At 69.3% G+C, this 115343-nt stretch carries 104 protein-coding genes and 1 pseudogene (1 of these 105 running past the window's edge); 38 read left to right on the forward strand and 67 right to left on the reverse strand.

Features of this window, described 5'->3' with window-relative positions; genetic code table 11:
• Positions 1-542: 542 nt before the first annotated feature.
• The 3 genes from ACWIGI_RS04085 to ACWIGI_RS04095 all read right to left on the reverse strand — a co-directional run bounded on the left by ACWIGI_RS04085 (position 543) and on the right by ACWIGI_RS04095 (position 2504).
• The gene (locus ACWIGI_RS04085; protein ID WP_454200861.1) at positions 543-902 is read right to left on the reverse strand and encodes a hypothetical protein; all 360 of its coding nucleotides are present in this window, start codon (positions 900-902) and stop codon (positions 543-545) included.
• Between the two features lie 115 nt (positions 903-1017).
• Complete coding sequence (locus ACWIGI_RS04090; protein WP_454200862.1) at positions 1018-1227, reverse strand: hypothetical protein; 210 nt, start codon at positions 1225-1227, stop codon at positions 1018-1020.
• A 227-nt stretch (positions 1228-1454) separates the two neighbouring features.
• The gene (locus tag ACWIGI_RS04095) at positions 1455-2504 is read right to left on the reverse strand and encodes a zinc-binding dehydrogenase (RefSeq protein WP_454200863.1); all 1050 of its coding nucleotides are present in this window, start codon (positions 2502-2504) and stop codon (positions 1455-1457) included.
• 91 nt (positions 2505-2595) lie between these two features.
• Between ACWIGI_RS04095 and ACWIGI_RS04100 the strand changes: the two genes are divergently transcribed.
• Positions 2596-3303 (forward strand): sporulation protein, encoded by a 708-nt coding sequence (locus ACWIGI_RS04100; RefSeq protein ID WP_454200864.1) that lies wholly within the window; start codon positions 2596-2598, stop codon positions 3301-3303.
• Between the two features lie 80 nt (positions 3304-3383).
• Here the strand turns inward: ACWIGI_RS04100 and ACWIGI_RS04105 are convergent, their stop codons facing one another.
• From ACWIGI_RS04105 to ACWIGI_RS04115, 3 genes are all read right to left on the reverse strand, one after another.
• Positions 3384-4241 (reverse strand): alpha/beta fold hydrolase, encoded by an 858-nt coding sequence (locus tag ACWIGI_RS04105; protein WP_454200865.1) that lies wholly within the window; start codon positions 4239-4241, stop codon positions 3384-3386.
• 111 nt (positions 4242-4352) lie between these two features.
• Positions 4353-4937, reverse strand: coding sequence for a TetR/AcrR family transcriptional regulator (locus ACWIGI_RS04110; RefSeq protein WP_454200866.1), 585 nt, complete (start codon positions 4935-4937; stop codon positions 4353-4355).
• Positions 4937-5782, reverse strand: coding sequence for an alpha/beta fold hydrolase (locus ACWIGI_RS04115; RefSeq protein WP_454200867.1), 846 nt, complete (start codon positions 5780-5782; stop codon positions 4937-4939). The genes ACWIGI_RS04110 and ACWIGI_RS04115 overlap by 1 nt, the downstream gene beginning before the upstream one ends.
• Positions 5783-6005: 223 nt before the next feature.
• Here ACWIGI_RS04115 and ACWIGI_RS04120 point away from each other — a divergent pair, with 223 nt between their 5' ends.
• The 6 genes from ACWIGI_RS04120 (at position 6006) to ACWIGI_RS04145 (ending at position 11002) form a co-directional block, all read left to right on the forward strand.
• Positions 6006-6362 carry a VOC family protein gene (locus tag ACWIGI_RS04120; RefSeq protein ID WP_454200868.1) on the forward strand — a complete coding sequence of 119 codons (357 nt, stop codon included), beginning with the start codon at positions 6006-6008 and terminating at the stop codon, positions 6360-6362.
• 87 nt (positions 6363-6449) lie between these two features.
• Positions 6450-6896 carry an iron chaperone gene (locus ACWIGI_RS04125; protein WP_454200869.1) on the forward strand — a complete coding sequence of 149 codons (447 nt, stop codon included), beginning with the start codon at positions 6450-6452 and terminating at the stop codon, positions 6894-6896.
• A 171-nt stretch (positions 6897-7067) separates the two neighbouring features.
• Positions 7068-9530, forward strand: a complete 2463-nt coding sequence (gene lon, locus ACWIGI_RS04130; protein WP_454200870.1) for an endopeptidase La — start codon at positions 7068-7070, stop codon at positions 9528-9530.
• Between the two features lie 107 nt (positions 9531-9637).
• Complete coding sequence (locus ACWIGI_RS04135; RefSeq protein WP_454200871.1) at positions 9638-9961, forward strand: type II toxin-antitoxin system Phd/YefM family antitoxin; 324 nt, start codon at positions 9638-9640, stop codon at positions 9959-9961.
• A complete protein-coding gene (locus ACWIGI_RS04140; RefSeq protein WP_454200872.1) occupies positions 9958-10215 on the forward strand; it encodes a Txe/YoeB family addiction module toxin in 258 nt (85 codons plus the stop codon). The genes ACWIGI_RS04135 and ACWIGI_RS04140 overlap by 4 nt, the downstream gene beginning before the upstream one ends.
• Positions 10216-10303: 88 nt before the next feature.
• The gene (locus ACWIGI_RS04145) at positions 10304-11002 is read left to right on the forward strand and encodes an endonuclease/exonuclease/phosphatase family protein (protein ID WP_454200873.1); all 699 of its coding nucleotides are present in this window, start codon (positions 10304-10306) and stop codon (positions 11000-11002) included.
• A 5-nt stretch (positions 11003-11007) separates the two neighbouring features.
• Here ACWIGI_RS04145 and ACWIGI_RS04150 read toward each other — a convergent pair whose 3' ends face one another.
• Complete coding sequence (locus ACWIGI_RS04150) at positions 11008-12000, reverse strand: acrylyl-CoA reductase family protein (protein ID WP_454200874.1); 993 nt, start codon at positions 11998-12000, stop codon at positions 11008-11010.
• Positions 12001-12140: 140 nt separating this feature from the next.
• Between ACWIGI_RS04150 and ACWIGI_RS04155 the strand changes: the two genes are divergently transcribed.
• Positions 12141-12959 (forward strand): alpha/beta fold hydrolase, encoded by an 819-nt coding sequence (locus ACWIGI_RS04155; protein ID WP_454200875.1) that lies wholly within the window; start codon positions 12141-12143, stop codon positions 12957-12959.
• A gap of 49 nt (positions 12960-13008) precedes the next feature.
• Here the strand turns inward: ACWIGI_RS04155 and ACWIGI_RS04160 are convergent, their stop codons facing one another.
• Complete coding sequence (locus tag ACWIGI_RS04160; protein ID WP_454200876.1) at positions 13009-13791, reverse strand: enoyl-CoA hydratase/isomerase family protein; 783 nt, start codon at positions 13789-13791, stop codon at positions 13009-13011.
• 54 nt (positions 13792-13845) lie between these two features.
• Positions 13846-14919, reverse strand: coding sequence for a DNA polymerase IV (locus ACWIGI_RS04165; RefSeq protein WP_454201025.1), 1074 nt, complete (start codon positions 14917-14919; stop codon positions 13846-13848).
• Positions 14920-15000: 81 nt separating this feature from the next.
• Here ACWIGI_RS04165 and ACWIGI_RS04170 point away from each other — a divergent pair, with 81 nt between their 5' ends.
• Together ACWIGI_RS04170 and ACWIGI_RS04175 are read left to right on the forward strand one after the other, a co-directional pair.
• Positions 15001-15579 (forward strand): TetR/AcrR family transcriptional regulator, encoded by a 579-nt coding sequence (locus ACWIGI_RS04170; protein WP_454200877.1) that lies wholly within the window; start codon positions 15001-15003, stop codon positions 15577-15579.
• Positions 15576-16052: a PaaI family thioesterase gene (locus ACWIGI_RS04175; RefSeq protein WP_454200878.1), complete on the forward strand. Its 477-nt coding sequence runs from the start codon at positions 15576-15578 to the stop codon at positions 16050-16052. Before ACWIGI_RS04170 ends, ACWIGI_RS04175 begins: the two co-directional genes overlap by 4 nt.
• Here ACWIGI_RS04175 and ACWIGI_RS04180 read toward each other — a convergent pair.
• From ACWIGI_RS04180 to ACWIGI_RS04190, 3 genes are all read right to left on the reverse strand, one after another.
• Complete coding sequence (locus tag ACWIGI_RS04180) at positions 15997-16473, reverse strand: hypothetical protein (protein WP_454200879.1); 477 nt, start codon at positions 16471-16473, stop codon at positions 15997-15999. The genes ACWIGI_RS04175 and ACWIGI_RS04180 overlap by 56 nt on opposite strands.
• Positions 16474-16715: 242 nt before the next feature.
• Positions 16716-17678: a class I SAM-dependent methyltransferase gene (locus ACWIGI_RS04185; protein ID WP_454200880.1), complete on the reverse strand. Its 963-nt coding sequence runs from the start codon at positions 17676-17678 to the stop codon at positions 16716-16718.
• A 144-nt stretch (positions 17679-17822) separates the two neighbouring features.
• Positions 17823-19703: an ABC transporter ATP-binding protein gene (locus ACWIGI_RS04190; protein ID WP_454200881.1), complete on the reverse strand. Its 1881-nt coding sequence runs from the start codon at positions 19701-19703 to the stop codon at positions 17823-17825.
• 263 nt (positions 19704-19966) lie between these two features.
• On the opposite strand from ACWIGI_RS04190, the gene ACWIGI_RS04195 reads away from it, so the two are divergent.
• From ACWIGI_RS04195 to ACWIGI_RS04205, 3 genes are all read left to right on the forward strand, one after another.
• On the forward strand, positions 19967-20404 hold the full coding sequence (locus tag ACWIGI_RS04195; protein WP_454200882.1) for a DoxX family protein: 438 nt from the start codon (positions 19967-19969) through the stop codon (positions 20402-20404).
• Positions 20405-20680: 276 nt separating this feature from the next.
• Positions 20681-23680, forward strand: a complete 3000-nt coding sequence (locus ACWIGI_RS04200; RefSeq protein ID WP_454200883.1) for an FAD-binding and (Fe-S)-binding domain-containing protein — start codon at positions 20681-20683, stop codon at positions 23678-23680.
• A gap of 27 nt (positions 23681-23707) precedes the next feature.
• Positions 23708-24640 carry a DNA-3-methyladenine glycosylase family protein gene (locus tag ACWIGI_RS04205; RefSeq protein WP_454200884.1) on the forward strand — a complete coding sequence of 311 codons (933 nt, stop codon included), beginning with the start codon at positions 23708-23710 and terminating at the stop codon, positions 24638-24640.
• 235 nt (positions 24641-24875) lie between these two features.
• Here the strand turns inward: ACWIGI_RS04205 and ACWIGI_RS04210 are convergent, their stop codons facing one another.
• Entirely contained in the window at positions 24876-25187 is a 312-nt protein-coding gene (locus ACWIGI_RS04210; protein WP_454200885.1) for a hypothetical protein, read from the reverse strand.
• A 586-nt stretch (positions 25188-25773) separates the two neighbouring features.
• On the opposite strand from ACWIGI_RS04210, the gene ACWIGI_RS04215 reads away from it, so the two are divergent.
• On the forward strand, positions 25774-26556 hold the full coding sequence (locus ACWIGI_RS04215; protein ID WP_454200886.1) for a hypothetical protein: 783 nt from the start codon (positions 25774-25776) through the stop codon (positions 26554-26556).
• Here the strand turns inward: ACWIGI_RS04215 and ACWIGI_RS04220 are convergent.
• Complete coding sequence (locus ACWIGI_RS04220) at positions 26516-28231, reverse strand: hypothetical protein (protein ID WP_454200887.1); 1716 nt, start codon at positions 28229-28231, stop codon at positions 26516-26518. The two genes, ACWIGI_RS04215 and ACWIGI_RS04220, sit on opposite strands and share 41 nt — an antisense overlap.
• Positions 28232-28487: 256 nt before the next feature.
• Here ACWIGI_RS04220 and ACWIGI_RS04225 point away from each other — a divergent pair, with 256 nt between their 5' ends.
• Complete coding sequence (locus ACWIGI_RS04225) at positions 28488-28982, forward strand: hypothetical protein (protein ID WP_454200888.1); 495 nt, start codon at positions 28488-28490, stop codon at positions 28980-28982.
• Positions 28983-28999: 17 nt separating this feature from the next.
• Positions 29000-30451: an ROK family protein gene (locus tag ACWIGI_RS04230; protein ID WP_454200889.1), complete on the forward strand. Its 1452-nt coding sequence runs from the start codon at positions 29000-29002 to the stop codon at positions 30449-30451.
• Positions 30452-30458: 7 nt separating this feature from the next.
• Here ACWIGI_RS04230 and ACWIGI_RS04235 read toward each other — a convergent pair whose 3' ends face one another.
• A complete protein-coding gene (locus tag ACWIGI_RS04235; protein ID WP_454200890.1) occupies positions 30459-30749 on the reverse strand; it encodes a hypothetical protein in 291 nt (96 codons plus the stop codon).
• 418 nt (positions 30750-31167) lie between these two features.
• Here ACWIGI_RS04235 and ACWIGI_RS04240 point away from each other — a divergent pair, with 418 nt between their 5' ends.
• Positions 31168-31749, forward strand: a complete 582-nt coding sequence (locus ACWIGI_RS04240; RefSeq protein ID WP_454200891.1) for a hypothetical protein — start codon at positions 31168-31170, stop codon at positions 31747-31749.
• A gap of 129 nt (positions 31750-31878) precedes the next feature.
• On the opposite strand, the gene ACWIGI_RS04245 is transcribed toward ACWIGI_RS04240, so the two are convergent.
• The 4 genes from ACWIGI_RS04245 to ACWIGI_RS04260 form a co-directional block, all read right to left on the reverse strand.
• Positions 31879-32388 (reverse strand): carbohydrate ABC transporter permease, encoded by a 510-nt coding sequence (locus ACWIGI_RS04245; RefSeq protein WP_454200892.1) that lies wholly within the window; start codon positions 32386-32388, stop codon positions 31879-31881.
• The gene (locus ACWIGI_RS04250; RefSeq protein ID WP_454200893.1) at positions 32378-33244 is read right to left on the reverse strand and encodes a carbohydrate ABC transporter permease; all 867 of its coding nucleotides are present in this window, start codon (positions 33242-33244) and stop codon (positions 32378-32380) included. The genes ACWIGI_RS04245 and ACWIGI_RS04250 overlap by 11 nt, the downstream gene beginning before the upstream one ends.
• A gap of 114 nt (positions 33245-33358) precedes the next feature.
• Positions 33359-33517 (reverse strand): hypothetical protein, encoded by a 159-nt coding sequence (locus ACWIGI_RS04255; RefSeq protein WP_454200894.1) that lies wholly within the window; start codon positions 33515-33517, stop codon positions 33359-33361.
• The gene (locus tag ACWIGI_RS04260; protein WP_454200895.1) at positions 33514-33651 is read right to left on the reverse strand and encodes a hypothetical protein; all 138 of its coding nucleotides are present in this window, start codon (positions 33649-33651) and stop codon (positions 33514-33516) included. The genes ACWIGI_RS04255 and ACWIGI_RS04260 overlap by 4 nt, the downstream gene beginning before the upstream one ends.
• A gap of 490 nt (positions 33652-34141) precedes the next feature.
• Here ACWIGI_RS04260 and ACWIGI_RS04265 point away from each other — a divergent pair, with 490 nt between their 5' ends.
• From ACWIGI_RS04265 to ACWIGI_RS04275, 3 genes are all read left to right on the forward strand, one after another.
• Positions 34142-35026, forward strand: coding sequence for a helix-turn-helix domain-containing protein (locus ACWIGI_RS04265; protein ID WP_454200896.1), 885 nt, complete (start codon positions 34142-34144; stop codon positions 35024-35026).
• A gap of 28 nt (positions 35027-35054) precedes the next feature.
• Complete coding sequence (locus tag ACWIGI_RS04270) at positions 35055-35258, forward strand: DUF397 domain-containing protein (RefSeq protein ID WP_454200897.1); 204 nt, start codon at positions 35055-35057, stop codon at positions 35256-35258.
• Positions 35259-35431: 173 nt separating this feature from the next.
• Positions 35432-35587 carry a hypothetical protein gene (locus tag ACWIGI_RS04275; RefSeq protein ID WP_454200898.1) on the forward strand — a complete coding sequence of 52 codons (156 nt, stop codon included), beginning with the start codon at positions 35432-35434 and terminating at the stop codon, positions 35585-35587.
• A 135-nt stretch (positions 35588-35722) separates the two neighbouring features.
• On the opposite strand, the gene ACWIGI_RS04280 is transcribed toward ACWIGI_RS04275, so the two are convergent.
• From ACWIGI_RS04280 to ACWIGI_RS04290, 3 genes are read right to left on the reverse strand one after another with little or no spacing between them, the layout of a single operon-like run.
• Positions 35723-36469, reverse strand: coding sequence for a succinate dehydrogenase/fumarate reductase iron-sulfur subunit (locus ACWIGI_RS04280; protein ID WP_454200899.1), 747 nt, complete (start codon positions 36467-36469; stop codon positions 35723-35725).
• 2 nt (positions 36470-36471) lie between these two features.
• Positions 36472-38400, reverse strand: coding sequence for a fumarate reductase/succinate dehydrogenase flavoprotein subunit (locus tag ACWIGI_RS04285; RefSeq protein ID WP_454200900.1), 1929 nt, complete (start codon positions 38398-38400; stop codon positions 36472-36474).
• Positions 38401-38437: 37 nt separating this feature from the next.
• Positions 38438-39271, reverse strand: coding sequence for a hypothetical protein (locus ACWIGI_RS04290; RefSeq protein ID WP_454200901.1), 834 nt, complete (start codon positions 39269-39271; stop codon positions 38438-38440).
• A gap of 400 nt (positions 39272-39671) precedes the next feature.
• Between ACWIGI_RS04290 and ACWIGI_RS04295 the strand changes: the two genes are divergently transcribed.
• A complete protein-coding gene (locus ACWIGI_RS04295) occupies positions 39672-41105 on the forward strand; it encodes a thiolase family protein (protein ID WP_454201026.1) in 1434 nt (477 codons plus the stop codon).
• A 92-nt stretch (positions 41106-41197) separates the two neighbouring features.
• Here the strand turns inward: ACWIGI_RS04295 and ACWIGI_RS04300 are convergent, their stop codons facing one another.
• The 4 genes from ACWIGI_RS04300 to ACWIGI_RS04315 form a co-directional block, all read right to left on the reverse strand.
• Positions 41198-41485, reverse strand: a complete 288-nt coding sequence (locus ACWIGI_RS04300) for a hypothetical protein (protein ID WP_454200902.1) — start codon at positions 41483-41485, stop codon at positions 41198-41200.
• Positions 41486-41691: 206 nt separating this feature from the next.
• Complete coding sequence (locus tag ACWIGI_RS04305; RefSeq protein ID WP_454200903.1) at positions 41692-42657, reverse strand: alpha/beta fold hydrolase; 966 nt, start codon at positions 42655-42657, stop codon at positions 41692-41694.
• A gap of 330 nt (positions 42658-42987) precedes the next feature.
• Complete coding sequence (locus ACWIGI_RS04310; RefSeq protein WP_454200904.1) at positions 42988-44943, reverse strand: acyl-CoA dehydrogenase family protein; 1956 nt, start codon at positions 44941-44943, stop codon at positions 42988-42990.
• Positions 44944-45127: 184 nt separating this feature from the next.
• Positions 45128-46312 (reverse strand): AAA family ATPase, encoded by a 1185-nt coding sequence (locus ACWIGI_RS04315; RefSeq protein WP_454200905.1) that lies wholly within the window; start codon positions 46310-46312, stop codon positions 45128-45130.
• 223 nt (positions 46313-46535) lie between these two features.
• Here ACWIGI_RS04315 and ACWIGI_RS04320 point away from each other — a divergent pair, with 223 nt between their 5' ends.
• The 3 genes from ACWIGI_RS04320 (at position 46536) to ACWIGI_RS04330 (ending at position 48096) form a co-directional block, all read left to right on the forward strand.
• Positions 46536-46781: a hypothetical protein gene (locus tag ACWIGI_RS04320; protein ID WP_454200906.1), complete on the forward strand. Its 246-nt coding sequence runs from the start codon at positions 46536-46538 to the stop codon at positions 46779-46781.
• A 310-nt stretch (positions 46782-47091) separates the two neighbouring features.
• Positions 47092-47685 carry a C40 family peptidase gene (locus tag ACWIGI_RS04325; protein WP_454201027.1) on the forward strand — a complete coding sequence of 198 codons (594 nt, stop codon included), beginning with the start codon at positions 47092-47094 and terminating at the stop codon, positions 47683-47685.
• A gap of 18 nt (positions 47686-47703) precedes the next feature.
• The gene (locus ACWIGI_RS04330; RefSeq protein WP_454200907.1) at positions 47704-48096 is read left to right on the forward strand and encodes an RNA-binding S4 domain-containing protein; all 393 of its coding nucleotides are present in this window, start codon (positions 47704-47706) and stop codon (positions 48094-48096) included.
• A gap of 24 nt (positions 48097-48120) precedes the next feature.
• Here ACWIGI_RS04330 and ACWIGI_RS04335 read toward each other — a convergent pair whose 3' ends face one another.
• The 5 genes from ACWIGI_RS04335 to ACWIGI_RS04355 form a co-directional block, all read right to left on the reverse strand.
• Positions 48121-49296 (reverse strand): cation:proton antiporter, encoded by a 1176-nt coding sequence (locus ACWIGI_RS04335; protein WP_454200908.1) that lies wholly within the window; start codon positions 49294-49296, stop codon positions 48121-48123.
• The gene (locus ACWIGI_RS04340) at positions 49293-49682 is read right to left on the reverse strand and encodes a hypothetical protein (protein ID WP_454200909.1); all 390 of its coding nucleotides are present in this window, start codon (positions 49680-49682) and stop codon (positions 49293-49295) included. Before ACWIGI_RS04340 ends, ACWIGI_RS04335 begins: the two co-directional genes overlap by 4 nt.
• Before the next feature lie 31 nt (positions 49683-49713).
• Positions 49714-52332, reverse strand: a complete 2619-nt coding sequence (locus tag ACWIGI_RS04345) for an acyltransferase domain-containing protein (protein WP_454200910.1) — start codon at positions 52330-52332, stop codon at positions 49714-49716.
• Between the two features lie 341 nt (positions 52333-52673).
• Positions 52674-52841: a type II toxin-antitoxin system VapB family antitoxin gene (locus ACWIGI_RS04350; RefSeq protein WP_354984963.1), complete on the reverse strand. Its 168-nt coding sequence runs from the start codon at positions 52839-52841 to the stop codon at positions 52674-52676.
• Between the two features lie 203 nt (positions 52842-53044).
• The gene (locus ACWIGI_RS04355) at positions 53045-54016 is read right to left on the reverse strand and encodes an NAD(P)H-dependent flavin oxidoreductase (RefSeq protein ID WP_454200911.1); all 972 of its coding nucleotides are present in this window, start codon (positions 54014-54016) and stop codon (positions 53045-53047) included.
• Between the two features lie 324 nt (positions 54017-54340).
• On the opposite strand from ACWIGI_RS04355, the gene fadD5 reads away from it, so the two are divergent.
• A complete protein-coding gene (fadD5, locus tag ACWIGI_RS04360; protein ID WP_454200912.1) occupies positions 54341-55897 on the forward strand; it encodes a fatty-acid--CoA ligase FadD5 in 1557 nt (518 codons plus the stop codon).
• Between the two features lie 118 nt (positions 55898-56015).
• Here fadD5 and ACWIGI_RS04365 read toward each other — a convergent pair whose 3' ends face one another.
• The 3 genes from ACWIGI_RS04365 to ACWIGI_RS04375 form a co-directional block, all read right to left on the reverse strand.
• Positions 56016-57626 (reverse strand): hypothetical protein, encoded by a 1611-nt coding sequence (locus tag ACWIGI_RS04365; protein WP_454200913.1) that lies wholly within the window; start codon positions 57624-57626, stop codon positions 56016-56018.
• Positions 57627-57754: 128 nt separating this feature from the next.
• The gene (locus ACWIGI_RS04370; protein WP_454200914.1) at positions 57755-60127 is read right to left on the reverse strand and encodes a lysylphosphatidylglycerol synthase transmembrane domain-containing protein; all 2373 of its coding nucleotides are present in this window, start codon (positions 60125-60127) and stop codon (positions 57755-57757) included.
• Positions 60128-60342: 215 nt separating this feature from the next.
• Positions 60343-61836, reverse strand: a complete 1494-nt coding sequence (locus ACWIGI_RS04375) for a threonine/serine ThrE exporter family protein (RefSeq protein WP_454200915.1) — start codon at positions 61834-61836, stop codon at positions 60343-60345.
• 253 nt (positions 61837-62089) lie between these two features.
• Between ACWIGI_RS04375 and ACWIGI_RS04380 the strand changes: the two genes are divergently transcribed.
• Positions 62090-63010, forward strand: coding sequence for a LysR family transcriptional regulator (locus ACWIGI_RS04380; RefSeq protein WP_454200916.1), 921 nt, complete (start codon positions 62090-62092; stop codon positions 63008-63010).
• Here the strand turns inward: ACWIGI_RS04380 and ACWIGI_RS04385 are convergent.
• From ACWIGI_RS04385 to ACWIGI_RS04400, 4 genes are all read right to left on the reverse strand, one after another.
• On the reverse strand, positions 63007-64599 hold the full coding sequence (locus tag ACWIGI_RS04385) for a phytoene desaturase family protein (RefSeq protein ID WP_454200917.1): 1593 nt from the start codon (positions 64597-64599) through the stop codon (positions 63007-63009). The genes ACWIGI_RS04380 and ACWIGI_RS04385 overlap by 4 nt on opposite strands.
• 43 nt (positions 64600-64642) lie before the next feature.
• Complete coding sequence (locus ACWIGI_RS04390; RefSeq protein WP_454200918.1) at positions 64643-66178, reverse strand: FAD-binding protein; 1536 nt, start codon at positions 66176-66178, stop codon at positions 64643-64645.
• Between the two features lie 92 nt (positions 66179-66270).
• A complete protein-coding gene (locus ACWIGI_RS04395) occupies positions 66271-66933 on the reverse strand; it encodes a class I SAM-dependent methyltransferase (RefSeq protein ID WP_454200919.1) in 663 nt (220 codons plus the stop codon).
• A 21-nt stretch (positions 66934-66954) separates the two neighbouring features.
• Entirely contained in the window at positions 66955-68850 is a 1896-nt protein-coding gene (locus tag ACWIGI_RS04400) for a DUF6301 family protein (protein ID WP_454200920.1), read from the reverse strand.
• Positions 68851-68998: 148 nt separating this feature from the next.
• Here ACWIGI_RS04400 and ACWIGI_RS04405 point away from each other — a divergent pair.
• Positions 68999-70761 (forward strand): annotated as a pseudogene (locus tag ACWIGI_RS04405) (penicillin-binding transpeptidase domain-containing protein).
• 12 nt (positions 70762-70773) lie between these two features.
• Here the strand turns inward: ACWIGI_RS04405 and ACWIGI_RS04410 are convergent.
• From ACWIGI_RS04410 to rpsF, 8 genes are all read right to left on the reverse strand, one after another.
• Positions 70774-71883: a serine hydrolase domain-containing protein gene (locus ACWIGI_RS04410; protein ID WP_454200921.1), complete on the reverse strand. Its 1110-nt coding sequence runs from the start codon at positions 71881-71883 to the stop codon at positions 70774-70776.
• A gap of 94 nt (positions 71884-71977) precedes the next feature.
• Positions 71978-73450, reverse strand: a complete 1473-nt coding sequence (locus ACWIGI_RS04415) for an MFS transporter (RefSeq protein WP_454200922.1) — start codon at positions 73448-73450, stop codon at positions 71978-71980.
• Positions 73451-73589: 139 nt separating this feature from the next.
• On the reverse strand, positions 73590-74981 hold the full coding sequence (locus ACWIGI_RS04420; RefSeq protein WP_454200923.1) for an LAGLIDADG family homing endonuclease: 1392 nt from the start codon (positions 74979-74981) through the stop codon (positions 73590-73592).
• 24 nt (positions 74982-75005) lie between these two features.
• Positions 75006-76400 (reverse strand): replicative DNA helicase, encoded by a 1395-nt coding sequence (gene dnaB, locus ACWIGI_RS04425; RefSeq protein WP_354984950.1) that lies wholly within the window; start codon positions 76398-76400, stop codon positions 75006-75008.
• A gap of 463 nt (positions 76401-76863) precedes the next feature.
• The gene (gene rplI / locus ACWIGI_RS04430; protein ID WP_454200924.1) at positions 76864-77319 is read right to left on the reverse strand and encodes a 50S ribosomal protein L9; all 456 of its coding nucleotides are present in this window, start codon (positions 77317-77319) and stop codon (positions 76864-76866) included.
• 16 nt (positions 77320-77335) lie between these two features.
• Positions 77336-77587 carry a 30S ribosomal protein S18 gene (gene rpsR / locus ACWIGI_RS04435; protein WP_454200925.1) on the reverse strand — a complete coding sequence of 84 codons (252 nt, stop codon included), beginning with the start codon at positions 77585-77587 and terminating at the stop codon, positions 77336-77338.
• A gap of 61 nt (positions 77588-77648) precedes the next feature.
• Positions 77649-78215, reverse strand: coding sequence for a single-stranded DNA-binding protein (locus tag ACWIGI_RS04440; RefSeq protein ID WP_454200926.1), 567 nt, complete (start codon positions 78213-78215; stop codon positions 77649-77651).
• Positions 78216-78319: 104 nt separating this feature from the next.
• Entirely contained in the window at positions 78320-78610 is a 291-nt protein-coding gene (rpsF, locus tag ACWIGI_RS04445) for a 30S ribosomal protein S6 (protein ID WP_454200927.1), read from the reverse strand.
• Positions 78611-78781: 171 nt separating this feature from the next.
• On the opposite strand from rpsF, the gene ACWIGI_RS04450 reads away from it, so the two are divergent.
• Complete coding sequence (locus ACWIGI_RS04450; RefSeq protein ID WP_454200928.1) at positions 78782-80185, forward strand: hypothetical protein; 1404 nt, start codon at positions 78782-78784, stop codon at positions 80183-80185.
• Between the two features lie 84 nt (positions 80186-80269).
• Positions 80270-81232 carry a DUF389 domain-containing protein gene (locus tag ACWIGI_RS04455; RefSeq protein ID WP_454200929.1) on the forward strand — a complete coding sequence of 321 codons (963 nt, stop codon included), beginning with the start codon at positions 80270-80272 and terminating at the stop codon, positions 81230-81232.
• An 80-nt stretch (positions 81233-81312) separates the two neighbouring features.
• Here the strand turns inward: ACWIGI_RS04455 and ACWIGI_RS04460 are convergent, their stop codons facing one another.
• Complete coding sequence (locus ACWIGI_RS04460) at positions 81313-82422, reverse strand: DUF475 domain-containing protein (protein WP_454200930.1); 1110 nt, start codon at positions 82420-82422, stop codon at positions 81313-81315.
• Positions 82423-82560: 138 nt separating this feature from the next.
• On the reverse strand, positions 82561-83136 hold the full coding sequence (locus tag ACWIGI_RS04465; protein ID WP_354984943.1) for a TerD family protein: 576 nt from the start codon (positions 83134-83136) through the stop codon (positions 82561-82563).
• A 271-nt stretch (positions 83137-83407) separates the two neighbouring features.
• On the opposite strand from ACWIGI_RS04465, the gene ACWIGI_RS04470 reads away from it, so the two are divergent.
• The 5 genes from ACWIGI_RS04470 (at position 83408) to ACWIGI_RS04490 (ending at position 89257) form a co-directional block, all read left to right on the forward strand.
• Positions 83408-84556, forward strand: coding sequence for a hypothetical protein (locus tag ACWIGI_RS04470; RefSeq protein WP_454200931.1), 1149 nt, complete (start codon positions 83408-83410; stop codon positions 84554-84556).
• A 94-nt stretch (positions 84557-84650) separates the two neighbouring features.
• Positions 84651-85808, forward strand: coding sequence for an HpcH/HpaI aldolase/citrate lyase family protein (locus tag ACWIGI_RS04475; RefSeq protein ID WP_454201028.1), 1158 nt, complete (start codon positions 84651-84653; stop codon positions 85806-85808).
• Positions 85805-87235, forward strand: coding sequence for a phosphoribosyltransferase family protein (locus ACWIGI_RS04480; RefSeq protein ID WP_454200932.1), 1431 nt, complete (start codon positions 85805-85807; stop codon positions 87233-87235). The genes ACWIGI_RS04475 and ACWIGI_RS04480 overlap by 4 nt, the downstream gene beginning before the upstream one ends.
• A gap of 55 nt (positions 87236-87290) precedes the next feature.
• The gene (locus ACWIGI_RS04485; RefSeq protein ID WP_454201029.1) at positions 87291-88406 is read left to right on the forward strand and encodes a cysteine protease StiP family protein; all 1116 of its coding nucleotides are present in this window, start codon (positions 87291-87293) and stop codon (positions 88404-88406) included.
• A gap of 2 nt (positions 88407-88408) precedes the next feature.
• Positions 88409-89257 carry an HAD family hydrolase gene (locus tag ACWIGI_RS04490; RefSeq protein ID WP_454200933.1) on the forward strand — a complete coding sequence of 283 codons (849 nt, stop codon included), beginning with the start codon at positions 88409-88411 and terminating at the stop codon, positions 89255-89257.
• Between the two features lie 310 nt (positions 89258-89567).
• Here ACWIGI_RS04490 and ACWIGI_RS04495 read toward each other — a convergent pair whose 3' ends face one another.
• From ACWIGI_RS04495 to ACWIGI_RS04540, 10 genes are all read right to left on the reverse strand, one after another.
• A complete protein-coding gene (locus tag ACWIGI_RS04495) occupies positions 89568-90755 on the reverse strand; it encodes an NAD(P)/FAD-dependent oxidoreductase (RefSeq protein ID WP_454200934.1) in 1188 nt (395 codons plus the stop codon).
• Between the two features lie 80 nt (positions 90756-90835).
• Complete coding sequence (sigJ, locus tag ACWIGI_RS04500; protein WP_454200935.1) at positions 90836-91780, reverse strand: RNA polymerase sigma factor SigJ; 945 nt, start codon at positions 91778-91780, stop codon at positions 90836-90838.
• A gap of 170 nt (positions 91781-91950) precedes the next feature.
• On the reverse strand, positions 91951-92703 hold the full coding sequence (locus ACWIGI_RS04505) for an isocitrate lyase/PEP mutase family protein (protein ID WP_454200936.1): 753 nt from the start codon (positions 92701-92703) through the stop codon (positions 91951-91953).
• A 767-nt stretch (positions 92704-93470) separates the two neighbouring features.
• Positions 93471-94214 (reverse strand): dihydroxyacetone kinase phosphoryl donor subunit DhaM, encoded by a 744-nt coding sequence (gene dhaM / locus ACWIGI_RS04510; RefSeq protein WP_454200937.1) that lies wholly within the window; start codon positions 94212-94214, stop codon positions 93471-93473.
• Positions 94211-94921 carry a DAK2 domain-containing protein gene (locus tag ACWIGI_RS04515; protein WP_454200938.1) on the reverse strand — a complete coding sequence of 237 codons (711 nt, stop codon included), beginning with the start codon at positions 94919-94921 and terminating at the stop codon, positions 94211-94213. The genes dhaM and ACWIGI_RS04515 overlap by 4 nt, the downstream gene beginning before the upstream one ends.
• On the reverse strand, positions 94921-95922 hold the full coding sequence (dhaK, locus tag ACWIGI_RS04520; protein ID WP_454200939.1) for a dihydroxyacetone kinase subunit DhaK: 1002 nt from the start codon (positions 95920-95922) through the stop codon (positions 94921-94923). The genes ACWIGI_RS04515 and dhaK overlap by 1 nt, the downstream gene beginning before the upstream one ends.
• Positions 95923-96048: 126 nt before the next feature.
• A complete protein-coding gene (locus tag ACWIGI_RS04525) occupies positions 96049-96795 on the reverse strand; it encodes a hypothetical protein (RefSeq protein WP_454200940.1) in 747 nt (248 codons plus the stop codon).
• An 80-nt stretch (positions 96796-96875) separates the two neighbouring features.
• Positions 96876-97637, reverse strand: coding sequence for an AIM24 family protein (locus ACWIGI_RS04530; RefSeq protein WP_454200941.1), 762 nt, complete (start codon positions 97635-97637; stop codon positions 96876-96878).
• A 13-nt stretch (positions 97638-97650) separates the two neighbouring features.
• Positions 97651-98361, reverse strand: a complete 711-nt coding sequence (locus ACWIGI_RS04535) for an AIM24 family protein (RefSeq protein ID WP_454200942.1) — start codon at positions 98359-98361, stop codon at positions 97651-97653.
• Positions 98362-98371: 10 nt separating this feature from the next.
• A complete protein-coding gene (locus ACWIGI_RS04540; protein WP_354984930.1) occupies positions 98372-98995 on the reverse strand; it encodes an AIM24 family protein in 624 nt (207 codons plus the stop codon).
• A 111-nt stretch (positions 98996-99106) separates the two neighbouring features.
• Here ACWIGI_RS04540 and ACWIGI_RS04545 point away from each other — a divergent pair, with 111 nt between their 5' ends.
• A complete protein-coding gene (locus tag ACWIGI_RS04545; protein ID WP_454200943.1) occupies positions 99107-100438 on the forward strand; it encodes a TerD family protein in 1332 nt (443 codons plus the stop codon).
• Between the two features lie 171 nt (positions 100439-100609).
• Here ACWIGI_RS04545 and ACWIGI_RS04550 read toward each other — a convergent pair whose 3' ends face one another.
• The 3 genes from ACWIGI_RS04550 to ACWIGI_RS04560 form a co-directional block, all read right to left on the reverse strand.
• Complete coding sequence (locus ACWIGI_RS04550) at positions 100610-102190, reverse strand: glycosyltransferase family 87 protein (RefSeq protein WP_454201030.1); 1581 nt, start codon at positions 102188-102190, stop codon at positions 100610-100612.
• Positions 102191-102394: 204 nt separating this feature from the next.
• Complete coding sequence (locus ACWIGI_RS04555) at positions 102395-104578, reverse strand: transglycosylase domain-containing protein (protein ID WP_454201031.1); 2184 nt, start codon at positions 104576-104578, stop codon at positions 102395-102397.
• A 786-nt stretch (positions 104579-105364) separates the two neighbouring features.
• The gene (locus tag ACWIGI_RS04560; RefSeq protein ID WP_454200944.1) at positions 105365-105772 is read right to left on the reverse strand and encodes a DUF5318 domain-containing protein; all 408 of its coding nucleotides are present in this window, start codon (positions 105770-105772) and stop codon (positions 105365-105367) included.
• A gap of 217 nt (positions 105773-105989) precedes the next feature.
• On the opposite strand from ACWIGI_RS04560, the gene ACWIGI_RS04565 reads away from it, so the two are divergent.
• Positions 105990-106547, forward strand: coding sequence for a PadR family transcriptional regulator (locus ACWIGI_RS04565; RefSeq protein ID WP_454200945.1), 558 nt, complete (start codon positions 105990-105992; stop codon positions 106545-106547).
• The gene (locus ACWIGI_RS04570) at positions 106540-107637 is read left to right on the forward strand and encodes an inositol-3-phosphate synthase (protein WP_454200946.1); all 1098 of its coding nucleotides are present in this window, start codon (positions 106540-106542) and stop codon (positions 107635-107637) included. The genes ACWIGI_RS04565 and ACWIGI_RS04570 overlap by 8 nt, the downstream gene beginning before the upstream one ends.
• Before the next feature lie 189 nt (positions 107638-107826).
• On the opposite strand, the gene ACWIGI_RS04575 is transcribed toward ACWIGI_RS04570, so the two are convergent.
• The 6 genes from ACWIGI_RS04575 to ACWIGI_RS04600 form a co-directional block, all read right to left on the reverse strand.
• Positions 107827-108252, reverse strand: coding sequence for a GyrI-like domain-containing protein (locus ACWIGI_RS04575; protein ID WP_454200947.1), 426 nt, complete (start codon positions 108250-108252; stop codon positions 107827-107829).
• Between the two features lie 5 nt (positions 108253-108257).
• Positions 108258-108713: a GyrI-like domain-containing protein gene (locus tag ACWIGI_RS04580; RefSeq protein ID WP_454201032.1), complete on the reverse strand. Its 456-nt coding sequence runs from the start codon at positions 108711-108713 to the stop codon at positions 108258-108260.
• A 183-nt stretch (positions 108714-108896) separates the two neighbouring features.
• Positions 108897-111050 carry a transglycosylase domain-containing protein gene (locus ACWIGI_RS04585; protein ID WP_454200948.1) on the reverse strand — a complete coding sequence of 718 codons (2154 nt, stop codon included), beginning with the start codon at positions 111048-111050 and terminating at the stop codon, positions 108897-108899.
• A 265-nt stretch (positions 111051-111315) separates the two neighbouring features.
• Positions 111316-112224 (reverse strand): carbohydrate ABC transporter permease, encoded by a 909-nt coding sequence (locus tag ACWIGI_RS04590; RefSeq protein WP_454200949.1) that lies wholly within the window; start codon positions 112222-112224, stop codon positions 111316-111318.
• A gap of 11 nt (positions 112225-112235) precedes the next feature.
• Positions 112236-113210 (reverse strand): carbohydrate ABC transporter permease, encoded by a 975-nt coding sequence (locus ACWIGI_RS04595; protein ID WP_454201033.1) that lies wholly within the window; start codon positions 113208-113210, stop codon positions 112236-112238.
• A 108-nt stretch (positions 113211-113318) separates the two neighbouring features.
• The gene (locus ACWIGI_RS04600) at positions 113319-114620 is read right to left on the reverse strand and encodes an ABC transporter substrate-binding protein (RefSeq protein WP_454200950.1); all 1302 of its coding nucleotides are present in this window, start codon (positions 114618-114620) and stop codon (positions 113319-113321) included.
• Positions 114621-114767: 147 nt separating this feature from the next.
• On the opposite strand from ACWIGI_RS04600, the gene ACWIGI_RS04605 reads away from it, so the two are divergent.
• Positions 114768-115343, forward strand: partial view of a DUF2786 domain-containing protein gene (locus ACWIGI_RS04605; protein WP_454200951.1) — the 5' portion only. Its footprint extends 279 nt past the window's final position; the window shows 576 of its 855 coding nt (coding positions 1-576); it begins with the start codon at positions 114768-114770; the stop codon falls past the right edge of the window.

Raw genomic sequence — 115343 nt, forward strand, 5'->3', positions numbered from 1 at the left:
TTCCCTCTTGGTGGGTCGGGTCAGCCGGTGCTGTCGATGCGCGGCGCGGCAGGCGCCGCGGCCCTGCGGATCGGCGGGCCAGGATCGCGGTGAACGCTTCGAATACACGGGGCACGTCCTCAGGATGCGCACGTCTAATGGCCGTTATCCCTAGAACGATGACAGCTATCGCAAGCACGAGTACAGGCAACTGAACCCAGAACACCGTCCACGCTCCGGCGGCCGAGACGACAGCGTCCATCGATACCTCCTCAAACGACGAAAGGCCCCCGGCATACGCCGGAGGCCTCGGTGGGTAAACGAAAAATGCCCCATACCAAGTGGTTTGGGGCAGGTTGGACATAGCTGTGGCCAACTGGCGTGAACGCTACTGCGAGCTTGCCTGCCAGTCAAACCTGATGGTCAGAGGGGGTGCCGACCTGCGGATCGCTTTCGCCCTTCCAGGTCAATTTCGTCACGCGCGGTCCCCACAGTGGTCGCCTGTGTCCTCTGGCCCGCTCATTCGAGCGCTGCGCCACAATTGGCCGCGCCGAGGGAGTCCGCTAGGACCAGTCCATCGCTTCCAGGTGCGCGAACTGGCCGACCCACTCGGCCGTGGCCTCGATATCGTCCATCAGGCGTACCGCCAACGTCTGGTTGCGTGGTGCGGTGAGCTCGGCGGCGACGGTGATGCCGAGGTCCCTGGTGCTCTCGCCCGCGCGGAACCAGGTGTGGTCGATCTCGGTGACCACGACGCTGAGCTCGTCGCCGAACTTGCCGTTGAAGTTCAGGCGCTCCCCGACCCGGGGCAGGGCCGGGCCGTAGGCGTTGAACGTGATCGCCCCCTCCCCGTCCGGGCCTTCGACCAGAATCCATACCCGATAGCGCAACAGAGCGCCGGTGTCGTATGCGTTGTCGGACAACACTTCCCCCTCGTGTCGGATTGCTGTTTGTCACCCGGCGCGCAGGTGGTCGGCCTTCGTCCGCTGGTGATCTCGACCGGTCCGGTGATGCGCCTTCGGGAGTGGATCGCTCAGTTCACAGGTCGACGCCGTAGATGGTGCGGTTCGCCTCATCGTGCTCATGGTGGGTGAGAAGTTGCCAGAACCCGGGCGAGTAGATCCGTGTGCCGTAGGTCTTGCTCTCCACCTTCAGGACCCCGGAGCCGTAGATGGTGTATCTGTCGCCGTCGCCGAATTCGATTCCGGCCGGTGATGCGTCGTCGGAAGTGTGCACGGTGAACGCCATGTTCCCGATTATCAAGTCAGACACGGATATTCGTGTCGCATTGCGAGATGATCGAAGTTCCCTACCTCCGAAGAGATCTCTGAAGGCCTCGAAGAACCTAGGTCTGAGCTTGCTTCTGTCCCCTGAACGAGGCCGCCGCACTCCCGGATCCGGCCGCGTCCCTGTCCGTCGAACTGTCCGACGCGGGCACATCCGGGAAAACAGCGACCAAGCGCCCCGCTCTCGAATCAGGGCTTCAGCACGATCCGAATCGGGTTGCCCTCCTTGGCTTCCAGCGCGTGGACCGCCTTGGCGGCGTCCGCCAAAGGCACCACCGCGCTCACCGACCGCGAGAAGTCGACCCGCTGCAACCCCTGCAACTTCACCAGCTGAGTCACATGCTCGGGCCCCGACCCGTAATGCCCGCGCAGTTGCTGCTGGAAGAAGCTGAAGGCGGTCCCGCCGGACACCGTGATCGGCTTGTCGGTCAGGCCGACCAGGACCAGGCGGCCCTGGGGGCCCAGGCACACCACGGCCTGTTCGCGGACAGCCGCGACGCCGGCGAAGTCGAAGGCCGCGGCCAGGCCGGTGCCGGTCGCGGCGAAGATCTTGGCGCGCAGCTCCGGGTCGGCGGGGTCGAAGGCCAGATCGGCGCCGAACTCCAGGGCGCGGTCGCGGGCTGCGGGCAGCGGGTCCACCGCGATGATCGGCGCGGCGCCGACCAGGCGCAGGAGCTGCACGCCGTGTGCGCCGAGGCCGCCGACGCCCCAGACGCCCACCGGCTCACCGGCTTTGATCTCGGCGGTCGCGGTGATGGCCGCCCAGGGGGTGGAGACCGCGTCGGGGATGAAGCACGCCTGCTCGAAGGGCAGCTCGTCGGGAATCGGCACCAGCGTGTCGACCCGGGCCAGGGTGTATTCGGCCCAGCCGCCGTCGTAGTCGACGCCGCGGGTGAAGGTGGCCTGGCCGCGCATCTCCCCGGCCTGCAACAGGACTCGGTCGCCGATCTCGGGTCCGGTGACGCCCGGTCCCAGGGCGTGCACGGTGCCCGCGACCTCGTGCCCGAGGGTGACGACGTCGCCCTTCAGGAACAGCGGGGTCAGGGTGCCGTCGATGAGGTGCACGTCCGACAGGCACACCCCTGCCGCCTCCACCTTGATCAGCACGTGATCGGGGCCCGGTTCGGGGATCGGCACCTCGTCGAGTTCCAACCGGCGGTTCGGTCCCAGGTGTAGACGCGCGGCGAGCATGGTCATCGACTCCTCGTGGCAGATCGGTTCGGGCACTCCGACCGCCATGCTAGGCCGATCGCGTGCCGGGTTCGGGTGATCGCCCGGGCTGTGGTTCGGTGGTGGGGTCCCGGCGGGGACCGGACGGGAGGTCGGTGCGATGGTCGACGGCGGCGTGGAATTCACGGTGGATGCCCTGCGGGTGCAACCCGGGCGGCGACTCGGCGGCCAGGTGCGTCTGACCGGTGGCTCGGACCCGATGACGGTGTCGCGCACCCGGATCCAGGTGAACTGCCGGAACCCCACCGACTGGGACGACGACCTCGGCTCCGCCCGGCACCGGATCTACCTCGACGAGACGGTGGCGACCGACACCCGGGTCCGGGACTCGGGCTCGGTCCTGATCCCCTTCCGCATCCGGATCCCGTGGGACACGGCCCTGACCGAATCGCGCGGCAAACCGATCCATCCCCTGTCGATGGACATCCGCGTGATCGCCGAGCGCGCGGGTGCGCTCGCGCTCGGACACACCCGCCCCCTGCGCGTGGTGCCGCTCCCCGCCCAGCTCGCCGTCCTGAACGCCGCCGTTGCCCTCGGCGCGGAGCCGAAGACGAGCCGGCTGTTCGACGGCGGCCAGGTTTTCGAGCTGTCCGGTCTACCTGGCCGACCCGCCCCGGGCCCCCGCCTGGCGCTCGCCACCACCGAAAACACGCTGGCGGTGAGCTGGTACGAACTCGGCGGCCCCACCGCGGACTCCATCGAGCTCACCCACGAACAGGCGGCGGCCGAGCCCTGGACCGACCGCCTGGGGGAGTGGTTCACCCGCCGCCCGTCCCCGCATCTGCCCCCGCCCCCACCGTCACTCTGACCCATCGCCAAATCCGCCGACGGTCGATGGGTACGGCGGTCCTTCACGCGCCCGGCCGGCCCGTATCCGGCTGAACGCGTTCAGCTTTCGGCCGCCACCGGCGCCGGAACCACGGGAGACAGGTGCTCGGCGAAGAACTCGCCGACGATCGCCGTAACCTCCGGCGCCCGTTCCAGCATCGCGACATGCCCGCAGCCGTCCAGCCATTCGGCGCGTTCGGGGCGCAGGGCTGCGTTCACGGTCCGGCCGGCGGCGGCGGACAGGATCCGGTTCTCGGTGCCCCAGATCGTGCAGACCGGGGGCAGCGCGTCGCGATCGGGCCAGTCGTCCAGGGTGGCGAAGGAACCCAGGTCGCGGACCAGGCCCACCAGGGCGCGGGCGGGGAACCCGGCGGCCAGCGGGGTGACGTACGGGCACTCGCGGTAGGCGCGGCCGCTGCTGAACCAGGTGCGAATCGTGGTGCGCGCGAACCATTCCGGGGTGTGCCAGCCGCCGAGCACCCGGGCGCCGAACCCGGGCAGGCCGCGGGTGACGCGCGCCGCGAGGCCGAGATCGCCGTGCATGGCGGTGTTCTCGGTGAGCGGGTTGATCGCCACCACCGCGCGCACGAGCCCGGGTTCGCGGCGGGCCAGGGTGAGGCTGATGGCCGCGCCGAGACAGTTGCCGACCAGGCCGATGCCGGTGAGCTCGTGCCGAATCACGAACTCCCGCACCAGTTCGGTGTAGCGCTCGAGGGTGTAGCCGGCCGCGGGCCGGTCCGAGGATCCGTAGCCGGGCAGGTCCAGCGCGTACACCCGATGGTTCCGGGCCAGCGCGGTGAGCTGCGGCATCCAGATCAGGTGTGAGGAACCGGCGTTGTGCAGCATGAGCACCGGCGGGCCGTCGTCCCCCTGCCGGAGATACGCGATACGGGTGCCGTCGAATTCGAACTCGTTCATGACGCTCCAGGGCTTCGTTGCCGATGGTCTCGCACCCATCGTGCGCCGCGCGGTGCGCGCCGCCGGGCATTTCCCGGGTTTCGGTGCCGGATCGCGTTGTGCGGCGGCCTGTCAGGCCCCGGTGGAAGTCTCGCCCAGCCGCAACAGGCCCCGGTCGAGGAACCGAACCATCCAGGCGAAGCTGGCGTCCGGTTCCCCGTCCCACTGGAATCCGCCCCCGGACTGCAGGGTGGCGAACCCGTGAAAGGTGCTGCGCAGGGTCCGCATCGCGTGGATCGTGTCGGCCTCGGGGATGGAATAGCCGCGCAGCACCGCCGCCATGGATTCCAACAGCCGTGAACTCGGCTGTCCCAGTGGATCGTCCGCCCCCGCCGGCTCGACGCCGACGGTGGCCGCGTACCGGCCCGGGTGCTCGACGATGTAGCCCCGGAACCCGTCGGCGAAGGCGGCGAGCGCGGCGCTGCCCGAATGTCCGTGCATGGCATCGCGAATACGCGCGTCGAGTTCGGTCAGCGCGAGCACCGCGATGCCGTGCTGCAGGTCGGCCAGGCTCTCGACGTGCTTGTAGAGCGAGGGCGTCCGCACGCCGAGCCGCTGCGCCAGCGGGCTCAGCGCCAGGTTCGCGAAGCCCACCTCGTCGGCCAGCGCCGCACCGGCGGCGATGACCTCGGCTCTGTTCAGTCCGGCCCGCGGCATCAGGCGTGCGCCTGCAGGAACGGCAGGATCAGTTCGGCGGTGCGCTCGGGCATTTCGGCGTGCGGGTAGTGGCCCGCGCCCTCGACCAGTCCGAGGCTGCCCAGTCCGGCGGGCATGGCGGCGATGACGGCGCGGCCCTCGGCCTCGGGGTTCGGGAAGTCCGGGTCGGCGGTGCCCATGACGACGAGCGCGGGCCGGGTGACGTTGCCGAGCTGGGCCTGCGCGTCGGCGGGGGTGGATTTGCCGGTCTTCATGAATTCCGCCATCCGGCCCGGTTCGCGCAGCGTGGCGAACAGGGCCGCGAGCTCGGCGTCGTGGTCGGCGGGCTTGGTCGGGTACGACACGTCCAGGTACTTCGCCCACTGCCCCAGGCTCTTGAAGACGAGCGTCGACATGAGCGGCACCATGCCGCGGCGGTACCGCGGGGTCTTGACGAGCGCGCCGAGGTCGAACTTCTGCACCAGGGTGAACGGGTTGATCTCCACGATCGCCCGCACCAGTTCCGGCCCTTCGGCGGCGGCGATGGTCGCCGCGCCGCCGGAGAGCGAATGCCCGACGATGACGGCCGGTCCGCCCAGTTTCGCGATGAGGGCCAGCAGGTCCCGCGCCACGTCGGTGCGGCTGATGGCGTCCTTCCCGGTCTCGGACGGCCAGTTCAGGCTGGATTCGCCGTGGCCGCGCATGTCGGCGCTGACCACCCGGTAGCCCGCCGCCGCGATCAGGGGTGCGAGGTGCCGGTAAGCCTGGCGCCGATCGCCGATGCCGTGCGAGAGCACCACCAGCGGGCCGTCACCGATCACGTCGTACGCGATCCGGCCGCCGTCGATGTCCAGGTACTCGGTCATGGTGTCCCTCTCCTCGAAGAAGTGAAGCTAAGTTCGATAGCCATAAAGCTAATAGCTTTAGCCAATCTCGTCAACCCCGCGCGCCGCGCCGCTTTTCGGGCCTCCGTACGGCCGAGCCCGTGGACTTTCCGTGGTGCCTTCCGTGGTCAGCACGGATGTCGCGCCGACCGCCCGGAAATACCGTTATAGCCATACCAACCAGCACGAACAGGAGCCGGAGACTATGACCGCCACCCCAGCCAAGGGCATCAAGACGGTGCTGTACCCCGTCTCCGATCTCACCGCGGCCAAGGCGCTGTACACCGCCCTGCTCGGGGTGGAACCGGAGATCGAGGGCACCTACTACGTCGGCTTCACCGTCGACGGCCACCACATCGGCCTGGTGCCGGACGGCGGCCCGCAGGGCAACACCGTCCCGGTCATCTACTGGGAGGTGCCCGACATCGAGGCCAAACTCGCCGAACTGGGCCCGGCCGGCGCGACCGCGCGGCAGTCCCTGCGCGACACCGGCAACGGTCGCCGCGTCGCCGAGGTGCGCGACGCCGACGGCAACATCCTGGGCCTGCTCCAGGATCGCTGAACCGCCGCGGTTCTTCGAATCTCGCTGTCCCCGAATCATTCCCGCCGACCACGGCACCCGAACACCGCACATCCGGAGGAACCCGAAATGACCACCGCCACCAAGACCACCGTCGGCTTCTCCGCCGCCGAGCGCGCCGCCATGAAAGCCCATGCCGCCGAACTCAAGACCGAGGCCCGCCGCGGCGGCAAGTCCTCCAAGGCCGACGGCACCGCCGACGTGCTCGCCAAGATCGCCGAGATGAACGACTCCGATCGCGCCCTGGCCGAACGCGTGCACGCCATCGTCACCGCGAACGCCCCGCACCTGATGCCCAAGCTCTGGTACGGCATGCCCTCCTACGCCAAGGACGGCAAGGTGCTCTGCTTCTTCAAGAGCGCCGAGAAGTTCAAGTCCCGCTACGCCACCTTCGGCTTCGAGGACAAGGCGAACCTGGACGAGGCCTCGATGTGGGCGACCTCCTTCGCCCTCACCGATCTGACCCCGGCCGACGAGGCGTTCCTCGGCGCGCTCGTCGCCCGCGCGGCCCAGTAGTCCGCGAAATACCTCCCGGCCTGCTGTTTCGCCCGGATCACCACCCGGTGGTCCGGGCGTTCGCCGGGGGCGAACAAGGTCGCGGAATTACCGGGCGGGGGTCGAGGTTGACTGGGTAACGCTCAACCTGAGTTGAGTAGGAGACGCTCAATCTTGGAAGAGGTAGCAGTCGTGACCAACACCCAGAACCTCCCGGTCCTGTTCCTGACCGATCCGATCGTGCTGCCCGGCATGATCGTCCCGATCGAGCTCGACGAGTCCGCGCAGGCCGCCATCGACGCCGCCCAGGCCGGCAAGGTCAACCAGGTGTTGGTCGCGCCGCGACTGGATCAGGGCTACGCCGGATACGGCGTGGTCGCCACCATCGAGCAGGTCGGCCGCATGCGCGGGGGCGCGCCCGCCGCGGTCCTCAAGGCCGAGGGCCGGGTGAAGATCGGCCACGGCGTGACCGGACCCGGCGCGGCCCTGTGGGTCGAGGCCGAGCTGGTCGAGACCCCGCCCGCCGACGGCCGCACCCGAGATCTGGCCGCCGAGTACAAGAAGCTGGTCGTCGCGGTGCTCCAGCGCCGTGAGGCCTGGCAGGTCATCGACGCGGTCAATCAGCTCTCCGATCCGTCGGCCATCGCCGACGCGGCGGGCTGGGCGTCGTACCTGAGCCACGACCAGAAGCGCGAGCTGCTCGAAACCCTCGATGTGGCAACCCGTTTGACCAAGCTGACCGAGTGGACCAAGCAGCACATCGCCGAGACCGAGGTCAACGAGAAGATCAGTGAGGAAGTGCGCGACGGGGTCGAGAAGTCCCAGCGCGAGTTCCTGCTGCGCCAGCAGCTCAACGCGATTCGCAAGGAGCTCGGTGAGGACGAACCGGACGGCGCGGAGGATTACCGCACCCGGATCGAGAACGCCGATCTGCCCGAGGACATTCGCGAGGCCGCGCTGCGCGAGGTCGGGCGGCTGGAGCGGGCGAGCGATCAGAGCCCGGAGTCGGGCTGGATCCGCACCTGGCTGGACACCGTCCTGAAGCTGCCGTTCGGCGTGAAAACCGAGGACAGCACCGATGTCTCGGCCGCGCGCGCGGTGCTGGACGCCGATCACCACGGCCTGGACGAGGTCAAGGACCGCATGGTCGAGTACCTGGCGGTGCGCGCTCGTCGCGCCGCCCGCGGCCTGGAGGTCGTCGGCGGTCGCGGTTCCGGCGCGGTGCTGGTGCTGGTCGGCCCGCCCGGCGTGGGCAAGACCTCGCTGGGTGAGTCCGTGGCACGGTCGCTGGGGCGCAAGTTCGTTCGCGTCGCCCTGGGCGGCGTGCGCGACGAGGCCGAGATCCGCGGCCACCGGCGCACCTACGTCGGCGCGCTGCCCGGTCGCATCGTGCGGGCGATGAAGGAGGCAGGTTCGATGAATCCCGTCGTCCTGCTGGACGAGATCGACAAGGTCGGCTCCGATTTCCGCGGTGATCCGGCGGCGGCGCTGCTCGAGGTCCTGGACCCCGCGCAGAACCACACCTTCCGCGATCACTACCTGGATCTGGATCTGGACCTGTCCGACGTGCTGTTCATCGCGACCGCGAATGTCATGGACACCATCCCCGGCCCGCTGCTGGACCGCATGGAGCTCATCACCGTCGACGGTTACACCGAGGACGACAAGGTCGCCATCGCCCGTGACTTCCTGATCCCGCGGCAGCTCGAGCGCAACGCGCTCACCACCGACGAGGTCGAGTTCACCGACGAGGCGCTGCGCGAGGTGGCGGCGAACTACACCCGCGAAGCCGGTGTGCGGCAGCTGGAAAGGCTGATCGCCAAGGCCCTGCGCAAGGCGGTGACCAGGCTGTCGGAGTCGGCGGACCCCGCCGCGGGCAGCATCGTCTCCGCCGGCGAGTTCGTGCCGGACACCGGAAGCGATTCCGCCGCACTGGGTTACGACGCGGAGCTGGGCTACGACGCCGGGGTTCCGGTGTCGGCCGCGGATCGCCTGGTGATCGGCGTCGGCGACCTGAAGGACTACCTGGGCCGTCCGCGCTTCACCCCCGACGGGGTGGAACGCACCGCGGTGCCCGGTGTCGCGACGGGTCTGGCGGTGACCGGCGCCGGCGGCGACGTCCTCTACATCGAGGCCAACGCCGCCGAGGGCGAGCGCTCGCTGACCCTGACCGGCCAGTTGGGTGACGTGATGAAGGAGTCCGCGCAGATCGCGCTGACCTACGTCCGCTCGCACCTGGAGGAGATCGGGATCGAGCCGAAGGTCCTGGATCGCAACATCCACATCCACTTCCCCGCGGGCGCCGTTCCCAAGGACGGTCCCTCGGCCGGCGTCACCATGGTCACCGCCCTGGTCTCGCTCGCCCTGGGCCGTCAGGTCCGCGCGGATGTGGGCATGACCGGCGAGGTCACCCTGAACGGGCGCGTCCTGCCGATCGGCGGCGTGAAGCAGAAACTCCTCGCCGCCCAGCGCGCGGGCCTGAAGACCGTCTTCATCCCCGCCCGCAACGAGCCCGATCTCGACGAGGTCCCCGCCGAGGTCCTGGCCGCCCTGGATGTGCGCCCCGTCGCAGACGTGGCCGACATCCTGGCCTACGCCATCGAACCGGTCGTGGAGCCGGCCCTCGACGGCATCCCGCTGAGCGCCACCGCCTGATAGCGCACGCCCAGGTAGCCACGCCGATGAGAAATCCTCTTCGGCGTGGCTACCGGCGTATGAGGGATTGTCACGGTGACCTATGGAATTCTCGCACTGTCGTGTACGTGATCACGTACGCTGAATTCATGTCAGTTGAACATGTGAGGGAGATGGCCATGCGACCGATGTCCGCCAGCGAATTCCGGACCAACCTAGCCAGCGCCCTCGACATGGTCACCGACGATTTGGAAGAGGTGGTGATCACCCGGGCCGGTCGTGAGCCCGCCGTGGTCATCTCGCTTCGCGAGTATGAATCGCTGAAGGAGACCGCATACCTTCTCGGCACCGAGGCGAATGCCCGGCATCTGCGCGAATCCCTCGCGCACTGGCGTCGCGGCGAGGTCGAAGAGCACGATCTGATACCGGTCGATGACGAGGTGGAGGAATGAAGATCACCTTCACTCCACCGGCATGGAAGGACTACCTGTGGTGGCAGGAGAACGATCGAGCAGCGCTACGGCGAACCAACAGGCTGATAGATGACATCACTCGTAATGGCCACGAAGGCATTGGCAAGCCCGAGCCGCTGCGTGGAGACCTACAGGGCCTGTGGTCTCGTCGAATAACCAGTGAGCACCGACTCATCTACGTGATCGAAGAAGACTCGGTAACCATATTCGCCTGCCGCTTCCACTATCAGTAGCCGCACAGCTACCGCTGCGGCCCGTGTATGTTTCACATGAAACGAAACCTGCACGGGCCGTTCATTTCTCGTACGGTGATTGGTTGTGATGACTGTTGCCACCTGGAACGTTCTGCACCGTGTACACGCTGACAACTGGGACAGCGAGATTGCCGAGAAGTGGCCGGACGAGCGTGAGCGCATCTCCGCTGTCGCGGGACTGTTGGCCGACCGATCGGAAAAGGTGATCGCGCTCCAGGAGGTCAGTGGCGACCAGTTGGCGGAACTGCGAAGGGTTATGCCGGGCAGGAGTTTTCACGTGCTGCGGTATCCGCGGATTCCCAGGCCCAAGCGGGTTGCCTCGCAGTTGGCCGACGGCACCGAAGCGCTGGTGCTCATGGTGGACGGGCCGAGCCGGGAGGTGTCCGCCGAGCCGTTCGTCAACGATCCCGGTAACGGCGCGCTCGCCGTGGAGGTCGGGGGCGTGCTCGTGATCGCGACTCATGTCACCGGAGACGGTCGCCGAGACGTCCAATTCGCCCGGCTCGCCGAGTTGGCCGGGCGCGAGCCAGCGGTCCTGCTCGGCGATTTCAACGCCGACAGCATCACCGTGGCTACCGCGCTGGGGCCCGAATTCGCCTTCGCGAGTTTCGCGCCCGGCTCCGCCGCGACCCGGCCGCGCACCGCGAGCTCGAAATCCCAGTTCATCGATCACGTCATCGCGCGCGGCCGCGCCGTGCGCGCGGCCGCCGTGGTCGATGTGGCGGGGGTGTCGGACCACAACCTGGTCCACGCCACCATCGACTGACGGGCTCAGAACTCCCCGGCCACGCCCAGTACGGTGCGGCCGGAGTGGGTGCCCTCGAGGACGGCGTGCAGCACGGCGCCGGCCTCGGTGACCGGCGCGTAGTTCTCCAGCAGCGAAAGGCTCTGCGGATTCAGCTCTTTCGCGAGCCGGGCCCAGAGTTCACGGCGCGCGGCGATGGGATGGTGCACCGAGTCGATGCCGAGCAGGGACACCCCGCGCAGGATGAAGGGCATGACCGTGGTGGGCAGGTCGGTGCCGCCGGTGAGCCCGCTGACCGCCACCGCCCCACCGTATTTCGTGGTCGAGAGGATGTGCGCGAGCGAGGTGCCGCCGACGCTGTCGACCGCGCCCGCCCACAGCGATTTGCCCAGCGGCCGGACCTTCTCGCCCTCGGCGGGGAGCCGCCCGATCACCTCGGACGCGCCGAGCGTGGTGAGCAGTTCGGTGGTGCCGAGCTTGCCGGTGGAGGCGATGACCTCGAACCCCAGCGTGGACAGGATGTCCACCGCGATGCTGCCGACGCCGCCGGTCGCGCCGGTGACCAGGATCGGACCCGAGGCGGGGGTGAGTCCGTGGTCGAGCAGGGACTGCACGCTCAGCGCCGCGGTGTACCCGGCGGTGCCGATGGCGGCGGCCTCGCGCGGGGTGAGCCCGTCGAGCTTGACCACCCACTCGGCCGGCACCCGGGCGTATTCGGCGAAGCCGCCGTGCTCGGTGACGCCGATGCCGTACCCGTGCGCCACGACCGGATCGCCGACGGCGAAGTCGGGGCTGTCCGAGCGGAACACCTCACCGGTGATGTCGATGCCCGGCACGATCGGGTAGTCGCGCACCACGCCGCCGCCGGGGGTGATGGCCAGGGCGTCCTTGTAGTTGGCGCTCGAGAAATGCACCTTGATCGTCACGTCGCCCGCGGGCAGGAAATCCTCGGTGACCACCTCGCGATCGAGCGTGATCCCGCTGTCCGATTCGTGTGCCACCATCGCCTGGAATTCCATGCTCCGAGCATAGGACCCGGCTCCCGCCCACAACAGGGTCCGGCGTCGGCGAGGCGGCATTACCCCGCGGGTAATCGCTTTCGCTCACCCGCTGCGGGACCGTTGTCCCAGCCCGCGAAAAGCAAAGGAGCGCAGCCGATATGCCGACCTACCAGAGCACCGACGGCACCACCCTCGCCTACGAGGACTACGGCACCGGGGAGCCGATCCTCTTCGTGGCGGGCTGGTCCCTGAACTCGGAGATGTGGGAGTACCAGCTGCACTTCTTCCTGGACCGGGGCTACCGCTGCATCCTGCCGGACCGGCGCGGTCACGGCCGCTCCGAACGCCCGAGCACCGGCTACGACGTGGACACCCGCGCCGACGATCTGGCCTGCCTCGTCGAGCACCTGGACCTGCGCGACTTCACGCTGGTCGCGCATTCGGCGGGCGGCGCGGAGGCGGTGCGCTATCTGGCCCGGCACGGGCAGGACCGTGCGGTCCGCCTGGCCTTGCTGGCGCCCGCGATTCCCTACCTGTGCCAGACCCCGGACAACCCGGTGGGCGCGCCGCGTGAACTTCTCGAAGCCTCCCTGCACCAGCTGCGCACCGACCGCCCGCAGTGGTTCGCCGATCGCGCGCAGGGCTATTTCGCCACCCACCTGCGGCCCGGCACGAGTCAGGCGGTGATGGATCTGGAGATGAGCCGCTGCCTCTCGGCGTCCCCGTACGCCTCGGTCGAGGTGCAGCGTCAGCTGTTCACCTCCGATCACCGCCCCGACGTCGAGGCGCTGACCCTGCCGGTCCTGCTGCTGCACGGCTGGGCCGATCAGTCGATCCCGATCGAGATCAGCAGCAGACAGGCGGTGCTGCTCGCCCCGCACGCGGTGCTGAAGGAGTACCCCGACGCCGGTCACGGCCTGTACATCACGCACGCCGCCGAGGTGAACGCGGAGATCCTGGCCTTCATGAAGGGGTGAGCGGCGGGGCGCGCCGGACAGTCGCCGCGCCCCGCATCCCGGCTCCGGCTCAGGCGAACTTCGGTGCCCGCTTGCCGACGAACGCGGCGATGCCCTCCGCACCGTCGGCCGATTCGGCGGAATTCGTGATGAACGCGGCCTCGGTGGCCAGCTGCTCTTCGAGCGTGTGCTGCCCCGACACCAGCAGCAGCTTCTTGACGTGCGCGTTGGAGCCCTTGGGCCCGGCGGCGAACTGCTCGGCGAGCTCGTCGACGGTCGCGGCGAGCTCGGCGTCCGCCACCACCCGGTGCAGCAGTCCCCACTCGAGCGCCTCGGCGGCGGTGAGCACGCGGTTGGTGAGCATGAGGTCCTGGGTGCGGCGCAGGCCGATCAGGCGCGGCAGGTAGTAGGACGCGCCGCCGTCCGGGCTCAGCCCGACCTTGGTGTACGCCATGGTGAATTTGGCGGATTCGCCCGCGACGACGAGGTCGCCGGCGACGGCGAGACTGAACCCGGCCCCGGCCGCGGTGCCGTTCACCGCGACGATGAGCAGCGCGTCCATCCGGGCCAGCGCGGACACCGCCTCGTGCAGGGTGCCCGCCAGCTTCTCGATGAACTGCCCGGTGTCGGCGCTGTTCGCCATGGCCTGCAGATCGCCGCCCGCGGAGAAGAACTTGCCCGCCCCGGTGAGCACGACGACCTTGACGGCCGGATCCTCGGAGCAGTAGGTGGCGGCGCGGACCAGCTCGTCGGCCAGGGCCTGGTCGATGCCGTTCGCGGCGGTGGGCCGGTTCAGCGTGATGCGGGCGATCGGGCCGGCGGGCTCGAAGCTGATGTTCTCGTATGTGGTCATCGGATGCGTGCCTTCCGTCTGTATTCCTGGACCCAGCATGTCAAACGCGGCCGCTCACCCCGGTTCGGGACCGAATTCGACGCGGACGCCGAGCAATCGGATGGGGCGGTCCAGTTCGAAGGAGTGCAGGACCAGCAGTGCGGTCCGCACGACTTCGTCCGGGTCGGTGGTGGGCGCGCGCAGTTTCTTCTGTTTGGTGCGGGTGAAGAAGGTGCTGGTGCGCACGGTGACGCCCACCCGCCGCACGGTGCGCCCCTCCGCGAAGGTCTCCTCGGCCACCACGGTGGCGAGCCGGGTGATCGCGGCGTCGAACTCGGCGCGTTCGGTGAGATCGGCGGCGAAGGTCTCGGAGTGGCTGCGCCCGACGGGTTCTCGTGGTTCGGCGACGTCGGTGTCACCGGCACCGTGCCCGAGTACCCACAGATAGGGTCCGGTATTCGGGCCGAATTCGGCGGCCAGCGCCGCGCGGTCGGCGGCGGCGAGTTCACCGATGGTGTGAATGCCCAGGGCCGCCATGCGTTTCGCGATGCGACCGCCGACGCCCCACAGCGCGGTGGTCGGCCGGTGCGCCATGAGCGCGGTCCAGTTCTCCGCGGTGAGCCGGAAGACGCCGGTGCCCGCGCCGGGAATCGGTTCCTCGGTGGCGCCGGACTTGCCCACCGCCTTCGCGAATCCGGTGGCGAGTTTGGCGCGAGTCTTGTTGTCCCCGATGCCGACCGCGCTGGTCAGCCCCAATCCTTCGATGGCGGAACGGATGTCGCGCGCCAGCTGTTCGGGGTCGTCGGTGTCGGCGGCCAGGAAGGCCTCGTCGAAGCCGAGGACCTCGACCCGCCCGGGAAAGGTGCGCAGCAGCTCCATGATCTCCTCGGAGGCCACCGCGTAGGCGGGCAGATCCTGGGCCAGGAACAACCCGTCGGGGCAGTGCCGCAGCGCGGTGCGCAGCGGCATCCCCGCGTGCACCCCGCACGCGCGGGCCGGGTACGAGGCGCACGAGACGACCTTGCGCGGCTCGTTCGGATCCCCGTTGCCGCCCACGATGACCGGGAGTCCGCGCAGCTCGGGACGGCGGCGGAATTCGACCGCGGCCTGGAATTGGTCGAGGTCGACGTGCAACAGCCAGCGCGCCACCCCTCCGTCATACCGCATGGTCTGTGGAAATGCCGGGATTCGGGGTTGCGGGATCGAGTAAAACAGAACTAAATTCTGGACATGAAGATTCGAGATCGGTTGCTGCTCGCGGCCGAGCGGCAGTTCGCCGAGCACGGCGCTCTCGACGCCACCCTCACGCAGATCCGGGACGCGGCCGGCGCCAGCGTCGGCGCGCTCTACCACCACTTTCCCGACAAGGCCGAGCTGTACCGGCAGGTCTGGGCGCACGCGCTGGCCGACTACCAGCGGTGTTTCTGGGCGGCGGTGGGCGAGAGCGCGGACGCCGAGTCCGGGGTGCGCGCGGCGGTGACCGAACATCTGCGCTGGGTGACCGAGAACCAGTACCGCGCACAGGTTCTCACCTCCGCGCGACCGCCGGGGGTGCGCGAGAGCGAGAGCAACCGCGAGTTCATGCGCTCGGTGCTGCGCTGGTGGCGCACGCACGCGAGCTACGGCGCGGTGCGCGAACTGGATTTCGACCTGCTGTACGCGCTGTGGCTGGGGCCCGCGCAGGTGTACGCGCGGCAGTGGCTCGGCGGCGAGATCGTCACCGCGCCGATCGAGGTGGCCCCGCAGCTGGCCGACGCCGCCTGGCAGGTGCTGCGCGCCGATCGAACCGAGGTGAAGGAAGAACGATGACCACCACCGAATTGAATCTCGAACTGGGACAGCGGATTCTCGAGGCGCAGGGCTTCAGCCGGCTCGTCGGCGCGGAGCTGACCGCCTTCGGCGACGGCCGTGCGACCCTGGAGATTCCGGTCCGCCCCGAACTCGGCCAGCAGTTCGGCTACGTGCACGGCGGTGTCCTGGCCTACGCCGCGGACAACGCGCTCACCTATGCCGCGGCCACGGTGCTCGGTGCGAACGTGCTGACCGGCGGCTTCACCATCACCTATCTGCGGCCCGCGGCGGGGGAGCGGTTGCGCGCGGAGGCGAGCGTCATCGACGCCACGCGCCGCCAAGCCGTCTGCCGCTGTGAGGTTTTCGCCGACGGCCCGGACGGCTCGGTGCTGTGCGCGGTCGCGCAGGGCACGACGCGCGGCGTCGAACGGCCGCTCAGCGGGAACGGCGCAGCCACTCCATCGGAGAGCGATACGCGTAGCGCGCCTTGACGACCCCGGTCTCGATCTGACCCACGACCCGGATCAGCGGAGCGCCCGGAAAACGCGGCAGGTTCACCCGATCGGCGACGGTCGCGTCCGCGCCGCGGCGCAGGCCGTCGAGGTCGACCCGCCAGCCGCGCGGCACCACGATCACGATGGAGCCGGACCCGGCGTGCAGCTCGAGATCGATTTCCCGGCGGGTGCAGTGCGCCCGGGTGAAGTCGATGACGACCCGGCCCGAAGTGCAGTGGGCGACAAGCTGTTTCGGTACCGTCCACTGCTCCGGGGTGCGCTGGAAGCCGGAGGTCACCCGCAGTTCCAGCGGGTGCTCGGCCAGCGGCGACCGCTGCGGGGCGGTGCGGCCCGCGGGGTGCGGCGCCTCGGGGAAACGGTAGGCGGAAACCCGCTGCTGCTCCGTCGTACGACTCACTGATACTCCTCCCCCGGCCTGTGAAACAAGCATCCGATCGGCTGTGCCAGGGAAGTCGAATTATGCCGTACACCAGGGTGTTTCGGACCGGCCGGACCTTAACGGTCCGGTTACGGGCCGGTCTCGCTCCGGTACCCTTCGCCAGATCATGTTCAACCCGGAATCGCTGCGGCACTGGTCCCGGCCCGATCCCGGTGATCCGGGGTCCGCGCGCACCGGCGTGGCGCCGCGCGCGACCCGGTTCAGCGCTGCCCGAGATAGATGGTCGACGCGCCGAGCATGAAGATGTCCTCGCGCGCGGCGACATGGGTGGGCGCGGTGGAATCCAGCAGGGCGTCGATGGTTTCGCGATCCGCGGCCGCGATGTCGTCGCCGATATGGGTGCGCAGCGCCGCGAGCCAGGCGACCACGCTCTCGCGGACCTGCGTGCTCGGCGGCGCGGGATGTTCGGTGAGCACGCTGAACGAGGTGACGGTGTGCAGGCCCGCGCGTTCGAGCGCGCTGCCCCAGCCGTACGGCATGCGCACGGCCGCCGGGATTTCCGCGCGCATGCGAGCGAATCCCGCGTCGCGCGCGGCGAGCAGCCGGTCCTGCAGGCCGGGTTCCCCGATGCCGAGATCCCAAGGCAGGCAACGGGTCGTGAGCCCGCCCTCGGACAGCGCCAGCCAGCCCTCCGGGTGCAGCAGCCGGGCCAGTCGATCGGTGCCCGCCTGCTGATCGGGCAGGTGATGCACCATGCGCGAGGCCCACACCACGTCCGCGGCCGGGACGAGATCGAGCAGCGCGTCGTCCGCGGCGTCGGCGTGCACGGTGTCCACGCGAACCCGGTCGTCCCCGGCGAGCGCGTTGTCGACGGTCTCGCGCGCGGCCTCGATGAGTTCGGGCACCGCGTCGACGATCACCAGCCGCCCGCCGCCGCGCCCGGCCAGCTCCCGCGCCAGCGCCGCGCTCTGCCCGCCGGCCCCGGCGCCGATGTCGACGATGGTCGGCAGATCGGTGGTCACCAGGCCGATGAGCCTGCGCGCGATCAGCGCGCTGCTCTCCTGGCCCATCGCGTCGTCCCGCCGCAGGTTGGCCAGCTGCTCGGTCCAGTCGATGCCGTCATGGGTGTGCCCATGAGCGTGGCTGTGGTGCCGGCCGTGTGAGTGCCCGTGCCCGAGCCCGTGTGAGTGCCCGTGCCCATGACTGTGCGTGTGTGCTCCCATGGGTTCGACGCTACTGCGCACCCCGGGCGGCGAGCACGAATGTCCCGGATCGGCCGGTGGGCCCGGGCGTCTGCCGCGCACGGCGGAGGCCGGACGCGTGCTCGGCGTCCGGCCTCCGGTCGGTGCGGTGCTCCCGGGCCCGCGTCAGGCGGCCGCCGAGTCGGCGTCGTCGGCGAACTGGGTGCGGTACAGCTCGGCGTAGCGTCCGCCCGCGGCCAGCAGCCGGGTGTGCGTTCCGCGTTCGACGACCCGGCCGTGTTCGAGCACCACGATCTGATCGGCGTTGCGGATGGTGGACAGCCGGTGCGCGATGACCAGCGCGGTCCGGCCGGTCAGCGCCTCGGCCAGGGCTTCCTGGACGGCGGCCTCGGAGGTGGAGTCCAGCGAGGCGGTGGCCTCGTCCAGGATCACCACGCGGGGCTGCTTGAGCAGCAGCCGGGCGATGGTCAGGCGCTGGCGTTCACCGCCGGAGAGCCGGTAGCCGCGCTCGCCGACCACGGTGTCCAGGCCGTCGGGCAGTGAGGCGATCAGCTCGCGCAGGCGCGCCCGCTCGAGGGCGTCCCACAGTTCCGCCTCGGTGGCGCCGGGGCGGGCCAGGGTCAGGTTGGCGCGGATCGAGTCGTGGAACAGGTGGCCGTCCTGGGTAACCAGGCCGACGGTGTCCTGGATGGAACGGCTCGTCAGCTCGCGCACGTCCTGCCCGCCGAGCCGCACGGCGCCCGAATCCACATCGTAGAGTCGCGAAACCAGTTGGGCGATGGTGGATTTGCCCGCGCCGGAGGAACCTACGAGGGCGACCATCTGCCCGGGTTCGGCGCGCAGTGACACCTCGTGCAGCACCTGTTCGCCGCCGCGGGCGTCGAGCGTGGCCACATCCTCGAGCGAGGCCAGCGACACCTTGTCCGCGGCCGGGTAGCCGAAGTTCACCCGGTCCAGCTCCACGGCGATGGGCCCGTCCGGCGCGGGGGTGGCGTCCGGCGCGTCCTGGATGAGCGGCTCGAGATCCAGGATCTCGAAGACCCGCTCGAAACTCACCATGGCGGACATGATGTCCACGCGGGCGCTGGCCAGTGCGGTGAGCGGGGAGTACAGGCGGGTGAGCAGCAGCGAGAGCGCCACCACCGAACCGGCTTCCAGCTGTCCGCGCAGCGCGAACCAGCCGCCGAGTCCGTACACCAGCGCCAGCGCGAGCGCCGAGACCAGGGTCAGCGCGGTGATGAACACCGTCTGCAGCATGGCCGTGCGCACGCCGATGTCGCGCACCCGCCCGGCCCGCGCGGCGAATTCGCCGGATTCGCGGCTCGGCTGTCCGAAGAGCTTGACCAGGGTCGCGCCGGGTGCGGAGAACCGCTCGGTCATCTGGGTGCTCATCCGGGCGTCGAGTCCGGCGGCCTCGCGCTGGATCCCGGCCAGCTTCTCGCCCATGCGCCGCGCGGGGATCACGAAGACCGGCAGTAGCACCAGCGCCAGCAGGGTGATCTGCCAGGACAGGCGCAGCATCACCACGAGGGTGAGGACCAGCATCACCACGTTGGTGACCACGCCCGAGAGGGTGGAGCTGAACGCGCGCTGCGCTCCGATCACGTCGTTGTTCAACCGGCTGACCAGCGCGCCGGTCCGGGTCCGGGTGAAGAACGCGACCGGCATGCGCTGCACGTGATCGAACACCGCGGTCCGCAGATCGAAGATCAGCCCCTCCCCGATGCGCGCCGAGAGCAACCGGATAACCAGTCCCAGACCGGCATCCAGCACCGCGACCAGCGCGATGATCACCGCCAGCGTCACCACCGTCGAGGGCGCGGAGCCGCTGACGATGTGGTCGACCACGCGTCCGGCCAGAACCGGTGTGGCAACGGCCAATACCGCGGCCACCACGCTGAACAGCAGGAAGGCCAGCAGTCGCCGATGGTGGCCGCGGGCGAAGTCGAAGATCCGCCTGGCCGTCACCATCCGCAACGGTCGTTCATCCGTGTTGGCGTGCATCTGCCGGTACAGCTGATCCCACGCCACCGATTCCATACTCATCGCCGAACTCCTCACCACGTCCGAGCTCATCGAACCCCGGACCACCGACACTAGAACCTCAACAAAGGTTCAGAGCAAGCGATGCCGGCGGTTGCTTCGCCGAGAGCGAACGGCGCTCCGGCGCCGGGGTATACGTCCGGGCGCGACGCTCGTCTCGGCGCTCGGAAAAAAATTCGCCGCGACCGATGAGTTCCGAATCGGCCCTTCGTCCTAGCTGTTGAACGCGCTACCAACCCGGCGCGACGGACCAGAAGGACAAGACGATGACCACCGCGAACCCCACCGCCGCTTTCACCGCCGACCGCACCGACCGTCCCGGCAAGACCCGCAACCGGGTGCTGTGGACCCTGCAGATCGTGCTCGGCCTCTTCTTCATCATCGCCTCGGGCGGCCCGAAGCTCGTCATCCCGAACACCCTGATGGAGAACCCGCCGGAGAACCTGACGATCCCGATGGGCCTGCTCATCTTCATCGGCCTCGCCGAGGTGGCGGGCGGCATCGGCCTCATGGTCCCGAAGCTGACCGCCCTGGCGGCCGCGGGCCTGACGGTCCTGACGATCCTGGCCGCCGGCGCCCAGGGCATCATCGCCGGCAAGCCCGAGCTCGCGATCTTCCCCCTGGTCCTGGCCGCGATCTTCGCCTGGATCGCCTACGAGCGCCGCGCCTCCCTGACCGACCTGCGAAACACCTTCTCCCGGTGACGGTTTCCCCGCCCCCAAGTTCATAGCCCGACCCGGCGACCGGTGGCCCCCACCGGTCGCCGAGCTGCGGCTATCGACGTCGATCGCTCGTCGGGTTGGCAGCGATCGATCCCGCGGCCACCCGGTCGCGCCGCCCACCGGCGGCGCACCGGGTGGCCGTTTCCGTGTCGCGCGACTGCCGCGAGGACCACGAAAGCCGTGGGTCGCGGGTCAAAGTGTCGGTCGAGCAAGGCGTGCATGACGGGGGCGTGGGACCGCTGGTTCTAGGCTGGCCGGGTGAGTGAAACGTTGCTGCGTGAGCTGCGGGGGCGGCTCCGTGGCGAGGTCGACCGGTCGGAGCGGCGGCGGGTGGAGTACTCGTCGGACGCTTCGAACTATCGGGTGTTGCCGGTCGGGGTGGTGTTTCCGCGCACGGACGACGACGTCGCGGCGACGCTCGAACTCGCGCGGGGGGAGGGGATCGGGGTCACGGCGCGGGGAGCGGGGACATCGGTGGCGGGCAACGCCATCGGGGCCGGGCTGGTGGTGGACTTCAGCAGGCATATGAACTCGGTGCTCGAGGTCGACGCCGAGCGGCGGGTGGCGCGGGTGCAGCCGGGGACCGTGCTGCGTGAGCTGCAGGGGCGGGCCGCGCCACTGGGGTTGCGGTTCGGGCCGGACCCGTCGACGCAGAACCGGTGCACGCTCGGCGGGATGATCGGCAACAACGCCTGCGGGCCGCGCGCGGTGGCGTGGGGGCGGACCTCGGACACCGTGCGGGAGCTGCGCGTGCTCGACGGTCGCGGGCAGGCGCGGCGACTGGCGAACGACCCGGCCGCGGTGCCGGGACTGGCGGAGTTCACCCGGGCCAACCTCGCCGTCATCCGCACCGAACTCGGCCGGCTCGAGCGGCAGGCCTCCGGCTACTCACTCGAACACCTGCTGCCCGAACGGGATTCGGCCGTCGCCAAGGCGTTCGTCGGCACCGAGGGCACCTGCGGACTGCTGCTGGAAGCGACCGTCGCGCTGGTGCCGGTGCCCCGGGCCACGGTGCTGGTGGTGCTGGGCTATCCGGACATGCCCGCGGCGGCGGACGACATCGCCGCGGTCATGGTCGCCGCGCCCATCGCGGTCGAGGGCATGGACGCGCGGCTGGTGAACGTGGTTCGCGCCCATCGCGGCCGGGTACCGGACCTGCCGCGCGGTGCGGGCTGGCTGCTGGTGGAACTGGCCGCGGACACCCCCGAACTGGCCCGCGCGGCGGCCGAACTGCTCGCGGGCGCCACGAACGCCGTCGACGCGCGCGTGGTACTCGACCCGCGAGAAGCCAAGGCGCTGTGGGCGATCCGCGCGGACGGCGCCGGTCTGGCCGGCCGCACCCCCGACGGGGCGCCGGCCTGGCCCGGCTGGGAGGACGCGGCCGTGCCGCCGGAACGGCTCGGCGACTACCTGCGCGAATTCGCCGAGCTCACCCGCGAGCACGGCGTGGACGGCCTGGTCTACGGTCATTTCGGCGACGGCTGCATCCACGTGCGCCTGGATCTGCCGATAGCCGATGCGCCGCAACGCTTCCGCGCCTTCCTCGAGGACGCCGCCCGGCAGGTGGTGCGCTTCGGCGGCTCCCTGTCCGGCGAGCACGGCGACGGCCGCGCCCGGTCGGAACTGTTGCGCCACATGTACTCCGACACCGCCCTGGCCGCCTTCGCCGGTTTCAAGGCCCTGTTCGATCCCGACGACGTCCTCAACCCGGGCGTCCTGGTCCGCCCCCGTCCCGTGGACGCCGACCTGCGCGTCGCCGGTCTGCGCCCCCTGGCCGCCGGCGGCGGCTTCGCCTTCCCCCTCGACGGTGATCTCGCCACCGCCGTGCACCGCTGCGTCGGGCTCGGCGCCTGCCGCGCCGACAGCTCCGCCACCGGCGGTTTCATGTGCCCGTCGTACCTGGCCACGGCCGACGAGAAGGACACCACCCGCGCCCGAGCCCGCGTGCTGCAGGAGGTGGTGCGCGGCGACCTCGACTGGCGCTCTGACGCCGTGGCCGAGTCCCTGGACCTGTGCCTGTCCTGCAAGGCCTGCCGCTCCGACTGCCCCGCGGGCATCGACATGGCCACCTACAAGTCCGAGACCCTCCACCGCCGCTACCGGCACCGCCTCCGCCCGCGCGACCACTATTCTCTCGGCCGCCTCCCCCAATGGCTCACCGCCGCAACCCGTTTGCCCCGACTGGTCAACCGACTCACCGCTTCCCCGGCCCTGCGCCGCCTGGCCGCCCGCGCCGCCGGCCTCGACCCTCGCCGCCCGTTCCCGGCCCTCGCCCCCGAGTCGTTCCGCCGCGCGTACCGATCGACCCCCCTCGGCCCGGGGCACACGCCTCCCACCGGGGGCCGGCTCGGTCTTCACGACCGGCGCGCCGAGGATTCGGCAGGCACCGACCTCCTCGGTACAGGAGACGAATCACCCACCACCCGCCCTCGGGAACATGCCGTCGAGCCCGCGCGGTCTCCATGGCTTCCCGCCGATGGCTCACCGATCGACGCCCCCGACCCCATTGGCCAACGCGGTGCGAGCGTCCCGGCGCAGCCGGTGATGCTGTGGGTGGACACGTTCAGCGACGCCTTCGACCCGGAAATCCTGCGGGCAGCAACGGAATTGATCGAATCGCTGGGATACGAGGTGAGAATTCCGGACCGCCGCGTGTGCTGCGGCCTCACCTGGATCAGCACCGGCCAGTTGGACGGCGCGCGCAAGCGGCTGCGGGCCACGGTGGACGCGCTGGCCGAGCATGCCCGTGCCGGGGGAGTGGTGGTCGGTTTGGAACCCTCGTGCACCGCCACCCTGCGCGAGGACCTGCCGCACCTGCTGCCGGAGGACGAGCGCGCGGTCGCGGTGGCGGGCGCGGTCCGCACCCTCGCGGAGTTCCTGGAGGCCCAGCCGCACTGGCGGCCGCCCGATCGGAACGACCGCACCGTGGTGGTGCAGCCGCACTGCCACGAGCACGCGGCGTCCGGGTTCGCGGCCGACCGCCGCGTCCTGGAACGCACCGGCGCGACCGTGCGCGAGATCGCCGGCTGCTGCGGGCTGGCGGGGAACTTCGGCATGCAGCGCGGCCACCACGAGGTCTCGGTCGCGGTCGCCGAGAACGGCCTGCTCCCGGCCCTGCGCGCGGCCCCCGGCGCCACGCTCCTCGCCGACGGGTTCAGCTGCCGCACCCAGGCCGACCACCTGGCCGGGCGGAAGGCCCAGCATCTAGCCCAGTTCCTGACCGAGCGCGCGGACCCCGGGGATACCTCTCGACCATGACCGCCGTCACTGGCGCAGAATGTTCCGGTGACCTCCGCCCCGCCCATCACCGCCGCCGTGCGCACGGTGCGGTCCGAGCGGCCTGTCGACCTGGCGGCCACCGTCACACCCCTGCGCCGCGGTTTCGGTGATCCCACCCATCGCGAGACCCCGGACGGCGCGCACTGGCACGCCTCGCGCATGCCGAGCGGCCCGGTCACCTTCCGGCTGCGCCAGGCCGACCGGTGCGCGGTCGAGGCCCGGGCCTGGGGCCCCGGCGCGCAGGAGTTCCTGGACGGGCTGCCCGCCATGCTGTGCCTCGACGAGGACGTCACCGACTTCACCCCGGACCACCCCAAGATCGCCGAGGCGCACCGCCGCAACCCCGGGCTCCGGATGCTGCGCACCGGCCTGGTCTTCGAAGCGCTGGTCCCCGCGGTGCTGGAACAGAAGGTGCACACCAGGACCGCGCACGAGTCGTGGCGGAAACTGGTGTGGCGCTTCGGCACCGAGGCGCCGGGCCCCGCGCCGCGCGGACTGCGCCTCATGCCCGACGCGGAGACCTGGCGGCACATCCCGTCCTGGGAGTACCACCGCGCGAACGTGGGCCCGCAACGCTCGAAAACCATTGTGCTGGCGGCCCGTATAGCCGCGAAGCTGGAGGAGGCCGCGACCCTCGGCCACGCCGACGCGGCCGCCCGCCTGCGCACCGTTCCCGGCATCGGGGTCTGGACCGCCGCCGAGATCGCCCAGCGCGCCTTCGGTGATCCGGACGCCCTGTCGGTCGGCGATTTCCACCTCGCCGCCACCGTCGGCTGGACGCTGCTCGGCAAGCCGATCGACGACGACGCCATGATCGAGTACCTGGAACCGCTACGCCCACACCGCTATCGGGCGGTCCGCCTCCTCGGCCTCGCGGGCTTCGCCCACAAACCCAAGTTCGGCCCCCGCACCCCTTACACCGACCACAGCCGCATCTGACCTACCCCGCACGGCCGAGCCCGCGGCAGCGCATTGTTCCCGGCCGAGCCGGGCTCCCGCTCACCCCGGGAGGGATATTCTTCCCGCCCACAGCGAGTCTGACCGGATCCGACACGTTCCCCAACGCCGGGCGCGGCGCGTCGGCGCTCGTCGGAGGGAAGCATCGATCCTGGCCCGCGCACCCGACGCCCGCGCACCCGACGCCCGCGCACCCGGCGCGCCCGGCCGAGAACCCTCAGCCCCGTACCGCGTCGGTGGCGGCGGCCTGCGCGCGATCCAGCGCGAGCGGCACCGGCACCCGCCCGAGGAACATCTCCGCCAGTATCGGATCCATCGCCGCGAGCGCGGCCGGAAAGCCCGGTCCGCCGCCGGCGCCGGTCTGCCCGTCCCGCAGGACGTCGAAGAACGGGGAGACATCCACCCCGCGCCCGGTCCAATACTCCCGGTACACGCGCTGTTCGGACACCACCGCCGGGATGGTGTTCCCGTCCAGCCCGAGGTACCGGTTGCCCGCCGCGCTCCCCAGCCAGGCCAGGACCCGGCGCACCTGGTCCGGATGGCGTGTCGCGGCGTTGCCCGCCCCTGCCCCGTTCTGCCCACCTGAGCGGTCCGCTCCGAAATCACCATCGATCGTTGCTGCGGTCGGTGGGAGCCTACGTGCATCGCGCCGACCGGCTCTACCTCGGGATGATGCGTACAGCCTGCGGGGCGCCGAGTGCAAGCGAAGCGCACACAACACCGCAATCACCGCAGGCGAGCAGCAAGGTGAGCTCCGTTAATGCGTCGATTGGCGAAAGGGCGCGCAAGATCGCAGATGCTGCCGTGCCAGCCCACCGATTACGCGTCCTCGGTATCGGCGGGCGCCACCGCGCTTGAAATCGTCAGGTCGGAGGGACGCGGGGTGTAGGCGCTGGGCGGACTTACTGTCGGTTATTGCCACTATGCTGACCCGCTTACATGACTTCTCCCGCGGAAACCGCACCAGCCCTTCGGGATACGGGCCAGACTGAGACGAGAGGTCTCAAAGTGTATGAGGAGCGATGACGGGCACAACAGCGGGGGAAGATGAAGCTGGCACAGGCACAAATTCGGCGCGCAGAGCGCGGAAGCGGCTTGAGGATCACCGAAAATGCATGATCACCACCACCATGGAGGTCATGGAGCAGCGGGGGTTGCCACTGGATCCGAAGTACATGAATGTACCGGAGCTGATGAAAGTGGCCGGCGTGCCCAAGTCTACGTTCTACCGCGCCTTCGGTTCGATCGAGAAGTTCTACATCGAGCTGGTCGAGGCGATGGTGGAACCCACTCGCGCCGAGCACATCCTGCTGCATGAGGGCACCATCGCCGCGGCTGAGGAAGTGATCGCCAAGAACAAGCATCTGCTGCGCGACGAGCAGCGGAGGCTGGTGCCCGATGTCGAGGGCCGACGCGGCGTGCTGCACGAGGTGATCCGCAAGGCGGTGCAGTTCAATTTCGAGAACACATACCGTATGCGCGCCGCGCACACCTATGCCGCCCTGGCCGCCGCCCTACCCTCGTTACGCGATGACGACCTCTACCAGCGCGCACGGGATCTGCTGGCTGCGGCGGATTCTCGCGATATCCAGCGTATGGCCGACTTCTACGCTGGCATGCTGGCCGAGTTGGGCTGGAGGTTCAAAGACAACTTCCAGCCCACCACCTTCGCCGCGGCCGCCGCGGCGATCGTCAACGGGCTCGCGGTGCGGGCGACGATGAATCCCTCGGCCACCGATTCGATCTGGCTCGAGCACGAGCAGGGCAACCCGACCGAATGGCATCCGGCCGCGGTCGGGTTCCTGGCCGTCCTGGACGGGATGAGCGAACCGATCGAATCGAGGACCGAGCGAGGGATCAGCGTTGGCCGCGGCCGAGATAGCGACCTACCGGGTTGATCTGATCCTGTAGGGCCTCTACCTGGGTGCCGCTGAGGCGGGTGCGCCAGGTGAAGCCCTTTAGGACCAGATCGTTGATCGCCTGCTGGTACTGCTTGAACTCCTCGTCCGGGATGGGCTCGGGTCGCATGTAGGTGTCCTCGCGCGCTTCGGGGTGCGCGAGGGCAAGATGCTGGCGTTCGAGCATGGCGAGGTTGCGCAGCGTGCCGCCGGCGCCGCGGCGGCGGGTCACCGCCTGGGCGTAGTCGTAGAAGTAGATCGCGGCCTCGAGCAGTTCGATGCTTGAGGCGTCGATAATCGAGCCGTCGTCGGGGTCACCGGCCTCGTCGGGTTTGTGACCGATCTTCATCCGGGCCTTCGCGGCCAGGTATCGGGCGACCAACAGGTGGCGGATGATGCCGAAGCGTGCGCTGCGCAGCAGATCCAGGGGCGCGTCCTCGTACTCCTGGATGACCTCGCGCAGATCGGTTCCGGCGGATTCGGCTTCTTCAAGCGCGATGCCGAGCTTCTGCAGTCGGATCAGGCCGATGATGTCGCGTTGCTGCTGCCAGATGTCGTCGCCGGTGGCGGTGGAATAGCACGCGAGCAGCGCTTCCTTCACCTCATCGGCGCCGTGAGGGAAGGCCCTGCGGTAGATCGCGGCGTAGTTGTCCGCTCGGCTATAGGCCATCTCGATGGCGCACAACCGGGAGATGACTCCGGACAGTTCGTCGGCGGGTAGGGTGTCCATCGGCGGACGGCCTTGTGCGGCAGTGTGTTCGCACATCCGAAGCAGCGTGGCGGTGATCTCGCGAATGGAGACGATTTCGGGGCCGACGCGGTCGTCGCACAGCGCAGCGGATCGGTCGCGATGGAATCGGGCCAGTTCGGCCTTGAGTTGCCATCCCAGCCGGCGGGCGAAGACGATCTCGAGGTCCTTGAGAGAGCGGATCCGGCTCAACCCGGTGGTCTCGTACTCCAGCTGTTTGGTGGAGACGAGCAGCTCGGCGCGGGCCGCGGTCTGAGTGAGCCGGAATCCGAGCATGCAGTGGTCGTCGTTGTCGACATCGACGAATCCCAGACCGTGCTCGGCGTAGTCGAGGGCTTGGTGGGCGAGGCCGAGTACGACACCGCGCGCGCGGTCGTCGAGCGGCTTGCTGGACAGGCGCAGATTCTCCCGCTGGCAGTTGGCGAAGCAGGCCTCGGTGAGTTCGGTGCACCAGTAGATGATCTCGGTGGGATCGTCGGTGGCATCCATCCGCGTGAGCGCGGCTGTGTAGCCCGCTTGCAGTTCCTCGATGGTCGGATGCTTGCTTGAGATGCGGGCGAGTAGGCGGTTCTGTTCGGGATGGGCTTGGTATTTCCAGGACACGTCACGGGCGTGGCGTTCGGCAAGGTCGGCCAGTTGTGCCGGGACCGCCCGGCCCTCGGCCCGCATGCGCTCAGCCACCGCCGCGCCGACCTCTTCCACGGTTTTGAACCGGCGCAGCATGGTCGTGCGGACGATGCCAGCCTCCTTGCACAACTCCGACATTCTCAACTGCGACAACGGCTTTGATGGTTGGGTCGCCAAGCGGGTCAGTAAGGCGAGCTCGGTGGCGTCCAGTATCGTCTTGGTGCCTTGCCGGGCCCGGGTTTCTGCAGCTCGCTGCCGCCAATCGCGGTCGAGATCAACGGCAGGCGAATCCGTGGACATGCCGTGCTCCTCGTCATCTCAGGTTGATCCGAATCTTCAAGCTGTACAACGTGTAGCGTGCCACCGCGATCTGAGAGGTACAACCTGTATCGTGTTAAGACTCCCAGCCGCAACGGAAGTTTCGGCTGGGATTACAGCGCGGTACTATCTCCGGTAACGCTCGGCACGAATCTCGTCGGGGATATGGCCCCACCACGAGCCGGAAAAGTTAGTAAGACCAACAGGTATGACATCTCCACAGTCCGGGGAGGGCACCATGAGCGACAGCGATCCGCTGGCCGTGCCCGACCTGATTCTCGACACCGAATCCGACTCGTTAGCTGGTGATGACTGGCTGGCGGGCGATGGCGGCCTGGAAGGCGAGGGCGATGCCGCAGACAGGCTGCTCAACGGCATCTACGAGCTGATTTGTAGTGGCGCTGAGGCGTATCCGGCGCTGGCCGCCGATCTCGCGAACGCCGACCGGCACCGTCTGCGCACGGATCTGTTCCAGCCGATCTGGGAGGAATTGCAGCGCCGGACCGAGGGACCGCTGCCGCACTGCACCACTGCCTCCTTGCTGTACTTCCTCGTCCTGTCGCTGCTGGGACTCAAGCACCCGCACTGGGACCAGGACACCAATTTCGCGGTCGCCTACGTGGTGTTCCGCGGCCAGGCCCGGCTCGCAGGCTACGATCGCGACTTCCAGTTCAGTGACCTTGAGCGCGAGGTCGAGTGTGAGCAGGCCGCGTTCGTCGTCCGTGTTCGCTAAGACGAACAGGAGACCAGGTGTCCAACGGTGAGTTCCGTAATCCACTGTGCACCATCGCTTTTGCCAAAATTCCCAAGACCCAGACCGGCGTCGTCAGCCTGGAACTGCTTGGGACCGTGCTGGCGCGAATGGTGCGCCTGACACCGGAATCGGTGACCCGCGCCGAACTCGCGGCCGGCTTGCCGCAGGCACCCCGGCTGATTGACCGCCGCACACTGGCGCAGGCCACGCTGAGCAAGGCCGCCAAACGTCTGACCTGGTTCGGGCTCCTCGATGAGGATGTTCGGCGTCGGCAGGGCAAGCGCCACTACGTCCAACGGCTGCGCATCGGGAAGGGATACGTCACCGCCGCCGTGCACGTCGTGCTCGACAAGGACGTGCCCGCCGCGGTCACCACCACGCTGTGCGACATTGCCGGATCGACCGTCCTGGCCGAGGAATCCGACGAACTCACCGGCGCCGACTACGCACGCTGGGCCGAACTTGCCGTGCTCGTACACCACCAGGTCGAGTCGCTGCTCGATCAGGTGACCCAGGACCGCGGCGGTAACCTGCCCGCGCTGTTCGGGCTCGGCGTCGAACTCGGCGCCCCCGTGCTCAACGGCACTGTCACCCCGATCGTCGACATGACCAAGCTCGAACCGTTCCCCGTGAACCTGGAAGCCGAACTCCGCCAGGTCTTCACCGAAACCTTCGGCGAGATCCCCATCGTTATCGAGAACGACGCCGCCGCCCTGGCGGCCTTGGCTATCCGCGACCTCAGATACGCCCACGCCGATCTGGCGGTCGTGGCAGTTTTCCAAGGAGGCGTCGGTGGCGGCCTAGTGATGGACGGTCGGGTCCGACGGGGACAGGCCGGGCGCGCTATGGAAGTCGGCCACCTCGTCGTCGACTGTCCTCCCGGATGGCCGACCAGCTCCGAGACCGCGGCCGAACCCCGTTGGACCAGCGCGCTACAGCCAGCCAAATGCCCGTGCGGACGCCGCGGGCATGTTGACGGCATCTCCACGCCGGACAGCATCGGCGCGGAACTGGCAAAACCCGGCGCCGACCCGTACGAGGTCTACGCCCATGCCGGCGCGGCACTGGGGCGCGCGCTGTCTAACGTGTGCAACGTCGTCGCCCCCAGCCTGCTCATCGTCCACGTCCCCGCGGCGTTCAAGAACGCCGCGGAGGGCACGGCAGAGGCCGAGTACGTCAAAGCCGCTGAGCTCGAGGTCATGAGAACCTTCGCCCTCGACGTGCCGGACGCGACGACCGGCGTCGAATTCAAGGCACTACCGGATCACCCACACGAACTTGCCCTGCTGGGAGCGCGGGCGGCCGCCGTCAGCGTCTTGGACGTAGTCATCGAACGGGCACTAGCCGACGAAACCCCCGCAGCGCTCACGCAGAGCGACGGCCCGTTCGCCGATGACCAAACAGTGGAGCCGACCGAAACGGAGAACCTGGCAGTCCACGCCGAGTGAGCTCCGGTTACGAGCGGGAAGCCTCGAACTTGGTCAGCGCTTCGAGCATCGCCTTCTTCTCTGCCGCCAAGTCCTGCTCTTCGTCGGCGAACTGCTGTCGGATGGTCTCGGCGTCCTTGGCGAGATCCTCGGCGATGAGGCGGGCAAGATAGACATTGAGGGTCAACCCGCGCTGCTTGGCCAGGCGCTTTGCGCCGACGGCGAGAACCCAATCGATCTTGGCATTGATCTGCACCGGCGCCTTGTCGGCCCCCAGCTTGGCGCTTCCGGTCTGCATTTCGTCTTCACTTTTCGTCATAATCCACAACTGCCTTCGCGAGTTGGCGCCCGGTCACCGCGCCGATCGAGTAGCGAACCACCTTGATCCACCGCCCGACCAATGAAAGTGACCACTATCACCTGCGGCCAAGTTCGGCGTCGAGCCCCAGCACCCTTGCTCCTTGAGACCGATGGTCTCAACACTTCATTTGTACTCTACCTGCCGATTCTTGTCGCCATCCAGCGATGGGAAGCCCCCGGACTTTATCAAATCGCAACTTTGTCCTTGGTCAGTTTCGGCGATTCCGTTGACCAAGGATGAAGGAGCAAGGTATCCCGTGGAATGAATCCGGATGGTCGGTGGCTCAAGTCTGCAAGGCACATGTAGGGTGGCCCCAGGGTAACCATCAACAGTGGCCAATAGGCCGCAAGGGGGACCGCAGTAAGGAGCAGGCACAGTGACCAAGCTGTCCGACAAAAGCACCAACAGCGAGCAGAGCGAGAAGAGCGAGAAGCCTGGCGTCGGCCGCAAGCTCTTGAACCTCGCGACCAGCGCCCGGTTCTGGACGGTCACAAGCGGCATCGCCACGGTCGTGACGTTGGTGATCACGGTCGTGGTGCTGCTGGTGCAGGACGCGCCGGCCGAAACCCGCACCATCCCAGCGCCGGTGTCCGATCCCGCGATGAAATACTGGGGTTCGGCGATCGCGGCCGGTACCGACTGGTGGGGCATGAAGTTCACCGACTGGACCGAGGCGAGCCAGGACCGCGCTGACCTCGCTCTGCATATGCAGTTCGGCGTCTCGGCTCTGCACGGGGTCGTTCTGGCCCGGGTCGCCGATCCGAACTTTGCGAACTGCTGGAACGCCACCTACGGCACCACCCGGCTGACGCTCGACGAGATCCCCTCCGGCAGCACCGTGTGCGTGAAGACCCAGGCGCAGCGGATCGGCATCGTCCGCTTCACATGGATGAAGGAACCCACCGGCTACCCGCGCAGCATCGAGGTCAGCGGCATCATCTGGGAACCGCACAAGTAGTCCACCATGGACATGACGAAGGGCTCCACCGAAGTGGAGCCCTTCGTCAGGTCCACGCCTTCATGCTGTTTGGAGATATTCCGGCGAGATGGACGAGGTGGTCGCGTTCGGCGCGCAATTCGACGTCCGTCACGTGGCCCGGGGCCACGCGTCCATCGCGAACCTTGGCCCACTGCTGCTCATCTCGCCCCGAGTCGGCCAGCTGACTGCCGGTCGGCCGGGCGTCGCGGGGGACAGCCGCGCGAACATCAGATACAGCGGTATCAGGGTCACCGCCGCGGGCACCATCATGGTCCCCAGATACACCCCGAACAGCACGTCCCGCCCGGGAAAGCTCAGGCGCGCGAACGCGTAGGCCGCCATGATCGAGCAGATCAGCTGGCCGAAGGTGATGAACGCCGTCATGAGCGCGGTCACCAGCACCGCCCGGCCGAGCCCCTGGTCCAGCACGGTGGCGAAGTTCTCCGCGGTCGCCGGATCCGGTGGGGCGAGCGCGGATTCGCGCGCGAACCCCTCGGGGGTCTTGGCCGCGGTCATGGCGCTGAGGACCAGCGGCGCGACCGTGAGCAGCGCGCCCGCCAGCAGGATCGCGTACGCGGCGATGCCCCGCGCGGCCCGGGTCCGGGACTCAGTACTCATAGACGGTCCGATCCCGGAAGTACCGCTGCTGCGCGAGGGTGACGATCAGGACCACCGCGAACACCACCGCCGCCATGACCGCCGCCCGCCCCGGCCGCGCCGCGTCGAACGCCTCCGAATACATCCGCATGGCAACGACATCCGTGCGGTGGTCGGGCCCGCCCCGGGTGAGCGCGTACACCACGTCGAAGGTCTGGAAGGTGCTCAGCACGCCGGTCGCCAGGACGAAGAACATGGTCGGGCGCAGCAGCGGCAGCAGCAGCCAGCGGGTGCGACGCCAGCCCGTCGCCCCGTCCAGGGTTCCGGCGTCGAGGATCTCGCCGGGTATGGCGCGCAGGCCCGCGAAGAAGAACAGGGCGACGTAGCCCAGATTCATCCACACGATGACGGCGGCCACCGCGGGCAGTGCCAGCGCCGGTTCGCTGAGCCATTCGACGCGCCGGCCCAGCAGCGCGTTCAGCGCGCCGTCGGTGGGCGCGAACATCCACTGCCACAGCACGCCGACCGCGACCGGCGCGCACATCCAGGGCAGGGCGTAGACCACCCGCAGCGCGGTGCCGCCGCGGCTACGGCGGGCGAGCAGCGCCGCGACGGTGAAACCCAGCGCGGTCTGCGCGGGGACCACCAGGGCGGTGAGGGCGAGCGTCACCAGCAGCGAACGCCCGAACTCACGGTCGGTGAGTACCGAACGCCAGTTGTCGGCGCCACTGAACTCGATGGGCCCCAGGAGATTCCAGCTGTGCAGGCTCAGCCACAGCACGACGGCGATCGGCAGCACCAGAAAGCAGCCGATACCGAGCAGGCTGGGCAGCAGCAGGGCATAACCGGTGGCGATACGCCGATACGACCGGCTCATGGGGGTGGACGCTACCGTGCGGGGGTACGGTCCGGTTCATCCGCCGTCTGTGGAGCGGATGAACCGGACCGCGGTGCTGCCGGCGGGACTGCCAGCACCGTCGCGCGCGGAGGTCTAGGCGCGGCGGCGATCGAAAGGCGTTGCGGCAGCGGTCTGTGCGGCCAGGGGCCTTCCCCGGACGACCCTGGTCGCGGCGGCGCCGGTGCGACGATCGAGCAGCCACCACAGCAGGCGGTGCACGATGCGCTCGTACCGGTCGGGACCGCCCGTCACGGCAGTGCGCGCTCGTCGAGCACGCATCGTCCCTCCTCCACCAGCGTCGCCCGGGCTCGCCGGCGTACCTGGCAGGTCTCGACGGTGCAATCCAGATGGAGTTGCATCGCCGAATGGGCTTCGTCGACGCTCATGAGACCCGGATCCCTGCGACACCGCAGCAACCCGGCGACATGCATGTTGAGGGCGGTCAGTTGCATGTTCCGACCTCCGCCTCGAAAGGGTGAGAAGGGGTGACGACTTCGGCCATGACTCCTCGTTCCAGCAAGGGATTCCTGAAGTGCCCGGAGGACTCAGGAAAGGAAAGGGGCCTAGCAACACCTCTCCGGGCACATATCCAGCACACCACGAGCAGACGTCCGGCGGAGGAGTTTCGAAAAGGAGAACGCAAAATTGCGCGAATTCCCAGCAGCGAATCCGTTTGGGGGAGGAGGATTCCCCATAGTGGACGAAGCTCCCACGCGCTGCCGTGAAGCGGCCCGGGTCAGAGCCGTGTGGCCGGCCGGGTGACAGCCGCGAAGCGAGCTCCGGGCGGGAGCCGGTGTACCGCAACACTATCCCCGAGGGAAAGCGGGCGCTCACTCGCGCCGGCCCTTCCCGCTCGCGATCGAGACGGAGCTCGCCGTGTCAGATAGTCCTGCGTCATCCACCCTGCCTCGTCGTCAGCTGGGGCGCTATCTACGGGATTGGCGCAGTCAGGCCGGCCTGACCATCGCCGACGCCGCCAGGCTCATGGAGTGGGGCGCGAGCACGCTGCAGCGGCTGGAGAAGGGTAACGCCGATCGCATCCGCACCATCGACATCCACGAGCTGTGCCGCATCTACGGCATCCCGGCCGAGATCGCCGAGGGGCTCAAGGGTTTGGCGCAGCAGGCCGCGGTCAAGAGCTGGTGGCACTCCTACGGCGATCTGATTCCGGAGAACTTCGACGTCTACGTCGGACTCGAGGCATCCGCCCAGCAGTTGTCCTGCTACCAATCGGAATTGGTGCCGGGGCTGCTGCAGACGGCCGAATACGCAAGGGCCCTGAACGGCCTCGGCTACCCGGATGACACCGCCGCGGAGGTGGATCGGCGCGTTCAGCTGCGCATGCAGCGGCAGGCGATGATCACCCGGCGCATGCATCCGGCGACGGTCGCCATGGTGTTGCACGAATCGGTCTTGCGCCGCACAGTGGGAGGTGCAAAAGTGATGGCGACACAGGTGCGGCACTTGGCGGAACTGAGTACCCGGCCCAATGTCGATTTACGCATCCTGCCCTTCACAGCCGGTGTCCCCCTGGGACTTTCGACCGGTCCGTTCGTGATCCTGGAGTTCGGATCCGACACCAAGGGGCAGCCGGTGGAACCGCCCGTGGTCTATGTCGAAGGCTTCACGGGCGATCTCTATCTCGAAAGACAGGGCGACGTACAGCGTTATCGCCGGGCGCGCGATCACCTCGCGGACTGCGCCCTGGACGCACAGGACAGCAGGAACCTGCTGCGGCAGGTCGGCAAGGACTACTCATGAAGGACCGAGCGTGGGAAGAGGATGCACGATGAGCATGGAGCTGGCCGAGGCTCGCTGGTTCAAGAGCAGCCGCAGCGGCGCGGGCAAGGAATGCGTGGAGGTGGCGTTCCTGGCGGCCGCACGGGTCGGCGTGCGCGACAGCAAGAATCCGGACGGGCCGGCGCTGGTATTCGCCGCGGGGGAATGGGCGGCGTTCACCGCGGCCGTCGAAAGCGGTGCGTTCGAGGCCTGAATCCCAGCTCATGAGGCTGCCGGGCGGTGAACCCGCTGTTCGCCGCCCGCCGGTTCGGAAGATCACGATCCGGCGACCGTTGTGCAACGAAAACATGTTTGCCGCAGCTAAGCATGGGTAACCCATAAACCGTGGACCGTGGATTGAGAAATTATCGTCCCCGGTATCGGAAAATGGGTCCTGACGACTGGGTCGAACGGCTGATCGTGGGGATGCTCTTCGCGGTATCGGCGATGGGCATATACGTACTCACCGGAGCATTGATGCCCGCGCTGGCCGTGGGTGTACTGGTCGGCGCGGTGGCGCTCGGGGTCGTCGCCATGCTCTGACTCGGCGTTCCCGTGCTCCGAATCGGCATGGGGCGCACCGGAAGATGCTCCGACCTCGGGTAAAGCACGAAGGGTGGCACTCGATTTCGAGTGCCACCCTCTGCCGTATCGTCCGGGAATCGGCGCCCGCGGTCGCTAGCGGCGGAAGAGCTTGTTACCCAGCCAGACCAGCGGGTCGTACCGGTTGTCCACCACCCGCTCCTTGAGCGGGATCAGCGCGTTGTCGGTGATCTGAATGTGCTCGGGGCATACCTCGGTGCAGCACTTGGTGATATTGCACAGCCCGAGCCCGGCGTCGTCCTGGGCGAGATCACGCCGATCACCGACGTCGAGCGGATGCATTTCCAGTTCCGCGATGCGCATGAGGTAGCGCGGCCCGGAGAAGGCCTCCTTGTTCTCCTCGTGATCGCGCACGACGTGACAGGTGTTCTGGCACAGGAAGCATTCGATGCATTTGCGGAATTCCTGCGATCGCTCCACATCGCGCTGCTGCATGCGATAGTCCCCGGGCTTGAGATCGACCGGCGGGGTGAAGGACGGAATCTCGCGCGCCTTGCGGTAATTGAACGACACGTCGGTGACCAGGTCGCGAATCACCGGGAAGGTGCGCATGGGTGTCACCGTCACCACTTCGTCCTCGGTGAAGGTCGACATGCGGCACATGCACAGCAGTTTGGGCCGCCCGTTCACCTCGGCCGAACACGAACCGCACTTGCCCGCCTTGCAATTCCAGCGCACCGCCAGATCGGGGGTCTGGGTGGCCTGCAGGCGGTGGATGACGTCGAGCACCACCTCGCCCTCGTTGACCTCGACGGTGTAGTCCTGCAGTCCACCCCCCTCGGGATCACCGCGCCAGACCCTGAATTTCGCGTCGTAACCCATGGCTATTCCGCCTTTCCGGCGCCGTCCGCCACGGGGGCGAGTTCGGCTGGGCTGTAGTACTTTTCGAGCTCGGAACCGTCGAACAGCGCGAGCAGGTCCGCGCGCATGGGTTCCTGGTCCTCCGGGGTCACCGTCACCGCCGGCACGGAGAAGCCGACCTCGTCCGGGTCGATCCGGCACACCAGCAGTTTGTTGCGCCAGGCCGCGTCCATACCCGGGAAGTCGTCGCGGGTGTGCCCGCCGCGGCTCTCGGTGCGCAGCAGCGCGGCCTGGGCCACGCATTCGCTGATCAGGAGCATGTTGCGCAGGTCGAGCGCCAGGTGCCAGCCGGGATTGAACTGCCGGTGGCCCTCGATGGTGACGCCGTCGTAGCGGTCCCGCAGTTCGGACAGCTTCTCGATGGCCTGCTTCAGCTCGTGTTCCTTGCGGATGATGCCGACCAGGTCGTTCATGGTCTGCTGCAGATCCAGGTGCATGGTGTAGGGGTTCTCACCGCTGCCCTCGCCGGGCGAATCGAACGGCGCGACAGCGGATTTGGCCGCCGCGGCGATGTCGTTGTCGGTGATCGCGGGGCGCTGCGCGAGCTGTTCCACGTAGGTCGCCGCGCCCAGGCCCGCGCGCCGGCCGAACACCAGCAGATCCGACAGGGAGTTGCCGCCGAGCCGGTTCGAGCCGTGCATACCGCCGGAACACTCACCGGCGGCGAACAGTCCGGGCACCGTGGCGGCCCCGGTATCGGGATTCACCTCGATGCCGCCCATGACGTAGTGGCAGGTCGGCCCCACCTCCATGGGTTCTTTGGTGATGTCGACGTCCGCGAGTTCCTTGAACTGGTGGTGCATCGACGGCAGCCGCTTGACGATCTCGGCCGCGGGCATCCGCGAGGCGATGTCCAGGTACACGCCGCCGTTCTTGGTGCCGCGTCCCGCCTTCACCTCTTCGTTGATGGCGCGGGCCACCTCGTCACGGGGCAGCAGGTCCGGGGTGCGGCGCGCGGAGTCGTTGTCCTTCAGCCACTGATCCGCCTCCTCCTCCGATTCGGCGTACTGCCCCTTGAACACCGCGGGGATGTAGTCGAACATGAACCGCTTGCCCTCGGTGTTCTTGAGCACCCCGCCGTCGCCGCGCACGCCCTCGGTGACCAGGATGCCGCGCACGCTGGGCGGCCAGACCATGCCGGTCGGATGGAACTGCAGGAACTCCATGTTGATCAGGGTCGCCCCGGCGCGCAGGGCCAGCGCGTGCCCGTCGCCGGTGTACTCCCAGGAGTTCGAAGTGGTCTTGTAGGACTTGCCGATGCCGCCGGTGGCCAGTACCACCGCGGGGGTCTCGAAGAGGATGAACCGGCCCGATTCCCGCCAGTACCCGAAGGCCCCGGAGATCCGGTCGCCGTCCTTGAGCAGTTCGGTGACGGTGCATTCGGCGAAGACCTTGATGCGGGCCTCGTAGTCGCCGGTCTGGGCGAAGTCCTCCTGCTGCAGCGAGACGATCTTCTGCTGCATGGTTCTGATGAGTTCGAGTCCGGTGCGGTCGCCGACGTGGGCCAGTCGCGGGTAGGTGTGCCCGCCGAAGTTGCGCTGGCTGATGCGCCCGTCCTTGGTGCGATCGAACAGCGCCCCATAGGTTTCCAGCTCCCAGACCCGGTCCGGCGCTTCCTGCGCGTGCAGTTCGGCCATCCGCCAGTTGTTCAGGAACTTGCCACCGCGCATGGTGTCCTTGAAATGGGTCTGCCAGCTGTCCTTCTCGTTGGCGTTGCCCATGGCGGCCGCGCAGCCGCCCTCGGCCATGACGGTGTGCGCCTTGCCGAACAGCGATTTGCACACCACCGCGACCGAGAGGCCGTGTTCACGGGCTTCGATGACCGCGCGCAGTCCGGCGCCCCCGGCGCCGATCACGACGACGTCGTACTTGTGCCGTTCGACTTCAGGCATAGGACCGAATACTCCTGGGAGACATGTGAATTAGGAATCAGCCGATGAATCGGAGATCTTTGATCGTTTCGCTCGCGACCAACATGACGTAGAAGTCGGTGAGCACCAGGGTGCCGAGCGTGGTCCAGGCCAGCTGCATGTGACGGGTGTTGAGCTTGGACACCTGGGTCCAGTACCAGTAGCGCACCGGATGTTTGGAGAAGTGCTTGAGCCGCCCGCCCGCGATGTGGCGGCAGGAGTGGCACGACACCGTGTAGGCCCACAGCAGGATCACGTTGCCCAGCAGCACGATGTTGCCCAGGCCGAACCCGAACCCGCCGTCCTTGCCGTGGAACGCCGCGAGCGCGTCGTAGGTGTTGATCAGCGAGACGATGATCGCCACGTAGAAGAAGTAGCGGTGCGCGTTCTGGATGATCAGCGGAAGTTTGGTCTCACCGGTGTATTTCGCGTGCGGCTCGGCGACCGCGCAGGCCGGCGGGGAGAACCACACGGACCGGTAGTAGGCCTTGCGGTAGTAGTAGCAGGTGAGCCGGAAGCCGAGCAGGAACGGCAGCACCAGGAAGCCCAGCGGGATCCACATGGGCAGCTCGCCCAGCGGCGTGCCGAAATGGGCGGAGCCCTCGACGCACGAGTCGCTCACGCACGGTGAGTAGAACGGCGTCAGGTAGTGGTAGTCCGCGACGTAATACGCCGAGCGCACAAAGGCTCTGACGGTCGCGTAGATGATGAAGGCGGACAGCCCCAGCACGGTCAGCAGCGGCGGGAGCCACCACCGGTCGGTACGCAGCGTGCGCGCGGCAATCGCGGCGCGACTCCTACTGAATACCCCGGTCGCGTTCGATTCGGGAGCCTTGATCGGTGCGGCGCTCACTGCTGGATGCCTCGCTGCTCTATCCCGTGGAACGTCATCGTTACCTCCGGCATCGAATGTGATGGTGAGCACCCTACGACAGGGCGGCTATCACTCGAGCTGGGTACGGCGAATTCGTGATCGAGTGATTTGCAACACAATCCGGCGTTCGCACGGTCGGTCGTTCGATTGGTGAACGAACGGCTATCTCGCGAAGAACGCGGCACCGCAGTGAGTTTCGCGAATACGACGAAACGCCCACGGAAAGCACGTACGAACAGCGCAATCATCCGTTCCCGCTCCGTCACACCCCAGCAACAAGGGTGTGGTGACCTTTTCTCCGAAGCAGGAAACCCCTCGGCGATCCGAATGCGAGGGGAAGCGGGAAGGAACACCGGCGATGAGGCGAGCCGCGATCGTAATGCCCATGCGCACACCCGTCGGGCTCCCGGGCGGGGCGCTATCGGGCGTCGCGCCGCGGCGCTTGATTTCGACCGTGCTCAGCGCTGTGGTAGGGCGCTCGGGCATCGACCCGCACCGGATCGACCAGCTCGTCACGGCGACGCCGGACGCGGCCGCCGTGCGCGGCGCGATCCCGCTGGCCGGGCTGCCGTGCACCCTGGACGAATTCGCGGTCGGCGCGGCCACCGGCGGCGGCCTGCGCGCGCTGATCACCGCCGCCATGATGGTGCAGACCGGATCGGCCGACGTGGTGCTGGCGCTCGGCGCCGAATACCCCGGCCCGCCGCCCGCGCCGGTTCCGGCGCAATCGCCGGGGGCGCAACGGCATCCGGGCGTGCCACGGGTCGACCCGCCGGGCGGACCGCGAGGTGACGGGCCCGGTGGACCGCGGGGCAACGGCCCCGGCGGCTTCGATCTCTCCATCGCCGGCGGGCTGCGCGGCAACCAGCGCCCCGACAATCGCGGCGGCCCGGGCTTCGTCCTGCGCGGCGGCCCGCCGGGGCCGGACACCGGCGAGCAGCTCGCGGTCTGGGCGAACGCCGAAACCGCGCACGGCGGAAGGGAATCCAAACAGGTCGAACTGCTGGCCCAGCACTACGGCATCGGCCGCGCCGAGGCCGACGAGTTCGCCGCGGCCAGTCATCGCCGCGCGGCCCGGGCCCGGCGCCAGGGCATCTTCGGCGCGGAGATCGCGCCGGTGGTGGTGAACGCCATCCCCGACGACGCGAATTCCGGTGTGGTGCAACTGGTCGACCGGGACGAGGGCCTGCGCGACGACGTCTCGCATCGCGCCTTCGCCGCCCTCGAGCCCTTCGTGCCCGGCGGGGTGCGCACCGTCGGCAACTGCAGCGCTCGCACGCTCGCCGCGTCCGGCTGCCTGGTGGTGGCCGAGGACCGGCTCGACGAACTGGGTCTGCAGGCCCTGGGCTACGTCGTCGGCTGGGCCACCGCCACCGCGGAGCCCGACGCCGTCCTGCCGGTCGCCGGGGTGGCGATGGACCGGGTGCTCGCGCGCAACGGCCTGACCGCCAACGATCTGGATCTGGCCGAGATCGACGAGACCAGCGCGGTGGAGGTGCTGGCCCTGACCCGGGTCTGGGAGCGCGAGAACAACGGCTTCGATCCGGTGGAACAGCTGAACGTGCACGGCGCGGCCATCGCGCTCGGCGACCCGGGCAATGCCGGGGGCCTGCGCATGGTCACCACGCTGATGCACGAATTGGACCGCCGCGACGGCGGTTTCGGCCTGGTCGCCGCGCCGACCGGGCCCGGCCGGGCCCTGGCCGCGCTGTTCGAGTCCGCCGACGCCGAGCGGCTGGCCCCGGCCCCGCGCGGCGCCCGCTTCCACGGGGCGCGGCAGAGCCGGATCGGCCGGGGGCGGCACCGCGGGTGATCGGCGCCCGGGGGTGATCGGTCCGGCCGTGCCCGGACCCGGACACACGGCGGCACCCGCCGCGAGGGGCGCGGCGGGTGCCGGGGGTGCTGCTACTTGGTGCGGGGCCGGGAGTGGAAGCCCAGCCCCTCGTCCTGTGCGCCCATCCAGGCGGCTTCGTCGGACTTGCTGTCGGGGACGTAGATGACGTCCTGGGCGCCGCGGGTGACCTGGGCCGGCGGGGCCTGCTCGAATTCATCGGTGTCGATGACGAGTCGTTCCAGATCGTTTTCCAAGCGGCGGACCATGCTGGCCTCTCCGTACTGCGAGCGCAACGCGCCGACGCACTGCCGGAGCTGGCCGACCGCGTAGCGAAGTTCCGCAATCTCGCTGCGTGTCATCGAAACCTCCTCGGGGCATGTGATCGAGCCGTGTGACAGACCACACATCGTGATCTACAACACAGTACGCGACGAATCGCGATCCGTCTCGCCGGAGTGAAAGAACCGCTGGTCAGTGCGCCGGGCGTGGATGGCATTCCGGCCGGTTAGGGGGACATTCGGGGCATTCGCGAACCGTCCGCGCGACCGCTCGCGCCGCCGCCGGATCAGCCCGCGATGGCGTATTCCGGCCCGCATCCGGGCTCGCGCAGCCGCGCCACCGCCCGGTCCACCAGTCCGGTGATGGCCGCCGCGACCTCCTCGACGCGTTCCATGATCACGCTGTGCCCGGCGCCGTCGAGCCGGATGAGTTCGGCGTCGTCGAGCTGGGAGGCCAGCACCACCGAATGCGCGAACGGGATCACCACGTCCGCCGACCCGGCCAGCACCAGCGAGGGGATCTCGCCCAGCCGGTGCAGGGCGGCCATCTCGTCGAATCGGATGAGCGAGTCCAGGAATCCCGACATGGTCAGCAGCGAGGTCTCGTTGAGCATGGCCGTGGCCACCGCGAGCAGGCGCGGGCCGACCTTGCGGGTGCCGTGCGTGGCCTCGCGCATGATGGGCTCGAAGATCCTGCGGCTGAAGTGTTTCGAGGCCTGCATGGCCCGCGGCGCCCGCCGCATGGCCGCCTGCAGCGAGGCCACTGCGGGCCCGTTCAGCAGGCGTCCCATCCCGACCCGGGTGACGCTGCTCGCCGCGCCCGCGAGCAGGCCGACGCCGGCGACGCGGCAGCCGATGCTCTCGGGAAAGATGCGCGCGTAGGCCAGGATCGTCATGGCGCCCATCGAATGACCCACCAGCACAACGGGTCCGGTGGGCGCGACCGCGCGCAGCACCACGTCCAGGTCCCGGGCCAGCTGATCGATCGTGTAGGTGGCGGGGTCGGCCGCGCCCGAATCCCCGTGTCCGCGATGGTCGTAGAAGACCAGGTGGGTGTCCTCGCCCCAGGCCGGGCGCAAGTGGTCGCGCAGCAGCGCCCAGGACTCGGTGCGCAGGCAGTGCCCGTGGATGAACACCACGGTGAGGGCGGCGTCGGGGGCGCCGAATTCGTGTACCGCGATGGGCACGCCGTCGGCGGCCGGAACGGTGAAGTGGTGGCCGTCGTTGTCGGCGGCGCGGCGGGTGATGGACATGACGTACTCCTTGGGAGATCGCCTCTTGCCCGGTTGTCGAGAGAGATTGCCGGTTCGTTAACCGCTTACACCTGGCGTTATGCACAAGTTGCCCAACTGTCGCCGCCGATCGATATACCGATCGCCGGTCGAATCCGCGATCACCTCGCCCGGCCGCCGGTCGGCGGTGGATTTTGTGCCATCACCGCACATCGGGGTCTATATGTGAATCTAGAGAATCAGCTAGAAAGCTGTAGACATCCCACGACGGGCGATTTCCGCACAAGAATCTGCCCCTCTCTAGCCGAGTGACTAGAGAGGGGCAGATCCGGCTCGATTCCCGCCGGGAGGTTAGGTGCCCGCCCCCGCCTTGGTCGACGGCAGGAACGTGCGCAGCAGGTTCTGCTCGGTACTCGGCCCGATCGACCACTCCGAGATCCACGGCCCGGTGCCCTCGCTCGGGTCGAGCGCGCCGCCCTCCAGGAACGTGTAGCGCCCGTCCAGGACGCCGCGGGTCAGTTCGGTGTCCGCGTCGTCGGTGTTGTCCCACAGCGCGTCGAACAGCCGCCCGATCCGCAGCCGGGACTGCCGGCAGAACACCTCGGCGAGCTCTTCGGCGGCTACGCCGTCGGGATCGCCCGCCACGCGCAGGGATTGGGCCTTCACGCAGGCCGCCGAGATGGCGAACAGCTCCGCCCCGATGTCGACGATCCGGCCCAGGAAGCCCTGTTTGTACTCGAGCTTGGCCTGCCAGCGCGCCATCCCGTACATCAGGGCCCGGGCCTGCTTGCGCGACATGCGCTCGACGAACCGCATATGCCGTGCGAGCGGGCCGAATTCGCCGAAGGTGGCCGGCACCGTGCCCGAGCCCACCGCCAGCTGCGGGAACCATTTGGCGTAGAAGCCGCTCGCGCCGACCGCGGCCTTGGCCTTGTCCTTGAGTTCGGCGTTGCGATCGACCAGCGCCCCGGCGGCGGACATGTGCGCGTCGGCCATCTCGCGGGCGATGAGCAGGCGCATGATCTCGCTGGAGCCCTCGAAGATCCGATTGATGCGCAGATCGCGCACCATCTGCTCGGCGCCGACCGCGCGTTCGCCGCGCGCCGCCAGCGAGGCCGCCGTCTCGTAGCCGCGGCCGCCGCGGATCTGCACCAGTTCGTCGGCGATCTCGCACGCCATCTCCGAGGCCCACAGTTTGGCCAGCGCCGCCTCGATGCGGATGTCGTTGCGGTTCTCGTCGCACATGGTGGCCGACAGGTCCAGCACCGCCTCCAGCGCGAAAGTCGTTGCGGCGATGTAGGACAGCTTGGCGCCGACCGCACCGTGCTCGCCCACCGGGCGGCCCCACTGCACCCGGGTGCCGCTCCACTCGCGGGCGATCTTGAGCGACCACTTGGCCGCGGCGGTGCACATCGCCGGAATGGCGAGGCGGCCCGCGTTCAGGGTGGTGAGCGCGATCTTGAGGCCGTCGCCCTCGCGGCCGACCAGATTGCCCTTGGGCACCAGCACCTTGTGCATGCGGGTGACGCCGTTCTCGATGCCGCGCAGGCCCATGAAGGCGTTGCGGCGCTCCACCGTGATGCCCGGGCTGTCGGCCTCGACGATGAAGGCCGAGATGCCGCCGCGGTGTCCCTCGCTCTTGGGCACGCGCGCCATCACCACCAGCAGTTCGGCCACCACGCCGTTGGTGGTCCACAACTTCACGCCGCTGATCTCGTACGCCTCGCCGTCGGCGGTCGGGACCGCGACCGAGGCCATGCGCGCGGGGTCCGAGCCGACGTCGGGTTCGGTGAGCAGGAAGGCGCTCACCGCGCCACGGGCGCAGCGCGGCAGGAACTCCCGCTTCTGTTCGAGCGTGCCCGCCAGCTTCAGCGGTTCCGGGACGCCGATGGACTGGTGCGCCGAGAGCAGGACGCCGAGGCTGGCGTGCGCCGAGCCGACGAGCATGAGGGCCCTGTTGTAACCGACCTGCGAGAGGCCGACGCCGCCGTACTCCTCGGGGATCTTCAGGCCGAAGCAGCCGAGATCGGCCAGCCCCCGGACGTATTCGTCCGGAATGCGGCCCTCGGCCTCGATGCGGTTGCCGTCGATCGTCTCGCAGAAGGCGCGCAGGCGGTCCAGGTACGCGGTGTTCTTGCGCTCCTCGGCGGCGGTCGGCCGCGGGAACGGATGAATGAGATCGAGGCGGAAGCGCCCGAGGAACATCTCCTTGGCGAACGACGGCTTGGCCCACGTGGTTTCGCGAGACTCCTCGACGAGTGCCCGGGCCTGCTCCTCGGTGGCGTCGACTTTCGCTGTTGTCGCCATATGTCCTCCTCGGACGTGATGGGAATCACATTCGAGTGTAGGAGTCTTTGTTACCCACCGGTAGTCGTTGGCAAAGTTCGAAAGCGCTTGTCGTCCAATGATCTTGAAGTGCTAGCTACCGAATGGCAATCGCAAATGGCGGGGTGTCGCGGAGTTGTTCCGTGCGTGTATTCAGTGCCGAAAGCTATTGCACGCCACGCAGATAACGCCCGAAATGCGGCACCGTGAAACCGATCGTGCCGCGCTCGGCCGAATAGATCAGCCCCTTCTTGATCAGGCCGTCCCGGGCGGGGGACAGCGAGGCCGGCTTGCGATCGAGCTCGCGCGCCACCGCGGCGGTGGCGACCGGACCGTCGTCACCGGACAGATCGGCCATGGCGCGCATGTACTCCCGTTCGGCGGGTGTCGCCCGTTCGTAGCGGGAGCCGAAGAAACCGACCGCCAGCTCTTCTTCGGCGGCGGGCGCCGCGAGTTCGACGTCCCGCGCCGAGATCGGATCGCGGGCCGCGGTATCCCAGGTCGCCTTGCCGTACGCCTGCACGAAATACGGGTAGCCGTCGGCCTTGCGGTACAGCGCGGCTAGCGCGTCGTCGTCGTACTTCACCCCCTCGCGCGCGGCGGGCGCGATGAGCGCGTGATCGGCCGCCGCTCGGTCCAAGCGATCGATGCGGTGATAGGAGAACAGTCGCTCGGAATAGGACTTGGACGCCGAGAGCACCGCGGGCAGATGCGGCAGGCCCGCGCCGACGACGATCACGGGCGCGGCGTCCTGGCTCAATTCGTGGCAGGCGCCGCAGATGGCCGAGATGTCCGCCGGGCCCAGATCCTGGAGCTCGTCGATGAACAGCGCGATGCCGATCCCGGCGTCCCGGGCCAGCTGCGCGGCCTCCAGCAGCAGCTCCACCAGATCGATCTCGATATCGCCGGAATCGGCACGCCCGGTCAGCGCGGGCACGTCGATACCCGGATTCCAGCGCTCGCGCATGCCCTTGTCGGCGGTGGCGCGCAGCGCGAAAGCCTTGAGAATGCCCAGGAAGTCGTCGATCTGTTCGGGATTGCGATGCTCCACGGCCAGCGCGCGCACCGCCATGTGCAGCGCCGCGGCCAGCGGGCGGCGCAGCTGCTGATCCGGGCGGGCCTCCAGCTTGCCGGTGCCCCACCCGCGCGAACGCGCCGCCGAGCGCAGCTGATTCAGCAGCACCGTCTTGCCCACCCCGCGCAATCCGGTCAGCATGACGCTGCGTTCGGGACGGCCCCGGGCGATCCGCTCCAGCACGATGTCGAACGCGTCGAGCTGGCGATCGCGGCCCGCCAGCTCGGGCGGGCGCTGCCCGGCTCCGGGGGCGTACGGATTGCGCACGGGGTCCATGCCGCCACACCGTAGCGCCAAAATTCGGGATTATCGCGGCGTCTATCGAAGTCCCTAGACGGCACCGCGCACGGGCATACCCGGTGCGGCCCTTCCGTTTCGGCGCGCGGCGCGGACGTACGCCCGGGTAGCTCCCGCGCTGTCGCGTGCCCGGCGGCGCGCCTCGCTACCCTGGTGACGGAATGCGCCTGCGCCGGGGCCGGGCCGTGTACGAGGAGGCGTCATGCCGGAAGAGCCGACCAGCGTCGCCGAGGTGGTGCGGTCCTGGAACGTGCCCGGCGAGGCCGCGGTGGCGGGCCGCATCCGCAACAACATCCTGTCCGCCATCGAAAGCGGTTTCGACGACCCGCAACTGGTGGCGGACCTCGCGGTGGGCCCGCTGGTGATGGCGCTGGCCACCCTCGAGGTCGACCTCGCCGACGCGCGCCGGCGCATCGAGCAGCTCGAGCGAGCGCTTGACCAGCGCTGATTCGACGAATGGCGGATCGCTGGAAGATAACGGCGTATTCGATCAGGTATATCGAGTCGTGATCGGCGCGCCGAGACCAGGATTCGCGTGTCTGCCGGGGAGTTTGCCGCGAATCGCAGCGCGCCGCGCGTGTGGGGTGGACAACACGGCTCGGCAGTCGTAATCTTCTCGTGACTTAGTGGAGTCTGTCGCTTCATCGGAGACGCGGCCCACTGCGTTACGTAAGAAGGATCGGAGATGGCGCTCGGTGGGTAAGCACAGCATGCAGCGGGAATCTCGCGTTACGAATTCCGTGAAGGGCGCTATCGTCATGGGCGCCATGGCAGCAACGACAACCGGCGCGTTCCCGGCGATCACCGCCCAGGCCGCCACCGTCGAGATTCCCGGCCTCGGCAACTTCGACGTGCCGGACGCGTTCGCACCCCAGGTGCAGCAGTTCAACCAGGCGGTCAAGGACTTCCAGGAAGGCCCCGGCCTCACCGTCGGCGCCAACCCGAGCGTGGGCAACGAGAACGGCTTCACGCTTCCCGGCCTGCTCGGCCAGCAGAAGCAGCAGGGCGTGGGTGACATCGCCCTCGAGGCCGCCGCCACCAAGGTCGGCGCGCAGTACTCCTGGGGCGCCTCGGGCCCGTTCAGCTTCGACTGCTCCGGCCTCGTGCAGTGGGCCTACAAGCAGGCCGGAATCGAACTGCCGCGCACCAGCTTCGAGCAGTCGCACGTCGGCGCTCCGGTGGCGTTCAAGGACCTCGTCCCCGGCGACATCGTCATCACCAACGGCGGCGGCCACGTCGGCATCTACGCCGGCGACGGCAAGCTGCTGAACGCGGTGCAGTCCGGTACCCCGGTCTCCTACACCCCCCTCAAGGCCGATCAGGTCGTGACCGCGCGCCGCGTGGTGGCCTGACCCGATATCCTTCAGCGCGTGTCATCCGCGCTGCCGAACGAACCGGCCCACGCCAGAGTCGACTCCTGGGTGTGGGCCGTCCGGCTTTTCAAGACCAGGTCCGAGGCCGCCGCGGCGTGCCGGTCCGGGCACGTGCGGGTCAACGGCGTCGCGGTCAAACCCGCGCATTCGCTCAAACACGGTGACGAGATCCGGGTGCGCGTCCACGGTATCGAGCGCATCGTGATCGTCGAGCGACTGCTCACCAAACGCGTCGGCGCGGCCGTGGCGGTGCAATGCCTGATCGACAAGAGCCCGCCGCCGCCGGACCCGCAGCTGATCGCCGCCCAGCCGCGCCGCGATCGCGGGAGCGGCCGCCCCACCAAACGTGAACGCCGCGAGACGGATCGGCTGCTGGGCCGGGACGACTGACACACCGCGCCGGCACCGCCCGCGTCAGGATTTCCCGTCGTGGCCGGGCGTCCGGCCCGCCGCGGTTCCGGCCCCGCGTGCCGTCCGTGCCGCGTGGGCCGCGGCCCAGACGGTCGCCCCGATGGTCACCAGCGCCCCGAGCATGATCGCGGACGCCTCGCCCGGCGCCAGCACCCCGAGTTCGGTGCCGACCGTCACCGCAGCGACCGGCACCCCGATCTGCGCCGCGGCCATGACCCCGTAGCCGATGGGCTGCCCGGACAGGCGCATCAGCACGTGGGTGAGCAGCGCCGCCGCGCCCAGCGCCAGCCCGAGCCCGATGAGCTTCGGCTGCTCGCCGAACTCGCGCAGATTCAAGCGCGCGCCCAGCCAGACGAAGAAGAGCGGCGTGAGGAAGCCGTCGCCGATGGCGAAGAGCTGACGCGCCACCCGGCGCGGTTCGCCGATGGCCGACACCGCGAGCCCGAACGCGAACCCCGCCAGCATGATCGAGACGTGGGTCCGGGTGGCCAGCGCGCACAGTCCGAACAGCAGCGCCAGACTCACCCGCAGTTCCAGGGCGTACTGCCGATCCTGCGAGACCTTGTGCAGGCGCCGCCGGGCGCCCGAGTCCTCGAGGTAGCGCAGCACGGCGAACAGCACCAGGGCGGCTCCGCACACCGTCACCGCGCCCACCGCCGCGCGCCCGGCATTGCCCGGATCGATGACCAGCGGCAGCGCCACCACGCAGGCGGCGTCGGCGACCGCGACCTGGGCGGTCAACTCCAGCACGGGCTTTCCGGTGAGCCGCTGCGCGTCCAGTATCGGCAGCACGAGCGCCGCCGAGGACGACGCGATGAGCACCGCGTACAGCGCGCCGTGCCCGATGCCGAAGGCGGCGGCCACCGCGTGCCCCGCCACCGCGGCGAGCAGCCCGACACCGGCGGCCCGGGCCACGCCGACCCCGAGCGCGGAGCGGATGCCGGCGTCGCGCATGGGCACGTGGGTGCCCGCCACGAACATGACCACGGCGAACCCGATGTCGGCCAGGAACGCGAAGGTCGGATCGCCGGTGTCCAGCACGCCGAAACCCGTTGTCCCGAACGCGATTCCGGCGGCCAGCTCGCCCAGCACGACCGGCAGCCGCCAGGCCCGCCGCCACGCCAGCAGCGGGCCGGCCAGGCCCAGGACCATGATCAGGGCGAGGGTTCCGAAGTTCACGGCAGGGAGGCGAACTTCACCGGGATCAGGATGTTCTCGTCGGTGTAGTAGATGGCGCAGACCCGGTGGTACCCGTCGGCGATCTGGGCGGGGACCCCGCGCCGGAAGTCCCCGCGCACCATCAGGATCGGCGAGAGCGCCTTCCCCGCCATGATCTTGGTGAGATCGCGCCGCACGTACGGGTTGTAGGCGGGCAGGATCTCCAGCCGCGCCGCCCGCAGGATGTCCTTGGCCTTCTTGTGGATGATCGTCGCGGCCCGCAGCTCCTCGACCACGGTTTCCACCACGTCCGGCTCACCGAGCATTTCGAGGAAGTCGGCGGCGGCCGGATAGTCGTGCTCATCCGGCTTGCTCTTCCATGTCACCTGGATGCTCGCATCGGCCATGGCGTCATCATTCCGGGGCCACCAGCGGGTTTCAGCTCGACACGCGGGACAGTGGCTCCCACCCGGCGGTGGAGAAGCCGATGGCGAAATCGGTCGGATCGCTCGCGGTCAGCGCCACCAGATTGGCCGTGGCGATGCGATCGCGCTCGCGGCCCGCGTGCACCACGCCCCGGATCGGCGAACCGCATTCGCGAATGTCGTGCAGCGCGTTGGCCAGATCGTCGCGATCGGCCGCGTCGCACCGCACCAGCACGATCCAGTCCTCCATGCCGTCCAGCGGCGGCGGCAGCGCGCGCGGCTGCCGGGTCAGCACGACCACGTCGCGCGCGCCCGCGTCCAGCAGCCACCGCACGGCGACGGCCCCGGACGCGCCGAGCCCGCCCGCCACCACGTAGGTCCCGTCCCCGCGAATGGCCACCGCGGGCACTCGCGGCGCGAGGCCGCGCCCCGAATGCGCGCGCCGCCACCGCCGCCGGGGCGGCGCGGCGATCCGGGGACCCGCCGCCGTCCCGTCGATGTCGCGGCCCGCCACGTACAGCCGTCCCACCGCCCGCAGGAACGCCTCGGCCTCGTCCGCCCGGGCCCCGGCTGCGTACGTCGAGTCCCGCAGGCGCGGGTGCTCGCGCACCGCGCCCGCCGCCACCGCCTGCGGCCCGATCTCCAGCACGGTCGAAATGCCCTCCCGCACAGCGGTGTCCAGCGCGCCGGCCAGATCGACCGGTGCTCCCACCCCCGCACTCCAGTACGCGGCGTCCAGCGCGCCCGGTGCGGGTGGGGTGGGCCGGAGCACCGCGCCGGGGCGCGAGGTGGAGAAGAACGTGATCCGGGGTGACCGGGGCGTGAGGCGGGACAGTTCCGGGATCAGGTGTGGCGCGAGGGCACGGGCCTGCGGAATGTGCGGGATCAGCTGTGCCGCGGGGGAGTCCGGGGTCACGCGCTGGGCGAAGATGGCGCGGCGGTGGGCGCGGCGGACCAGGGTGTCGATGTAGCGCGGGTCGCCCGAGACCGTGACCGAGCGCGCGCCTTCGATCGCGGCCACGCCGACGTCGGCGCGCATCGGCTCCAGCAGCCGGCCGACCTCGGCGAGCGTCGCCTCGACCACCGCGGCCGCGCCGCGCTCGGGAATCTTCGCCAGCAGCCTGCCCCGCACGACCGCGATGCGGGCGGCGTCCGTGAGCGAGAGCGCCCCGGCGACCGCCGCCGCCGCGAACTCGCCGGGACCGTACCCGGCCACCGCGTCCGGGGCCGGGCCCCAGGCCCGCAGCAGCGCCGCCAGCGCCCACTGGAACACGAACAGCGCGGGCTGGGTGTCGTCGTCGTGGGGACCGCAGCTCGCGAAACCGTTGCGCGGGGTCCACACTCGCGGCCCGCCCGCCTCGACCACCGCGTCCGCGGCGTCGGTCAGCGCCGCCGCGAACACCGGGTGCCGGGCCGCCAGCGCGCGCCCCATCCGCGGGTGCCCGCCCCCGCCCGCGAACAACCACAGCAGCCCGCCCGGTCGAGCCCCCTCGACCGGTTCCAGCACGGCTCCCGGGCCCGCGGCTCGGAATCGCGCGCCCGGGCCCGGCTCGTGCCCGCTCGCGTCGGCCTCGGCGCGGGAACCACCCTGCGTGCCTTCCGGATCGGCGGGCGTGCCGTGGTGCGCTCTCGTGTGAGCACGGAGAGCGGCGGGCGTGCCGTCGTGCGCTCCCGCCTGGGCGTGGGGACCGGTATGCGTGCCGTGCGGATCGCCGAGCGACCCGGTGTGCGCGTCGTACCCGTGAGCGTGGGAGTCGTCGTGTGCGGCGCGCGTCCCGGCGACGGCGTGCGAGCCCGCCGGATCGGCGGCCGCCGGCTCGCGGGTGAGGTGGCGGGCGAGGCGGTGGAGCTGGGTGCGCGCATCGTCGATGTCGTGCGCGAGCACCGCGGCGCGGACCGGCTCGGGGACGAGTCTGCTTACCCCGGAAGCGAATTCGCCGAGCGACCGGTACGCGGGCAGGCGTTCGGCCCAGTGCTCGGCCAGCTCGCGCAGGGCGTCGTGATCGCGGGCGGAGAGCGGCAGCAGCAGGGGCGGCTGGGCGCCGCGCGCGGCGGGGGCGGGCCGCGGATCGGCGGCCAGGGCGATATGGGTGTCGTACGCGCCGGCGGCGGGGAAACCCATTCCGGCGCCGGTGATCTCGGCGTAGCGATGGCTGCCGGTGTGGTGGGTGTCGGCGGTGCGCTGCAGGACCAGCACCGTGCACAGGCCGATGTCGGTGGGCACCGCGATGCCCGAAAAGCGGGGCAGCAGAGTCAGATCCACGCCGCCGGTGATCACGAAGGGTACCGACTCGTCGGCCAGCAGGCGCACGGCGGTGTCCACCGCCACCAGCGGCGACAGCCGGTCGCTCTGCACCAGCAGACTGGGTCCGCGCAGGTCCAGGGCGCGCGAGAGCTGATGCGCGCCGTTGGGTGCGGCGTCGCCGAAAACCGCTGCGGCGCCGAACACCACGGCCGCGTTCGAGCCGCGCGCCAGCCAGCCCAGCCCGGAGTCGTCCAGCGCCTCCACGGCGACCTCGAGGGTGACGCGCCGGCGCGCGTGCATACCCGAGGACTCCACCTCCCCGATGCCGAACCAGTCCCGGTCGAAGGCCGCGCCCGTCGCCCGGGCGCCGACACCCACGATGGACACCCGGGGGAAGGGTGTTCCGGTATCGGTCGAAGCTTTCGTACTCTGCCGCACAGGAATCCCTCCCGCGTCCGGCGACGTGCGCGCCGAGGTACCTCGGGCGATTCTGCCAAGATTTCGCTCGGCCCAGCCGGGCTTTCGCGCAGGTAGATTGTGACTCAGCGCCGTCCCGGCGGGTTACACCACCCCCGCCCGTCGCGGCACGCGGACGCGCCGGAACGCGTATCGAGCAGTGCGGGTTCGATCACACCGATCGGTATGGTGCGCAGGCCGATTCGCGCGCGGCCCCACGCCACCGGAGGTCGCCGGGCACTACCGCTCGGTAGGCTCCGGCGCCGTCCGGCTCAGGCGGTGGCGGCGCGCCGCTGCGGCGGCTCGAAGTCCGCGGCGGTGGCGTGCGAGGAGAAGAAACGCAGCGCTAGGTTCACCGCGTCCTGTTCGGTGTCGACGCCCGAAATCGCCATGGCCCGGCGTACCGCGTTGTCGTCGAGATAGATTCGAGTGACTGCCATTTCGGCACCTCCCACACGTCGGTCGTGTACTCAAAGCATGACGGATCGCGGGGCGCGGGGCAGCCGAATGGGCAATAGCCATTAGCAAATCGGGCTAATAGATCTTCGCCCGAATTATCTGGTACGCACGGACTTTCGGACCGGACAAATGCGCGATGCCCACTCGCGTCGGCGAGCGGGCATCGTGTCTGTGAAGTCCGGTACTAGACGAGCATGCCGCCCAGTCGCGCCTTGATCAGTTCCTCGGCCTCGGACACCATGCGCCCGACCAGTTCCGCACAGGTCGGGATGTCGTCGATCAGGCCCTGGACCTGGCCCGCGGACCAGATGCCCGCGTTCAGGTCGCCGTCCTCGAACACCTTGCGACCGCGCGCGCCCGCGACCAGATCGCGCACATCCTCGAACTTGCCGCCGGCCTTCTCGATTTCGACGACCTTGCGGCTGATCTCGTTGTCCGCCACGCGCGCGGTGTTGTGCATCGTGCGGAAGATGAGCTGGGTCGCGCGCTCGGTATTGGCGACGATCTGCTCCTTGACCGACTGGTGGATAGCCGATTCCTGGGTGCACATGAAACGCGTTCCCATATTCACGCCATCGGCGCCCAGCGCGAGCGCCGCGACCAGGCCGCGCGCGTCGGCGATACCGCCGGAGGCGATGACCGGGATCTCCAGCGCCTTGGTGGCGGCCGGGATCAGGATCAGGCCGGGGACGTCGTCCTCACCCGGGTGGCCGGCGCATTCGAAGCCGTCGATGGAGACGCCGTCGACGCCGATCTTCTGCGCCTTGAGGGCATGCCGGACGCTGGTGCACTTGTGCAGCACCTTGATCCCGGCTTCCTTGTAGTACGGCAGGAAGGGCTCGGGGTTGGAGCCCGCGGTCTCCACGATCTTGATGCCGGACTCGATGATCGCCTTGACGTACTCCTGGTACGGCGGCGGATTGATCGAGGGCAGGATGGTGACGTTCACGCCGATCGGCTTGTCGGTGAGCGCGCGCGCCTTGTCGATCTCCTTCAGGAGATCCTCGGGGGTGGGCTGGGTGAGGGCGGTGATGATGCCCAGGCCGCCCGCCTCGGACACGGCCGCGGCGAGCTCGGCGCGGCCGACCCACATCATGCCGCCCTGCACGATCGGGTGTTCGACCCCGAAGGTCTCGGTGAACCGGGTACGCAGCATTGAACGCCGTCCTCTCATGCCTCTCACAACTGGCTCGATACTCGCATAGTTGCATATGCGGGACAAGCCCGATGTGAGCCAGAGTTTGCAGCGATATGGACCGCTTCGCGGCCGGCCTGGGGATAACCTGACCGGCGCGAATCGGGCAGCATGAGCGATTTACCGGCCCTGAGCTGGTCAATGAATCGATGACAAATTTCCTACGGAACCTTCTCTGTAACCCTTGTCACGCTAAAAAGTTAGTTGGTATTCTCACGCTCGTTCAGCCGTCGGCGGCATCGGAACAGCCGGTGCCGCGGTGACGGTCCGAGAGGAGTACGTGGCATGACGGTGTTACAGCCGCTCGATCAGCCCATCCGGTCGCGGCGCAATCACTGGGTCAACCAGATCGCTACCCACGCCGTCATGCGCCCGGACCACACCGCGTTCCGGTGCAAGGGCGTGGACACCAGCTGGAAGGCGCTGCACGAGCGGTCCGAGCGCTTCGCCGACGGGCTCGCCCGCCGCGGCGTCGGGCTCGGCGATCGCGTGCTGCTGCTGGCGCTCAACTACACCGAATACATCGAAGCCGTCATCGGCATCAACGCCGTCGGCGCCATCGCGGTGCCGGTGAACTTCCGCCTCACCCCGCCCGAGGTCGCGTACATCGTCGGGGACAGCGGCGCCAAGGCCATCGTCACCGACAACCTGCTGCAGCCCCTGGCCACCGCCATGGTCGCGCAGGCCCCGGCGCTGGAAACCTGCGTGGTCATCAACGGGCAGAGCGCGGACGGCGTCATCGGCTACGAGGACTTCCTCGCCGAGGACGGCGAACCGCATGCGCCGCTGGACATTCCGGAGGACACGCCCTGCCTGATCATGTACACCTCGGGCACCACCGGCGCGCCCAAGGGCGCGGTGCTCTCGCACGCGAACATGAACTCCCAGGGCCTGACCTGTATCCGGGCCATGGACATCACGCCCGAGTCGGTGGGCTTCTGCACCTCGCCGCTGTTCCACATCGCCGGCCTGGGCAGCCTCACCCCGTACTTCCTGCTCGGCGGCAAGACCATCCTGCATCCGCTGGGCGCGTTCAACGCCACCGAATGGCTCGACGCCGTGGAGGCCGAACAGGCCACCACCGCCTTCTGCGTCCCCGTGCAGTGGCAGCTCATCTGCGAGGAGCCGACGGTCCGGGAGCGCAAACTCGCGCTGCGCATGCTGTGCTGGGGCGCGGCCCCGGCCTCGGACTCGGTGCTGCGGGCCATGGCCGACTGCTTCCCGGACGCGCAGAACGTCGCGGTGTTCGGCCAGACCGAGATGTCGCCCATCACCTGCGTGCTCGAGGGGCGCGACGCGCTGCGCAAGCTCGGATCGGTCGGCAAGCCCATCCCGACCGTGCAGGTGCGCGTGGTCGACGACGAGATGAACGACGTCGCCCCCGGTGAGATCGGCGAGATCGTCTACCGCGGCCCGACCATGATGTCCGGCTACTGGAACCGGCCCGAGGCGACCGCGGAGTCGTTCCACGGCGGCTGGTTCCACTCCGGCGACCTGGTCCGCCAGGACGAGGAGGGCTTCGTCTACGTCGTGGACCGCAAGAAGGACATGATCATCTCCGGCGGCGAGAACATCTACTGCGCCGAGGTGGAGAACGTGCTCTTCGCGCACCCCAAGATTCACGAGGCCGCGGTGATCGGCCGCCCGCACGAGAAGTGGGGCGAGGTCCCGGTCGCGGTGGTCGCGCTGGTCGAGGGGGTGGACGAGCTCACCCTCGAGGAGCTCACGCCGTTCCTCAACGAATCGCTGGCCCGCTACAAGCATCCCAAGGACCTGGTGATCGTGAGCGAGCTGCCGCGCAACGCCAGCGGCAAGGTGCTCAAGGTCGAGCTGCGCAAGTAGCGCGACCCCCGAGCGGCGCGCGGAGCGGTCACTACGCGCGCCGTACGAAAGAGCCCGCCGGACCGGGCCCGATGGGCCTGTCCGGCGGGCTCTTTCGATGATCCGCCCCGGCGGGTTGTTACGGCAGCGGCAGCCCGAGGAGCTCGCGGACCGGCTGCCCGAACAGCTCGGCCGGCTGGTCGAGCAGCGTCCGGACCGGTTCCTCGATGAGCGTGCGCACCGGTTCCTCCACGAGCGTGCGCACCTGCTGGTCGAGCGCCGCCGGTGAGACCGCGGCGAGCGCGGGCGCGACCGCGGCGGCCACGTCGGTCGGCACCGCCGCGGCGATCTCGGCCGGGACGGCGGCGGCCAGCTCGGGGGCGATGCCCGCGCTCACCAGCCGGTCGCGCTCGGCCTCGGCCATCGGGTGCGGCGCCGAAAGCTGCTGTGCCACGGCGATATCCGCGGCAATCGGCTTGCGCGCCACGTCACCCTGCAACCGCAGGGTTTCGTAGGCGTTGACACCGGCGATGATGCCGACCGGCACGCCGATCGCCAGACTGCCGATCGTGGTGCCCATGGCGCCCAGCAGGGACGCGCCGGTCAGGCAGCCGCCGGCGAATCCGGTGGCGGTGCCGGCCAGCGCCGCGGAGAACGTGCCCGCCGCGCCCACGCCGATGCCGCCGGCCAGGCAGCCGACGACCAGACCGGTCATGCCGCCGATCAGGCCGCCGATCGCGACCGCCAGGCCGAACTGGGTGCCCACGGCGCTGTACGCGTCGTTGATGTCCTTCTGCCGCTGCACCGGATCCTGATTCGGCTTGATGCCGCCGGGCGGGGGCGCCGCGCCGTCCGGCGCGGCCGGATCGTCCGCGATCGGCACGCTCGCGGGCGCCTTGCACACCGGGTCCGGCAGACCCGCCGCGCTGGCGTTCTCCGGCATGCGGTCCAGCTCGTCGCGCGGCACCCGCGAGATCGGCACCGTGCCGATCGGACACGGCACCGCGGCGTTGGGCCACAGCGCCATCGGCGAACCCAGGGTCAGGGTGTTGCCCATGACGTAGCGGCCCTGCGCGTCCAGCACCTGGAAGTTGTTGAGCAGTCGCAACTCCCGATCGCCGCCGGGGCCCGGCAGCAGCGGATCCGCGCCGGTGCCCGGGGCCTGGATGAGGACCGAGCCGATCGGGGTGGTCAGCAGCGCCGACATGTCGGTGAGGTCGCCGGTGTAGACCACGCCCTGCATGATGCCGACCGTCACCCGGGACAGGCCCTCCTGCAACGCCAGCTCGTGCGGGGTGAGATCGCTGAGGTTCTCCGACCGCGGGCGCGGGATCTCGCGGCCGAAGGGGATGTGATGCAGGGTGCTGCGATCCTCGCCCAGGATCAGATTGCCCGAACGATCGCGCAGCTGGAAGTGGTTGTTGCCGATGATGCTGACCGCCACGTCCGGCCCGTAGATGGTCGACAACCGGCGATAGGCGTTGCTGCGCAAGTAGATGTCGCCGTAGAGGTTCAGATCGTTCTCGCCGCACAGCGGATCGCGCTCGGGGATCGGGGCCATCGGATCGTCGGCGTCCGGGGTCGGCGGACAGCTCAGCAGGATCTGATCGGCGCCCGGATCGTCCGAGCTGGTGGCGCTCGGCGGGGCGGGGGTGTCAACGGTGACCGGCGTGGCATAGGCGGAGACCGCGGTGACGATCGCGGTCAATCCGGCGAATGCCGTGGTCAGAGCGACGGATGAGCCTCGCAATGGAACCTCGCAATCCACATACTCGCGCACGGAAAAGGCGGAAGTACTACAGACGAGCAAGATCTGAAATGCAGGCTATCAAGGGTGGATCCGATTCCCCGGCAGCCGCGATCGGGCCGCGATTCGGGTCAGATCATGTCCTTGGCCGTGAGCCAGCGCATGATGGGCCAGCCGCAGAACACCGGCAGCCAGCAGGTCAGCACCCGGTAGAGCAGCACCGCGGGGACCGCGATGGTGGCGGGCAGGCCGAAGGCGGCCAGACCGCCGATGAGGGCGGCCTCCACCGCGCCGACGCCGCCGGGGGTCGGCGCGGCCGAGGCGAGCGTGCCGCCGATCATGGTGACGATGGTGACGGTCACGAAAGTCGTACTGCCGCCGAAGGCTTCGATGCTCGCCCACAGCGCCAGCGCCATGCCCAGGGTGGTGGTGGCGCAGCCGCCGACGATCATGGCCAACCGGCCGGGGCGCCTGCCCAGATCCTTGAGCTGGACCACCACGTCGGCGATCTGCGGGCGCACCTCGTTGAGCAGCCAGCGCCGCATCTTCGGAATCAGCATGGTCGCGCCGACCAGTCCGAGCACCGCGCCGGCCACCAGGTACAGCACGGTGGCGTTGGGCACGAAATGCGACAGGTCCGTCGACACGCCCGCGGCCACGGAGAAGAACAGCAGCAGCGCCACGTGCGTCACGACCTGGATCGTCTGCTGCAGCGCGACCGCCGCGGTGGCCCGCACCGCGCCGAGCCCGCCCTTCTGCAGGAAGCGCACACTCAGCGCGAGCCCGCCGACGCCCGCGGGGGTGGTGGTCGCGGCGAAGGTGTTGGCGATCTGCATGAGCAGCAGATTGCGGAACTTCACCGCCTCGGAGGCGCACGCCCACAACGCCATCGCCGCGCCGACATAGGTCAGCGCCGAGACCGTCAGCCCCAGCAGCGCCCACCACCAGTTGGCCGAACTCAGTTCCGAGAAGAAGCCCGGCACCGCGCTGATGTACGGATACGCCACGTACACCAGGCCGATGAGCAACACGAGCTGAATGAATTGATTGCGGGAGAACCGCGTGATCTGCGCGGCCTGGATCTTGTCCTGGCCGGTCTGCTTGGCCACCTCTTCGCGGGTGCTCTTCATGAGCGCGCCCGGTTCGTGGACCGACTTGCGAACCAGTTCGGGGATGGCGGTTTTGGTGAGCCGGCGCGAGGCGCTCAGGACGCGCTGGGTGCCCAGGGCCGCGATGGCCGTGCGCACGGAGGTCTCGGTGCCGAACAGGGCCGAGCCGGTGAGCAGCAGCTGTGCCACGTCGGATTGGAAACGCACCTCGTACGCCCCGAACTCGGACTGCATGAACCCGCCGAATCGCACCTGCCCGTCCTCGAGGATGCGAATGTCCTCGGCTCTGAGATCACCGTGCGAGATCTGGGCCTTGTGCATCTTGTCCAGCGCCTGCCACACCGCGGTGAGCGCTGTCTCCCCGTCGTCGGCGGTGAGCGGGTGGCCCTGTGGTTCGGTGTGCGCGTACAACATCCAGCCGCGGTCCACCGCCGCCACCGTGAGCGGCTTGTTGCTGCCGAGTCCGAGATCGCCGAGCGCGATGCCCATGAGCGCGCGATGTTCCACGGCTCTGCGCATGGAGGCGAACAGGGACGGATACTCGCTGCTGCGAATGGTCAGCCACCACCGCAGTTGCCGTAGCGCGCTGCGGCTGCGCTGGTTCTGCCCGTACATCTCGATGATCAGCGGATCGGCGTCGGTCTTGGCGGCCAGTACCAGCGGCCCGCGCCCGGCGGGGCGCACCACCTGGAATGCGGTGACCCGGAAACCGCGCTGGGCCAGCAATCTCGCGGCCGCGTCGAGCGGAACCTCCAGTGCGGGAGTGCCGACCACCAGCACGATGACCGCGCCGACGAGCCAGCCGACCGAGAGTCCGAGCAGGGCGCGGGCCGGGACCACGAGGCTGACCACCAGGTGGATGGGCACGAAGGCCAGCAGCAGCGTCCACCACCAGCGTCTCCATCTGGTCGGCAGCCACGGGCTCGCGACGGTCAGGGTGGCGGCGAGCATCGCGATCCAGCGCGGGTCGTCCAGGAACTGCGACAGGAAGGTGTTGACCTGTTCGGGTTCGGACAGATGCCAGCGCGGGGCCTTGAATCCGGCCCCGGTGATGGAGAACAGCAGCACCGCGATCAGGCCCGCGGACAGGAAGCCGCCCAGCAGTTTCCAGTGCCCGCCCCAGATCAGGCGCACCAGGATCGCGAAGGGCAGCGCCAGAATCGCGATGCCGTAGAGGATGTAGACGAGGTTGGACTGCTCGGGGGTCAGGAAGCCGACGATGTTGGAGACCGAGCTCTCCAGGTCCTCCCACTGCGGGCGCGTGATGAGCGAGCCCGTGATGACGAGCGCGACCAGGAGCGCGGACAGCACCACGCGCAGTATGTCGCTGGTGCGCCGGATCCGCGGCTGCAGCAGGCTGCCGGAGACAGGAATTTCCCGTCCGTCGACTCGCATGTCCTATGGGCGCTTTCGGATCGTGGGAACGTCTGCGGTCCCATGGTCGGTTCGTCTGGGCGTGTGGCAGGGGGTCTGACCATCTACCGGCACGGTGGTTACCGTAACCCGTCGCGCGCCCGTCCAGGGACGTCCCCGGGTCGGGGCGACCGTCCGGCGTGTCTGTTTCGTCCGCTGTGTGACTATCGCCTCGGTGGGTGGGGACCGGGCATACGTCAGGGGTCGGCGCGGTCGGCGGCCGGCGGATCGACCGGCCTGCCCGCCACGTGCCTGCCGGTGTCCGGGCCGAGCAGTTGATCGACCATGGGCGTGATGCGCGGCGGCTTCTTGGTCGCGACACCCGAACCGACGATGACGCCCAGCGCGATCGCCAGCACCGTCAGGGTGGTGGTGACCAGCACGTGCAGCCCGTCCGCGTTGGACTGCGCCACCAGCTCCGACACCCCGGTGAGCCCGATGCCGCCGGGCACCAGCATCCAGAACGCGGGCAGGAACGCCACCTGCGTGGGCGGGGCATTGCGGTTGCGCTGCACCAGATACGCGGCCGGGACCGCCACCAGACCGCCCAGGAACGACCCGAGCAGGCCGCCGCCGATCAGCACCCCGAGCTTCTGCGCCGCGAACGCGGCGTAGAGCACGACCAGCAGCCAGGGCAGGGATTTCGGGGGTGCGCTCGAGCGCCAGGAATGGCCGAATCCGATCAGCAGCACCCCGAGAATGGGCGCCCACCAGCCCAATTGGCGCAGGTGTTCCGGACCCGCCGGGGATTGCGGGCCCAGCAATTGCAGACCGATGAACACCCCGAATGCCAGCAGCACCAATTTGTTCAGGCCGTAAATGGTGCGACTGGCCCCGGCCACCATCGACCCCGACGCCAATTCGATGGAACCGTTGGTGAGGGTCGAGCCCGGCAGCAGCGAGGCGACCCCGGGCACCAGCAACTGCTGGGGATTCCCGCCGCCGAGCGCGTGCGGAAAACCGAAGGACAGCAGGGTGACCGCGCCGCCCGCGACCACCGGCAACCCGGTGGACAGCAGCGGCATCCGCTCGGCGGCCATGATCAGCAGCTGCACCACCAGGCCGATGACGATGTAGCCGCCCAGGGCGTTGGCCGTCGGATTGAGCATGAGCCCGAGACCGATGGTCAGCACCACGTTGCCCAGCAGCTGCAGCCACACCGCGGTCGGGGGCGGGGATCGCAGGATCTCCTCGAGGTCGGCGGTGGCCTGCACCGGCGGCGGCACCGTCCGCTTCACCTTGTCGATGAGCCGGTAGAGCCGCCCGATCTGATCCAGTCGCAAAGAGTCCACGCCGGCTTCGAGCAGGTCCACCGCGGTGCCGCGGGAATCGTGCACGCGCACGAAGATTCCGGTCGGCAGCACGAAGAAGTGCACCTCTTCGGCGTCGTAGCGGTGCGCGAGATCGTCGAGAATGACCTGCACCTGATTGGTCGTCTCACCGGAGGCGATGAGCGCGACGCCGATGTGCCGCAGCAGATCGAGCAGATCGCCCGAGACCGGCGGCTCCTCCGGCGGCGGGGCGTCCTCGGGCGCGTCCGGCGGGACCACGCTGACCCGGCGCAGCCAGCGGTCCATGGAATCGGTGGCGCGGCGGGTGATGCCGTACAGCCGCCGGGACGCCTGCGCACCGGTGGCGCGCCGATGCCGTGCCGGATGCGGGGGATGGTTATCGGGCTCCGGGGGGTGCACGCGCGCCTCCTTCCGATCGCGGACGGATTGGCAAATTCTTGGCAAATTTCACCCTAGCGCGCATTCGACGCGGATCCATCGTGGCGCGTATCCCACTGTCGCCATTCCGCCGTGCGCGCACGCCCGGGTCGTCTCTAATGGGCGATGTGCCAGTACCGACCGGCGGGTCAGAACCGCCAATAGCATCCGGCGCGGTTCCCGCGGTCGCGGCCGGGGTATGCCTAACGGTTGCCGTCTCCATAACCTGAGTGGCATGGATATCGACACGCGACTGCTGCGTTACTTCCTGGCGGTCGCGGAGACCGAGAGCCTGCCGCGCGCCGCGCAGCGTCTGCACGTCGCCCAACCGGCCCTGGCCACCCAGATCAAACAGCTCGAACAGCAGATGGGCGTCGAACTCTTCATCCGATCCCGTGCCGGATGGACCCTGACCGCCGCCGGAAAAGTGCTGGCAGCACAGGTTCCGAGCCTGCTCGCGGTCTGGGATCGCATCCTGCGCGACACCAAGAGCGACGCCAGCCGCGCGGCCCGGGTGCTGCGCCTGGGCTGCGTCAACAGCGCCGCCGACAGCCACATCCCCGAGATCATCCAGGTCTTCCACCGCCTGCACCCGGACTGGCAGATCGACATCCACCAGGGCGGCTGGACCGATCCCACCGCCGGCCTCGACGAGGGCGACGTGGACGTGGCCCTGCTGCGACTACCGTTCCCGGGGCAGGACGGGTATCACGTGCGCGAACTGTTCACCGAGCCGCGCTGGATCGCGCTGCCGCACAGCCATCCCCTGGCCGAACGCGAGGACATCGCCTTCCGCGAACTCTGGGACGAGCCGTACGTGGCCTCGCCCGCGGAAACCGGGTGGTGGCGCGACTACTGGATGGGCCTGGACGCGCGGCCCGCGGACACCGCCATCATCGGCGCCATCGCCCGCAACACCGAGGAATGGCTGCGCGCGATCGCCGACGACTACGGCGTGAGCTTCACCCCCGCCTCCACCGCGCGCGCCAATCCCTTTCCGGGCGTGGTCTTCCGGCCGGTGCACGGCATCGCCCAGACCCGGGTCGCCCTGGTCTGGCCGGACGCCTCCGAGGCGGATCCCATCGTGCGGTACTTCATCCGGTGCTGCACCGACATCATGGGCCACCAGGCGGGCGACGGCCGCCGCACCTCCTAGCGGTCGCGGCCCTCCAGGACCGCCATGGCGGCGTTGTGGCCGCCGATCCCGCTCACCCCGCCGCCGCGCACCGCGCCCGCGCCGCACAGCAGGATCTCCGGGTGCGCGGTGGCCACGCCCCAGCGCGCGGCGGCGGTGTCGGAATCGCCTGTGCGATAGGGGAAATCGAGATCACCGTGGAAGATGTGCCCGCCGGGCAGGGCGATGTCGTCCTCGAGATCGAGCGGGGACCTGGCCTCGAGGCAGGGGTTGCCGTCCGCGTCCGAGGCCAGGCAGTCGCGAATGGGCTCGGCCAGCACCGAGTCCAGTTGCGCGAGTGTGGATTCCAGCAGTGCTGCCTTCGCACCCGCCGGATCGGCGGCGAAAAGGCGTGCGGGAACGTGTAATCCGAACAGGGTGAGGGTGTGCGCGCCCTGGGCGGCGAGCTCGGGGGACAGGATGCCGGGATCGGTCAGGGTGTGGCAGTAGATCTCCGAGGGCGGGGCGCCGGGCAGCCGCCCGGCGGCGGCCTCGCGGTAGGCGTGGTCGAGCTGGGAATACGACTCGGCGATATGGAACGTCCCGGCGAACGCCGCGGCCGGATCGACCGCGGTGTCCCGCAGCCGGGGCAACCGGCGCAGCAGCATATTGATCTTGAGCTGGGCGCCCTCCGGCCGTTCGGCCCGCTCGCCGAGCAGCCGGGCCAGCTCGAACGGCGCGGCGTTCACCAGCACCCGCCCCGCGCCCACCGCGCCCGCCCGGCCGTCCGCGCGCTCGAACGCCACATCCGCTGTGCCGCCGCCGGTCTCGATACCGGTCACGGTGCACCCGGTGATCAGCTCGGCCCCGGCGGCGCGGGCGGCCGCCGCGAGCGCGTCGGTCAGCGCACCCATGCCGCCGATCGGCACATCCCAGTCGCCGGTGCCGCCGCCGATCACGTGATAGAGAAAGCAGCGGTTCTGCAGCAGCGACGGATCGTGCGCGTGGGTGAAGGTCCCGATCAGGGCGTCGGTCAGCACCACCCCGCGCACGGTGTCGTCGGCGAACTCGCGCTCCACCCACTCACCCAGTGGCCGTTCGAAGATCGCGTCCCACAGCGCGGAATCACCGACGACGCCGCGCAATTCGTCCCGGGTCGGCAGCGGCTCGGTCAGCGTCGGGAACACCCGGCGCGCCAATTCCCCGGTGCGGCCGTAGAACTCGCGCCAGGCCCGGAAATCGCGGTCCGACCCGGTGACCCGGCGAAAACTCTCCCGGGTGTCGGACTCCGAGCCGTTGTCCACCAGCAGCCCGCCCGCGCCGACCGGGGTATAGGACGAGATGCGCCGGCGCCGCGTCTCGAAACGTAACCCCAGGTCCCGCACGATCGTGTCCGGCAGCAGGCTCACCAGATACGAATAGCGCGACAGGCGCGCGTCCACACCCGGGAACACCCTGGCGGACACCGCCGCGCCGCCGACGTGATCCTGGCGCTCCAGCACCGCCACCGATCGTCCCGCCCGAGCCAGATACGCGGCGGCGACCAGGCCGTTGTGGCCGCCGCCCACCACCACGACGTCGTAGCGCGCCCGGCTCGGCGCGGGCGGGGACTTCGGGTCGCCGGTGCTCATGGCTCGACTGTAGAGCGCCGGACCGCGCGCGCCGGTGAGCTCGCTACCGCGCGGCCATGTCCAGCGCCGCGAGATGACTGAACAGCACCGAGGCCCCGATGGGATTGCCGCCGCCGGGATAGGTGGTGCCGCTGACCGCGGCCATCGTGTTGCCGGCCGCGTACAGCCCGGGAATCGGTGCGCCCGCAGAGGTCAGCACCCGCGCGGCGGTGTCGGTGCGCAGTCCGCCCTTGGTGCCCAGATCGGAGATGCCGAACGCGGCCGCGTGGAAGGGACCGCGCACGATCGGGGTGAGCGGGGGAGCGCCCTTGGAGAACGCGCGATCGTAGGCCTCGTCCCCGCGCCCGAAATCCGGGTCGACGCCCTTGTCCGCGATGGCGTTGAACCGTTCCACCGTGGCCACCAGCGCCGCGCCCGGCACGCCGATCCGCTCCGCCAGCTCCTCCAGCGTGTCCGCGGTGTGCCAGAGTCCGGCCGCCACATACTCTTCCGTCGCCACCATCGGTACGTTGCTCGCCTTGACCGGTGGCACCGGGCCGTGCGCGTCGTCGTAGATCATCCAGTACGGCAGGGTCACGTCGCCGCCGTCCAGATGCTCGATGATCTCCCGGCCCAGCCGGTCGTAGGGCGCGGACTCGTTGACGAACCGCTCCCCGTGCCGATTCACGAAGATGCCGCCGGTGAACCACAGCGCGAACGCCGCGCGCCCGTCCGGATGGATCAGCCCCGGCGACCACCACGCCTGATCCATCAGATCGACATCCGCGCCCGCGGCGATGCCCGCCTCGTGCGCCCGGCCCAGATTTCCCCACGGCCCCATGGTGTCTCGCGCCAGGCCGGGCACGCCGAAGCGTTCACGCAGCGCGTCGCTGCCCTCGAAACCACCCGCCGCCAGCAGCACGCCCCGGCGCGCGCGCACCGCGCTGCGCACCCCGTCGCGCTCGATGATCGCCCCGGTGACCGCGCCGTCCTCGAGCACCAGCTCCACCAGCGCGGTGTTCAGGCGCACCGCCGCCGCCGGATACGCCGACAGCGCCAGCAGGAACCGGCCCACCAGCGCGCGCCCGCCGATGAGCAGGTCCGGCGGCGGTTCGCCGTGCCGGTCGGTGCCCAGCGGGCCGCGCACCGACGCGCTCAGCTCACCCAGCTCGGCCGCCGGCAGCGGGGTCGGGACGATGTGGCGCTTGCCGTCGAGGCGGGCCTTGGGGGCTTTGCCGTAGTAGTCCGGCCACGGGAACATCTGGAACGACAGCTTCTCGTCCTGCTCCAGGTACTCGATGACGCGCGCGCCGCCGCGCACGAACGCCTCCTGCAACGCGGCCGGCGTCCGATCGCCCACCACCGCGCGGAAGTACTCGAGCGCGTCCTCGACGGGTTCGTCCACCCCCGCCCGGCGCAGCACCGGATTACCCGGGAACCACATGCCGCCGCCGTTGGAATAGGAGGTGGTGCCGCCGAACTTCTCGGTGGCCTCCACCAGCAGCACCGACAGGCCCTCGCGCGCCGCGGTATAGGCCCCGGCCAGGCCGCCGCCCGACCCGGCGACCAGCACATCGACCTCTTCGTCCCAGTCCGTCACCACAACTCCCTGCTCTCGCTCCTGCCCGACGGTAAGCGCACGCGGGCACGAATGCGGGGGATATGTCCCGATAGGCAGGAATGCGGGGCGGCTCAGCCCACCGGCGCCGGCGCGCCCTTGACCGCGAGCAGATACCCCTGCGGCGTGCGCTCGTCCGGGCGCGCCACCCGCTGAATCCGCGCGGTCACCGCGAACCCGGCGTCCTGGAGCGCCACCGCCAGGGTGTCCGGCGCCCAGCGATACGACGTGGTCACCCGATGGTCGTAGGGCTGCACACCCGTCACCCCGTCGGCCGCCTGGAACGCGAACAGCGCGTGCCCGCCCGGGCGCAGCACCCGCGCCAGCTCGGTGAGCACCGCGGGCACCCGCGCGGGCGGCAGATGAATGATGGAGTACCAGGCCACGATCGCGCCCAGCGCCGCGTCCGGCAGGTCCAGCCGCTCCATCGAACCGACCTCGAAACGCAGCCCGGGATACTCGATCCGGGCCAGGCGAATCATCTCCGGGGACAGGTCCAGACCGAAGACGTCCAGGCCCGCGCGGTGCAGGTGATTCGTGATTCGGCCCGGGCCGCACCCGACTTCGGCCACCGGGGCCCCCGCGTGCTCGCTCTCGCGTACCGCCTCGGTGAACACCTCGAGCACGGCACGGTCGTACACGCTGGTGAGCAGGTGATCCCGGAACATCCCCGTATACAGCTCGGCCACTTCGTCATAGGCCGCGCGGGTGATGCCGACGTCCTCGGCCTCGATCATCACTCGACTCTAACGCGGCGCTCAGCGCTCGGTCGCCCCGATCGAGGGGGTCCGCACCGGCCGATCCGCGCCGTCCGCGCTGACCAGCAGCAGCGTGTGCGCGGCCAGCCGGGTCCGCAACGGCCACAGCGCGAACTCCACGAAGTGCCGGAAATCGCGGAACAGCACCGGATCGTGCAGGCTGTGCCGCCACACCGCCGTCGTCACCTCTGGTCGCTGCCAGCCGTTCGCGCGCATGAGCTCGGTGACGCGCGGATGCAGGCCCGCGCCCGCCTCGGCATCGAGGTACACCCGCAGCGATTCCGGGCCGCGACTGAAATGCACGGATCCGCGATCGCCCGCGTCGACCGCGGCCGCGCCACCCGGCGGCAACTCGGCCACGATGGCGGTCAGGTCGTCGAAGAACTGCCGCCACTCGCGCTCGGTGGCACGGCGGGCGGTCTGCTGCTGCTCCAGCACCAGGCGGCGATCCCGCTCGGCCGGATTGACCAGGTACAGATCCACCGTGTCGGTACCGGCCACCACGCCCACCGACAGCCGCTCCGACATCCACACCGGGCCCGGGGTCCGCCACAGCGTGCCGTGCACCGGCGTCCCGAGATCACCGCGGAAGCCGTCCGCCGCGCGGGTGAACGCCGCCGCCAGCTGCTCGCTCACCTCGGCGGGCAAGCCCTCGTCGTACAGCGCGGATTCGATACTGTCGCTGAGGGTTACGCACACCGACTCCAGGCGATCGCCGTCGAAACTGAACAGCGCGCGCTCCTGCTCCACCCGCAGCGTCGTGTGCGCCGGCACCAGCCGGGGCCGCGCCTCGTCCGGCCGCAGCGCCCAGCCCGCCCGCTCCGCGAAGGCCGGCACATCGGCGCGGGTCCAGGTCCACTCGAAGTCCCGTGCGGCCTTCGCGATTTCGAGACCGCCGGGCACATCCACGCGCAGCGGGCCCGCGTCGAAACTCGCCACCGCGTGCTCGCGCAGGAACTCCGCGCGCTGCGTACGGGCCGTGGGATGCGGGGCGACCCCGAGCCCGGAGATGTCGATATCCGCCTCGCCCTCCACCCAGCCGTCCGCGACCAGATCGGTGACGGCCGCCACCCCCAGCGCGCGCAGCGCCTCCACCGCCCGAATCACGAACCCGCTCATCGCCGTTCGGCCCGCCAGCCGCGACATCCGGCAGGACCAGTTCGATTCCGCACCCGCCGACCAGCCCCGGGCGCGCAGGGTCTGCTCCACCTCCGCGCCGTACCGCCACGTCGGATCGATGAACTCGCTGCGGCTCAACTCCGCGGATAGCTCGCCGTCGGTGTTGGTGAGCTGCACGTACCGCCCGCCCGCCGCGCTCAGCACCACGTGCGCGTCCGCCGGGAGCGTATCCACCAGCGCCGTCAGATCCGCGGTCAGCCTGCCCCAGCCACCCAGCGCCGCGCGGCGGCGCGCGCCCTCGTGCCGCCGATCCATCCAATACCGCTGCTCCACCGGATTCACCAGCAGCAGATCCACGCAGTCCGCCGAGGTCGTCAGGCCGACAACCACATTCGGGAACACCCAGGCCACGCCCTCGTCCGCACCCGCGCTCTGCTCGGCCGGCTCGCCCCACAGCTCCACGAACCGGGCCCGCACCCGCGCCAGCGCCGCCGCCAGCGAATCCCCGCCCGGCCCCGGGCAATCCGACACCGTCACCCGCACGTACGCCAGCCCGCGCACACTGCCCCAGAACATGGCCGAATCCGCCCACACGCCGAGCCCGGTCCGCGCGAACAGCGGGCCCTGGCGCAGGGTGCCCACCGTCTCGGGTCCACTCCAGCCCGCGACCGCGGCGAAACGCCGAATATCCGGGGCGCCCCACCGCCAGCCGAATCCGACTGCCGCCCGGACAATCTCCACCGCGCCCGGCACATCGACCCGCACCTCGAATCTCACCCCCGCGACCCTAATCTCCCGGTCCGATCCACCCCGCGTGTTTCGCGGCCGATCCGGTCTCCCGGGTACTCTCGGCCCGCGTGACTCCAATGCTCGCACCGCATGTGGCTCCGGCCCGCACCGGCGGGACGCGGGTACCGTCGGGACGATGCGCACAGGTACGAGACTGCTCGGAATGTTCGTCGCATCGGGGCTCGCCCTGACGCTGTGCTCCTGCGGCGACTCCACCGCCGACCGCATGCGCGACGCGGCCGCCACCTTCACCGACGCACTCGACGCCGACGACCTCGGCGCCGCCGCCCGCGCCACCACCGACGAGAAACAGGCCACCGCCACCCTCGGCCAGCTCTACGACGCCCTCGGCAAGGACGTCGACTTCACCCTCGGCGACATCACCGACGACGGTGCCTTCACCCTCGACGCCACCTGGAAACTCGGCGACGGCGGTAAGAACCAGTGGACCTACCGCACCACCGGCGACCTCGACGACACCGACGACGGCTGGCGAGTGCGCTGGAACCCCGCCACTCTCGCACCCGGCCTCGACATCGGGCCGCTGTCCTACAGCCGTGTCGACCCCAGCCCCGCACCCCGCGTACTCGACAGCGCCGGCGGCGAATTCATGACCCAGCAGACCGTCACCCTGGTCAACCTCGCGCCCGGCGCGGACACCGCCGCCGTCGCCGCCCTGCTGCGCACCGCCGCCCCCACCATCACCGCCGCGTCGCTGGACACCGAACTCGCCGGGGCACAGGGCAAACCGATCACCGCGGTCCTGCTGCGCGAATCCGACATCGCACCCATCCGCGACGCCCTCGCCGCCCTGCCGAACGTCACACTCGCACCGCAGAATCGGCTCCTGGTCACCGACCGCGCCCTGTCCTCGCCGATCTGGTCCGGCCTGGCCGAACAGTGGCAGAACGACGTGGACGCCGCCGCCGGCTGGGCCGTGCGCGCCCGCGGCGCCGACGGCACCCAGCGCGTCGGCGGACCGGACGCCAAGCCCGCCAACGACATTCGCACCACCCTCGACCCGGCGCAGCAGCGCGCCGCCGAAAACGCCTGACCCCCATCGACCGGCCCGCGGTCATCGTCGCCATGCAACCCTCCACCGGGAACATGCTCGCCCTCGCCCAGAACGCCGCCGCCGACGCCCAGGGGCCCATCGCGCTCACCGGCCTCTACCCGCCGGGCTCCACCTTCAAGACCGTCACCGTCTCCGCCGCCCTGCAGGCCGGAGCCGTCACCCCCGACACCGTCCTGCCCTGCCCCGGCACCGATAACATCGAGGGACGGCAGATCCCCAACGACAACAACTTCGACCTCGGCAGCGTCCCGCTGCACACCGCCTTCGCGCGCTCCTGCAACACCACCATGGGACGACTCGCGGTCAACCTCCCACCGGACGCCCTCACCCACGCCGCCGCCCAGCTCGGCCTCGGCCTGGACTACCTCACCCCGGCCCTGACCACCGTCACCGGCAAGGTCCCCACCGCCGACACCCCCGCGTTGCGCGTCGAGGAAGGCATCGGCCAGGGCAAGGTCACCGCCACCCCCTTCGGCATGGCACTCATGGCCGCCGCCATCGCCCACGGCACACCGCCCGAACCCGTACTGGTGCAGGGCGAACCCGGCACCCCCGACCGCCCCGCCGAACCCCTGCCCGCCGGCATCGCCGACCAGATCCGCACCATGATGCGCGAAACCGTCACCGGCGGCACCGCCACCCAGCTCGCCGACATCCCCGGCCTCCTCGGCAAGACCGGCACCGCCGAGTTCATCGACGACACCCACGCCCACGGCTGGTTCGTCGGCATCGCCGGCGACCTAGCCTTCGCCGTCTTCATCGACGACGCCGGCAGCTCGGGCCCCGCCGTCGACGCCGCCGGCCGCATGCTCCGCGGCCGCTGAACGGCGCCGGCCTCACCCGCACAGCGCGCGCGTCAGCACCCCCGGAATATCGGTCGACGACGGCGTACCGGTGAACGCGACCGTCACCGACCGGCCGGCCGCCGTTGTGCCCGAGAACGTGGTGAACCCGCGCACGCCACCGACATTGCCCACGAAATCCGTTCCGCAGGGCAGGCGCAGGGTGGACACACCCAGCCCGTAGCGAAAACCGCTGTCGCCACCCATATCGACCCCGTCGAGCATCTCCCGCAGCAGTGACTCCGGCACCACGCGGCCGGCCAGCAGCGCGGCGAAGAACCGATTCAGATCCGCGCCGGTGCTGACCATCGCGCCCGACGCCCACGGCAGCGACGGCTCTATCCGCGTCGTATCGGTCACCGTGCCATCGAGGGTCGTGTACCCCGTCGGATGCGGCGCCCGTAGATCGGTCTCACCCGTATCGGGCAGATACGTGCCGGACAACCCGAGGGGGACCAGGATCCGATCGCGCAACTCCTCGGTGTAACGACGGCCCGTCACCGCCTCGACCAGCATCCCGGCCACGAGATAGTTGATATTGGCGTACTCGAACCGGGCACCCGGAGCCAGCCCCGTCGGCTCCCGGACCACCCACGCGACCGCCTGCCCGGGCGTGATCGTGCGGCCGGCGCGCGCCGCCTCGTACTCGTCCACCTCCGGCGACATCGCCGGATCCACTAGCCCGCTGCGATGACCCAGCAACTGACGCACCGTGATCTCGCCACCGGCCGCACCCGCCCCGGCCAGCAACCCCGGCAGATAAGCCTCGACCGGCCTGTCGAGATCCACCCGCCCCTCGGCGGCCAACCCCAGGATCAGCGCCGCCGTGAACGTCTTGGTGATACTCCCGATCCGCACATGCTGCGCCGGATCGACGGGAATCGGCGCTCCCACAGTTCGATCCGCCACACCCGCGGTCAGCACGGTGGTCGTGTCGCCCGCGGTCACCGTGGCGATCGCGCCCACCGCCCCGTCCCGCACCAAACCCGCCAGATCCTCCCGGACTACCTCGGCCCCGGCCGGTGCCTCGCCGTCCCCGGCCGCACACCCCACCAGCAGCATCGACGCCACACAGATCGACATACCAACAGCCCGCAATCGCATGGCCCGACACTAGAAATCGCTCTCGCACAGCCACATCGGACCGCGGTACCACCCCGCCTCACCCCGTGGTACCGGTCCGCCGGACGGCGAATCGCTAGTGCACCCGCGCTTTCGGACGCTGCGGGCGGGAACCGCCGAAACGGGGAAGCAGGGAATGGCCGCGGTAACTGAGCACCGACTGCAGCAGCGCGACCCCGATGATCACCGCCACGACGGTGAAACCGGTGCGATAGACCGTGGGCAGCAGCACACCCAGCGCGCCACCGAGCACCCACGCCAACTGCAGGACCGTCTCGGTCCGGCCGAACGCCGACGCGATGGACTCCGGGGGCAGATCGTCCTGGATCGAGGCGTCCAGCGACACCTTCGCCAGCGCGGTGGACGCCGACGCGACCAGGGTCGCCAGCACCGCACCCACCAGACCGTTCTGGATCGCCGCGACGATGGTGATCGCCAGGCAGGCGCCCGTGCAGGACAGGATGATCGCGGCCGGCCGGCCCAGCCGCAACCGGGCGCCGGTGAAGTTGCCGCCGAAGTTGCCGACGCCCGCCGCCGCACCGGCGGCCGCCAGCATGAGCGCCTGCCGCATCGCCGATTCGTCACTCGACTTGGCCACGAAGGCGATATAGAACGTCAGGAAACCGGTCAGGACCCGGATCGCGCAGTTCGCCCACAGGGCCGCGATCACCGTGCGGCCCAAGGGTTGCCGGGCGTGGAGCGACAGGCGGCCTGGGTGCTGTCGATCGGGTGCCGCGGGATCGGCAGCACCGGATGCCACGGGGCCGGACGCCGGTGCCGTGTCGGCCGGGTCGGTGGGATCCCCCTGCCCCGGTGCGGTTCCCCGGTACCCCAGGGTCGCCGGCACCTCGCCCTCGGTGACCTCCACCCACGGCGGGATCCGCAGGCTCAGATACGCGCCCGCCGCCGCGAGCAGCGCCGCGACCACCAGCGCGCCCGTGGAATGGAACACGAACGCGGCCGCCGCCGCGATCCCGCCCGCCACGATCGACCCGCCCACCAGACCGAACACCGTCAACCGCGAGTTGGTGCGCACCAGATCAATCCCCGGCGGCAACACCCGCGGCGTCACAGCGCTCTTCAGCACCGAGAACGACTTGCTCAGCACCATCGACCCCAGCGCCAGCGGATACAGCGCCCAGCCGTTCAGACTGAAGATCAACCCGACCGCGATCAGCACCCGCAGCGCGAACGTCGCCGCCAGCGCGATCCGCCTGCCGTGCTGCAACCGGTCCAGCAGCGGCCCGATCACCGGCGCGATGACCGCGAACGGCGCGACCGTCATCAACAGATACAGCGCGACGTTGACCCGCGACTGCGTCGCCGGGCTCGCGAAGAACAACGTATTGGCCAGCGCCACCGCGATAGCCGCGTCGGTGGCGAAGTTCGCGACCGTGGCCCGCATCAACGCCGTCAACCCGGACTCGTAGGCCCCGTCCGCCCGCGCGGCCCGCCGCACCATCTCGACCCCGCGCCGGGTCAGCCGCTCACCCCGCTCGACCGCCGCCCGCCCCGCCCCGCCGGGCGCGGCCCGATCACCCGCCGACATAGCGCTCCCCAATCGGATGAAACGACCGAACGGCACGAGCCCACACACCTGCTCCGGACTCTAACCAGGCCGGTCCCCGATCCACCGAACGTTCCCCACCCCGGCGATTCGCCCTCCCGGGCCACCCTCGCCCCGGGGTTCAGACCGCTACAGGCTCCGGCCCCGCGCCGCGGATCCACCGAAACGGGTTGTGCACCGAGATCCCCTGCGCCACGAAGTTGTAGGTGTTCGGCACCAGGCCGCCGTAGACGTCCTGTTCGCCCCGGCTCGTGATCTCGACGACCCGATCCCAGAAGATGTCGCTGGTCGCCAGCATGGCGAGGCCGGGGTCGTCCAAAACCGCTGCGACCCGCGCCATTCGGCTGCGGCTCGGGGAACATCGCCACATTGCCGGACCGCGGTAGGTGGAGCCGGTCGCCGCCTGGAAATCGCGGTGCGCGATGCCCCGGCCGGCAAGAATCTCCTGAACTCTGTTCCAGATCTCCTTGGGGACGGTGTCGACGTTCGTGTTGCGCGTCATGGGTTCGAGCTCGGCGAGCGCGGCCCGGGCGGCGACACCCCGGGCGCCGTGTACCCCGACGTCTCGGAGGAACAGGGTTTGATTGTCACCGCCGTCGATCGAGAGGTGCCAGCAAGGCCGATAGCCAGGCTTCTGAAACTGCTTGATGCGACCGTGGATACCCAGCCGGGTGAGCAACTGCGTGACATCATCGATGAGCCGCCGACTCGTGGATGCGTAGTAGACCCGAGCCTGTCGTCCCTTCGCGTCCCAGCGGACGGAACCGTCCGTGGCCCACAGATGCCGCAGAAAGAGTGCGATTCCTTCATCGCCGAGTCCGAAAACGCGCTCGGGAACGAACTTTTCGTAGCTGCGAAGTCCGAACAGCCCGAGTTCATCGAGCCACATCGCGATCGGGTTGCGGCGCCCGCGAGCCAAACGATACGGCGCGGGCAGGCGGAGGGTCGTCACCCTGGCGGCGGCGTACTCATCGCGAATCGCGGTGATGCCGAAGTGTTTCGCGGCGCTCGCCACCGCCGACAGGTTCGCTTCGTCGATGCTTGCGTACCGGATCGGCTGCTTCTTCACACAGGACCCGTCACCGATCATGTGCGCCAGCAGGATGATCTCGGGATCCGGCATCGACCCGACCTGAACGGGCGCTGGGATCCGGCGCGGGATCGCGATCCGCGAGCCGGCCACCAGTGCGGACAGCGGTACCCAACCGTCTACCGTCAGGAACGGGTGGCTGCCGGTCACCTCGATTTCCCGGCCCGAGGCCAGCCGCAGTCCGAATACTTCGCAACGACCGCTGTGGAAGACATGCAGGAGCGGTGCGGCGACCACCCTCATGTCGGCGTCGATCGACCAGACGAGGGGTTGCTCGTCGGAACGCAGAACTTCACCGACCGATATCTCGCTCCCGTTGTCGGCGCGCAGAATCCGGGTGGTCAGCGGGAAGCTTCCCGTCCTGGAAAGGTCAATTGTCCTGAATTGCTCGCTGATTCCGTAAAACGAAAAATGCGAATCCATCAGCCGATGGTAACTCGCTGGATATCAGCCCCGGGCCATATCCACGAACCTGCTCAAATGCAGCTGATGCGCAACGGTAATCGTGGCGGTAGGACCATTTCGATGCTTACCAACAATAAGGTCCGCTTCGCCACCGCGCGGGTCATCCCGCTCGAAAGCATCGGGCCTATGTAACAAAATAACCATATCGGCATCTTGTTCCAAACTTCCCGATTCACGCAAATCAGACACCATAGGTCGCTTATCGGTCCGCTGCTCCGGACCACGGTTGAGCTGCGAAATCGCGATAACCGGAACCTCGAGCTCCTTGGCCATCAGCTTGAGACTACGTGAAAAGTCCGAAACTTCCTGCTGACGAGATTCGACCTTTTTGCCCGAACTCATAAGCTGCAGGTAGTCCACGACAATAAGCCGCAAATCATGCCGCTGCTTGAGCCGCCGGGCCTTCGCCCGAATTTCCATCATGGTCAGGTTGGGCGAATCATCCACGAACAAAGGCGCTTCACTGATCTCGCTCATCCGCCGAGCCAGCCGAGTCCAGTCGTCGTCACTCATCCGCCCCGACCGCATGTCCCCGAGCTTGATCTTCGCCTCGGCCGAGAGCAGACGCATGACGATTTCCGTGCGGCTCATTTCCAAGGAGAAGATAACGCTCGCCATTCCATGCTTGATGGAGCAGCTGCGCATGAAATCCATTCCCAAAGTGGATTTACCAACGCCGGGCCGCGCCGCGACGATGATCATCTGGCCCGCGTGCAGGCCGTTGGTCAGTTCGTCCAGCTCGGTGAAACCCGTTGGTACGCCGAGGGAGATGCCGCCGCGGCTCGCGATCGAGTCGATCTCGTCCATCGTGGGCTGCAGGAGCTCCTCGAGGGGGAGGAAGTCCTCGCTCGAGCGGCGTTCGGTGACCTCGTAGAGCTCGGCCTGGGCGCGGTCGACCACCTCGGCCACGTCCTGGCCGTCGGCGCCGGCGTAGCCGTACTGGACGATCCGGGTGCCGGCCTCGACCAGGCGGCGCAGGATCGCCTTCTCGGCGACGATCTCGGCGTAGTAGCCGGCGTTGGCGGCGGTGGGGACCGTTTGGGTCAGGGTCACCAGGTACGGGGGGCCGCCGATGCGTTTGAGCTCGCCGCGGCGGTCGAGGGTCGCGGAGACGGTGACGGGGTCGGCGGGTTCGCCGCGGCCGTAGAGGTCCAGGATGGCGTCGTAGACGGCCTGGTGCGCGGGGCGGTAGAAGTCGCCGGGGCGAATGACCTCGATGACGTCGGCGATGGCGTCCTTGGACAGCAGCATGCCGCCCAGCACCGATTGCTCGGCGGCCATGTCGTGCGGGGGCTGGCGGCCGAAGTCCTCGCCGGGCGCCTCGCGATACTCCGACGGTCCCTGATCGTCGTGGCCGCGATCATCGATGACTGCCATCCGGCTCGACCGTCCTCTCTCCTGCGGCACGGATCGGACATCCCTGTTCTACGCCTGCGCACCGACAGGTTCCGAACGCGTGATCCACGACAATGATGCGAACCTAAGCGAAGCTACCGGCTCCACCAAACGGATCTGTGCATACAGCTGTGGATAAAGTGGGTGTTGTTCACCAACCGTTGTGCACCCCCTGTGGATGAACTGGGGACAACAATCGGTGTGGTGGGTGAATCCCCAGGTAGCATCCGATTTCTCGATGTTCGCAACTGTGGATCAAACCGGTGCGGCGTGTCGCTGGACGGCAACCTTCGGGCGTGTTGGGTGAACAGTGTTTCCCCGGCGGGTGACATGCCGCACAACAAGGCCGGTCGGTATCCCGATTACTCCACAGCCCGGGACCACGGGCCCCGGACAAACAGAATCGGAGGCCATCCCCGGGGGATGGCCTCCGACAGCGCCGAACTTATTCGGCGGCGTTGACCTGCAGGTCGAACTTGGCAGCCACGTCCGGGTGCAGGTGCACCTTGACGCCGTGCTTGCCGGTGCTCTTGATGTGAGCCTTCGGCAGCTCGATGCTGCGCTTGTCGACCACCGGGCCGCCCGCGGCCTTGATGGCGGCGGCGACGTCGGCGGCGGTGACCGAACCGAACAGCTTGCCGGTGCCGGCGGTCTTGACCGACAGCGCCACACCGGTCAGGCCCTCGATGGCCTGCTTCAGCTCGTTGGCGTGATCCAGATCGCGCACCTTGCGCGCGTCCTGGGCACGACGGATGCCGGCGACCTGCTTCTCGGCGCCGCGGGTGGCTACGATCGCCAGGCCACGGGGCAGCAGGAAGTTACGGCCGTAACCGTCCTTGACCTCCACGGTGTCGCCAGGCGCACCGAGGTGATCCACATCAGCAGTCAGAATCAACTTCATTGCTGTGGTTTCCCTTCTAGCGAGCGGTGGACACGTAAGGCAGCAGCGCCACCTCACGGGAGTTCTTGACGGCCACGGCAACGTCGCGCTGGTGCTGCACGCAGTTGCCGGTCACACGACGAGCGCGGATCTTGCCGCGATCGGACACGTACTTGCGCAGCAGCGCGGTGTCCTTGTAGTCGATGTTGACGGCGCCGGACTTAGCTTCCTTGCAGAATGCGCAAGCCTTCTTCTTCAGCACCTTCTCGCGTGCCGGTGCTTTGCCCATGGTCTTTCTCCAGTACTTTCGGGGAGCGGCTGACGCAGCTCAACTCCCTACGCGGGCCGTTCTAGAACGGCGGTTCATCGTCCATCTGCTGCCCGCCCCCGAAGGAGCCGGCCGCGGGCGCACTGCCCCACGGGTCGTCGCCGGCACTCTGGCCGCCACGACCTCCGCCACTGCCTCCACCGGAATAGCCGCCCTGGCTCTGGCCGCCACCGCCGCCCTGATTGCCACCGCCGGAGAATCCTCCGCCGCCGCCACCACCGCGGGTGGTCTTGGCGATCTTCGCGGTCGCGTACTTCAGGGAGGGGCCGACCTCTTCGACCTCGAGCTCGACGACCGTGCGCTTCTCACCCTCGCGGGTTTCGTAGGAGCGCTGCTTGAGTCGTCCGCTCACGATCACTCGAGAGCCGCGGGTCAGGCTCTCGGCGACATTCTCCGCAGCTTCGCGCCAGATGTTGCAGCGCATGAAGAGCGCTTCGCCGTCTTTCCATTCATTGGTATTACGGTCGAACACACGGGGAGTCGACGCGACAGTGAAGTTCGCGACGGCCGCACCCGCGGGCGTGAATCGAAGCTCGGGGTCAGCCGTCAAGTTTCCGATGACGGTGATGACCGTGTCGCCTGCTGCCATGATTCCTCCTGCTATCCGGTGCAGTCCGCAGTGCACTCGCTTTTTGCCGTCAGCCTAGAGACAGGCACCGACGGTTTACGAGCGCACATGCGGGAGGACAGGACCTACTTCTTGCCGAGCCGCAGCACCTTGGTGCGCAGCACCGACTCGTTCAGGCCCAGCTGGCGATCGAGCTCGCTCACGGTGGCCGGTTCGGCGGTCAGCTTGACGACGGCGTAAATTCCCTCGGCCTGCTTGTTGATCTCGTAGGCGAGACGGCGCTTGCCCCAGATGTCGACGTTGTCGACCTTGCCGCCCTCTGTACCAACCACGCCGAGCATGGTGTTCAGGTTCGGGCCTACGGTGCGCTCGTCCTGACTCGGATCGAGAATAACCATCACTTCATAATGACGCACGGACCTCATCACCTCCTGTGGACTGTAAACGGCCACGGACGTTCCGTGGCAGGAGGGTTCGTTGCGTCAGCAACCCGGCAAGGTTACATGAGGGGGATCTGAGCTGCGAAATCGGGTTCCCGCCGAACTTCACCCGGTCGCGACCGGCGTGTGCCGCCTAGGGTGGTGGCCATGTCGAACCGACCCGTCGCCGGTGAGCCGGTCGCCGCGCGTCGCGCCGGTGCGGTGGGCGCGCCCGCGGTGCTGTGGACGCTGTTCGCCTGTGCGCTGACCCTGCTGCTCGGTTACCTCAACAAGGCCCGGTGCGCGGCGGCGCCTTTCGACGGCGCGGGCCGCAGCACCATTTTCGACAGCGTCAAGGATTCGGATGTCTGCTACTCCGACATCCAGTTCCTGTGGCTGGGCCGCGACATCGATCTGCACGTGTTCCCGTATCTGAGCGGCGGTATCACCCCGGACGGCGTGCTCACCGGCGGCGCGGTGGAGTATCCGGTGCTGAGCGGGCTGTTCATGTGGCTCGGCGCGCTCGGTGCCGACGACGATGCCGCGTTCCTGCGCACTTCTGCGCTGCTGCTGGCGCCGTTCGCGCTGCTGACCGCGTATCTGCTGGTGCGCCTGGCCGGGCGCGCGGCGCTGCTGTGGGCGGCCGGGCCGCCGCTGGTGCTGTACGCCTTCCACAACTGGGAGCTGCCGGTGGTGTGCACGGCGGTGGCGGCGGTGTACGTGGTCGCGACCCTGACCCGGTATTCGCTGCGCACCCGCGGCGTGATCGCGGCGGTGCTGCTGGGAATCGGCTTCTGCCTGAAGCTGTATCCGGGGATCTTCGTGCTGCCGCTGCTGCTGTACGTGCTGGTGGGCGAGCCGGCCGCGGGGGAGAATCCGCGCGCCCCACGGCCTTTCGATGTGCGGGGCGCGTTCGCGGTGGCGGGTGCGGCGGTGGCGACGGTGGTGGCGGTGAATCTGCCGTTCGCGGTGGGCGGGTACGAGGGCTGGCGGGCCTCGATCACCTTCCAGCAGTTGCGGCAGGCCGATATCACCACCAATTCCATCTGGTACTGGGGTTTGCGGCCGCTGTTCGGCAGCGCCGCCGATGCCGAGGCGACGTTCCAGGACGTGGTGTCGGTGGCCTCGCCGCTGCTGGTGCTGGCGGCGTTCGCGCTGGCGGCGTGGCTGGGCTGGAAGCGGTATCTGCTCAACGGCTGGTATCCGTGGGTCGGTGTCAGCGGCGCCATGCTGTGCGGATTCCTGTTGCTGCACAAGGTGCATTCGCCGCAGTACACGCTGTGGCTGATTCCGTTCCTGGTGCTGCTGGAGGTGCCGTGGTCGTTGATCGCCGGGTATCTGCTCGCGGACGCGGCGATCGGCGTCGGGGTGTTCCGGTACTTCTACGCGCTGGGTTCGGGGCGGTCGGCGGACATGATGGAGAACGTGGTGCAGTTCGGCGTCTGGGGCCGGGCGGCGCTGCTGGTGGTGTTCTTCTTCATGTTCGTGTGGGCGAAAGAGCGTGGGCCGCTGGGTGTTCGGGGCCGGGTCGCCGAGGCGGAGCCCCGGGTGCTCGCTCCAGCCGCGTTCTGATCTTCCCGGTTTCCGGGCCCGACATCGGGTGCGCCCGCTCGCCGATGCACGGCGTCCGCGGTCGGTGCGCGGCACACTGTGCTGATGTTGCACCTACGAGTGATGGCGCCCGCCGCGCTGACCGACGATGTCCTCGCGGCGCTGGAGTGCGATGAGGCGGTGAGCGGTCTCGTGCTGCTGCGCGGGGCCGCTCTGCGGCCGCAGGGCGATCTGGTCATGGCGCAGATCGCCAGGGAGGCCGCCAACGACGTGGTCGAGCGCCTCCGGGTGCTCGGGGTGCATCAGGTCGGCAGTATCGAACTCGAGAATGTCGATACCTGGTTGTCGCGCAGCGGTTTCGAGGCCGAGATCCGTACGCCGGGCAGTTCCTCCGATGCCGTGGTGTGGGCGCAGGTGACCCAGCGCGCCTACGACGAGACCGAGTTGAACTGGACGTTCCTGAGTTTTCTGACCCTGGCGACGGTGATCGCGAGTATCGCCATCATCGTGGATTCGCAGATCCTGGTGGTCGGGGCGATGGTGCTCGGCCCGGAGTTCGGTCCCATCGCGGCGCTGGGGGTCGCGCTGGTACGCAGGCGTTTCGTGCTGCTGCAGTTGGCGATTCGCACCCTGGTCGCCGGTTTCGTCGTCGCGATCGGCCTGACCATCGTGCTGGCGCTGATGGCGCGGGGCCTGGGGTGGGTGACGCTCGAGGATGTGGTCGGGCCGCGGCCGGGCACCGCGTTCATCTACACCCCGGACAAGTGGTCGTTCATCGTCGGGGTGATCGCGGGCGCGGCCGGGGTGCTGGCCATCACCTCGGCCAAATCCCTGGGATTGGCCGGGGTTTTCATCTCGGTCACCACGGTGCCGGCGGCAGGCAACATCGCCCTGGGTGTGGCCTTCGGTGACGGTTCGACGATCTGGGGCAGTGTGGCCCAGTTGCTGCTGAACGTCGCGGGCATGGCGCTCGCGGGCTGGGCGACCCTGGCTTTCCAGCAGGCGGTGTGGTCGCGGATCTCGGTGCGCCGGGCCAAGCACATGCGGTTGCCCCGGCGCATGCTCTGACGTCGGCCGCGGTGGCGCGTGAACGACCGCGCCCGTCACGCGAATTCGCGTGACGGGCGCGGGGCGAGCGGTGGTGCGGGTCAGCCGACCGGGGTGACTTCCTTGTCGTTCACCGCGTCCACCTCGTCGCCGTCCTCGCGGCGATTGCGCATGACGCTGGTGACGAAGGCCGCGCCGATGAAGGCGATGCCGATCAGACCGGTGATCAACTCGTTGACGTGCACGCCGATCGAGATGAACAGGATGGCGGCCAGGGCGCCGATGGCCCAGTGCGCGCCGTGCTCGAGGTACACGTACTCCGCGAGGGTGCCCTTGCGGACCAGGTACACGGTGATGGAACGCACGAACATGGCGCCGATGAGGCCGAGGCCCAGGGCGATGATGATCGGGTCCGAGGTGATGGCGAAGGCGCCGATGACGCCGTCGAAGGAGAAGGACGCGTCCAGGACCTCGAGGTAGAGGAACAGGAAGAAGCCGGCCTTACCGGTGGCCTTCGCCAATTCCGAAGGCCCGCCGGCCTTCGCGGCCGCTTCTTCGGCTTCCTCGGCCAGTTCCTCGGTGTGGAACATCGAACCGAGGCCGTCGACGACGACGTAGACGACCAGGCCGAGCACGCCGGCGAACAACACGGTGGAGCGGTGGGCGTCGTCGGCGATGTATTCGGCGGTGAGCAGGATGGTGACCAGGGTCAGCACGACGGCGAGCATGTCGAGCTTGCCGAGCTTGGCCAGCGGGCGCTCGAGCCAGCCGAGCCAGGTGATCTCACGCTCTTCGAGGATGAAGTTCAGGAACAGCATCAGCAGGAACGCGCCGCCGAAGGAGGCGATCTGCGGATGCGCCGCGGTGAGCAGGGATTCGTAGGTGGGGCTGCCGTCGGTGGGCACGTTGAGTGCCAGGTCGAGGGCTTCCTTGGGGTTCAGGCCCGCGGTGATCCACACGATGGCGAGCGGGAAGACCAGGCGCATACCGAAGACGGCGATCAGGACGCCGATGGTAAGGAAGATCTTCTGCCAGAACTCGCTCATCCGTTGCAGGACGGTGGCGTTGATGACCGCGTTGTCGAACGACAGCGACACCTCGAGGATGCCCAGGATGGCGCACAGTGCCAGTGCTGTCGGTCCGCCATACACGAATGCCACCACGAGGGAGAGCACCGTTATGACGATGGAGAGGCCGAAAATACGCAACACTGGAGTGGGCCTTTCGTGAGCCGGATGCGTTCGGGTGGAGCTGATTTTACTGAGCGGGCGCTTGGCCGCACACCGCTGAATGCTCGCACGCGGGAGGCTCATGCGCCCGAGCCCCCCTGGCGCGACGGATTATTCGCCTCAGACGGTGACGCCGTAGTCGCGGGCGATTCCGGCCAGGCCGGAGGCGTAGCCCTGGCCGATGGCGCGGAACTTCCACTCGGCGCCGTTGCGGTACAGCTCGCCGAAGACCATGGCGGTCTCGGTCGAGGCGTCCTCGCTCAGGTCGTAGCGGGCGAGCTCGGTGCCGTTGGCGCGGTCGACGACGCGGATGTAGGCGTTGCGGACCTGGCCGAAGCTCTGGCTGCGCTGGTCCGCCTCGTAGATGGAGACGGGGAAGAAGATCGACTCGATGGTCGGCGGCGTCGCGGCGAGGTCGATGTTGATGACCTCGTCGTCGCCCTCGCCCTCACCGGTGCGGTTGTCGCCGGCGTGCACGATGGCGCCCTCGGGGGAGGAGAGGTTGTTGAAGAAGACGAAGTGCTTGTCGGACACGACCTTCTTGTCGGCGCCGGTCGCGATGGCGCTCGCATCCAGGTCGAAGTCGGTCCCGGTGGTGGTCCGCAGATCCCAGCCGAGGCCGACCGACACGGCGGTCAGGTTCGGCGCCTGCTTGGTCAGCGAGACATTTCCGCCCTTGGACAAACTGACACCCATGCGGGATCCCTTCCGTTGGAAAGCGTTTTAGCGTTGTCGTATCGCGGCATGTCCGAATTGCCGGGTCCGCTAGCTAGACCCTAGTGGTTTCCGGTGGTGTTGTGCAGGAACAAGGCGAGGACATCCCCCGGCACAACCCTGTCTCGCGACATGTCACCCGCGTTGATCGTCATACTCGCCGCCGATGTGAACAGTTGCCTACCATCGGGGCGTGGCAGGCCGTAGGCGGGGATGGTTCGGAGGGCAGAGATCAGCCCGCAACGACGAATGGGTGCAGCAGGCCAGGCAGACGCTCACGGCGGCCTTCCTGGACATGGACCGCAGGCAGAGCATCGCCGAGGCGGCCGTGGCCGCGTCGGCGCAGGTCTTCCCCGAACGCGGGATGAGTGCGCGCTGGGAGCCGATCCGGGCGCGCTGCTATGACGCGGCCGGGGTCTATCTGGCCCTGACCGAGCGGCTGGACCAGGCCGAACGCGCGGGCGGGACGGTGCCGCAGCAGGAGATCGACGCCTCGATCCGGCGCCTGGGCGACGCCGCGCGCGGGGTGGACGAGTTCTATCGGGGCGAGCAGGCCCATCTCGAGCACGCGGTGGCGGTGTACGGGACGGTGCCGCAGCTGGTTGCCCAGGTGCGTGCTGCGGCGGTCGGCGCGCGCCAGGCGGCCGACGCGTCCGCGTACGCGGGATACCCCTCCGTGCGGCAATGCGCGCGGGCTGTGGATGAGGGTCTCGTCACACTCGAGGCCGCGGTGGCCGGTGCCGGCGCGGGGGTGGTGCGCGAGGCCGCGAGCAACCTCGAGGGGCGGACCAGGGAGCTGTCAAGGGCACTGGAAGACGCACCGGGCAAACAGCATTCGGCGACCACCGCGCTGGCGTCGGCGGGCACCCGGCTGGCGGCCGCGCGGCACCGGCTGGAGCGCCTGCCGCCCGCCCTGTCCGCCCTGCTCCGGGAGTTCAACGCTGCGAGTTCGGCGGATTTGGCCAACAATGAACGGGAAGCCCACCGAGAGATCGAAGCCGCAGCCGCGGAACTGACCCGGGCACGGGCCGCGTTGCAGCAGGACGACCCGGAGCAAACACTTGATCTGACCACATCCGCTCGCGGACATCTCGCCTCCGCAGAGGAACAGACCGACGCCGTCACCGACCGGCTCGCGCTGTTGCGGGAGGTCCGCGCGAACCCGCGGGACCAGGCCAAGGCCGTACGGTTCAAACTGCGCGACGCGCAGATGCTGGCGGTGAACCAGGGTCTGGTCGCCGAGTGGGGGTCGGTGCTGGATGCCCAGTCCGACCGGTTGGAACGGGTGTCCTCCGGTCTGGTGGGTCGGCATCCCGATTACTGGGCATACGTAACCGAGTTGGAAGCCATCACCGCGTTCATCGCCGGGGTGGTGGATCGCATGAGAAACACCGAGAAATAGACCGACCGACCAGAAGGAGGAACGGGGCACGATGACCGCGACTATCACCACCTATCCGGAAGTCGTCCCCGTCTCACTGCACAAGCGGCAGCCGATGCGGCACTTCCGGCAGGTCCCCGGACCCGAGTTACGCCTGCTGTTCCATCGCCTGCCCGAGCCCTTCGGTGATCGCCCCGACCGCGACACCCTGGCCATGGCGCTGGGCGCGACCCTGTACGTGCCCGCCACCCGCGCCGATCTGACCGCCACCATCGTGCGGCGCGCCGAGGGCGGGGTCTGCTCGATGGTCATCGACCTCGAGGACGCGGTCGCCGATCACGAGGTCGAGTTCGCCAAGGGCCAGGCCGCGGCGACGCTCAACGAGCTCGGCGCCGGCACCGACATGTATCCGCTGCTGTTCGTGCGCGTGCGCGACGCCGAGTCGATCGGCGAGATCGTGGACCGGCTCGGCACGGGCGCGCGGGTGCTCACCGGTTTCGTCTTCCCCAAGTTCGACAGCGGCAGCGGCGGCCGCTACCTGGACGCGCTCGCCGCGGCCTCGCAGCGGCTGGGCCACACCCTGTTCGGCATGCCCGTGCTGGAATCCCCCGCGCTGGTGCACCGCCAGACCCGCGACAGTGAACTGCACCGCATCCAGGACCTGCTGACCGACCGGCGTGATCAGGTGCTGGCGGTGCGCATCGGGGCCACCGACATGTGCTCGACGTTCGGCATCCGGCGCGACCGCGACCTGACCATCTACGACGTGCGCGTGGTCGCCGACGTCATCGCCGACATCGTGAACTACCTGGGCCGCACCGACGGCACCGGATTCACCATCACCGGGCCGGTGTGGGAGTACTTCGCCGATCACGAGCGCATGTTCCGCCCGCAGCTGCGCACCTCGCCGTTCCTCGAGCACGACGCGGTGCCCTTCCGGCAGTACCTGGTCAGCCGAGATCTGGACGGACTGCTGCGCGAGATCGCGCTCGATCGCGCCAACGGCATCCAGGGCAAGACCGTCATCCACCCCTCGCACGTGGCCGTGGTGCACGCGCTGTCGGTGGTGACGCACGAGGAGTACTCCGACGCCCTGGACATCCTGCGCGAGGACGGCGGCGGCGTGGCCGCCTCGGAGTACCGCAACAAGATGAACGAGATGCGCCCGCATCGCAGCTGGGCGCACCAAACCCTGCTGCGCGCACGGGTATTCGGTGTGACCAGCAAGGGAGTGTCCTTCGTGGATCTGCTCAAGGCGCTGGTGGCCTCGTGACCGAAACGAGCGAGACCATCGGCGAACTGCCCTGGGCCACCCGCGAACTCGGGCTCGGCGTGCGGCACGGTGCGAGCGCCGCGCCCGCCGACGCGACCCCGGACGCCGTCGACTGGCTGGTCCCGGATCTCATCGAACCCGGTCTCAGACACAACAATCCGCGCCGGGCCCACCTGCTGATCTCCACGGTGCTCGGCAAGCACCTGCCCACCGATCCGCATCGCGTGATCGCCGCCGCGAACAGCCTGGGTGACCTGGTGCTCAAGGTGCTCGCCGCGACCGGGGCCGCGGATGCGGCTGCCGCACAGCTCGATTCGACCCCGATCCCCGCCGTCGTGCTGGGCTTCGCCGAGACCGCGACCGGCCTCGGCCACGGCGTCGCCGCCCGCATCGGCGCGGCCTGCTACCTGCACTCCACCCGGCGCGACGTCCCCACCGCGCGGACGCTCACCGGATTCGAGGAGGGGCACTCGCACGCCACCTCGCACCTGCTGCAGCCCGCGCCCGCCGAGATCTTCCTGAACAGCCTGCCCATGGTGCTGGTGGACGACGAGATCTCCACCGGCGCGACCGCCCTGGACGCGATCCGCTCGCTGCACGAGTTCACCCCGCGCACGCACTACGTGCTGGCCTCGCTGGTGGACATGCGCACCGCGGATGACAGGATCGCCTTCGAGAAGGCCGCCGCCGACCTCGGCGCGCGAATCGACACCGTCTGTCTCGCGTCGGGGGAGACCCTGTTGCCCGACCGTCTGGTGGAGTCGGTGGCCGCGCTGCCCGCGCCGGAGCTGAACCCGGTCGCCGAGATGCCCGGTCACGTCGCCCGCATCGAATTGCCGTGGCCCGCCGATGTTCCCGAAGGGGGACGGCACGGCATCCTCGATGCGGACACGCCCGCGTTCGACGCCGCGCTGGCCACGACCGCCGACATCCTCTGGCGGGAACTCGACGCCCTCGCGTGGGCGAGCGTGGACCCCGAGCGGGGCGGCAGCCCGCGCCCGGTCATCGTGCTCGGGCACGAGGAGTTCATGTACCTGCCGCTGCGCCTGGCGGCCGCGCTCGCCGACAGCGGCGTGCCCACCCGCTACCAGACCACCACCCGCTCCCCGGCGTACGTGCTGGACGAGCCCGGCTACCCGCTGCGCCGCGGCTTCCGCTTCACCGCGCCCGAACCCGACGACGTGCCGCGCTTCGTCTACAACGCGCGGTGGCCCGAACCCACCGCGGCCGACCCGATCCTGCTGGTCGTGGTCGACGAACCGGGCGACACCGACCGCCTGTACTCCGCCGGCGGCCTGATCGACGTGCTGACCGCCTCGGGCGCGGATGTCGTGGTCGCGGTGCTGCCCGCCGCCGATCCGCGCGCCCTCGCCGCCGCCCGCACCGCGTCGATCGCACCCGAATTCGATTCGCCGACCGGAGAATAGACAGCACCTCATGACAGCACCGGATCCCGACCCCACCCCGCAGGCCGCCCGCACCCTGCCCGAGCCGTTGCGCGGGCCCGAGTTCGGGTCCTACGCACCGGACGAGGTCACCTGGCTGCTCAAGGATCTGTCCGCGGTGAACCTGGAAGCCGATGTGGCCGAACGGGAGAGCCGGATCCAGGCGGGTGAGGCGCACTACGCGGAATCGCTGCCCGTGGAGTATCAGCCCGACGCGGCCTACCGCGAACTGTTCGACAAGGTGCTGGCCGAGAGCGCGGAGCGGCTGGCCCTCGCGGTGGCGACCGTCGCCGAGCTGGTGATCGCCGAACGCGGGGAGAACGTCGTCCTGGTGTCGCTGGCCCGCGCGGGTACGCCGATCGGCGTGCTCATGCGGCGCTGGCTGGCGCGGCGGTCGCCGAGCCTGGACGTGCCGCACTACGCGGTGTCGATCGTGCGCGATCGCGGTATCGACGCCGTGGCGCTGGATTACCTGGCCGCGCACCATGATCCGTCCGACATCGTGTTCGTGGACGGCTGGACCGGCAAGGGCGCGATCACCCACGAGCTGGCCGACGCCCTGGACGCCTACGCCGCCGCGGGCGGCGCGCGCTTCAACCCCGACCTGGCGGTGCTCGCCGATCCCGGCGCGTGCGTGCGCACCTACGGCACCCGCGATGATTTCCTCATCGCCTCGGCCTGCCTCAATTCCACTGTCTCGGGCCTGGTTTCACGCACCGTGCTCAACGACACCCTGATCGGCCCCGGCGATTTCCACGGTGCGAAGTTCTACGCCGAACTCGCCGGCGACGACGTGTCCGGCAAGCTGCTGGACGCGGTCACCGCGGCCTTCGACACGGTCGCGCCGCGCGTCGCCGGGCACGTGGCCGACCTGCGCGCCGCCGACCGCACCCCGACCTGGGCGGGCTGGGCGTCGGTGGAACAGGTGCGCGCGGCGTACGGCGTCGCCAGCGTGAATTTCGTGAAACCCGGTGTGGGCGAGACGACCCGGGTGCTGCTGCGCCGGGTACCGTGGCGGGTGCTGGTGCGCGAGGCCGACGCGCCCGAGCACGCGCACATCCGGATGCTCGCCGCCGCCCGCGACGTTCCCGTCGAGGTGGTTCCGGACCTGGCCTACGCCTGTATGGGCTTGATCAAGGATGTGAAGAAGTAGCAATGGCGGACCGAAGACACCCGGTGCGTAGAAGCACGCTCATCGCGACCGATCTCGATCGCACCATGATCTACTCGCGCAACGCTTTCGGCGCGGAACCCGAGCTGAGCACGGTCTGCGTGGAGCATCTGGAGGGCGCACCGCTGTCCTTCATGACCCTCGATGCCGCCGACCGCATGCGCTCGCTGACCACCCCGGCCGCGCTGATCCCGACCACCACGCGAACCATCAAGCAGTTCAACCGGATTCGACTACCCGGCGCCCCCTGGCGCTACGCCATCACCACCAACGGGGGCAACATCCTGCACAACGGCATCCCCGACATGCGCTGGCGGATAGACATCGACGCCGAGGTGCGCGCCACCAGCGCCACCCTCTCGCAGGTCAACGCCGAACTGCGGTCCCGGATCTCGGATTCCTTCGTCAAGAAGTTCCGGGTCGCCGATCACCTGTTCAACTACCTGGTGGTGGACGTGGCCACCCTGCCCGCGGACTTCCTGGCCGACTGGGACGCCTGGTGCCGGCCGCGCGGCTGGTCCGCCTCCCAGCAGGGCCGCAAGATCTACAGCATGCCGATCGCGGTCTGCAAGAGCCGCGCGGTCGCCGAAGTGCGCCGCCGCCTGATCGATTCGGGCGAACTGGATCCGGGCGCGCTGACCCTGGCCGCCGGTGACGGCGCACTGGACGCGGAAATGCTGCGCTCGGCCGACTCGGCCATCCGCCCCCGCCACGGCGAACTCGAACTGCTCGAGTTCACCCACCCGAACCTGACCGTCACCCGCGCCGCCGGCATCCGCGCGGGCGAGGAGATCCTGGACTGGTTCCTGGCGGCAGCGCCCGAGGCCGCCTGAGCGACAGGTGATCTCGGCGTCCGGCGCAGCCGAGCACGGAACGCCCGGTATCGATCTGCTCTCTCCGCGTGCATGATCGGCATCGCGCCCGTGCCGTCCCGGTCGTGTGCGGGCCGTACCGGGCACCGTCCATCCGGACTCGACCCGTCGGCGCTCACCCACTCCTCGGCGACCGTCTTCCGCGTCGGGAGCGAACAAATGCGCGATGCGGTCCGGGCAACCCGGCCGGGTTCGACGGTCGGGCAACGCGTGTGCCGGCGGCGACCGTCGGAAAGTCGCCGCCGCACTGTGACATTCGACTCTGCCCGCATCACCCGGCGGCCGGTGCGGGCGCTGCGGCGGTGACCACGATCCGCCGGCGGCGGCTCGGCGCCATCAGGGTGGGATGCCGCACGCTCCACGCCGCGCCCGTGCAGATCAGTTCCTTGATCCGCGCGCCCATGCGGCCCGTGACCACCTTGGTCTTCGGCTCGTCCTCCGGCGTCACCTCCTGCACGACGGCATCGCGGCGGCCCAGGCTGATGCACTGGCTGCGGTAGCCGATCGGCGCCTCGGGCACCGGGCGCCCGGTCAGTCGCGCGGCGAGCGCGTCCGCGCCCTGCCAGGCCATGGGTGAGGCCGTGGCGCAACCCATCCGGAGCGGCTTGCCGCCGATCGCGATGGCGCGCGCGGCATCCCCGACCGCGTACACGTCCGGGTGCGACACCGAGCGCATGGTGCCGTCGACGACGATCTGCCCGCTCGCGGACACCTCGAGGGTGGTGGCGGCCGCGATCGGGTGTACGGCGAAACCCGCTGTCCAGATGGTCATCTCGGCGGGGAGGTGGCCGCCGGCGCCGGTGGTGACCCCGTCCGCCTGTACCGCGGTGACGGCGACACTCTCGTGCAGGGTGATGCCGAACCGGTCGAACGCGGTGCGCAGGTGCCGCTGGGCCTTCTCGTCCAGCCAGTCGCCGACGCCGCCGCGCGCGACCATGGCGACCGCGAGATCCGGCCGAGCCTCGGCGATTTCGGTGGCGGCCTCGATGGCGGTCAGCCCGCCGCCGACGATCAGCACCCGCGCGCCCGCGCCCAGCTCGGCCAGGCGGTCCCGAACCCGCAGCGCCGCGTGCTTTCCGGCCACGTTGTGGGCGTACTCCGCCACGCCGGGGACGCCGAAGTCGGCGACGGCGCTGCCGAGGGCGTAGACCAGGGTGTCGTAGTCCAGGGTCGCCCCGCCCCGCTCATCGGTGACGGCGACGGTCTTGCGTTCGGCGTCGACCGCGGTGACCCGGGCCTGACGCACGTGCACGCCGGTGCCCTCGAAGATCGTGCGCAGCGGGCGGTTTCGCAGTTCCTGGCCGGTGGCGAGCTGGTGCATGCGCACCCGTTCCACGAAGTCGGCGTCGGCGTTGACCAGGGTGATCTCGACGTCGTCGCGATGCAGGCGCTTGGCCAGGCGGCCGGCGGTGATGGCTCCGGCGTATCCGGCGCCCAGGACGACGATGCGGTGCTTCATGGTGAGCTCCTTCGCTGTTGTGCTCACCTCCTGAACCGGACAGCCCCGGGATCCCTGACAACCTTCTTATGTGACCTGAGTCACCACTTCCCGACGGCGGCCGGGCGGGCGTCGGCGGCGGCCCACTGCCGCGCCACGCGGCCGAGTTTGTCCGGGTTGACCTGGATTTGCAGGCCGGTCACCTCGGCGCCGTTCGTCTCCAGGCTGATCAGCCCGTAGACCCGGCCGTCGACCTCGACCAGCACCGCCGGGGCGCCGTTGACCACCACGGCGTAGAAGTACGGGGTGTCCCCGGCGTAGGCGCGTTTGGCGGCGGTGGGCCGGAACAGGTGGCTCACGTAGCGCGCGACGGCGGCCGCGCCGAGCACCGGGGTGCGGCGCGCGGCGACCTTGCTGCCGCCGTCCGCGATGCTGACCGCGTCCGCGGCGAGCAGCCGCACGAGCGGCTCGGTGTCGCCGCTCAGGGCCGCCGCGAGGAACTCCTCGATCACCCGGCGAGCCGCGCCGGCGTCGACCTCGGTGCGGGCGCGTTCGGAGGCCGCGTGCTGCTTGGCGCGCCGATAGAGCTGCTGGCAATTGGATTCGGTCAGGTCCAGCAGCTCGGAGATCTCGCGGTGCGAATACCCGAACGCTTCGCGCAGCACGTACACCACGCGCTCGTTGGGGGAGAGCCGTTCCATGACCGCGAGCATCGCCAGCGACACCGACTCGCGCTGTTCGGCGGTGTCGGCGGGACCGAGCATGCGGTCCCCGGCCAGCACGGGCTCGGGCAGCCACTGCCCCACGTAAGTTTCGCGCCGGGCCCGCGCCGAGGTGAGCTGATTGAGGCAGATGTTGGTGAGCACCTTGGTCAGCCACGCCTCGGGCGTCTCGATCCAGCTCCGATCGGCCGCGTGCCAGCGCAGATAGGTGTCCTGCACCGCGTCCTCGGCGTCACCGGCCGACCCGAGCAGCCGGTAGGCGATCGCCTCCAGGCGGCCCCGGCTGCTCTCGAACAGATCGGCTTCGGCGGTGCTGAGCGACATGCACCCATCGTCGGTCATCCGACCGGTTCGCGGCTACCCGCCCCGGCCCGGCGGGAACCCGCGTCAGTGGACAAGCCCGGCGTCGATGGTGAACCCCGGGGCGGTGGCGGAAGCCCCGGGGCAGCGAGACACCGCCGTGGCGATGAGCCCGGCGCGGCGTGCCGGGTCGATCAGCCCCAGCGCTCGAGCAGGCTCGTGGCCGCCGCGGTCAGCGACCGCTGCAGGAACGGCCCGAAACTGACCCGGGCCACACCCAATTCGGCGAAGTGCGCGCGATCGCCCTTGTCCGGCATGCCGATCGCGTTGACCGGCAGCGGCAGTTCCGCGCACAGGCGGCGCTGCACGTCGGGCTCGTGGAAGCCGACCGGGTACAGCACGTCGGCGCCCGCGGCGGCGGCGAGGGTCATCCGCTCGATCGCGGCGGCGAACCGCTCGTCCGGGGTGCCGGTGTCGGGTCGCATGAATACATCGGTGCGGGCGTTGATGACCAGGTGCACCCCCGCGGCCTCGGCGGCCCGCCGGAGTTCGGCCACCAGGTCGGCGTGTTCCTGCGGCGAGCGCAGCCGCCCGCCCTCCCCGTGGACGGTGTCCTCGATGTTGAGCCCGATCGCCCCCGCCCCCAGCAGCCCCTCGACGAGTTCGTCCGCCTTCAGCCCGTACCCGGACTCGATGTCCACCGACACCGGCAGCTCGACCGCGGCGGTGATCTCCCGGATCCGCGCGGTCACGTCCCCGAAGCTCATACCCTCCTGGTCCGGCTTCCCCAGCGAGTCCGCCAGCGGGTGGCTGCCGACCGTCAGCCCCTTGAATCCGGCCTCCTGCACGAGTTTCGCCGACCAGGCGTCCCACACCGTCGGCAGGATCGCCGGGTCCCCCGGCTTGTGAAGTTCGAGAAATGTCGCGGCCTTCTGCTCCAAGCTCATACCCCGATCCTCCCCCCACCCGCCGCCCCGCGAAAGGCGTTGTAGGTCACCGCGCGTGGCGCCCGGCGCGTTCGCTTACAGCGGCCCGCGTGGCCGGTCACGTCCGGGCCGGATGCGGTATTCTCCAGCGCCGCAAACCTGCGGGCGCATTCGCGGCGCTGGTCGCGGGTGGCGATCTCGCGGACGCGGTGGACGGCGGCGTCGGGGCCGGTGGCGGTCACGGCCGGGTGGTGACCCGGCGGACGTCGAGGGTCGGGACATCGTGGTAGCCCCCGCTTTTCGGGGCGCACGGATTGTTTGAATCGCCTGCATTTCACTGTTTTTCCCGGCTAGCCTCCCGCGCAACGGATCGCAATCTTCGGAGGCAAGCATGCGACGTGGAATCAGCGGAATCATCCTGGCGGGTGCGGTGATCGGCACGGTCCTGGCGGGACCGGCGAGCAGTGCGAGCGCCGACAGCGGCAGTTCCTCGGGAAGTCAGGGACTAGATCTCGGCAGCGCGATCCTGGATTGGGCGACGAGCGGCAGCCATCTCCATCCGGGCTGCACGGGTGACGCGAACGGTCCCTGTACATCGGGGGCGAGTCCGGTCGATTGATGCTCAGCCGCTCAGGGCCGGGCGCTGCCGAAGCGCCGCCCGGTTCCGCGAATTGTTCCCACCGCGTTGTGCCGACTCCGCGGTGCCGTCACGAACGAACGCCGATGGCGGCGCGGGAACACCACGGCCCGGTGGTCGACCGATCGGACCGGGCCGGCATCCCGCGCGGCTAGTCGCGGGTGGCGACCTCGCGGACGCGGTGGACGGCGACGGCGGCGTCGGGGCCGGTGGCGGTCACGGCCAGGTGGTGGCCACGGCGGACGTCCAGGGTCAGGAGCTGGGTCAGGCTGGTGGCGGGGACCGGGCCCGCGCCGGTGGTGGCGTTGTGCAGGCGCACCTCGGCGTTCAGATCGCGCAGGGCGGCAACCAGTTCGGCTGCGGGGCGGGCGTGCAGGCCGTGGGCGCCGGTGACCGGGAAGACCGCCGCGGCTTGCGACTGCATCGTGGTGACGCTCGATTCGTGGGTGGCGGCGGGTGCCTGGGTGGCGTCTCGGGGATCCGCGGAGCCGGTGTTGTTCGCGAGCTGAACGCGTTTGGCGTCGAGGGCGTGTTCGGCCGCGTACGCCACCTCCTCCAGGGACGCGCCGCCGCCGGCCTCGGCCAGGGCCGCGACCAGGCCCTCGACCAGGGGTGCGGCGGAAAGCCGGACCCGGACGGGGGAGTCGAGGAGTTCCACGGCCGTATCGGCGGACAGGACCGCGCTGCCGAGGTCCATCAGCACCAGTACGCCGTCGCCGGAGTCGGCGGCCGCGATGGCCTGGGCGACCGACTCGGCGTCGGTGCCCAGTTCGTTCTCGTACGAGCCCGCCGCCATCTCGATCCGAATCGACTGGGCGGGAAGCAGGTCGACCGCCAGATCCACCGCGGCCCGGGCCAGCGGGCGACTGTGCGAGACCACGACCAGCCCGATCATCGCAGCGCTCCACGAGCCGCCCGCACCAGCAGGGCCGCGCTCGTCGCGCCCGGATCCTGATGTCCCGCACTGCGTTCCCCCAGATAGGAAGCCCGCCCCTTGCGCGCGACCAGGGGAATTGTTGCCGCGCAGCCCGATTCGGCCGCCACGGTCGCCGCCGTCAGCGCCTCGGCCTCGGTCGATCCCGCCTCGGCCTGCTCGTCCAGTGCCGCGGCGGCCGGCAGCAGCGCGTCGAGCATGGTCTTGTCGCCGGCCTGGGCCTTCCCCCGCGCGATCACCCCGTCGACCCCGGCCCGGAACGCCCGTGCGAACCCGGCGGCGTCCGACCCGGCCGGGTCGGACGCGATGGCGTCCGGGCCGCCGCCGGAACCGGAGGGGCCGTTGCCGATCGCGCCGGAACCCGTTGCAGGGTGAGTGGATTCGCCGTCCGCCACCGCCGACCCCAGGCGCAGGAAGAAGGTCCCGTACAGCGGCCCGGCGGCCCCGCCCACCGTGCGGATCAGGGTCAGGGCCGTCTGCTTGTACACCCCGGCGGCGGAGTCGGGGGTGGCCTCATCGAGACCGGCCACCACGGCCTCCAGCCCGCGCCGCAGATTCGTGCCGTGGTCGGCGTCCCCGATCGCGGCGTCGAGGTCGGTCAGTTCCGCCTCGTGCGCCAGGACCAGGCGGGCGAACTCGCGCACCCAGGCCGCCGCGTCGACCGCCATCACATGCCCCAGCGCAGCGCGGGGGTGCGGACGGGGTAGTCCCACAGCGCCGTCAGTTCGTCGTCGAGCCGGGTCAGCGTGACCGAGCAGCCCGCCATGTCCAGGGAGGTGATGTACGGGCCGACCAGCGAGCGCGCGATCTCGATGCCGTGCCCGCGCAGGATGCGCGACACCTCGTCGAACATGAGGTACAGCTCCAGCAGCGGCGTCCCGCCCATGCCGTTGAGCAGGCACAGCACCCGATCCCCGCGCCGGAAGGGCAGATCCGCCAGCAGCGGTTCCACCAGTAGCCCGGCGACCTCGCGCGCGGGGGCCAGTGGCAGCCGCTGCCGCCCCGGCTCGCCGTGGATGCCGATCCCCAGTTCCATCTCGTCGTCGCCGAGCTCGAAGGTCGGCCGCCCGACCGCCGGAACCGTGCACGAGGTCAGCGCCACGCCCATGCTGCGCGAATCCGCGCTGACCCGCGTCGCGATTCCGGCCACCTCGGCGAGTGTGCGTCGCTGCTCGGCCGCCGCCCCGGCGATCTTCTCCAGCACGACCGTCGCGCCCACCCCGCGCCGCCCGGCGGTGTAGAGGCTGTCCTGCACCGCCACATCGTCGTTGACCACCACGGCCAGCACCTCGATGCCGGTCTCGGCGGCCGCCAGTTCGGCCGCCATCTCGAAGTTCATGACGTCGCCGGTGTAGTTCTTGACGATGTGCAGCACCCCCGCGCCGCCGTCGACCGCGGCGGTGGCCGTCAGAATCTGATCGGGGACGGGCGAGGTGAAGATCTCCCCGGCGCAGGCGGCGTCGAGCATGCCCGGCCCGACGAATCCGGCGTGCAGCGGTTCGTGCCCGGAACCGCCGCCGGACACCAGCCCGACCTTGCCCGGCACCGGCGCGTCGGCGCGCACCACCACCCGCGCCTTCGCGTCGACCCGCAGTTCCGGATGCGCCGCGGCCATCCCCGCCAGGGCCGCGTCGACCACCTCGGCCGGATCGTTGATGAGCTTCTTCACCGAATTCTCCCTCCGCGGGGACGGTTCGAATCCACTGCAGCCAGACTCGCACCCGGCCTCGTCCGGGATGGTCGTTTCGGCCGATATCCGGTTGGCCGGCCCGGCATCCCGCATCCGTCCCGGGAGCTAGTCCGCCCGGTCGGGCGCCAGATCGTCTTCCAGCGACCGGGCCAATTCGATATCGGTCACCAGCTGCACCATCAGATCCCGCAACTCGCAATCGGGCAGGTGGTGCGCGGCGAACTCGAAGGGTTCGGAGACGTCCAGCCCGCCGCGGGTCGCCTCCAGGATCACCCACGGTATGCCCACGTCGGCGACCCCCAACCGGTCCCGGACCAGATCGGCGGTGTCGTCGATCAATCCGGTGCGCCGCGCGACGGCGGCGGTCATCTGATCGTCGAGCTCGGCGCGCCGATGTTCCAGCGCCCCCAGGTCCGCGTCGATCTCCTGCGCCACCGTGGTGCGCACGCTGCCGTCGTCGAACACCTGGAAGCCCTCGTTCACCGCGGTGGTGCCCAGCGCGATCTCCGATTCGGCGAGGGTGGGCAGGGTGCGCAGGCAGTCGAGCACCGCGTCCAGCGCCACCACCAGCCGATCGCGAATGTCGCGGCGGTGCACCAGCTCTCTCTCGGCTTCCTCGCGCTCGCTCAGCACCTGTTCCACGGCCCGGCCGATCTGGAAGGCCATGGCCGTGGACTCCGGAGCCCAGCCGCCCTCGGGCACGTACTCGCCCTCGCCGGGGGTGATCGAGTCGAGGAAGGCGTTCACCGCGTCGAGCAGGTCCTCCAGCTGGGCGCGGGACACGGCCGAGTGCCGGAAGGCACGCAGATACTGTTCGTGCGCCTGCCCGGGATCGACCTCTCCGTCGCTCACGAGACCGATACTGCCATGCGCGAGTGACGGACCGGCGCAATGGCAGCAAACATCTGGCGTGCCCTATCGGACGGGGGTGCTCAGTACCCCTGCTGCTGTCCGAGCTGCTGCATGATCGTGCTCTGGATCTGCTGCAGCCCGCCGGGGGTGACACCGCTCTGCAGCTGACCCTCGATGGATCGCACCAGATGCGTGTCGTCCATGACCTTCTCGCTCGACTGGATCAGCACGGTCCCCGCGCCGGTGAAGTCGAACTGCCGCTCCTCGCCGGAATTCACGCCGAATCGCGCCGCACCCGCGGCCAGGAAACTGGACACCCAGCGCTGGTCGTAGTGGTGGCTCGGAGACGGGCAATCCGCCCAGCCGACCAGCGATTCCGGATCCACCCGCAGCGGCGGTTCGGCGAACATGACCGGCCCGTTGGAGGAGGCGAGGAACTTGCCGGTGCCGATCAGGGTGAGGAACCCGGGCACGATCGACTGGTTCAGCGACAGCTCCGGTTCGAACGCCAGCAAATTCGCGGCACGAACCGTGAGGTTGCCGTTGTCGAGGTCGTAGGAGTTGATGTCGTAGCCGCGGTCGCCGATGATCAGCTTGCCCTGACCCTCGGCCACCACGTAGTCACTGGTGAACAGCGGCGCCGAGAACTGCTGCGACACCATGTGCAGCAGCCCGCCCTGCAGCCCGTGCGTGAGCGCCCGGAACTCCATCTGCCCGTAGTACGCGATCATCGCGCCCCGGCGCATGAACCACGGCTTGCGCAGATCGATGGAGTACGCGTAGCTGTTGCCCGGAATATTGTTGCTGTCACCGAGATTCATCGGGTTCAGGATCTGGCTCATGGCTCTTGCAACCTCACAACTTCTGCTCGGACGCCTGCACGTACACCACGCCCTGGCCGACGCAGTGCAGCTGCATGGCCTCGCCGGACCCCTTGCCGACCGCGTCGCGCCAGCTCAGCGCCGACTTCAACTCGGTCTGCACATTGCCGTAGGCCGCCACGAACGCCTGCGGATCGACGACCACCGGATACTGCCCGCCCACGGGCAATTCGATGAAGCCGCCGTGCCCGAGCAGCACCGCGCTGCCCTGACCGGAGATCTGCGTCGTGAACATGCCCGCGCCGGTGAGCACCCCGGCCGCCGCGCCGCGGATCGCGCCCATCAGGCCGCCGCCGCGCCCACCGCCGCCGCCGGAGCCGCCGGAACTGGCCACCGACACGATCGAGGTCTGCAGCGACGCCGAATTGGCGAGCAGCCGTGAGGCTTCCACCCGCAGCACCGCGCCCGGCTGCATGTGCACGACCTGGGTCTCGAGACCCGCGAAGCCGTAGTGCACCTCGCCGTGACCCTGCGCGAGCATGGTGCGCTCGTGCTCGCCGGCCATCATGCGACCGGCCATGCCCGCGATACCGCCGAGCCCGCCCATGCCGCTGGCGCCGGGCACCTGATGCGGGGAGAAGGACACGTCACCGGTGTAGAAGAGCATCGACCCGGTGCGTGCGACCACGCCGCCGGCCTGGCCCACGTTGACCTTGACGACCTTCGCGTTCACCTGTTCGAACATGGCGTTCCCCTCACCGCTCGGCAGGCTGGATCAAGACCAGTCCCTGCCCGTCCCAGCGCAGCGAGAACGCCTCGCCGCTGCCCTGTCCCATGACGCCGCGCCACGAAACATCGGTCACGAACGACTGATTCAGGTTGCCGCGGGCCGCGACGAACGCGTCCGGATCCACCACGAGCGGATACTGCGGCGACACTTCCAGGTGGATGAGCGGCCCGCCCGCGGACAGCAGCGCCACCTGCCCGACCCCGCTCACCTTGGTGGTGAACAGGCCGGCGCCGGTCGACGCGCCGCGTAGTCCCGCGAAGGACACGTCGGTGCGCAGATTGCCGGCGAACGCCAGCAACTGCTGCGACTCCACCTGCAGCGTCTCGTTGTTGAGATCCACCACGGTGACGTGCTGACCGTTGACCGCGAAGAAGACCCGGCCGTTGCCGGTGCATTCCATGAGCGAGAGTTGCTCGCCGGTCGCGCGGCGCTTCATTCCGGCCAGAATGCCGTCGCCGCCGCCGAACCCGGCGCTCTTGAACTGGACATTGCCTTCATAGGCGACCATGGACCCCGAAATCGCCCGGATGCTTGTCCCGGCGAGATGGGCCTCGATCACCTTCTTTGACTTCTCGAAAAGCTGTGCCATCCATGCCCCGTACTAGAACTGTGCAGCAACCCTAACCGATCATGTCGGCGGCTGGGGTGCCCGATTTCTCGTAGAGTGGCACCGACAGCACCGGCAAGCGAAGGGTCGACCTTGTCTGCAGCTTTGGTGAAGGGCCAGAACGGCCCTTTGAATACGAACGACGTGGTGATCAGCGTACAGATCGCCGCACCCGCGGACCTCTCCGCACTGCTGGTCACCGAAAGCGGGAAGGTCCGTTCGGACGCCGATTTCGTCTTCTTCAACCAGCCGACCGGCCCCGGGGTGAACCTGCAGCCCGGCCCGGGCGGGCAACCCGCGGCCCTGGTGATCTCGCTGGCCGCCGTACCCGCGGACATCGACCAGATTCGCGCGGTCATCACCCTGGACGATCCGGGCAACAACTTCGGCCGGATCACGGCCCCGGTCGCCCTGGTCTCGGACACCGCCGGGAACCCGCTGTTCGAGTACCGGGTCGAGGGCCTGAACACCGAATCCATCGTCATCGCGCTCGAGGTGTACCGGCGCCAGGGCGCGTGGAAGGTCCGCGCGGTCGGGCAGGGCTACGCGGGCGGATTCGCCGCGCTGGTCACCGATCACGGCGTCCAGGTGAACGCGCCGCAGCAGCCCGCGGCCCCGCAGGACTACGCCCCGACCGGTGGATACCCGCCGCCCGCCGATCAGTACGGGCAGTCCGGCGGCTACCCGCCGCCTGCGGGCCAGTACGGCCAGGCCGGTGGATATCCGCCGCCCACAGAGCAATTCGCGCCGGCCGGGGGCTACCCGCCGCCGCAGGGCGGGGGCTACGCCCCACCGCCGCCCCCCGCGCAGGCGCCCTCGATGTCCAAGGACCTGCCGCGCGATCACGCGGTGAGCCTGGTCAAGGGCCAGAGCGTCAACCTCCGCAAGGAGGGCGGCGCGGCGCTGACCTACGTGAAGATGGGCCTGGGCTGGGATCCGGTCAAGCGCGGCGGGATCTTCGGAAACCGCGCCGTGGACATCGATCTCGACGCCTCGGTGGTGCTGTTCTCCGACACCGCGCCGGTCGACGTCGTCTACTACGGCAGCCTCGCCTCCAAGGACGGCTCGGTGCGCCACCAGGGCGACAACCTCACCGGCGAGGGCGCGGGCGACGACGAGGTCATCCTGGTCGACCTCACCCGCATCCCCTCCCAGGTCAACTCCCTGCTGTTCGTGGTCACCTCGTACAAGGGCCACACCTTCGAACAGGTGGCGAACGCGTTCTGCCGCTTGATCGACGGCGGCAACAACGCCGAACTGGCGCGCTACACCCTGGCCGGCGGCATGCCGTTCACCGCGATGGTCATGGCCAAGGTGTACCGCAACGGCAACGGCGTCGACTGGAAGATGGAGGCCCTCGGCGAGGGTTTCCAGGCCAAGCATCCGGGCGAGGCGGTTCCGCAGCTGGCCCGGTTCCTGGGCTGACCGGGCCCGGTTGGTAAGCCCGACCGGAAACAGACAAAGACCCCGCGCTCGAAAGGAGCGCGGGGTCTTGATGTTTGAAGGGGGAAGCGGGCCCCGCGATACCCCATTCCGGGCAGCGTGGGTCGTGAGCAGTCGACCACCGCGCGCGGCCCTCGGCCGAGTGGATACCCGCTAAGTCGCCGGCGCCGCCGCGCGCGGCCGCAGCAGCGCTGGCAGGCGGGGCCGATCGGGATCGGGCGCGTGGTTCAACACCCCGCCGATGGGATCGTCCACCCCGTCCCGGCGCACCGGGTCCTCTTCCGGCCGGTAGATCTGGCGAATCACCAGGGCGCACAGGATGACCACGGCGACATCGCGGATCGCGACGGTGCCCGTGAACCACTGTTCGGGCAGGCCCTTCTTGTCGGTGCCCAGGTAGTAGTACATGCGCGGCGCCCAGACCAGGGCGTCGATCGTCATCCAGGCCAGCAGCACCCGGCGGTGCGGCAGCGCCAGCACCGCGAGCGGGATCAGCCACAGTGAATACTGCGGGCTCCACACCTTGTTGGTGAGCAGGAACGCCGCCACGACCAGAAAGGCCAACTGCGCCAGGCGCGGTCGCCGCGCGGCGGTCAGCGCTATCCACCCGATGCCCGCGCACACGGCCAGGAACAGCACCAGCGACACCGCGTTCAGCACCGACGGCGTCTCGCGCGCGCCGAGCACGCCGTCGAAACCGGTCCAGCCGGTGAAGGAGCCGATCACGTTGTAGATGGAGTCGGGGTCCGCGTGGCGTTCGGTGTTGAGCCGGAAGAACTCCCACCAGCCCTTGGGGTACAGCACGGCGATGGGCGCGTTCACGGTGAGCCAGGTGATCGCGGCCGCCGCGATGGCCGCCCCGGCCGCGCGCAGCGGGCGCAGCCCGCCCCACAGCGGATCGTCGTCGTCGCCGAATCGCGCGGTGCGCAGGCACAGCACCAGGATCGGGCCGAGCAGCAGCAGCGGATACAGTTTGGCCGCCCCGCCCAGGCCGAGCAGCACACCCGCGAGCACGGGCCGCCGCCGCGCCCAGGCCAGCAGGCCGCCGGCCGCGAAAGCCGTTGCGAGGGTGTCGAAATTGGTGAACGCGTGCACCAGGATCAGCGGTGAGAGCGCCATCAGCGCCACGTCCCACACCCGCCGGCCCGCCAGCTGCGCCGATGCCCAGATGGTCACCAGCCACGCGATGGCGAGCCCGAAGGCGACGACGTTGAAATAGATGACCACCTCGAGCGCGCCCGGCAGCGGAGACTGCTTCCACGCCTTGGCGATTCCCATGGCCGCGTACTGGTACAGGCCCGAGACCACCGGGTATTCCATGTACCGGACCTGGGGCATGCCGTCGCCGCCGAAGTCCATCCACTGCTTCTTGTACGGGAACGCGCCCTGATCCAGGCGTTCGGCGCCGTACAGCGGCACCGTGTCCGAGTAGCACATGGCCACGTACTGGCGGCCGTTGTTCCAGTCCAGGCCGAGCACGCCGTTCTCGTCCGGCGCCTGCTGGATACAGGCCGCCTTCCCGAACCAGCTCAGCGCCAGGAAGACCAGCGTGAACGCGAACAGCACCCGCATGGGCGTCCAGAACCGCACCCGGCCGATGACCGCGTGGTCGCCGACCGGTCCGCCGATGAGATCGCACAGCTGGGCGGTGAGAGTGTCGGTGCGACTGGGCTTGTCGCGATCGTCCACCGACCGCAGATCCGCGGCGAGCGGCGCCGGGGATTCGTAGAGCACCGCGCCCGGCTCGGCCGCCGCGCCGCCGAACGACGCGGCGTCCGCCGGGCCGCCGGGCCGTGCCGCACCCGCCGCGGCGCGCTCGTCACGTCCGTTCCCCGTCGCACCCGAATCCTCGTTCCGGTCGGATTCGGGTGCGTGACCGGCCGACTCGCTGTCCGCTGCCCGCCGGTGCCCCACTCCCTGCTCGATCACGACCCGAGGCTACCGACTCCGGGTCGGTGCGCCGCCGTTGCCGTTCCCATTCCCGTTGCCGTTGCCGCCGTTGCTGTTCCCGGCGGCGCCGGGCGTCGTCGTCACCGGTGAACCGTCCGACGGTGCGACCGGCTGTCCGGGCAGCGGCCCGTCCCCGGAATCCTCCGAGGTGGTCGGCGCCGCGCGCTGCTGATTCTGCGGGTTGGGCGCCAGCCCGGGAACCGGGATGGTGATGCCGGGCAGGATCTCGACCTGGCTCTGGGTGATGACCGGCGGCAGGACCGGGGAATCCTCGGTCGAGGGCGCGGTGTACGGCGCGGACCAGGACGGGACGCCCGCCTGGCCGCCGATGGCCGCCGGCTTGGGGAACGACTCGTTCTGCGTGCCCTTGAGCGCGCCGTCCATCGTCTTCTTCCAGATGTCCGACGGCAGGCCGGAGCCGTAGACCGAACCGCCGTTGGCGTTGACCAGCTTGTCGCCCTGTTCGGTGCCCACCCAGACCGCGGTGGACAGCGACGGGGTGTAGCCGACCATCCAGGCGTCACGGTTCGCGCCGGTGTCGCCGAGCTGGTGGGTGCCGGTCTTGGCCGCGGAGTCCCGGTTGCCGGAGAGGTTGTGGTTGCGCGACCAGGCGGCGATCGGCTTCATCGCGGCGGTGACGTTGTCCGCGACGGCGGCCGAGACGCGCTGTTCGCCCGCGGTTTCACCGCGATCGAGCAGGACGGTGCCGTCCGAGGTGGTGACCTTCTGCACGAAATGCGGTGCGCGGTAGACGCCCGAGGCCGCCAGGGTGGCGTACGCGGAGGCCATGTCCAGCGGCCGCACCTGGTACTGGCCGAGCACGACGCCGTTGTTGGGGCCGTTGCCGTCCGGTTCGGTCAGCGTCTTCTCCACGCCCGGAATCGATTCCGGGATGCCGAGCTTGTGCGCCATGTCGGCGATCTTCTGCGGGCCGTCGCCGGGCATGTCCAGCATCATGCGGTAGAAGCTGGTGTTCAGCGAGCGCTTGAGGGCCTCGGCGATGGTGCACATGCCGCACTGCTCGCCCTCGACGTTCGTGATCTTGATGCCGTTCACGGTGACCGGGGAGGAGTCGTACAGCGTGGACAGCGGCTTGCCCATCTCCAGGTTCTCGGCCAGGCCGAACACCTTGAAGGACGAACCGGCGGGCAGGCCGGCGTTGGCGAAGTCGAAGCCCTGACCGTCGTTGCCGCCGTAGTAGGCGACCACGGCGCCGGTCTTGGGATCCACCGAGACCACCGCGGTACGCAGGTTCTCGGGTTCCCCGTCCATGACGTTGGTGACCGCGTCGAGCGCGGCCTGCTGCGCCTGCGGGTTCAGCGTGGTGGTGATCGAGAGGCCCTCGGTGTTCAGCTCGCGCTGGGTGATGCCCGCGGCCTCGAGCTCGGCGAGCACCTGGGTCTTGATCAGGCCCTCCGGACCGGAGTCCAGGTCCTCGTTCTGCGCGGACTGCGCGGCCGGAACCACCTCCGGGAACACGACTCCCGCGCGTTCGGCCGAGGGGAGGTTGCCGCCGCTGACCATGCCGTCGAGCACGTAGTTCCAGCGGGTCTCGACGCCCTTGCGGTTCTTCTCCGGGTCCAGGTTGGACGGCTGCTGGATGACGCCCGCCAGCACCGCGCCCTCGGACACGGTGAGTTCGGTGACCGGCTTGCCGAAGTACGCCTTGGCGGCGGCGTCGATGCCGTACGCGCCGCGGCCGAAGTAGATGGTGTTCAGGTACGCGGTGAGGATGTCGTCCTTGGACCACTGCCGCGCCATCTTGGCCGAGATCACCAGCTCGCGCAGCTTACGGGTCAGCGAGCGCTCGTTGCCGACCATGGCGTTCTTCACGTACTGCTGGGTGATCGTGGAACCACCACCGGCGCTTTCCTTGCCGGTCAGGTTGTCCCAGAACGCGCGGCCGAAGCCCTTCATCGAGAAGCCGGGGTTGGTGTAGAAGTCCCGGTCCTCGGCCGCGATCACCGCGTTGCGCACGTGCGGCGGGATCTGGTCGATGCTCACGTCGGTGCGGTTGCCCTCGGGCGGAACCACTTTCGACAGCACGGTGGTGCCGTCGGAGAGGTAGATGGTCGCCACCTGATTGGTCTTGAGGTCGCCGGGGCGCGGCACGTTCACGCCCGAGTACGCCACCAGGAACGCGGTGCTCGGCACCAGGATCGCGACGGCCATCAGGACATAACAGACACGGCGAACGGTCCGCCAGACCGACTTCTGCTTGGGGCGGCGGCCCTTTCCGCCGGCGCCGCCCGAACCCTCGCCGCCGGGACGCCGCGGCGGCGGACCGCCCGGGGTGTCACCGCGCCTGCCGTTCGCGGGAATCGCGCCCGACGGCGGCCGGGTGCGATCGTCGGCGGGCCGCGGGCGGGTGGCGGTACCGGCGCCGGCCGCACCGGCCGCGCGCGGGCCGCGATCTCCGGCCCGGGGGTTGCGCTCGGCCGCGCGGTCGGCGCGATCGGACTGCGCGGCGCGCTGCAGATGCGGCGGCACCGCTTGGCGCTGACCGGTATTCACCCGCTGCGTGGCGTCGGGTGCGGGAAGTTTGCGCGTGGCATCGGGATTCGCGGGCCGCTGCGGCTGATTCGGCGCGGGCCGGCGGGCCTGCCCGCCCGGCGGCGGCACGGGACCGCGCGGCGGCTGGCCGTTCGGCCCGCGCGGCGGCACACCGCCCGGCGCGGGGCGGCCCTGTCCGCCCGGACCCGGTCCGGGCCGGCCCATACCGGGCTGCTGCTGTCGCGGCGCCCCTGGCGGGGGACCTGCCGGTCGCGGCGGCGGATAACCGCCGGGGCCCGGTTGCGAACCGCCACGCTGGGGGCGGCCGCCGTGCGGTCCGTCGTCATAGGGCGAATTCACAGCCTGGATCTCCAATAACTACTCGATACGGTCCTGTAGCTCGATGCGGTCACGTGCCACCGCGGCGGGCAGGTCTGCCCGCTGATCAGCAGTCGACGTGGCCTTTCACTCGGCGCGGGTGCCGGTGCGGCGGCGGCGTCCGGTCGGTGCCGGAGCCTGGCCCACCACGTAGGACTGCACCAGATGGTTCCAACTGCAGGTCCGGCAGACCTCGACGACGTGCACCGAGAACTCCTCGCGAGATTCGGCCATCCGAATCAATTCCTCCGGCGTACGCGCCGACCCCGCTGCCTGACCCAAGCCGTCACCGTAGACCCACGATACGAGTGTGAGCTGTTCTTTTCGGCAGATAGGGCATGTGACCTCGCTCCCGCGCCCGTGGAACTTCGCCGCGCGCAACAGATAGGGATTCGCGTCGCATACCTCGGATACAGCTACTCGCCCCGCGTAGACATCGGCGAGCAGCGACCGGCGCCGAAGCGCATAGTCCACTACCTGCCGCTGTATTCGCACGCGACCCAGAGTACTTGCGGGTGTCCTCCCCCCGCACGCCCCGGATCCACTCTCGAGCCCGCGGGCGGGCCGCTACGAGGTAACTCCGCCCGCCGGGCCGGGTGATCGTGATGCGGGTCGCAGCCAGAAGTCGCCTCCGGTATATCGGCGCGATATAGTTTCGTACTGCATCCATCGGTTAGATCTGTAGACAACAGTCAGAAGGGGGTGAGGCTCGGTGCTCGAGTTGGCAATCCTCGGGCTGCTCCTGGAATCTCCGATGCACGGTTACGAGCTGCGCAAGCGGCTCACCGGGCTGCTCGGCCCCTTCCGGGCCTTCTCCTACGGGTCGCTCTATCCGACCCTGCGGCGCATGCAGTCCGACGGCCTCATCGCGGAAGAGATTCCACCGGGGTTGACCACGCGGCGTGCGCGGCGGGTTTACCAACTGACTGATTTCGGCCGGGAGCGGTTCGCCGAGCTGCTGGCCGATACGGGACCACAGAACTACACCGACGACGGCTTCGGCGTTCATCTGGCTTTCTTCACCCGTACCCCCGCGGAAGCGCGGATGCGGATTCTGGAGGGTCGGCGGAGGCAGGTCGAGGAGCGCCGAGAGGGCTTGCGGGAGGCGATCAAACGAGCCAGCGGGCAGCTGGATCGCTACACCCGCCAACTCCATCAACTCGGTCTCGAATCAAGCGAGCGCGAAGTGCGCTGGCTCAACGAGTTGATTGCTGCGGAGCAATCGACGAAGGCGGCACCACAGAAAGAGGGAAATATCGGCCATGAGTGACATCAACACCGAAGTACGGGTGGCCATTGTCGGCGTCGGTAACTGCGCTTCTTCCCTGGTCCAGGGCGTGCAGTACTACCGGGACGCCGATGCCGACTCGACCGTGCCGGGTCTCATGCACGTCAAGTTCGGCCCCTACCACGTCCGCGACGTCAAGTTCGTCGCCGCGTTCGACGTCGACGCCAAGAAGGTCGGATTCGACCTGGCCGACGCGATCTTCGCCAGCGAGAACAACACCATCAAGATCTCCGACGTGCCGCCGTCGGGCATTTCCGTGCAGCGTGGTCCGACGCTGGACGGCATCGGCAAGTACTACGCGGAGACCATCGAGCTCTCCGACGCCGAGCCGGTCGATGTGGTCAAGGTCCTGAAGGACGCCAAGGTCGACGTGCTCGTGTCCTACCTGCCGGTGGGCTCGGAGGAAGCCGACAAGTTCTACGCGCAGTGCGCGATCGACGCGGGCGTGGCCTTCGTCAACGCGCTGCCGGTGTTCATCGCCTCGGATCCGGTCTGGGCCAAGAAGTTCGCCGACGCCGGTGTGCCGATCGTCGGCGACGACATCAAGTCGCAGGTCGGCGCGACCATCACGCACCGCGTCATGGCCAAGCTGTTCGAGGACCGCGGCGTCACGCTGGACCGCACCTACCAGCTGAACGTCGGCGGCAACATGGACTTCAAGAACATGCTCGAGCGTGATCGCCTGGAGTCCAAGAAGGTCTCCAAGACCCAGGCCGTGACCTCGAACCTCGAGGGTCCGCTCGCCGGCAAGGTGCACGACCGCAACGTGCACATCGGCCCGTCCGACTACGTCGAGTGGCTCGACGACCGCAAGTGGGCCTACGTCCGCCTCGAGGGTCGCGCCTTCGGTGACGTGCCGCTGAACCTGGAGTACAAGCTCGAGGTGTGGGACTCCCCGAACTCGGCCGGCATCATCATCGACGCCGTGCGCGCGGCGAAGATCGCCAAGGACCGCGGCATCGGCGGACCGGTCATCCCGGCCTCGGCGTACCTGATGAAGTCCCCGCCGAAGCAGATCGCCGACGACGTCGCCCGCGCTCAGCTCGAGGCGTTCATCATCGACGCGGAGTAGATCGCCCATCGAGGAAACTCGGCACAGGTGAGGGAGGCCCCGGCCGGAAGATTCCGGCCGGGGCTTTGCCGTGCCGGGGGCAGGTGAGCTCCGCCCCCGAATCTCCGATCGGCGCGGCGTCTCGATCCTCGTCATGGACGAAGCCGCCCCCCGCGATCGCAATCGCGGGGGGCGGCTTGGCTTTCGGCCTCAGTCGAGCGAAATGTACACCTCGACCGAGGTCGGTCCGGTGTAGCGCTCGATCTCGGCGCGGTGCGAGCGGGTGATCGTGCCCGCGCTCTCGGCCTTGGCGACCTTGGCCCACGCGGTGCGCAGCAGGTCGTAGGGCTTGTCCGACACGACGAACTTGGCGTAGCGGCCGGTCGGGACGCGGGTCACCACATCGCCGGTGTCCAGGTGATCCAGGCCGGGCACCTCGTAGCCGAGGATGGCCACGGCGTGATCGTTCTGGCCGATGTAGGCCGCCACGCGTTCGACCTTCTTCTCGCGGGCGAGGTACCTGTCCCAGGTGAAGTTGACCAGGTCCAGGTCCCGGGCGGTGACCTCGCGCCCGGCCAGGGGGATCGTGAGCCCGCCGACCAGGAACGCGTCCATGGTGATGATCTCGAAATCCACGGCCCCTACCCCTCCGCGCCGGTATCGAGCGCGACGAAAACCTCAACGGTCCGGGAGTCCGGATACCGTTCGTAATCCCCGGTGTACGCGCGGGTCAGCGTGCCCGAGGCTTCCAGATCCCAGACCGTGCGCCAGATCGAGGCGATGACGTCGCCCAGATTGTCGCCGCTGCGGCTGAACCGGGCGAACGTGCCCGCGGGGATGCGCGCGAGCACATCACCGGGCTGTAGGTCCTCCAGCGTCCGGCACCGGTAGCCGACGATATGGGTCAGGTACGAACCGATTTCGGGCGCGTGATCGACATACGCGGTCGCGGGTGGACCGGGCAGGCTGCGCGCGAGGTTCTGTTTCCAGGCCTCCTCGACCTTGGCGCGGCGCGGTCCTTCGACCGCCAGCGCCGGGCTGCGTAGCACCGTTCCGGCCACCAGCGTTTCGTGGCGTTCAACGACATTGAAATCCACCGGCGTCGCCCCTAAGTCTCGTGCTGTCTCCGACCCCACCCTGCTCCTGACCCGCATCCTGCCACCGATCTCCGGAGTCGATGGCACCGGTGGCCGATTCCACAATATCCGCGGCCGGGGGCAGATGGGTCGGGTCGTCGTGATTCATGATCAACAACGATGGGGAAGTCATCTGCGCCGACCTTAACCCGGAACCGGGATGGACAGGCCCGGGAAGATCTCGACCTGCCGGGGTTCGGGCGCCGGCGGGATGATGACCACGGGTTCCTGCTGCGGTCCGGGCCCCGGATTGAGGATGTCGTAGTTCGGATCGGCCGGTGCGGAGCCGGCGATCGGGACCGGATTGGGGAACTGTTCTACCGGCGCGCCCGCCAGCGCGCCGTCCATGGTCTGCTTCCAGATATCGGCGGGCAAACCGGAACCGTAGATCGCCCCGCCGCGCGCGGTCCGAATCGGCTGGGACTGTTCGGTTCCCACCCACACCGCGGTGGACAGCGACGGCGTGAAGCCGACCATCCAGGCGTCCTTGTTGTATCCGGTGTCGCCGAGCTGGGTGGTTCCGGTCTTGGCCGCGGACGGGCGGCCCGCCAGATCGTGCCCGTTGGAGTAGCCCGCGATGGGCAGCATGGCCTGGGCGACGCTGTCGGCGACGGTGGTCTGGATGCGCTGTTCGGTGCGCTGCGGATCGGCGTCGCGGTCCAGCAGCACCCGCCCGTCGCCGGTCAGCACCTTCTGCACGAAATACGGTGCGCGGTAAGCCCCGGAGGCGGCCAGGGTGGCGTACGCCGAGGCCATGTCGATGGGGCGCACCGAGTACGCGCCGAGCACGATGGCCGGCAGCGGCGGCCCGCCGTCCTCGGTCAGGGTGCGACCGGCGACGCCCGGGATCTGCTCCGGGATGCCGGCCTGGTGCGCGGCGTTCGCGATGGCCTTCGGTCCCTCGAACAGCGCCTGGCTGAGCCGGTAGAAGCTGGTGTTGAGCGAGCGCTTGAACGCCTCGCTCAGCGGGCAGGTGCCGCAGGTCTCGTCCTGCACGTTGGTGATCTTCTCCCCGTTCACGGTGAGCGGGGCGCTGTCGAGCCGATAGGAGAGCGGGATGCCCTGCTCCAGGGCGGCCAGGACCGCGAAAGTCTTGAAGGCGGAACCGGTTTGCAGCGGGGCCTGCGCGAAGTCGAACCCGATGCCGTCGGGTCCGCCGTAGTAGGCGCGCACCGCGCCCGTGCGCGGATCGATCGACACCACGGCGGTGCGCAGTTCGCCCGGCTGGCCGCCCAGGACATCGCCCACCGAGTTCAGCGCCGCCTGCTGGGCGCGGGCGTCGATGGTGGTGATGATCTGCAGCGCACCGGTATTGATCTCCTGCTCGCTGATCCCGGAGGCGCGCAGTTCGCGCAGCACCTGGGCGCGGATGAGCCCCTCGGGTCCGCGCGGGATGCTGTCGTCGAGTTCGGTGATCGGCAGGATGTCGGGAAACACGGTGGCGGCCCGCTCGTCCCGGGTGAGCTTGCCCATCTCGATCATGCCGTCCAGCACGTAGGCCCAGCGCGCCCGCAGCGGCTCCAGATGGGTTTCCGGGTCGAGCAGGGAGGGGGTGCGCACCACGGCGGCGAGCACCGCGCCCTCGGCGAGGGTCAGTTCCGGTACGGGCTTGCCGAAGTACGCCTTGGCCGCGGCGGAGATGCCGTACGCGCCGCGGCCGTAGTAGATGGTGTTGAGGTAGGCGGCGAGGATGTCGTCCTTGCTCCACTGGCGCGCCATCTTGGCCGAGATGATGAGTTCGCGCATCTTGCGGCTCAGGGTGCGTTCCGAACTCAGGAAGGCGTTCTTGACGTACTGCTGGGTGATGGTGGAACCGCCGCCGGCGTCCTCGCGGCCCAGGACGTTGTCGCGCGCCGCGCGCACGAAGGCCGAGGTGGAGTAGCCGGGATTGGTGTAGAAGTTGCGGTCCTCGGCCGAGAGCACGGCGAGGCGGACCGGTTCGGGCACGTCGCGCAGCGGCACCGGGATCCGATTGCCCTCGGGCGGAACGACCTTGGCGATGACGCCCTGGCCGTCGGAGGTCAGGATGGTGGCGATCTGGTTGGTCTGCACCGACTCCGGGTCGGGGATCTCCGCGCTCCAGTACGCGAGGGTCAGCACCAGCGACGGCAGCGCGATGAAGATCAGGAACAGGGACAGGGCGAGCCTGCGCAGGCGCTGCGCCCGGGTGCGCACCGGCCGCCGGGCCCGGCCGGGTTCGGATGGGCCCGGTGCGGCGGGGGGTTTTCTGCGGCGCTGCGGCCTGGTGTGCCCCGGTTGTCTGGGCAATTCGGTTGTGATCTCGTTCCAGCCTGCCATGCTGGCGTACGGTGCCGGTTCCGGTCGGCGCCGTTTGCGGGACGAGCTCACGAGCATCTCCTTTGGGAGCGTTCGACGAAGCTTGCGTACTAGCGCGCCGCGGGCGCGGCGCGACCCATGCTAGTGGACGCATCCTTTCCCGCTGTTCAATTGCGCGTGGTCGGTTCGCTTGCCCCGGGGCGCGAACGAGACAGGGGTTCCGGCGGTCGATGACCGCCGAAACCCCTGCTGTTTCGCGAAGTTTCGAATGCTCCCGTGCGCGGGCTCAGCTCTTGACGCCGCCCGCGGTGAGACCGGAGATGATCCGGCGCTGGAACAGCAGCACCATGATGACCAGCGGAATGGTCACGATCGTGCCCGCCGCCATGATCGCGGTGTACGGCTCGACCTGCGGGTTGTTACCCGAGAAGCGGGCGATGGCGACGGTCACCGGCTCGGTGGAGTCCACCGAGAGCAGGCGCGCCAGCAGGTACTCGTTGACCGAGGCGATGAAGGCCAGGATCGCGGTGGTGAACACCGCGGGCGCGGCCAGCGGCAGCATGATCAGCCGGAACGCCTGGAAGCGCGAGGCGCCGTCGATCCGCGCCGCTTCCTCCAGCTCCCAGGGCAATTCGGTGAAGAACGACGCCAGGATGTAGACCGTCATCGGCAGCACGAACGAGATGTTCGGGATGATCATCGCCTGGTAGTGCCCGATCCAGCCGATATCGGTGAACAGCTGGAACAGCGGGGTCACCAGCACCACCGCGGGGAACATCGACGCGCTCAGGATGACGCCGGAGACCAGGTACTGGCCCTTGAAGGTCAGCCGGGCCAGCGCGTAGGCGGCCATCACGCCGATGACCAGCGCGACCGCCGTGGTCGCCGCGCCGATCGCGACGCTGTTCACCAGCGCGCGCCCGAAGTCGTTGCCGCGGCTGGTGTCGAAGGCGTCGCGGAAGTTCTCCAGCGTCACGTGGGTGGGCCACGGGGTGTTGTCGAAGGTGTAGTCCGGATCGCGCAGCGCGGTGACGACCATCCAGTAGAACGGTGCCAGGCCCCAGACCAGCACGATCAGCGCGCCCAGGTACACCCGCGCGGAGGCCAGTCGCTTGGTCCACGGAACCGCCTGCGGGGCGGGCGCTTTCGGGGAGGCGGCGGCCCGCACCTCGTCCACGGCGGGAGATTTCGACATGCTCACGTTCATCAGTGGGCCTTCCGCTGCTCTTCCTGAGTGCGAACCGCGTTGGCGCCCAGCACCTTCACCAGCATGAACGCGACCGCGAATATCAGGAAGAAGGTGATCACGGACAGGGCCGAGGCGCTGTTCGGACCCTGGCGCACCTGATCGACCACCAGCATCGAGATGGTCCGGGTGTGCGGATTGTCCTGGGTCAGGATCGCGGGCAGGTCGTACATGCGCAGCGCGTCCATGGTGCGGAACAGCACGGCCACCAGCAGCGCGGGCTTGAGCAGCGGCAGCGTGATGTGCACGAAACGCTGCCACGCCGACGCGCCGTCGACCCGGGCGGCCTCGTACACGTCGTTCGGAATGACCTGCAGCCCCGCCAGGATCAGCAGCGCCATGAACGGGGTGGTCTTCCACACGTCGGCGGCGATGACCGCGAAGCGCGCGGCCCACGGATCGGCCGTCCACAGGATCTCGGTGCCGAGCACCCGGTTGACCACGCCGTCGTACTGGAACATGAACTCCCACAGCCGCGCGGTGACGGCGGTGGGAATGGCCCACGGGATCAGCACCGCCGCGCGCAGCAGGGCGCGGCCCTTGAAGGTCTTGCCCATGATGACGGCCATGCCGAGGCCGATGGTGGCTTCGAGCGCGACGGTCACCACGGTGAACAGCAGGGTGATGCCGATCGCGGTCCAGAACTGCGAGCCGAGGTTGCCGGTGGGGCAGCTGACGGTCTCGCCGAGGCCGTTGGTGCACTGCTGCAGCAGCCAGTGCGTGTAGTTGTCGAAGCCGGCGGAGCCGCCCTCGACGAACATGCCGGTCGCGGGGTCGAGTCCCGAGTCCTTCTGAAAAGACATCCAGACCGCGCGAGCAACCGGATATCCGATCACCACCGACAGGGCGAGCAGCACCGGGCTGACGAAAAGCCAGGCCTTGGCCGATCCGGGTAGTCCGGATCGGCGCTTCGGTTGTGACGGTGCGGGTTTCACGGACTTGGTGAAGTCGGGGGACGCGACCTCGGCCGCTCCCGAAGGACGTGACACCTGTTCTCTTCTCCTACACGACTGACTCGTCGGGGCCTCTCACCGGAGCCGGGATCACCGACCCGCGGTCTCGATGCCCTGCTGCATTCCATCGATCGCGGCGTCGATGGACTTCGTACCGGTCAGGGCAGCATAGGCGTTGTCCTGAATGGCCTTGGACACCGCGGAGTAGAACGGGGTCACCGGACGCGGCACGGCCGAGGCGATGGACTCCTTGAGCGCGGGCAGGTACGGCATCTTGGCGATGAGCGCCGGATCGTCGTACACCGAGGCGCGCACGGACGGCAGGGCGCCCGAGGCCACGATGTGCTGGGCGTCCTCGGAGATCAGGAAGCGCAGGAAGTCCAGTGCGGTGGCCTTGTTCTTGGAGAAGGCGCTGATGGCGGCGTTGTAGCCACCCAGGGTGGAGGCGCCGACGCTGTCCTTGCCCGGCAGCGGGGCCACGCCGAACTTGTCCCGGACAGCCGAGGCGTCCGAACCGGCGTCACCGAAGGAGGACGGCCAGCCGCGCATGAACAGCAGCTTGCCGCTCACGAAGGCGTTCTGGCTCTCGGGCTCCTTGAAGGAGATGGCTTCCTTCGGGATCTCGCCGTTCTTGTACCCGTCGACCAGCACCTGCAGGCCGGCCTTGGCCTGCGGGCTGTTCACGGTCGGCGTCTTGCCGTCCGGGCCGACGAAGCTGCCGCCGAAGGCGTTGATGACCTCGGCGGTGTTCACGGTCAGACCCTCGTAGGGCGCGAACTGCCCGGCGTAGCAACCGATTCCGGCTTCCACGGCCTTGGGGCAGTTGGCAAGCAGCTCGGTCCAGGTCTTGGGCGGCTCGGGAACCAGGTCCTTGCGGTAGAACAGCAGGCCGCCATTGGTGTTGCGAGGCGCGGCGTAGAGCGTGCCGTTGTAGGTGGCCGAGGCGACCGGCGGCGAGAGCAGCGTGGAGGTGTCGATGCTGAAGCCGTCCTTGAGCGGCTGGATCCAGCCTCGGGCGGCGAACTCGGCGGTCCACGGCACGTCCAGCGCGATCACGTCGTAATCCGACTGCTTGGCAGTCATGTGCTGCACGAGGTCGTCTTTTTGCTGGGTGGCGTCGTTCGACTGCTCCTTGAACGTCACCTTCTCGTCCGGGTGCGAGGCGTTCCAGCGGTCGATGAGCTGCTTGACCGCACCGGTTTCGGTGGTGTCCTTGCCCTCGACGTAGGTGATGGGCCCGCGGCCGGTGAGGTTCTCCGAGGTGGGGTTGCTACCGCTGTCGCTGGAGCACGCGCTGGCGAACGTCACGGTCAGCAGCGCTGCTGAGGTGACCACCATCGCGGCACGCGGCACGAGCGACGATCGTAGGGACGACACCTTCTTCAAAACCATCGCGGATACTCCAGGGTCGAGACGTGAGCGGCAGCACACTCAGCCGGTTGCACAAGGGAAGATACATGGTGGGAACTCTGTGTGCCGGGACTACCTCGGGGTTCGCGCCCGCCACCGCGGACATCCGCCCAGCTAGGCTGAGTGCCGATGTCTGCACAGGACAAGTTACTCACCAGGATCGGTGGTCTGCTCCGGCAGGCCGAGTCCACCGACAACGAACACGAGGCCGAAGCCTTCCTCGCCGCAGCTCAGAAGCTCGCGACGCGGTCCGCGATCGATCTCACGGTCGCGCGCGCCCACGTGGCGAGTCGCGAGCGCAGGCCGACGCCGGTTCAGCGGGTCATCCCGATCGGCGAGTCCGGGAAGAAGGGACTGCGGACCTACGTCCAGTTGTTCGTGGCGATCGCCGCCGCGAACGATGTTCGCTGTGATGTCGCCCGCACCTCGACCACGGTCTACGCGTACGGTTTCGACACCGACATCGACACCTGCTCCGCGCTGTACGGGAGCCTGATCGTGCAGATGGTGCGGGCTTCGGACCACTACATCAAATCGGGTTCCTATCGCACGGCCACGACCGAGAAACTGGTGGTCGAGACCACGCGCTGGGGCAGGCGGGTGCAGCGCACGGTGCAGGCCCCGGTGGCGGCGGTGACGGCGCGGCTGAATTTCCAGATGGCGTTCGCGGCCCGGATCGGGCGGCGGCTGGCGGAGATCAAATCC

This window comes from Nocardia sp. NPDC055321 (genome assembly GCF_053645575.1).

Bases quoted from the DNA above. Each gene is read 5' to 3' on its own strand.
- ACWIGI_RS04090 (WP_454200862.1), bottom strand. From the start codon at position 1,227: ATGGCGTTCACCGTGCACACTTCCGACGACGCATCACCGGCCGGAATC.
- ACWIGI_RS04095 (WP_454200863.1), bottom strand. From the start codon at position 2,504: ATGGCGGTCGGAGTGCCCGAACCGATCTGCCACGAGGAGTCGATGACC.
- ACWIGI_RS04100 (WP_454200864.1), top strand. From the start codon at position 2,596: ATGGTCGACGGCGGCGTGGAATTCACGGTGGATGCCCTGCGGGTGCAA.
- ACWIGI_RS04105 (WP_454200865.1), bottom strand. From the start codon at position 4,241: ATGAACGAGTTCGAATTCGACGGCACCCGTATCGCGTATCTCCGGCAG.
- ACWIGI_RS04110 (WP_454200866.1), bottom strand. From the start codon at position 4,937: ATGCCGCGGGCCGGACTGAACAGAGCCGAGGTCATCGCCGCCGGTGCG.
- ACWIGI_RS04115 (WP_454200867.1), bottom strand. From the start codon at position 5,782: ATGACCGAGTACCTGGACATCGACGGCGGCCGGATCGCGTACGACGTG.
- ACWIGI_RS04120 (WP_454200868.1), top strand. From the start codon at position 6,006: ATGACCGCCACCCCAGCCAAGGGCATCAAGACGGTGCTGTACCCCGTC.
- ACWIGI_RS04125 (WP_454200869.1), top strand. From the start codon at position 6,450: ATGACCACCGCCACCAAGACCACCGTCGGCTTCTCCGCCGCCGAGCGC.
- ACWIGI_RS04140 (WP_454200872.1), top strand. From the start codon at position 9,958: ATGAAGATCACCTTCACTCCACCGGCATGGAAGGACTACCTGTGGTGG.
- ACWIGI_RS04145 (WP_454200873.1), top strand. From the start codon at position 10,304: ATGACTGTTGCCACCTGGAACGTTCTGCACCGTGTACACGCTGACAAC.
- ACWIGI_RS04150 (WP_454200874.1), bottom strand. From the start codon at position 12,000: ATGGAATTCCAGGCGATGGTGGCACACGAATCGGACAGCGGGATCACG.
- ACWIGI_RS04155 (WP_454200875.1), top strand. From the start codon at position 12,141: ATGCCGACCTACCAGAGCACCGACGGCACCACCCTCGCCTACGAGGAC.
- ACWIGI_RS04160 (WP_454200876.1), bottom strand. From the start codon at position 13,791: ATGACCACATACGAGAACATCAGCTTCGAGCCCGCCGGCCCGATCGCC.
- ACWIGI_RS04170 (WP_454200877.1), top strand. From the start codon at position 15,001: ATGAAGATTCGAGATCGGTTGCTGCTCGCGGCCGAGCGGCAGTTCGCC.
- ACWIGI_RS04175 (WP_454200878.1), top strand. From the start codon at position 15,576: ATGACCACCACCGAATTGAATCTCGAACTGGGACAGCGGATTCTCGAG.
- ACWIGI_RS04185 (WP_454200880.1), bottom strand. From the start codon at position 17,678: ATGGGAGCACACACGCACAGTCATGGGCACGGGCACTCACACGGGCTC.
- ACWIGI_RS04190 (WP_454200881.1), bottom strand. From the start codon at position 19,703: ATGAGTATGGAATCGGTGGCGTGGGATCAGCTGTACCGGCAGATGCAC.
- ACWIGI_RS04195 (WP_454200882.1), top strand. From the start codon at position 19,967: ATGACCACCGCGAACCCCACCGCCGCTTTCACCGCCGACCGCACCGAC.
- ACWIGI_RS04215 (WP_454200886.1), top strand. From the start codon at position 25,774: ATGATCACCACCACCATGGAGGTCATGGAGCAGCGGGGGTTGCCACTG.
- ACWIGI_RS04220 (WP_454200887.1), bottom strand. From the start codon at position 28,231: ATGTCCACGGATTCGCCTGCCGTTGATCTCGACCGCGATTGGCGGCAG.
- ACWIGI_RS04225 (WP_454200888.1), top strand. From the start codon at position 28,488: ATGAGCGACAGCGATCCGCTGGCCGTGCCCGACCTGATTCTCGACACC.
- ACWIGI_RS04235 (WP_454200890.1), bottom strand. From the start codon at position 30,749: ATGACGAAAAGTGAAGACGAAATGCAGACCGGAAGCGCCAAGCTGGGG.
- ACWIGI_RS04245 (WP_454200892.1), bottom strand. From the start codon at position 32,388: ATGAGTACTGAGTCCCGGACCCGGGCCGCGCGGGGCATCGCCGCGTAC.
- ACWIGI_RS04250 (WP_454200893.1), bottom strand. From the start codon at position 33,244: ATGAGCCGGTCGTATCGGCGTATCGCCACCGGTTATGCCCTGCTGCTG.
- ACWIGI_RS04260 (WP_454200895.1), bottom strand. From the start codon at position 33,651: ATGAGCGTCGACGAAGCCCATTCGGCGATGCAACTCCATCTGGATTGC.
- ACWIGI_RS04270 (WP_454200897.1), top strand. From the start codon at position 35,055: ATGAGCATGGAGCTGGCCGAGGCTCGCTGGTTCAAGAGCAGCCGCAGC.
- ACWIGI_RS04275 (WP_454200898.1), top strand. From the start codon at position 35,432: ATGGGTCCTGACGACTGGGTCGAACGGCTGATCGTGGGGATGCTCTTC.
- ACWIGI_RS04280 (WP_454200899.1), bottom strand. From the start codon at position 36,469: ATGGGTTACGACGCGAAATTCAGGGTCTGGCGCGGTGATCCCGAGGGG.
- ACWIGI_RS04285 (WP_454200900.1), bottom strand. From the start codon at position 38,400: ATGCCTGAAGTCGAACGGCACAAGTACGACGTCGTCGTGATCGGCGCC.
- ACWIGI_RS04295 (WP_454201026.1), top strand. From the start codon at position 39,672: ATGCCCATGCGCACACCCGTCGGGCTCCCGGGCGGGGCGCTATCGGGC.
- ACWIGI_RS04300 (WP_454200902.1), bottom strand. From the start codon at position 41,485: ATGACACGCAGCGAGATTGCGGAACTTCGCTACGCGGTCGGCCAGCTC.
- ACWIGI_RS04305 (WP_454200903.1), bottom strand. From the start codon at position 42,657: ATGTCCATCACCCGCCGCGCCGCCGACAACGACGGCCACCACTTCACC.
- ACWIGI_RS04310 (WP_454200904.1), bottom strand. From the start codon at position 44,943: ATGGCGACAACAGCGAAAGTCGACGCCACCGAGGAGCAGGCCCGGGCA.
- ACWIGI_RS04315 (WP_454200905.1), bottom strand. From the start codon at position 46,312: ATGGACCCCGTGCGCAATCCGTACGCCCCCGGAGCCGGGCAGCGCCCG.
- ACWIGI_RS04320 (WP_454200906.1), top strand. From the start codon at position 46,536: ATGCCGGAAGAGCCGACCAGCGTCGCCGAGGTGGTGCGGTCCTGGAAC.
- ACWIGI_RS04325 (WP_454201027.1), top strand. From the start codon at position 47,092: ATGGGCGCCATGGCAGCAACGACAACCGGCGCGTTCCCGGCGATCACC.
- ACWIGI_RS04340 (WP_454200909.1), bottom strand. From the start codon at position 49,682: ATGGCCGATGCGAGCATCCAGGTGACATGGAAGAGCAAGCCGGATGAG.
- ACWIGI_RS04350 (WP_354984963.1), bottom strand. From the start codon at position 52,841: ATGGCAGTCACTCGAATCTATCTCGACGACAACGCGGTACGCCGGGCC.
- ACWIGI_RS04355 (WP_454200911.1), bottom strand. From the start codon at position 54,016: ATGCTGCGTACCCGGTTCACCGAGACCTTCGGGGTCGAACACCCGATC.
- fadD5 (WP_454200912.1), top strand. From the start codon at position 54,341: ATGACGGTGTTACAGCCGCTCGATCAGCCCATCCGGTCGCGGCGCAAT.
- ACWIGI_RS04370 (WP_454200914.1), bottom strand. From the start codon at position 60,127: ATGCGAGTCGACGGACGGGAAATTCCTGTCTCCGGCAGCCTGCTGCAG.
- ACWIGI_RS04380 (WP_454200916.1), top strand. From the start codon at position 62,090: ATGGATATCGACACGCGACTGCTGCGTTACTTCCTGGCGGTCGCGGAG.
- ACWIGI_RS04385 (WP_454200917.1), bottom strand. From the start codon at position 64,599: ATGAGCACCGGCGACCCGAAGTCCCCGCCCGCGCCGAGCCGGGCGCGC.
- ACWIGI_RS04395 (WP_454200919.1), bottom strand. From the start codon at position 66,933: ATGATCGAGGCCGAGGACGTCGGCATCACCCGCGCGGCCTATGACGAA.
- ACWIGI_RS04410 (WP_454200921.1), bottom strand. From the start codon at position 71,883: ATGCGATTGCGGGCTGTTGGTATGTCGATCTGTGTGGCGTCGATGCTG.
- ACWIGI_RS04415 (WP_454200922.1), bottom strand. From the start codon at position 73,450: ATGTCGGCGGGTGATCGGGCCGCGCCCGGCGGGGCGGGGCGGGCGGCG.
- ACWIGI_RS04420 (WP_454200923.1), bottom strand. From the start codon at position 74,981: ATGGATTCGCATTTTTCGTTTTACGGAATCAGCGAGCAATTCAGGACA.
- dnaB (WP_354984950.1), bottom strand. From the start codon at position 76,400: ATGGCAGTCATCGATGATCGCGGCCACGACGATCAGGGACCGTCGGAG.
- rplI (WP_454200924.1), bottom strand. From the start codon at position 77,319: ATGAAGTTGATTCTGACTGCTGATGTGGATCACCTCGGTGCGCCTGGC.
- rpsR (WP_454200925.1), bottom strand. From the start codon at position 77,587: ATGGGCAAAGCACCGGCACGCGAGAAGGTGCTGAAGAAGAAGGCTTGC.
- ACWIGI_RS04440 (WP_454200926.1), bottom strand. From the start codon at position 78,215: ATGGCAGCAGGCGACACGGTCATCACCGTCATCGGAAACTTGACGGCT.
- ACWIGI_RS04450 (WP_454200928.1), top strand. From the start codon at position 78,782: ATGTCGAACCGACCCGTCGCCGGTGAGCCGGTCGCCGCGCGTCGCGCC.
- ACWIGI_RS04455 (WP_454200929.1), top strand. From the start codon at position 80,270: ATGTTGCACCTACGAGTGATGGCGCCCGCCGCGCTGACCGACGATGTC.
- ACWIGI_RS04465 (WP_354984943.1), bottom strand. From the start codon at position 83,136: ATGGGTGTCAGTTTGTCCAAGGGCGGAAATGTCTCGCTGACCAAGCAG.
- ACWIGI_RS04475 (WP_454201028.1), top strand. From the start codon at position 84,651: ATGCGGCACTTCCGGCAGGTCCCCGGACCCGAGTTACGCCTGCTGTTC.
- ACWIGI_RS04490 (WP_454200933.1), top strand. From the start codon at position 88,409: ATGGCGGACCGAAGACACCCGGTGCGTAGAAGCACGCTCATCGCGACC.
- ACWIGI_RS04495 (WP_454200934.1), bottom strand. From the start codon at position 90,755: ATGAAGCACCGCATCGTCGTCCTGGGCGCCGGATACGCCGGAGCCATC.
- sigJ (WP_454200935.1), bottom strand. From the start codon at position 91,780: ATGTCGCTCAGCACCGCCGAAGCCGATCTGTTCGAGAGCAGCCGGGGC.
- ACWIGI_RS04505 (WP_454200936.1), bottom strand. From the start codon at position 92,703: ATGAGCTTGGAGCAGAAGGCCGCGACATTTCTCGAACTTCACAAGCCG.
- dhaM (WP_454200937.1), bottom strand. From the start codon at position 94,214: ATGATCGGGCTGGTCGTGGTCTCGCACAGTCGCCCGCTGGCCCGGGCC.
- ACWIGI_RS04515 (WP_454200938.1), bottom strand. From the start codon at position 94,921: ATGGCGGTCGACGCGGCGGCCTGGGTGCGCGAGTTCGCCCGCCTGGTC.
- ACWIGI_RS04530 (WP_454200941.1), bottom strand. From the start codon at position 97,637: ATGAGCCAGATCCTGAACCCGATGAATCTCGGTGACAGCAACAATATT.
- ACWIGI_RS04535 (WP_454200942.1), bottom strand. From the start codon at position 98,361: ATGTTCGAACAGGTGAACGCGAAGGTCGTCAAGGTCAACGTGGGCCAG.
- ACWIGI_RS04540 (WP_354984930.1), bottom strand. From the start codon at position 98,995: ATGGCACAGCTTTTCGAGAAGTCAAAGAAGGTGATCGAGGCCCATCTC.
- ACWIGI_RS04555 (WP_454201031.1), bottom strand. From the start codon at position 104,578: ATGGCCGTCGCGATCCTGGTGCCGAGCACCGCGTTCCTGGTGGCGTAC.
- ACWIGI_RS04570 (WP_454200946.1), top strand. From the start codon at position 106,540: ATGAGTGACATCAACACCGAAGTACGGGTGGCCATTGTCGGCGTCGGT.
- ACWIGI_RS04585 (WP_454200948.1), bottom strand. From the start codon at position 111,050: ATGGCAGGCTGGAACGAGATCACAACCGAATTGCCCAGACAACCGGGG.
- ACWIGI_RS04590 (WP_454200949.1), bottom strand. From the start codon at position 112,224: ATGTCGAAATCTCCCGCCGTGGACGAGGTGCGGGCCGCCGCCTCCCCG.
- ACWIGI_RS04600 (WP_454200950.1), bottom strand. From the start codon at position 114,620: ATGGTTTTGAAGAAGGTGTCGTCCCTACGATCGTCGCTCGTGCCGCGT.